The following is a 94,404-nucleotide window of genomic DNA, read 5'->3' as shown; positions in this document are numbered from 1 at the left end:
TACAATAAAAGGAGGATTGTTAGAAGTAAAACTCCAATCGCACCTTTATGGAATTGAAACAGATTTTTAGAAACTTCGTTTACACGGTTCTCAAAAGACTCCAATCGCACCTTTATGGAATTGAAACAAGTCTACTGATTACCTCAAAAAACTTGGTGATGCTACTCCAATCGCACCTTTATGGAATTGAAACATTTGGACACGCAGAAAGTAAAGCTACTTGTTTTTGACTCCAATCGCACCTTTATGGAATTGAAACACGAAAAAGAAATATCTTTCTTTCCAGGCTTAGCTTACTCCAATCGCACCTTTATGGAATTGAAACAAAATGGTGCGATTGTGAGGTTTAACCTCGATTAACTCCAATCGCACCTTTATGGAATTGAAACACGGGTACAATAAAAGGAGGATTGTTAGAAGTAAAACTCCAATCGCACCTTTATGGAATTGAAACAGATTTTTAGAAACTTCGTTTACACGGTTCTCAAAAGACTCCAATCGCACCTTTATGGAATTGAAACTTCAGTTGAGCAGCAACAATAATCCCACCCACGAGTTACTCCAATCGCACCTTTATGGAATTGAAACATTGCTATTTGTTTCGCATCTTCAGTATTCATTTGCACTCCAATCGCACCTTTATGGAATTGAAATACAGCCGCAATGTTTTACGTCACTAAGAATTTTTATAACTCCAATCGCACCTTTATGGAATTGAAATATCATGTTCCTGTACGTGTTCACCATCAACGCCTGACTCCAATCGCACCTTTATGGAATTGAAATATAGTGACAACTCCCACTGAAGAAGAAATTGACAAAACTCCAATCGCACCTTTATGGAATTGAAATCCTTCTAAGTTATCGAAACCGACATTTTTAATATGATACTAATGTAGCTTGATTGAAGTCCAATTACAAAGAATTTATTCATAGATTTAAAAATGTTTATATAATGCCTCTTCCTCATTTGGGAGAGGCATTATTGTTTCTGCAGTAATTGAGCTAAAATATTAGTATATCAATTAACAAATTGATTGATTTTGCCAGTTAATTGAATGATTTTGATAATAAATTTAACAATTCTAATAATACTTTTGTACAAGAAATTATTCCTAAAATTCAATAAAAAAGCCGCTCCTACTGCGAATAGAAACGGCCAAAATAATTGATTGGAATTGAAAGTCTCTTAAAACTTAAAAACCCGACCAAATGTATGAAAAGTCAATCTATTTTTAATCATTTAAGCCGAAAAATTACATTGCTTTGCAGCGTAATTTTATTGACAAGTACTTATCTATTAGCCCAAACACTCAGCGGAATAGTTAGCTCTGATAAAGGAGATAAACTTCCAGGAGTAAGTGTTGTTATTAAAGGAACCACCAAAGGTACAACCACCGATAAAGATGGAAATTATTCGATAGAGGCTCGTAAAGGGCAGTCAATCATTTTTTCATTCGTAGGTTATGAATTACAAGAAGTGGCTATAACAGATCAAAAAAGTGTCGATGTTACACTTAAAGAGGCCAACGAAACGCTCGAAGAAGTAGTAGTAACGGCAGAAAATCGTTCAGTTTCAGCACAAAGAGTGCCAATCACCATGGATTTGGTTTCAGGAAAGACAATTCAAAAACAAGGAATTTCAGATTTATTACAATTACAAGCCATTGCTCCAAGTTTAAATATTGTACAGAACACAATTTTTAATCAAATAAATGTTCGTGGTGTGGGAAGTAATAACGGAGCCGCGGAACTTTCTGACCAAGCTGTTACGGTAGGCCTAGATGGTGAATACCTCAATCGACCACTTGCATTGAATACTGCCATGTTTGACCTCGACCGTGTGGAAGTTTTGAAGGGGCCTCAAGGAACACTTTACGGCCGTAATGCTACGGCAGGAGCAGTCAATATCATTGCTAAAAAACCTACTCAAAGCCGTGAAGTTGACCTTTCGGCCAGTTATGGAAATTATAATTCATTGAAACTAAATGGTGCAGTAAATTTACCTTTAGGTAAAATTGCCGCATTCAGAGTAGCAGGACTACTTTCAAAACATGATGGCTATCGTGATGGTGGTGATAAAGTTGGGCAAATTGATAATGGCAATTTTTGGGCAACGCGTGCGGGACTAAGTATTAATCCAACAAAAGCATTATCAATTTATGTGGCGGGAGAATTGGGCAAAACCGACCAACAAGCACCTTCGCAGTATGGTGTGCCAATGGGTAATATTGCTGAGTTGAAGGGACAAGCCCCTGTAAGTTGGACAACGTCGCTTCCAAATGATTATCCAGTTGCAACGGCTGGCTTCATGAAAATTAATCAATCGGCTATCAGAGGGAAAATTGCTTATGATTTTGGTGGAGCAACGCTAACTTATTCGGGTGGCTTCAGAAAAATAGGTATGGATGGTTATCAACCACTCAATGGTTTTGTGCCAGAAACATTCAGTTTTCATAACGATTTAAACTACAAAACACAAAGCCATGAATTACGCTTAAATGGCGAATCAGCAAAATTAAGTTGGCAGTTAGGTAGTTTCTACGGCACCGAAAACCAAGATGTTAGAAGAGGTTTAGTCTTACCTGCTGCTGCGGGAGCATTCGGTGGACAAGTTCCATTCCTAAACTTTTTTATCAGAAATGTTAATTCGAATACCTTAGGCTTTTTCGGACAAGCCACTTACAATATAAACGAAAAATTAGGCATTACACTTGGCCTTAGAAATACAACTGATAAGAAAACCCTTGAAGGGTCGGATTTAGCATCTGCTCCATTTGGCCCGCCGACTATTATCAGATTTTTCTACCCAAATGTGCCCACAAGTATGACGCAGGCGGGTATGAAGCCAATTTCCGGTGTGCTAACGGAAGGTAGTTGGAATCAAACTACGTGGCTTTTGGGTATGGATTATAAAATAGATGCCAACAAAATGATTTTTGCCAAAATAAGCACAGGATACAAGGCAGGTGGCTTTGATAATCAAGGAGCTTATAACCCAGAATATTTGACTGCTTACGAAATTGGTACAAAGAATAAATTTGCCAATAATAAACTACGTTTAAATGCTTCAGCTTTTCATTACGATTACAAAGACCAACAAGTCTCTATCTTTATTTCAACAGCTGTGGGCGGTGCCATTCAAAATGCAGGTGTAAGTACGGTGAATGGATTAGAAATAGATGGCGAGTATGCTATTAGTAAGGCTGATAGATTTAGATTCTCGGTGAACTTGTTAGATGCAAAATATAATGAGCTAAAAACAGTGGAGAATGTAGTAAATGGTGATGTTCATTCAATTGATTTAAAAGGAAAAGTTGCCCCAATGTCGCCAAAAACTACACTAACTGCTGGCTATAACCATGATTTTAAAATTGGAAGTGGAACGCTTACGGCGGGTATTCAGACACTTTTCAAATCGTCTTATTATACTACTGCTTTCAACTATGCAATGGATAAGCAAAAGTCCTATACCAAAACAGATGTAAACCTAACTTACACAGCTAAAGGTGGTAAGTTTGATGTAGGTCTTTTTGCCCAAAACTTAGAAGACAATCGCATTATTGCTTATTCTTCGTTCAACGGTGGTACAATCAATATCTATAACTGGATTTTTGGTTCACCAAGATTAATTGGAGCACAGTTGAATTTCCATTTGTAATGAAAATGGGGAGAAGTTTACGCTTCTCCCCATTAATAAATAACTTTAATTGATAAAAACAATGTCAAACACCCAAACCCGAACCGCAGGAATACCACAAGGAATCATCATTGCTTTGGTTAGTATTTTACCCATGATGGCCGTAATTACACTTATGCCCGTTGTGCCAACACTTCGTAATCATTTCAAAGATATTCCATATATCGAAACATTGGCTCCGTTCGTGATTTCTGCCCCAGGTTTGTGTGTGGCTTTGTTTTCGCCTTATGCGGGTTTTTTAGCTGACAAAATTGGTCGAAGAAAATTGCTTATTATTTTCTCTATTCTCTACGGAATCGGTGGCGTTTTGCCATTTTTTGTGGAAAGTTTCAGTGCATTGATTGCGGGAAGGCTGATTTTGGGTATTGGTGAAGCATTTATCCTTACGATTGCCAATATTCTTTTAGGTGATTATTTTGAGCAAAGCCGCCGAAATACTTGGTTGATGATTCAAAGTATTATTGGGCCTATTTTTGGTTTTTTTGTCATCAACGGTAGCGGACAGCTCGCCACTGTGGGTTGGCAATATCCTTTTTTGTTATACGCTTTCACACTTGTCATTCCAATTGGTGCGTTTTTCTTTATCTATGAGCCTACTGAGAAAGCTCCATCGCTTGCCAATGCTCAAAATGGTTCGTTTCAATTTTCGAAGAAATCTTTAGTCAAAGTTTTCTTTACAACTTTCATCGCATCAGTGCTGTATTATGTTTATACACTTCATTTTTCTTTAGCCTTAGATAAAATAGGCATCAATGACCCTAAAGAAGTAGGTAAAATCACGGCAGTAGCAAGCCTTATGCTACCACTTGGAGCAGTTATGTTTAAGCTATTGGGTACTAAAAGTAACCGTATTCAATTTGGAATTATGTTTACACTTATCGGTATCGGATTAATTGGCGTTGGCCTTTCTGCAGACTTAACTTCGGCAATGATAAGTGCTATTATTCAACAAACAGGTTGTGGTATGGCAATCCCAGTACTGATTGCCTACGGATTGCGTTCCGTACCAGTCGAATACCGTGGTCGTGGTATGGGCGTATGGAGTAGTGGATTTTTCTTAGGCCTTTCCACATCGCCGTTTATTGTGGGTTCGGTCAGAAGTCTATCGGGCGATATCCTCAAAGCCTTCGTCATATTTGGAGTGGTTTGTTTGGTGATGGTCGTAATCAATTTCATTTTTGACAAAGAATAATTCTTTTTTAGATAAAATCAATCGTATAATAATGAGTTCTAATATCAAACGTGCTGTAAGCCTTTACAGCTACCAGGAGGAGTATTTCCTAAGAAAAATGAGCCTTGAAGAATGTATTGCTGCGGCAGCTGCTACTGGTGCAACAGGGATAGAAATTGTAGGTGAACAAAGTGTGCTGGGTTGTCCAAAAACTCCATCAGAAGCATTTATCGAGCAATGGTTTGGTTGGATGGATAAATACAAAGTAACACCTGTAGCTCATGATATGTTTTTAGATTATAACAAGAAAAAAGGGCATTATTGGACAGATGAAGAAGCAGTGGAATCATTCAAAAAAGACATCCGTTTTGCTCGTAGTTTGGGTTTCAAAATTATCCGTGTCATTGTTAATACCACGCCACAGATTATAGAAAAAGTATTGCCTTTTGCAGAAGAAAATGACATCAAATTAGGTATCGAAGTACACGCTCCTTGGAATATCAACAGTGCATGGATGGAACGTCATTGGGAAGTAATGGAAAGAACTGGTACTAAACATTTTGGATTTATTCCAGATATGGGTGGTTTTACTCGACGCCTGCCACGTGTACAAATAGAGCGAATGATTCGTAATGGTGCAGACCCCGAAATAGCAAAATACGTTTGTGAACAACATGAAAAAGGGGTAATGGCAGAATATACTATTTATGAAGTTTCGAAAATGAGCAATCGACGTATAGATATGGTCGTGGCAGAAATGTCGAGACACAATACATTCGTCAATCCACTAAGTTTGGTGCCACACATGGATAAAATCATTCACATTCATGGCAAATGTTTGGAAATGCTGGAAGACTATACTGAATACAGTATTCCGTACAAAGAAGTAATCAATGTATTGAAAAAATACGGCTATAATGGCTACATCGCCACCGAATACGAAGGTAATCGCCATATCCAAGATGTTTATGAGGTCGATAGCGTAGAGCAAGTACGCAGACATCAGGAAATGCTGAAGAATTATATCAATTCATAAAATCTATTGAAAAATCCACTTGTAGAGACAAGGCATGCCTCGTTTTCACATTAAATCAAACAATTTATATAAAATTACCATGTACGAAAAATATATGATAGTGCCTGAAAGGGCAAAAAAAAACGAAAAAGGCTTTGAAATAGGGGCAAGATTACCATACTACAGAGGTGTTTCGCTTTCGATGGTCGAAGAAATAGAAGTTTCTTTAGATGGAGAAACCTTGCCACAAAGCGATGTTGTCATCACTGTTCATGGCAATAGCTACAACCTTGAGCAACGTGAAAACGAACTCGACGACCGCTGGGAAATGGGTGAAGTTGCAACTCTTTCAGTAGCTAAAGAAAGTGATTTAAAAGCAGGTGAACATACAATTGGGCTAAAAATCAATCTCCGAATCGGCTATATGCCTTTTCCAAGTATTAGGGTAGCGGAGAAGACCGTAGTGATTGGATAATTGGTAAAATAGTGTTTGGTATTGATGATCACACACTAATAAACGATTTTTCTTATCAACCAATAACCAATTTTCTAATAATTATTTACCAAATGAAAATAGGAATAAGTCTTGATATGGTGAATATTCATCACCAAGAACCCAACCGTAATCGCTTCGAAAGCAAGTATTATTGGGATGAATTGTATCCCATGATTGCCACAGCAGGCTTCACGGCTGTTGAGATTCCGTTTGACCCCTTTTGGATATTCCGAGGCGGCTCAGGTGTGCCTTTCACCAAGTATTGTGTTGAAGTAAAGTTTGAAACCGTTGCCAAATTTGTAGCTAATTTAAAAGAAAAAGGTATTGATAAAGTGGCAGGTATTCATTTCAATCCTACCATTTTTATGCGTAATGAAGACCTTGATTTTTACTTTGGGGCTTCTGGCTATTTTGGAGGGGAGGCTATTAGATACGCCGCTGAATTGGGTTGTGAGTACATCAACGTTACCCCTACTCCGCCTTATGGTTTGGTGCAACATTACCATGGTAAAAATATCAATTGGGAGGTAGAATTTACGAAAAGAAGTATAGACCTTATCAATGGTTTTGCAAAAATTGCCCAAGAAAAAGGCATTCGCTTGCTGCTCAGAAATGAGTATTGGAGCGTGTTTCGTAGCCAAAATTTTCAAGATATTTTCGCTCAGATAGACAAATCTATTTTGCTGAATTTGGATGTTGCAAATCTTATTATCGCTGGTCAAAATCCAACAGAATTCATTCAAAAAAATGCAAAAAAAATAGGTAGCATATACCTGACCGATACAGCCTTTACAGACGAAAATCAAACTTGGAAAACGCCATTGCCAGAATATCCACAACACCGTGCTACTCAAGTTTTCATGGATTTAGGTTTTGGAAATGTTGATTTGAGAAGATTTTGCAATACACTCATCGAAATAAATTACGAAAGCTGGACAATAGTAAGCAATCGTCAAACCCGTGAGCCGATGAGGGCTTTATTGAGAAGTAGAAATTTTTTAAACTCGACAAAAATAGAACACAGATAACTTTACCAACACAGATGAGCACCAGTTAATCTGTGTTGGCTTGCAAATCGTTTCATCTGTATTCAATTAAAATATCCTACAATATGAGTAATCTAAAATATTCGCACATGAACCACTGGAAAAACATTCCTTACCAAAGGATTGACAATTTTCGGGAGTTCTATTATGAAGACAAAACAAACTCGGCGTATTACACCGACTGGGATAGAATACTTCGTTACCAAAAAGCATTAGGATTTTCAGGAATAGAGCTTGCTCCTTGGGATTTCCCTGAAATGCTGCCTCTTTTTGGCTCACCCAAAGCCTTCAAAAATTTTGCAGCTGAGCGTGGCGTTGAAGTGAGTGGAATGTTTCACTTAATTGACAAAGCTCACGACAGAACGCACCACAAACAAACCTTTGAAGAAGGTAAAAAAGCAGTGGATTTGTTGGTTGAATTTGGAGGAAAGCACCTAAACTCAGCACCCATCAATAATTATTATGGAGTTGGGCCTTTGAGCCATAGCCAAATCAAAGCCGCCGCCGAAATCATTACCGAATTGGGTAAATACGCAACCGACAATGGCGTACAGATTGGTATTCATAACGAGTTTTTTTTGGCAATCAACAAAGATAATCACCGAGAATATCTCGAACTCACCGATCCCCGTTATGTTAACTATTGTCTTGATACGGCTCAAGTAGCCTTATTGGGCGAAGATATATTGGAGTTTTATGATACCTACCACGACCGTATCTGTACTTTCCATTTGAAAGATACAGCTACGCCATCTTTACCCGACGACATACGCTACAGTCGAGACATTGAAATTGTGGACGATGGCACACGTTGGTTTTGGGAGCCTGGCGAAGGCGTACTTGATTTCAAAGGTTTGTATCAACTACTCAAAAAGCACCAATTTAAAGGTTGGATTACGGTCGAAACAGACGGCACGCCAGACTTGCTGGCTTCGATGGCACTGTCGAGGTATTATATTGATAATGAACTGACTGCTATCTACAACTAACGGAAAAGCTGAAAAAACTATCAAAAATCTAAAAATGTAAATCAATATGGGTCCTTTAGATAAATATATTTTAAAAGAAGATGCTCTAGAAGCAACTGAAAACGGTTTCCAACTAAAATTTCAGTCGCACTGGTATAGATCTTTGCCCCTTTCTTGTATGGATTTTAACCTTAAAATAAATGGGCAAGAAATCGAAAAAAGCAAATTCAAAATAAAAGCAAATGGGAACGAATACACTTACAAACAATTGCCAGAATTAGATAAAGAATGGCTTTATATTCTTGACAGAGGCATGTTAGAAGTTACGCAACCAATGGAAAAAGGAAAGGAGTATGAAGTGGAATTTAAGTATGACTTGCACATTCCTTACATCTTGGTAGGGCCTCAGGCCACACCTTTACTAGCAAGTAGTGTGGTTACAAAAAATCTTGTTTGTCAATAAAAAAACGAAATTCAAAATGAAACTTGCCACCTCCCTTTTTTCATACGCATACGAATGGAATTCAGGACAATATACCTTAGAAGATGTAATCGCCGAGACTCGTAAACGAAACCTTGGAACTGGCTTGGAAATTATTGGTTTTCAGAGCCTTAGAGGGTTTCCATTTATTTCAAACGAAACTATCAAAGAAGTAAAGCACCTGCTTGAAAAGTATGAGTTTGAGCCTGTGGCACTCGATGCCAATATTGATGTAGGTATCAAACGTCACGCAAAAATGGGTATTGATGAAACTGTAGAATACATCAAACCTCAGATTTTGGCAGCTCAAAAACTCGGTTTTCCTATTCTTCGCTGTCAGACTACTGCACCAGCTGAAGTTTATCAAAAACTCGTTCCTTTTGCTGAAAAAGCCAACGTAGTGATGGGAATAGAGCTACACACGCCATACAGTGTTGACCACCCTTCGGTCATTAAAATGACTGAGATGTTTGAGCAAATGCAAACCCACGTTTTAGGCTTTGTACCAGATATGGGTACCTGTATGCGTGCCATTCCCGATGCATTGCTCAACAGTTTTAAAACGGCAGGTGTTACCGACGAAATGATTGCCATTACGAAAGAAATTTGGCATAAAGATATTCCAACTCCAACGAAATTTGGCGAATTGGCCCAAACATTAGTTCCTATGGGGGCTACGCCGCCACAAATTGGCCGCTTGAATATGGCGTTTAGCATGAATGGCCGTCAGCCTGTAGAGAGCTGGAAAAAAATTATTCCATATGTGGTACACTTGCATGGAAAGTTTTATGGTTTCGACGAAAATGGAGATGAGCCTTCGATAGATTATCCTGCCATTTTCAAAGTTTTTCACGAAGGAGGTTATAACGGCTACATTTCATCAGAATACGAAGGCTCGGCATTTACCGACGAGTTTGATGCCTTCGACCAAGTAGAAAAACAACATCAATTATGGAAACGAATCTTACAAAATCTTTAAGAAAATGACTAAAAAATATAATCTCAATTACGCACCTCATATTAATCTATTTACAAATTCGGCAGGACAGGATCCATTCGACCAGATAAAATATATTGCCGATTTAGGATTTAAATCAATCGAAAACAGTGGTTTTAATGCACCTCATATTCCATTCGATACATCACCAATGGGGTTAGGATTGTTTGGAAAGGAACCTGCATTTTTAGACAAAATGGGTAGTACAATTGCCAATGCAGGCTTAACTATGGGCACTTTCGTAATGACCCCACCCGTATGGCCGCCTGTGGCATCTATTACTTCTGGGAATAAAGAATTACTCGAAATCTTCTTGAAAAAATGCAAACTTGGAGCTGAAATCGGGCAACGCATTGGGGCAAAATTTGTAACAGTATCTACCGATTGTTATGATAGAAATTTACCTATCGAAATGCAAACTGCCAATGCTATTGATGCCCTTCGTTTTGCTGCTGATATTTTTGAGCCAGTCGGTATAACAATGGTTATAGAAACTCTTAGCGACCACCACGAATTATTTCTGAGAACCGCCCCGCTTGCCTATTTGCTTTGCCGTAGTGTAAACCGTGATTCTTGTAAAATCTTGTTTGATATGTATCATCTGCAAAGAAATCAGGGAGGAATCATTGCTGCTATTGATATGGTTTGGAACGAAATCGGCTATTTTCAGATTGGAGATACCCCAGGTAGATGTGAGCCGGGCACTGGCGAAATGAATTATAAAAATATTTTCAAACATATTTACCATAAGCAAAAAGCCGAAGGAAAAGAGTTGATTTTGGGCATGGAACATTTCAAATCTCAACAAGGAATTGAAGGTGAGCAAGCCCTTTTGGACGCCTATCAGGAAGTTGATAATTTTTTAAATTAACCAAAGAAATGCAAAATAAAAAATACGATGCCATAGTAGTTGGCTCTGGAGCAACGGGTGGCTTTGCAGCGAAAGAATTAGCCGAAAGAGGCTTAAAAACCTTGGTTTTGGAAGCTGGGCCTTTTCTAGAAGAAGAGAAGTTTCAAAAAGCTACAGGAAATTTCAGTAGTGTAGGTTCAGTTTCACGCATAAAGGCGGGGCTGACAGGTCATCATAAGCAAGCCCGTGCTTCATTTTATTCAGAAGATAAAGCCTTTTTGTTTGTGAACGATTGGGACCACCCATATACTTCCTCAAAAGATTTTTTCTTATTTTTAAGAGGTAAAAATGTCGGTGGGCGTTTCCTTTCTTGGGGGCGTGTGGCATTGAGGATGTCTGATTATGCTTTCAGGATGAAAACTAACGAAGGTATTGGTTTCGACTGGCCTATCAGTTACAATGAACTTTTGCCTTATTACGAAAAAGTAGAAGATTTTTTGGGAATCATCGGAGCCAATGATAACATACCATTTGTGCCGAATGGGAAATACATCAAAACGGCAGGACTAAGTACGGCCGAACAAGAATTTAAGCATACCATCGAAACCAAATGGCCTGAACGTAAAGTAATGCCATGGCGATACGTGAAAAAAGAAGCAACTCCTGAAGACAATAACCATCATCGAATTAGTAGTCCATTGGCGGCAGGTTTGGCAACGGGCAACCTTGAAATCAGAGCCAATGCAATGGTGTCAAAAGTTAACACAGACTCTCATACTGGAAGGGCATCGGGTGTTACGTTTATAGATGCCGAAACCAAACAAGAGCATGTGGTGGAGGCAGATGTAGTAATGCTTTGTGCTTCGACAATCGAAACCATTCGCTTGATGCTTAACTCGAAAGGAGCAAAACATGAAAATGGTTTAGGAAATTCATCTGGATTGGTAGGAAAGTACTTCATGGACCAAGTACCATCTTGGATATTTGGTTCAGTACCTAATCATTATGGAGGCGAATTGGTTGATGCCGATAATCCCAAAGATAATCACGGCGGTATTTACATTCCACGTTTTCAAAACCTTGAAACTAACAATTACCCCACTTTCAAAGGTGGATTTAATATTCAGGGAATTGTCGGTCGTCCGATGGTGCCGCAGCACATGAATTCAGTATTTGGGTTAATGGGCCATGGTGAAATGTTGCCTTACAAAGAAAATTATGTGTCGTTAAACAGCACGAAAGATAAGTGGGGTATCCCGACACCGAACATCAATATTAGACTGTACGAAAACGAAATCAATTTACTGAAAGCACAAGTGCAAACCCAAAAGGAAATTATTGCTGAAAATGGGTATAATGTTGATTTTGCTATTAGTCCACTTGGAATTTCATCCGAATACGATTTATTACCCAATGTTCCGTGGTATGAACGACTTTTGTTTAAACTAAATTATAAGAAAAGTGTAGCCTTAGGAGCAGCTATACATGAATGTGGCGGAGCAAAAATGGGCTTTGATAAGTCTGATTCGGTACTCAATGGCAACAACCAAGTCTGGGATGCACCAAATGTATTTGTAACCGATAGTGCTTGCTTCCCAACTAATGGTTCATGCGGCCCTACCCTTACGACCATGGCATTGACTGTAAGAGCATGTGAGTATATTGCAAAGAATTTGTAGAAATAATCAATCAGTACATTAGTGAACTAATTTGATAAAGTGTGGCACATTATAAATAAAATTTTACTTAAATGATGTGCCACATATTTATAAATTGCAACTATTAAAAATCAGCGATAGTCAGCGGTTGAAATCGCAATAAAAGTAAATGCCCGAAAGCAAAAAACATAGCGAAATACCCATACTAGATACTAAACAACTCGAAATGGAATTGCTTGGGAAAGGGGGTGTGCCAGATTCATTAATTCGCTCTAATATTCACCAATATTTTCATATTAATCGAGTAGAAGATTATTTTAGGATGGTGCAATTTCCGTTACCTTCCGATTTACAACCACGTCGAATTACCGTATATTCGTTTTTCTTTCTGACCAAGGGCAAAAGCAGCCGAAGTAGTGGTTTAAATTCATACGATTTTGGCGAAAATACCTTTTATTTCACACCGGCACATCAAATAACCACGCATCGATTTGTCAGAAATGATGTGGAAGGGTTTTATTGTCATTTTCATTTAGAATTATTGGCTCATCAGTTTTCTACAAAAGAACTATTTGCCGAATTTCCATTTTTGCAGTTCAACGCGTACCCTTTGGTTATTATCAATGATGAAGCAAAAAACAATGTGGCTTTTCTGCTCGAACGCCTTTTGAATGAATATAAAGCAGAAAAAGAATGCAGAGTTGATATTCTTCGTGCGTATTTACTCACACTTTTTACCGAATTAAAGCCCTACGTAGAAGCCTCGAAACCCAAAACCATCAATGCGGCATCACATATTACAGAAGAGTTCAAAAAAGCATTGACGAAGCATATTTCTGATAAATTTAAAATTGCCGAATATGCAAATTTACTGAATGTTTCGCCGAATCATCTAAATAAGTGTGTGAAACAAACTACAGGAAAATCAGCTCACGATTTACTTAACGAAATGATCTTACTCGAAGCGAAAGTACTTCTCAAGCAAACTAATCTAAATATAACTGAAATTGCTTATAAAATCGGTAAAAACGAGATAAGCGATTTTGCTCGATTCTTTAAAGCTCAAACTGGCATGCGGCCGAGTGAATATAGAATAGAATGATAAAAAATCTCTCTTTTTTTCATAATTAATAAAACGCGTCTGCATTGCATTTAAGTTTTGTTTGTGAAGTCTCGTTGTGCTGAATCGTGTTTCCGACCAACATTTGCAAGCACATAGGCGGTAAAAAGCTATTTTCAATGTCAGTAATCTGAATATCGAAGATAATATTTTCCCCAAAGCGAATTTTTAATAAATATTATGTTCTAAAAAGTCTAATTCTTCTTGTAAGCTTACCAATTCTGCATTTTTATTTTCTAAAACATAGCGGTAAACTTTTGATAATTCATTGATAAAATCAACGGCTTTGTCTTGATTTTGATAAACCAACGAACTCAAAACACTCAAATTATTAAATAAGAAGTGCGGATTGAGCTGATTTTTAGGTTTTGTAATTGAGCATTGGTACTTTTTGTTTTGTATTTTTCAACTTCAACTAAACTCTGTTTCCAGGCTTTAAAAAACTGATAACCAATATCAATTGCCAAGACTGCAATCGTAACAAAAGTAGCAGGAATAAGCACTTGGCTCATTTTATGATTTAGCACTTCATATTTTCCTGATTTCAAAATATGAATAGTAAACATCAAGAGATACAACAAAAACATTGTGTAAATCAGCGATGATAAAAATTGGGAAATGATTCGTTACATTTAACTGCAATTGTAAAAGGCTTTTTTGCCTTAAAACGTACAATGCAAGAATTAAAATCGGTGTAAGGAACTGGGTCTTTCCCAACGGGTACGCCATTGATATACATTTCAAAATAATTATCTCCGAAAATATAAGCCGTAAAAACCTCTCCATCAGCATCAACGGTTGCGATATTACTGTTCGAAAGTGCAGCCGTCGCAGTCGAGCTATTGGCGTAGCTATGCCCCGAAACGTAGGAATTGTACAAATCAGAAGCAAAAGGAAAGGAGACATTTGTAAAATTAATCTCGGCAGGCAATAACCAATTTTTACTATCTGTTGAAGTAATTGTGCCTAATGCCGCTACTCTAACCCCCGAAGGAAATAAATTAGTTGTTGTGGCCGTTCCTGCTCCTTGTGTTACCGAACCAGTGCCTGTATATGAGCTATTCGTAATAGTTACGGTTTCTGTGCAAGCAGCAAAAACCAATATAGATGATAGCGAAATCAATTTTAGAAATTGGTACTTGGTCATGGTTTTAAATTATTAGATATTTTATGTTTTCTTTGAATGAACAATTAAAACTGCAATTTATAAACTACATTGGGAAACAAACCAAGCTGATACGTCGTCTGTATTGATTGACTACCGTTTTAATAGCTTCAATGAAAAAAACGAGGTTCAGATCAAAAATTCGTTCTCGTTGATTTTCTGAACAGCGAGAACGAGCGTTAAAACACGCAGTAAAGAAACAAAAAAAACATAGATAAATCACTTGGTTTTTTGTTTTAAAAACGAGAAATTTGGTGTATAAATATTTTATTCGATGACAGATTTTTCTACCAAATTAGGGCAGCAACAGCAACTTTTTGCAGTTGAAACCACCGTGAATTCTTCAAATCCGATTTCTTCGGAGACAATCGAGCATCTGAATGATATTATCATGGCTCAGTATGATATGTCTTTATATGAGCGTAGAATTTTCATAAAGGTTATCGAGCAGATACCAACTGATTTGGTTGAAATAAACGGCATCAAGATTTTGAATGAAATAATTGTTGATGCCCGTGAAATCATTGCTTCTAATGGCTTAAAAGGCGAGTCTGCTTATATGGAGTTACAGAAAGCCACCAGCAATTTGATTAAACATGTGTGTAAAATTTCTGAAAAAGATGGTCTCTTGCAAGTAGCTCTTTTAAGTAGTGCCAAATATTTGAAAGGAAAAGGCTTAATTAAACTAAAATTTGACTCGAATTTGCATCCATATTTGGTCAAACTAAAAAATCAATTCAATACTTTTCATCTCGAAAAACTCATCCATTTCAAGAGTTATTATTCTCAATGCTTGTATGAATTATTTAAAAAAGTGCCAAAGTCTAATGGTACTTATACTGCCTCAGTTGAGTTGCTAAGAAATATATTGCGAATCGGTGAAACTGAATATGCTCGGTATTATGATTTTAAACGGTATGTAATTCAGCAGGCTCAAAAAGAACTCGTTGGACATGAAGTGGCATTTCATTTCAAAGAAAAAAAACAAGGGAAAAAAGTGATTGCCATTCAATTTATTTTCACTACAATTTAGCTTTTTTGATGTCATTCAATTTAAAACAACTCAACTTCTTTCATCCCTAATGCAAGTATTTGGGGTAAAAACAAAGATTTTAGACGCTGAAAATCAGGAAAAATAATAGTCATTTGTTCGAAAATATAACTCTGAAAAATGCCTTCTTGATTAAAATTAAACAAAAATTCATCAAGACTATTTGTTATAAATGGCGTATTTTGCCTGTAATTTTTGTACGCCAATTCTGCCAATAAATTAGGCTTATCACCTTTGCTTTCAAGCGTTAGTTGATTCATAAGGTTGAGATAAATTTCTGAATTGGCTTTTAGAAGGTCAATGGCTAATTGTTTTTTCTGATCAAAATACGCAGTTTTGAGTTTACCTTTTTCCTGTTCTTGGTCGGCTAGCTGGGTTTTGGTATCAATCTCAATCTCAATCTTTTTTTGCTGACGTTTCTTTATTTGTTCTTGCTTCTGTTTTTCAACCTGTGGCACTAAATCTGATGTTGCAACCATTTTTTGCAAATAACTAGCAACATCATTTACCCTACCCTTTTTATTTTCATTTAATGTATAATCGACTCCTTGTTTAATTTGAACAAATGGATACTTCTCAAACCAAATCTGAACTGTTCGTAGGTTTATACCGTGATTCTTGACAAGTTCAAAAACTTCATTAATCAAAATTTCAGTGGCATTAGTTGTACCAAAAAGAGAAGTATCATCAATATGTTGGAGATTTTTTTTGTTTTTGATTACTGTAAAACGCAGTGATACAACCTTTTTTCCTTGTTTTATTTCGTCAAAGTCAAAATAAAGCTCCGAATTTTCTTTGAGCTCGTTACGAGCCTGAACAATTACCTTTACTTTAAAATCAAAATAGTTTTTGTATTTGTTTTCTATCGAAAACATTTCTTTTAGATGCTCAACAGTATATTCAAAAGTTTTGAAACGTTCTTTTTCTTTGCAAATTTCATAAAATCGCATGGCATACGAACTATCGAGGCCAAGGATATTACGGATGTCAATTACCGTAAAGTTTTCTTTGAGCTGAAGCAAGAATGGTTTTAATAAACTTGGAAACTCGACTAAGAAAGCACCTTCATTCTCTAAATACATGTAGCCACTAATAAGACTAGAATTTAACTCAACGCCATCATCTTTATAATAGACTCGTTTCCCAATCATTTTCTCAACTTCTTTTTTGAGATGGTGATAAAGGCTATCGCCTTTTGAGCCAATAAATTTTTGAAAATCTTTGACTACTACAATCATCGGCTCAAAACTGTTTTTAGTTGTATCAAGCTTGGCAAGTAGAAATAAAAATAGTTTTGTTTGTATTGGCGTTAGCTCAAACTTGGCTTCAATCAATGGATTCCCTTTTATCACTCTAAAAGGGTCTTTCGATATAGCCACTAAAGCTTGCTCTCGTTTAGAAGTTTCTGGTTGGTTCATGTATTAAAAAACTACTCATGTATAATAGAAGTAGTTTTACAAAAATAGAAGAATAGTATGAATTTAAAAACAAAAACTACTTTTATTTTTTAAAAGTAGTTTTAAGCACCATAGAAGTAGTTTTTAAACACCATAGAAGTAGTTTTAAGCACCATAGAAGTAGTTTTTGACACCATAGAAGTAGTTTTAAGCACCATAGAAGTAGTTTTACTGCTTATAACACATTGATTATCAGTTAGTTGCGAACCCTGAAAGTATTAAAGTATTTAAAAGTTAAAAAAGTAAAACAAAACAGTTGTAAAATACTAAAATGATTAGTTTTATATGAGAAGTCAAAATTATCCTCATAAATGTTTTCCAAAAAATTAAAAATCAAGATAAAATATATCGGCGAGTTATATTATTTTACCACACCATAAAAGTAGTTTTTATAAAAGTGTCTGAAATAAAAGATTTTTTTAAATAACCAAAAAAGACAAAACCACACCATAAAAGTAGTTTTTGTGAAAGATTTATTGATTTTTAAAAGTTTTTTTTGAGACGGGAGACACCATAAAAGTAGTTTTTACAAAATCATACGTAATTACTTTTTCTAATGCTTAACAACAAAGAAAAGAAAGATAGCCGACACACCATAAAAGTAGTTTTATAATATGTAAAATGTTTATAGTGAATTAATTACGTATTTTTTAATAATTTATATGTTTATTAAATACGCTAAAAAAATAGCTCTTGAAGAATAAACGAAGGGTAGTATATTAAGAAAGAAGGGTATTTTGGGACATTTTGTTGTGAGAGAATAAATCGAAAGTAGTTTTAACGAATATAAAACGCTCAAAAGCCGACAGACAGACTTTTGAGCGTTTTTATAATCTGGTTTCAGTTTAAAGCTTCTAAAAATTTACTGAATGCCGTTTTTAAAGCGTTGATTTCTTTAGCAGATTTCGATTCGTAAGCTTTATTTAGCGTATCTGTGAGTTTTAAATATCTTTCATGAATCAATTTATCGTTTTTGTGACTTGATTTTGAAATATTTTGATTGCTTCCTTCAACCGTAAGTTTTTGATAGATTTCTTCTATTTCGTCTAAAGAGTTAATTGGCTCATTTAAGTCTTTGGCTTTGCCTATTTTCTGAATTTTCGATTTTTCAACTTTTACTTGACCAGCTAAAATTTCTTTACGAACCGCTGGAGATAATTTCTCGAGTCCACGAGCGAAATCTGCATCACGACGGATGGTTTTCTCATCTACATTGAAATATTCGCCAAGCTCCTGAGCAGTGGTTTTTTTTGCTGAATTATCCAAATGGACATTTTGCCCATTTGGGAGAATTGCACTAGATTGCTCGATTATTTCATTTGAATTTTCGTTACTAGAAATGGCTGAATTATCCAAATGGACATTTTGCCCATCTGGGGAAATCACATCAGATTCTTTATTTTGAAAAAGGTTATTCGTGACGAGTTTTTTCTCTGTATTGTATCTTAAGCCTCGTAGATATGAGGCTTGTTGTGGCGTAATATTACGACGACTTAATTGAAAGTCAATCATAAAATTCCGTACCTCAGTAATTGACTCAAAATTATCAATTTGAATATTGAATGGAATGTGTAACTCATTACATAATTGAAAACGGTTGTGACCATCAATCAATACGTACACAATATCATCGGGGTTTTCTGATATGTTAATTGCTTGATTGGTCGTTTGCCAAACCTTGAGAGGGTCTTTGCAACCATGTTTTTGAAGATTGTCTTTTAATGCCAAAAACTCAGTTTCGAGCAAAGGGGGAATAAGGTCTTTTAGTTCATCAAAAACTACAATATTTTTCTTGATATTTTCAGTAGAACTAAAACTACCAATGGTATTGGTTTTAAGAGCTTCGACTACTGACCTGCTATTTTCGGCCATTTTTTCGGCCAATGTTTTCTTTGCCATTTGTGTTGATTTTAGAGCTTAGCTACGTTTGTCTAATGATAATAAATATTCTTCTCCCAAATTTTCGTATGAAGTGGCTGCTTCCGAATTTTTATTAAAAGCACTGATTGTAAGGTGGTCAATCATGGCTTTCTGGAAATCAATAAGGTGTTTAATTTCAGTATCAAAAACTTTAAGGTTAGAGAATTGCTGACGAATAAGTTCTTTATATTCTCGATGAATACTATTACCTTTTACCATTGTGAACACAATTCCATCTAATTCGAGGGAAGGATTGAGTAAAGCTCTGACTTCGGCAATACGCTCAAGAAGCACAACTAGGCCTTTATAGGCTAATTGTTCAGGTAGAGTTGTGATAAGGCAGCTATTAGAGGCTTGCATGGCTGTGACTGTCAGAATATTGAGAGAGGGCGGGCAGTCAATCAGAATAAAATCGTAGTTTTTAGAAATTTTACTGATGGCTACCTTCAATCGTAGTTCACCACCGATTTTGTTGCTCAATTCTTTTTCGGCAGAACTAAGTTCAATATCACTAGGAGCAATGTCTAAGTTTTCTTGTACTGGCTGAATAGCCAAAGGCACTTCGAGGTTTAATAAAGAGTGGAAAACTTGGGTTTGGCCAACTCTAATATTGAGCACTTCGCTGAGACTGCCTTGTGGGTCAATATCAATCAGCAATACTTTGAAGCCTTTATTGGCTAATGCTTCGCCCAAATAAGCTGTTGTAGTGGTTTTTCCGACACCGCCTTTGTGATTGATGATTGATATGACACGAGCTTTCTCGAATGCTTCATTACTGAATCCGTATTGAGTAACGATTGGAAATAATGCAGTAAGATGCTTTTCGCTTAGATTTCGGGTACCGCTCAAAACTCCAGATAAGGTGTTTTTTGGTAAACCAGCTTCTCGTTCGAGGGTTGCAACTGATATAGCTGAGCGGCGTTTTAAGAATTTTAGTAGAGTTTCTTGGGTGAGCATTCTTTTTTTTGTTTGAAATATTCAACAAATATATTATTAATGTTGAATATTTCAAACATACTTCAAGCTAATTCTTGGAAATTTTTCTTTATATCATTTGTGAGATTTTGTGCGGCATTTATTTTTTAAATCTATATAAATAAGGAGCTTTGTTTTGAGCTCCTGTAAACTTCTTTTCGAGGCGTTCGAGAACTTTCAATTCTAAGATTTTTTTCTGAAAATTATTCATCGCAAATTGTTTGTCATATATCGCTTCGTATAATTCTTGAACTTCTCGCATTGTGAAAGTTTCTGGCAAAAGATTGAAACCAATTAGTTTTTGGTCAAGATTTTGTCGAAGAGTTTCGAGAGCATAATTCAGAATTTCGTTGTGGTCATGAATCATCTCTGGAATATCTTTGATATTTCTCCATTCAAGATAATCGTCAAGTTCTCCGATTTGAGGCGTGACTTTACTTATTTCAACCAAGGCATAAAAGCCAATTGAAATAAATCTGCTGGTTATCCATTCTGCATCCGTAACATTGTACTTGCGACTAAGTTCAACCATGAGCAAATTTCTAAATTTGCTATCAACTATTCTGTTTTCATCTCCAAAAACCCTAAATTGCTCTAAATAGATATTTTCAAGACTTGTTCGTTCTTTTAAGATTCGGCTTGCTGCGTTATCAATTCCTTCATTTTTCTTGATATATCCGCCTGGTAAATTCCAAATACCCGTTCCAAACCTTGATTTGGAAATCAAAACCTTTAGTTCTTTTTCTTCATATCCAAATATCACACAGTCAATAGAAAGGTTTGAAATATAATTTTCTGTACCAAATTCTCTCATTATTTCAGAAATTTTCTCAAAGCACAGAGGTCAGGTCAATGCTATAATTTTAAGATTTAGTAAATATGATTATTTTGTGAAAAAATAAAAACAAATTTATTGTCTTTTTTTTAGATAATAAATATAATTTTCTATTTTTGTCTTATAATTAAGATTTTACTCATAAATAATTACCATTTTAAACTTTTATCAAATGAAAAATGCACGTTTTTTTAGACTTCTAAGTCTAACTATCTTGATGTCAATGAGCTTGACTGTTTTTTCTCAAAAAAAATGGGGAGGAATGACACTCTACACCGTCCGTAACGAAATGGGCAAAGATGCTAAGAATACACTTAAGCAAGTAGCAGACTTAGGTTATAAATATATAGAAGCAGTAGATTATAAGGATGGTAAATTTTATGGAATGACGCCAGACGAATTAAAATCCTATTTAAAGAGTTTAGGGCTAACACCTATTTCGGTTCACATGGGTTCAATGACTCTTGACAATGCTGATAAATTAATAGCTGACGTAAAAGCTGCGGGTTTTAAATATTTTATTGCTCCAGTTCCGCCAATGGGGATGTTTAAATTTGACCCAAAAACAAGAAAATTAGGTATGGAAGGTGGCGTTGAGAAACTTGCTGAGATACTTAATACGATTGCTAAGAAAGCAAAAGCTGCTGGTTTAGAATTTCTTTATCATAACCACGATTTTGAGTTTCAAGCAAATAAAGATGGTATTGTACCAATAGATTATTTGCTCGAAAATCTCGACCCTAAATATGTAAATTTTCAGATGGATTTATATTGGGTAACTAAAGCAGGTGCTGACCCAGTGGCATACTTCCAAAAATACCCAGGTCGTTTTAAAATTTGGCATGTAAAAGACATGGATTCACAAGAGCGATTTGCACCAGTTGGACAAGGAAAAATAGATTTCAAAAGAATTTTAGATAATAAAAAACTTTCTGGAATGAAATATTATATCGTTGAACAAGACCAAACTTTTGACGGCCTACAACCATTGGATGCCCTTAAAATAAGCAAAGCAGGTTTAGTTAAGTTTGGCTTCAATTAAGCCAAACTTAACTTTGATTTCATTCAATATCAAATAAAAATATCATGCAAAGATTCCTATTGATAATATGCCAAATGCTTGTACTTGGATATACTTATGGTCAAACAGCCAAAGATTCACTAGCAATAATTCAATTGTTAGAAAAAGAAGGGGCTACATGGCGTATGGGTGATGCCAAAGGACATGCAGCATGCTGGGAAGTGAAACCAAACGGACGTGTGTTAATTTCTACAACTGATGGAAGAGCGTTAGATTTTGCATCAGACCGAATTGCAAATGCCCCTGCTAGCATGATGAATGGCGGTGGCTTTTCGATACATTCAAATTATAAAATGAGTATTGGAAATACGTCTGCTTGGGTAGTTCACGATGAAGTTTCGATAGGAAAAGATGGAAAAGAAACGCTTTCTCATGAAGTTAGAATGTTAGAAAAAATTAAAGGCCAATGGAAATTAATTGGCCAATCTAACCATCAATACAAGCCCGAAAAGCCGAAGACTGATACTACAAGTTACATCCAAACGGTTGATATTGTGACTGGTCGAATAGAAACTGTATTAGCAACCAACAAACATTTTGAAGCCCCAAATTGGCATCCAGATAATTATTTGATTTTGAATAGCTACGGAAAACTCTATACGATTGATGTAGCTACCAAAAAAATGAATTTGTTGAATACTGGCTTTGCTATAAATAATAACAATGACCATGGTATTTCTCCAGATAAAAAATGGTTGGCAATTAGTAATGTAGATAAAAATGACCCATCGCTAAAACGCTATAAATCAGCTATTTATGTATTGCCGATTTCAGGTGGAGAGCCACGAAGAATTACTTCAGAAGTGATGTCGTTTTGGCATGGTTGGAGTGCTGATGGTAAAACTTTGGCTTATTGTGGAGAACGAAATGGGAACTATGATATTTATACAGTTGGGGTTGAAGGAGGTATAGAAAAGCGATTGACTGAAACGGAAGGCTTAGACGATGGACCCGATTATTCGCCTGATGGAAAGCATATTTACTTTAATTCATATCGAACAGGGCATATGCAAATTTGGCGGATGAATGCGGATGGTTCAAATCCCGAACAATTGACATTCGACGAAAACTCAAATTGGTTTGCTCATCCATCGCCTGATGGTAAATGGATTGTTTATATTTCTTACCAATCCGATGAAAAACAAGCACATTTATTTGGGAAACAAGTAAAACTTCGCTTAATGGATGTAAAAACCAAAGAAATTCGTGATCTAACCCCTGTTTTTTTTGGTGGACAAGGGACAATTAATGTTCCTTCATGGAGTGCTGATAGCAAGAAAGTGGCATTTGTGAGTTATTCAATAAAGTAGAAATTAGCACATTTTGACACAAATTGGAAATTAAAGTTTTGGCTTTCTGAACCAAGAAAAACTGTGTAATTTGTGTACCATTTTAAAACTCAATAAAAATGAAAAACGATAATTCAAACTCAAGAAGGAAATTCTTGCAACAAATAGGTGCTACAAGTTTGGTGGCAGCATCATCACCGTTTGCTTCTCTTGCAAATCAAGCAAAAGCAGAAGAGCGAATTTTGCAATATGACAGAAAAATTACAGCAAACGACAAAATAAGAATTGGTGTAATTGGTTACGGAGTTCAAGGGCATTTTGATTTGAATACTGCCCTCAAAGTGCCAGGTGTAGAATTAGCAGGAATTTGTGATTTATACACAGGCCGAATAGACAACGCCAAAGAAAAATATGGCAACGACCTATTTACGACCAATAATTACAAGGATATTTTAGATAGAAAAGATATTGATGCGGTTTTGATATGTACAACGGATGTTTGGCATGCCCGCATTACGCTTGATGCACTAGCGAAAGGCAAGCATGTTTACTGTGAAAAACCGATGGTTTATAAAATCAACGAAGGTTATCCTGTAATGGCTGCTGCCAAAAAATCGGGTAAAGTGTTGCAAGTAGGTAGCCAAAGGGTTAGTAGTATAGGTTATGCCAAAGCAAAAGAATTGTTGGCGGCTGGTGAAATCGGAAAACTCAATATGGTAAATGCGGTATATGACCGTCAAAGTTCGATAGGTTCATGGGAATACACAATTCCGAAAGATGCCGATGCCATGACAACCAACTGGGATAAGTTTATCGAAGTTACCGAAAAAATGGCTTTTGATGCCAAAAAATTCTTTTGGTGGAGAGCATTTAAAGAAGTTGGAACTGGCGTTGCAGGCGATTTATTTATTCATTTGCTTAGTGGTTCTCATTTTATTACAAACTCAAAAGGGCCTGAAAGTATTTATAGTACAGGTCAATTAAGTTATTGGAAAGACGGCCGTAATTTACCTGATGTAATGTCAGGTGTGATGCAATATCCCGACAGCCCCGAACACTCAGCTTACCAATTGACTTTACAGGTGAATTTCATCAGTGGAACAGGCGGACAAGAAGTAATTCGTTTAGTAGGTTCAGAAGGAATTATCGATGTTATCGGTAATAATATTACTGTTAAACATAGCCTTATGCCCGAAGCTCCAGGTTTTGGTGGATATGATTCATTGTTTACTTTCTCGAAAAGTATGCAAGATGAAATGCAGAAAGAATATGATGCAAAATGGACGCCAGAACAAAGAAAAAGAAAGACAAAAGAAGATATAATATTTAAAGTTCCTGCTGGTTATGATGACCATTTAGACCATTTTACTAATTTCTTTGATTCGATAAGAACGGGTAAAAAAGTAATAGAAGATGCTGAATTCGGTTTTAGAGCAGCAGCTCCAGCATTGGCTTGTAACGACAGTTATTTTAGTAAAAAAATTGTACATTGGGATCCTGTAAACTTGAAACTAAAGTAGTTCATTCACAAATATACGGCTACTAGAAAAAATTTCAGTATGACAATTGATTATCAATACAAAAAGTAATAAATAAGGCTGCTCGGTGAGGGCAGCCTTATTTATTTATAATCTTCTTTTAGGATTCTATATGCAATCCCAATAAATCCTTGGCCAGAAGGATGTTTTTTTGCAATCTACCTATTACCTCAATGATGCCATTCTTAAATGAAATTCCATTATTTTTTTGCAAAAGGGGCTTCAACAACAGCCTGTAAAGTATAATCTTTGATAACTTTAACTACATCCTTGCAGCCCAATTTTTCGAAAGACATATACACTTGATTAGCCACAAGGTTATTGATTATATTTTTAACAAATCGTAATTGAAATAAGAATTATAATTCGTTTTTCTGTTGTTTTTTTATTTTTATTTCTATATTTACATCAAAATAAGAATTATAGTTCTGTTATGAGTTTTGGAAAAATTATAGAAGAACGACGAAAATACCTGCAAATTCGACAAGAAGATTTGGCAGAGTTGTGTGATATTTCAGCAAAATCGATTCAGAAAATAGAAAACGATAAAGCAAATCCAACACTAAAAACGCTACAAAAAATATTGGACGTGCTTGGAATGGAAATGAAAATAGGTATTAAAAAACTAAACAATGAAAGCTGAGATTTATTTCAATCATATTTTGGCGGGAATTTTAGAAAAAAACGAAAACAATTATACATTTTCGTATGACGAAAATTATCTAAAATCTGCATTTCCAGCAATTAGTTTTTCGTTTCCCAAGCAATCAAATTTGTTTCAATCAAATGCTCTTTTTCCTTTTTTTAGCGGACTTTTGTCAGAAGGAATCAATAAAGAAATTCAATGTAAAGCTTACCAAATTGATGAAAATGATGAGTTTACTCGATTGCTGAAAACTGCCAAAAATGATACGATTGGAGCAATAACGGTTCAAGAAATATGAATAAATGTTTGTCATCATATAAGTTGATTAAGAATATAGGTTTTTCGGCGAAAGCCTTAAAATTATTATTTGATGGTAAAAAAGTTTCATCATATCTTGATTTTGAAACGCCTGATTTTATTTATAACAATGATTTTGAGTATAATATTAGGCAAATTTCGATTTCGGGCGTTCAGGTAAAGTATTCTTTAAAATTAGAAGAAAATACATTGAAATTGACCGAAGTAGGAGGGAGGTATATATTGAAACCGATTCCTGTTGGAAGATTTCAGTTTTTGGAAATCGCTCCTGAAAATGAGCATTTGACAATGCAAATTGCGTCACAGATTTTTAGAATTGAAACCGCCGAAAACACCTTGATATATTTCAAAAACGCACAACCAGCGTATTTGGTCAAGCGTTTTGATATAAAAGAAGATGGCACAAAATGGCTGCAAGAAGATTTTAGCCAAATTAAACAAATTAATAAGCAAAGTACTGGTGAAAACTATAAATACGAAGGAAGTTATGAAGAAATTGCTACCTTAATAAAGAAATATTGCGGTGCTTGGCAAATCGAAATCGAACGTTTTTATAAGGTTATTTTATTTAATTACTTGTTTTCAAATGGTGATGCTCACTTAAAAAACTTCTCGCTAATTCAAACCAAATTTGGCGATTTCAGGCTTTCGCCAGCGTACGATTTACTGTGTACGTTTCTTCATACACCCAACGAACCCGCCATGGCTTTAGATTTATTTGAAAATGATTACTATTCAGATTCTTATAATGTTTTGGGTTATTATAGTTATAATGATTTTTTTGAATTTGGAATTAAAATTGGCATTCCAAAAAATAGAGTTGAGAGAATAATGCATGATTTTTCAAACAAATCATCGGCAGTAAGAATGATGATTGATAATTCGTTTTTTGATAAAAAAACGAAAGAAATTTATTGGAACCAATATCAACATCGTTTGACAGGCTTTCTGTATAAGTTATAATTTTGTTTTAATACATTCATTATAAATTAAACTATAAACTACTGGTTTTGCCCTTAGCAATACTACAGAAGTGATAAATTAATGCCACTTGAATCAATCTTTTTCAATTTCAAAATGCACTTTTATATCACCAGTTCCAAGAGCATTTACAAGTCCTGTCACATCATCAATTTTTCCGATTTTGGTATAACTGTACGATGTAGAAAAGCCTTTGTAAAAAAGCACGAGCGTATTAGAACCGTACATCATCAAATCTCCAGCTTGAATATTTGCTGGCACAGAGGCATTAATCGGAACACTTTTGGGCAATTGAGCAAACTTTTCATTGTTGTTTAGCTCGTTCATGTTTAGCGACAAAGGCAAAAGAGCTTTGAATGCAGCGGCCGTTGGGTTGTCTGAAAGCGTGGCGGAAAAAGTTTTTTCACCAATTTTAATTTTTAATTTATTGCTGTTTTTTGTGTTTTTCTGTATAATTTGTTCAGAAAGTTGTTTTTCATTTGAAGAAACTTTGGTTTTGAAAGGCACCATACTGCATAAAGTAAAACAAAAGAAAACCATCATCTAAAGTAGAATTTCGAACTTTGCTACTTTGTTGTTGATATTCAGATTGTAAATTTTCATTTTCTCCTATGTTTAGTTTACTTTCTTGTAAATCTTTTTGAAATTATAATTCAGTGTTACATTCCACATAAAATCTTTATTTCCTGGCACATTAGAAGTAAAAGTTTGGTTGATAGTTGATTGTAAACTGAATGGTAGTTTTTTATGAAGTAAAGCACCTGTAACGGTTAAATAATCACCTTTATGGCCATCGGTATATAAAAAATAGATGGAAGGAAATAGATTAAAACTAAGATTTTTACCCAATCCAATGTTTGTAATACCTGCATTTAGAAATAACACTTGTGTATGTTGCGGACCATGCTTTTGTAAACCATTGCCTTGTAAATACATGGCACTTACTCCAAATTTTTTATTGAATTGATAACTCGGAACAACCTCAAAAGCCAAAAAACGTAACATTTCAGTAATTTCTTTGGTTGTTCCATTTTCTGTATCTGTTCGGCGAATGAGCGTAAATGCAGGATGCGTGCCAATTCTTAAACCAAACTTCTTATTATCAACCAATCGGTATCGTAACCACCAGATTAAACCGCCATTTTTGGCATCTGGCACCAAACGAATATCTGGCTCAAAACTAAAATTCTTTTTCCTGAAAGATAAATTGGTCACAAAAGCCGAATGATTCAGCGAAAAAGTAGGAATAATAGAAAATCCATTATTGGTAAATCCAACTGAACCCGAAAAAGTAGATATATTTTTGGTGCTATCTGCTGTTTGGGCATTAGCTGTTTGAAATAAGATTGAAAGCGTTAGGAAAAATAAAATAGTGTATAAATGTTTCATTTAAAGACGGTTAAAAAATTGGTAATTAAGATTTTTGCAAAAGTACGAAGAGTATTTGCAATTACTTTTATACATTTTACGGTTTTACTTACCAATTTTACAGATGAACATACAATTAATGTTTTTATACATAGTTTTGGTAAAAAAAACACGATGATAATCTACGATACAATAAAAAAGTATAGTGAGATATTTAACAATAAAACGTCTCATCCACTTATCAATTTAGTGGATTTGAACAAATCAAATCCTTTAGAAAGAACTAAGTTTATGCTTAGTTTTTATGCCATTATTATCAAAGAAACTCACTGTGGAGACATTCGTTATGGAAATAAATACTACGATTATAGTGATGGCAGTATGGTCTTTTTTAGCCCGAATCAGATAATTTCCAACGAACCTGAAGGCGAATTGCATCAACCTTATGGAAAGGCCCTGATTTTTCATCCTGACATCATTAAAGGCACAAGTTTAGGCAAGCAAATTCACGAATATTCTTTCTTTGGTTATCAATCAAAAGAGGCTTTGCATTTGTCAGATAGAGAAAGAGAAATCGTGAACCATTGTTTTGAGAATATTACAATTGAAATTAATCAAAATATTGACCGACATAGCAAAAAATTGATTGTTGCAAATCTTGAATTGCTTTTGAAGTATTGTTCTCGTTTTTACGACCGTCAGTTTATTACTCGTGAAAACACCAATCACGGAATCATTGAGCAGTTTGACTCTTTATTAAAGGAATATTTTTTTAGCGAAAAACTCAAAGCGGAAGGATTACCATCAGTTGCTTATTTTGCCGATGAATTGCATCTTTCTGCCAATTATTTTGGTGATTTAATCAAAAAAGAAACAGGGAAATCGGCTTTAGAACATATTCAAACTCATCTCATTGACCTTGCCAAAGAACGAATTTTTGATACCAGCAAGTCACTTAGTGAAATCTCTTACGAATTAGGGTTCAAGTACCCACAGCATTTTACTCGTTATTTTAAACAAAAAACAGGCGTTTCTCCAATCGAATACCGTGGATTAAACTAAAATTGATTTCATTTCAAGTAGGTTATGAGAGCGTCTTGACTTTTGGCAGTAGAGCCTAATTAATAATCTAATGTTCTCATTTTTCCAAAGTCTCCATTAACATCGAATAAAACTTTTCGGGTTGCTCATACATAGGAAAATGCCCACAGTGGTCTATCCATTTTATTTTAGCTCGTGGTGAGAAATGCTTGTACTCATCTGTAAGAAAAGCTAAAGGGTCTTCTTTACATGTGATGATGGTGATAGGCATTTTTAGGCTTTTGAGTTTAGTGGAAAGGTCAAAATTTTGCTTTTTTTGGTCGTTCCTTAGCAAGGTGAAAGTAGTATAATTATTTGCTCCTCGCATTATTTTCTGTTGTTTCCATGCCAAGTTTGTGCTGTCGAATGTATTATATTTTACGCCCAAAACTGCTATTTCAAATCGGTCATTATTCGTCCATTCTGACCAATTTTTATCACTAATTTCGTAAAATCTTTTTAGTTCAGTAGAATCAAGCTTTGCTAATCTATTTTCAACTTTTTTTTTGTCATTTTCGGCTGAAATTCTGATATCTCCTACCCCTGTTAGAGCCAACATTTTAACTTTTTTAGGATATATAATAGCGAATGCCGAGGCATATACGGCTCCCCAAGAATGGCCGTAGAATTTAGCTTTTTTGATTTTTAAGCTGTCCATTACATATAAAATATCTTTTAAATAGGCATCCATGTTGATAGAGTTGGAGTCTAACGCTTTAGGCATAGAGCGTCCTGTCCCACGTTGTTCTAACAATATTGCCTGATATTTTTCTCCGATTTTGATTGCAACATCTTCTTCTTGCATACAATTATTGCCTGGTCCACCACTAAGTACAAAAACAGGCTCACCATTCCCATAAATATTAAAATGTATGATACTACCATCATAAAATTTGTTTTGAGCAAAAATATCAGTCGAACAATAAAACAAAAAAAGATAGAATAAAGTGTTTTTCATAAAATTTTCATGATGTTCTTGTAGTGATTAAATATAATAAATTGATGATTTTTTTATTCTTCCAACGACCTGCATTTTGGAGTAGATTTAAAGTTAATTTACGGTTCGCCGATGCGATTAATTATCAGACCTTTACATAATGCTTCGGGTTGATGAAAACGAACTTTGAACACCAAAGCTGATAAAAGACACCCGAAAATGGTGTTTGCTAAGGACTCGTAGAACTTGTTCTAATCAAATATCCTCTCACCAAATCTGCATACCAGGTTCTGAATGACCCCGTTGAATTTTTTTTTTATAAGAGCAAAATCAGATTGGTTCAAAATTATTTATAGTGATGTATCTTATAAAAATGTTTTAAAGAAACACCGTTTTGGTGGGTCACAATTCAGCAACATTTAGCAAATCAATGTAATAGGTTCTATATATTTCTTTGTATTTTTTAGATATTTTTAAAAACTTTATTTTTCACAAAGTTCTTTCAATCTGTCGAGTGCTTTTGGGTAGGTTTGATTCATATATGTTAAAAAATCTTCATCTGTGTCTAATTCAACAGTAACAATTGTAATTCCATTATTTTCTTCAAAGGTATAATTTTCAAATCCGTTTGCCCATTTTTCTACTTCTGGTCCTTCTGTAATTTCCTCATCAGCTTTTAGAATACCATAGTGTTGAATTGAAACAAAATGATTGGGAATATTTTCAGCTATCTTGGAAATCATACCTCCCTTTTCTCCATTCTCATCTACTCCCAAAAAAAGAATTTTATTCCCCTTTTCCCAACGTCCTTCATAAGTTGATGTTGGGTTAAACACGGAGGTCCACTGCTCATAAGTTGTTTTACTATTAGTGCCAAGCATAAAATTATATACCTTGGTCAAAGGTGCTTTGATGCTTACTTTAAATTGTAACTTTTTCATAATATTAATATGGGTTTAAATTAATATATCGAGTATTTATTTTTCAATTTTTTAGACGCTGCTCAACATAGTCTATAACTTATAAATATCCAAAAGTTTTGTTCTATTTTTTGTTTCGCAGAACAAATTTTTCTAATGCTTGCATTATAATGTTAGGTTAATTTACGGTTCGCCGCTGCGATTAAATATCAACCCTTTACAAATGTTATATGTTTGATATAAACGATTTTACACACCAATGCTTTCAAAATGTTGCCCAACAAATAAAGGTGCTAAAGACTAAAAAGCTAATAACCTGCTCTAATCAAATGTTAAAAACCAAATCTGCAAACTAATATCTGAAAAAATAATTCAAATGGCGACCTCGTGAAAAACAAAAGAATTTATTATTCAGAGTGAATACCTAGCTAATAGAATGTTGACTGGCACGCCAACACTCCAGATAATTGCAGCGATGCTTGAGTGAATACCTAGCTAATAGAATGTTGACCCAGCCGAAATACTGAAGCATTTTGCTGAGAATAAACGCTTGATAACATCGCTTTTATGCAGTCGCATAAGCTTTTGAGCTAAAAACTGTCAAACTATTTTTGCCGCATACGCGTTTAATAAATCTAAAATTCTATCTCTTCTTTGGTTTGGTAACATTTTGCAATTTTGAAACTGTTTGCTGTTGAGAGTATGATTTCGGTGTTTAGTTGTAACCCAAAACCTCGAAAATATTTTATCGAAACAAAAATAAAAGAAAATAAAGGAAAATAAAAGAAAATATTTGAAAGTATAATGTTTGTTTTTAAGTTTGTATTCAAAATTAAGTTAAATTAATTCTTGAAAAAATACATTTAACCCTGAAAAATGAAAAAAAGTACATTCTTTTCAAAAAAAATCAAAAATGCATTATTACGAACGGTGCTTTTAGTATCACCTTTTTGGGCTGATGCTCAACGTCGTCTGAGTAATGTCACTTCGCCAGAAGTTTTACCTGATAATTCGGTTATTTTTAGAATCAAAGCTCCCAATGTTACCAAAGCACAAGTGGTAGGAACTTGGAATCGAAGATTCAAACCTGATGAAATGATAAAAAAAGATTCGGTTTTTGAAGTAAAAGTTGGTCCAATTCCTTCTGATATGTATGAATATGACATTGTTTTAGATGGAATTCCAGTGCTCGACCCTCTCAACAAAGCTGTTACTCGTGACGGAGCATATATTCAAAGCCGTTTGTTGGTTCCAGGTGGTTTAGGTGATATTATTGATGTAAAACCTGTGCCACATGGTGATTTGAAAGCGGTTTGGTATGATTCGCCAACAGTTGGAACGTCTCAAAGAAGAATGTTTATCTATACACCACCCAATTATAATAAAAGCAATAAAAAATACCCTGTTATGTACTTGCTACATGGTGGCGGTGGCGATGAAGAGGTTTGGGTAAATCGTGGACGAGCTAATTATATATTAGATAATCTGATTGCCGCAGGAAAAGCTGAGCCAATGATTGTTGTGATTACGAATGGCGATGTAAATAATGTAGGCTCAGTGCTTGACCGTCCAGCGAATTTGTCTAAAAAAGATAATACTGGCATCGGTGCAATGGCTGCGGGTGTATTCGAGAAAAGTTTAGTAAAAGATGTAATTCCTTATATTGAAAGTAATTATCGGGTAATAGCCGATGCTGACCATAGAGCTGTTAGAGGTTTTTCGATGGGTGGATTTCATACACAAAATATTACAAATGCTAATCCGTCGATGTTTAAATACATTGGAGTTATGAGCATGGGACTTTGGTCTGCCGCAAGAAATGACCCTAATTTTGATAAAGCAGGATATATTGCTCAATTGAAAGAATTACAAAGAAATAATCCAAAAGTTTATTGGATTGGCATGGGGACTGACGATTTTCTCTATAATAGTGGTGTAGCATTGAGAAAGGTATATGATGAAATTGGTTTCAAATATACTTACAGAGAAAATATCGGAAACCACGATTGGAACTCATGGCGTATGTATTTATCTGAATTTGGACCTTTGTGTTTTAAATGATTTAAGTTGCAAAATAGAACGCTAATGGCTATTGTTATAACTGATTTACGCCGATAAATATTAAAAAATCAGTGTAAATCTGCATTGCTAACATCTGTGTTATCTGCGTTCGATTAATTACATTTAATTTTATAAAAATGGATAAAATTTTAAAAAAAACTATTTATTATTGATGTGCAATAAGTCTAAGTTTCTGGACAGTTCTAAAAACTTGTGTATATATATATCATGTATGAAGAATAGTCAAAAAAGTTGGATTTGCATCAAAGTTTGAATTTACTTTTGGGGTAGTTTACTCAAAAATAGTTGGTGGAAAAATTGGAGAAAGGTGTTATATTTCCCGTCGAAGTTGCTCTGGTGGAGGCTAACAAATCAGCAATAGAATTGGCGTGTAAAGGCCACAATGTAGTTCCTTATCAAGGCTACATTTTTTATTCTGTCGGCACACGTTATGGCTAAAAAACTCATTTTTCGTTAGAAAAGAAGATATCCCATCCCATCTTTTGTTAATTAAATATTATTCACTTTCTCTCCTGCTTTCTTCACTTTCAAGGCTTTTTTAGTAACTTTTAAATCCTTGAAATAACCTATTGTACCACAATCAACGTATAATCCAATATATCCTTTTTTACCTTCACCAAGCATCTTATCTACTACAAATGTGGAGTATTTTGCATCATTAATAAACATCTCTGCTGTTTCTCCATTCACTTCAATTCGCATCTTAATCCATTCATTCAAAGCTACAGGTGCAGAACCTTCATATTTAAAAGGAGCAATTTTGCGTAATGTATCAAACTTAAAGTTTGGATAGGAAAAATACTGAACAGTGTGATTTCTAAATAACTGGTTATCAACTCTTCCAACTTTAGGTCTTACATAAATTGATTCCCAGGCAGAATCATCTTCTTGAATTCTGAAATAAAGACCAATAAATCCAGCTACACCAGAGTAAGGTGGTGGATTTTGAATTTGACTGTACATTTTTACCTCAATTGTTCCATTTTCAAAGTCATTTAAATTTGTAAGTCGAGCATAATGACGGTCATCGACAGTTTTCTCTACATTAGTTGAATCAAAAGGAAACTTCTCAAAATCACGTTCAATCCTAAAAACTTTTTTACCTTGGAAATTGACAATAGAGCCTGTTACGTTGTGAAGTTCAAAGGATTGCTTTCCGAACTTAATGGTTTGTCCGAAGCTTTCAAAAGCAAAAAGACAAATGAGGGATAATAGAATACTTTTGTTCATTGTAAAAGGATTGGATTATGCCATGAATCGAATGTTTACGGCAATGATGAGTTTAAGAATTATTAAGTATTATTTTTGAATATCTATTTGGTAAATTAATGTGATTCTGTTTGTTGTATTCTCTTATCGAGTGTATTTTCATATCCCTTTATAATTTGATTATTAGCCAAACGATAAACGTTTACTGATGATATTTGGACAGTTTCAACACCCTTTTTTAAATTACTTATTAAAAATTTTACATAATATTTATCCTTTTCGCCAAAAATGTCATCTATTTTCCTGTGTACTTCAGAAAAATGATTCTGAATTTTTTCCATAATTGTTAAGTATCCTTTAAGACCTTCAAAAGTTTCTGCTTGATGAGATAAATAGAATAATGCTTGCGGATTAATTAGCTACGGGCTAAGTTTTCATCCGAAGTATTCAAAAATTGCACAAATTGCTTGAAAAATAATTTATGTCCAGCCATGCTCTATTTTTATGCAAAATTATAGTAGAATAGCCCTAAAGACCCTTAACCTATATTAAGAAATAACCTTAATGTAGATTAAGATTTAGTAGATAAATTTTTGCGTATTTTGCTCAAAAATTCAGGAGTAATGCCTAAGTAAGAAGCGATGTGAGTATTGGGTAAGCGAGAAGCCAAATTTGCGTAGTGTTCAAGAAAGCTTAAATAACGTTGTTCGGCCGTAGAACTGAAAGTTTGTAGAACACGGTCTTGTAATTCGATAAATTTATTTTCGATTGTTACCTTGAAAACTCTGTCAAGTTTTAACACATTTAAATACAAAAAATAAAGGTCTTTTTGTTCGATTTGAATAATTTCAGATGGTTCTAAGGCTTCAATGAATAATTTACTTTGTTTTTTTGAGTGGAAACTTCCAAGGTCGGCAATCCAATCGCCTTCGGCAGCAAACTGAATATTATGTTCAAAACCTTTATCATCAACCCCATACATTCTAAAAAGTCCTTGGGTCACAAACGAGTAATGTTTACAAACAAAGCCTTCTTGGAGAATCATTTGACGACGTTTAATTTTTCGTTTAACAATTCTTGACTCAATTAACTTTAATTGTTCATCATCAAGTGGAATGTACTTTTTAAAATGTTTTATCAATGCCTCCATTAGATACTGAAATAGTAAAAATCAAAATTAGAAAACAATTCAAAAGTTTTTATGGTAAACGGAGAGAATATTGTCAAACTCAAAACATAAATCAATCTTTCTAAAAAATCTATTTTAACTGATTTATTTATCAACTTTACGCAAAATAAAGTAACGGCTTTTTAGAAAAAAGTGAAAAATCTACACTTTTGCAGATAATCAATGGAATGTTATTGATGTTTTACAGCAAGATGGGCTTCGCCATTATTGCTCGTGTACGAACCCTTTGCACCCTTAGAGTATACCACTCGAACAAGTATTTACCGATGATTATTGTTTCCAACCCATTAAAACACTGATTATTTCTTAAATTTATATAGGTAAGGAGCTTTATTCTGAGCTCCAGTAAATTTCTTTTCAAGCCTTTCTAAAACATTCAAATCTAAGATTTTCTTTTGGAAATTATTCATAGCAAATTCACGGTCATATACTGCTTCGTATAATGCATGGAGTTCTTTCATCGTAAATGTTTCTGGAAGCAGATTAAAACCGATTAATTTTTGGTCAAGGTCTTGGCGAAGTGCTTCGAGTGCATAAATTAAAATCTCGTTATGGTCGTGTATCATTTCGGGTATGTCTTTTATACTTCTCCATTCAACACATTCATCAAGTTCGCCTACTTGCGGGTTTACTTTACTGATTTCTACTAAGGCATAAAAGCCAATACATACAAAGCGATTGGTTATCCATTCGGCATCTTCTTCGTTGTATTTTTGAGTAATATAGGGTAATAATAATTCCCGAAATTTGCTTTTAATGATTCGATTTTCATTTCCAAAAACCCGAAATTGTTCTAAATATATATTTTCGAGGTTGATACGTTCTTTTAAGATTCGGTTGGCAGCATTTTCAATACTTTCTGTTTTTAAGATATAACCACCAGGTAAATTCCAAATTCCTTCGCCAATTTTTTTCTTGGCAATCAAAACCTTCAATTCTTTATTTTCATAACCAAATATTACACAGTCAATTGAGAGGTTTGCAATATATTTTTCTGTTCCGAATTTCTTCATTTTTATTAATCCTTCATTTTAAATCATCTACACAAAAGTACGTTTATAAGATTGTATTTTAAAACACTTATTATAATACAAATCAAAGATAAGATTATATTATTTTTTTATTATCTTTTTTTTAGAAAATAAAAAATAGTTTTCTATTTTTGCTTTAAGAATAAGAAATAGAACTATTTCGGATGAATCGAATATAGTTTTTCAGATAGAGTTTGATGATAGAACAAGCACTGATAAGTTTTATTAGTCAATATCTAAAATTCACTTATTCGTTATCAATTATCATCTAAAACCTTTATCAAATGAAAAACTTGTATTTTTTTAGGCTACTAAGCCTTTCTATCTTGATGTTAATGAATCTCGCTGTTTTTTCTCAGAAAAAATGGGGCGGCATGACACTCTACACTGTTCGTAACGAAATGGGTAAAGACCCTAAAAATACGCTCAAACAAGTAGCCGACTTGGGGTATAAATACATTGAAGCAGTAGATTATAAAGATGGAAAATTTTATGGAATGACTCCCGATGAGTTTAAGTCGTATCTTAAAAGTTTAGGATTGCAACCCATTTCAGTTCACATGGGTTCAATGACGCTCGATAATGCAGATAAATTAATTGCTGATGTGAAAGCTGCTGGTTTTAAATACTTCATTGCTCCAGTACCACCAATGGGAATGTTTAAATTCGACCCGAAAACAAGAACTTTGGGTATGGAAGGAACAGTAGAGAAATTAGCCGATATTCTAAATACAATTGCTCAGAAGGCTCACGCAGCAGGTTTAGAGTTTCTTTATCATAATCATGATTTTGAACTTAAACCCAACAAAGATGGCGTTGTGGTATTAGATTATTTATTAGAGCATCTGGACCCTAAATTCGTAAACTTTCAGATGGATTTATATTGGGTAACAAAAGCTGGAGCCGACCCAGTGGCATATTTTCAAAGATACCCAGGACGCTTTAAGATTTGGCATGTAAAAGACATGGATTCGCAAGAGCGATTTGCTCCAGTTGGACAAGGAAAAATTGATTTCAAGCGAATCTTGGCTAACAAAAAGCTATCTGGAATGAAATACTACATTGTAGAACAAGACCAAACATTTGATGGATTACAGCCATTAGATGCCATCAAAATCAGTAAAGAAGGCTTAAAAAAGTTTGGCTTTAATTAATCCGTATTAGTTTTTGAGTTTCAACAAAAATCCCATTAATAATTGAGTTTTTTGTTGGTGCTTCCCTGACTATCGTCTGGGCTAATATTCTATTGCCTAATAAGAATGATAGAAAAAATGATATTATCATTGAAATGCTTCAAAACATATATAATCAGTTAACAATAAACAGTACTATCATGCAAAAATATCTATTGATAATCATACAGATTCTCATTATTGGGAATGTGTGTGGACAAACAAGCCAAGATTCTTTGGCAATAATTAACTTATTAGAAAAGGAAGGGGCTACTTGGCGAATGGGTGATGCCAAAGGACACGCTGAATGTTGGGAAGTAAAACCAAACGGTCGTGTATTGATTTCGACAACTGATGGTAGAGTTTTAGATTTTTCTTCAGACCGAATTGCCAATGCCCCTGCAAGTATGATGAATGGAGGCGGTTTTTCGATTCATTCAAATTATCGGATGAGCATCGGAAACTCATCAGCTTGGGTTATTCATGACGAAGTTTCTATAAGTAAGGAGGGAAAAGAAATGCTTTCGCATGAAGTCAGAATGTTAGAAAAAATCAAAGGTCAATGGAAATTGATTGGACAATCGAACCATCAATACAACCCAGAAAAACCAAAGACAGATACTACAAGCTATATCCAAACAGTGGATATTTCAACTGGTAAAATCGAAACGGTTTTAGCAACCAACAAACATTTTGAAGCACCCAATTGGCATCCCGACAATTACCTGATTTTAAATAGCTACGGAAAACTTTATACAATTGATGTGGCTACCAAGAAAATGAATATGCTAAATACAGGTTTCGCTATAAATAATAATAATGACCACGGAATTTCGCCCGATAAAAAATGGCTGGCTATTAGTAATGTTGCACAAAACGATACTTCCAAAAAACGCTATAAATCAGCTATTTATGTATTGCCGATTGGTGGTGGAGAACCTCGAAGAATAACCACAGAAGTAATGTCGTTTTGGCATGGTTGGAGTGCTGATGGCAAAACATTGGCTTATTGTGGAGAACGAAATGGCAATTATGATATTTATACAATAGGCATTGAAGGTGGGAAAGAAAAAAGACTAACTACCACAGAAGGTTTAGATGATGGTCCAGATTATTCGCCCGATGGTAAATATATTTATTTCAATTCATATCGAACAGGACGTATGCAAATTTGGAGAATGAACGCCGATGGTTCAAATCCAGAGCAATTGACATTCGATGAAAATTCAAATTGGTTTGCACATCCATCGCCTGATGGAAAATGGATTGCATATATCTCTTATCAATCTGACGAGAAACAAGCCCATTTATTTGGGAAACAGGTAAAACTTCGTTTAATGGATATTAAAACCAAAGAAATTAAAGACTTAACACCTGTCTTCTTTGGTGGTCAAGGAACAATCAACGTCCCGTCATGGAGTGCCGATAGTAAGAAAATTGCGTTTGTGAGCTATGCAATAAAATGATAATTCAATCCTAAAATTTCAATTAATATGAAAAACGACAATTCAGCTTCAAGAAGAAAATTCTTGCAACAAATAGGTGCTACCAGTTTGGTGGCAGCTTCATCGCCATTTGCTTCATTAGCTAATCAAGCCAAAGCAGAGGAGCGAATCTTGCAATATGAACGAAATGTTTCGGCAAATGATAAAATCCGAATAGGTGTAATTGGTTATGGCGTTCAGGGTCATTTTGATTTACGAACAGCTCTAAAAGTGCCTGGGGTTGAGTTGGCAGGTATCTGCGATTTATACACAGGTAGAATAGAAAATGCCAAAGAACAATATGGAAAAGACCTTTTTACGACTACAAATTATAAGGATATTTTAGACCGAAAAGATATTGATGCCGTGTTGATTTGTACACACGATGTTTGGCATGCTCGCATAGCTATTGATGCCCTTGCTAAAGGCAAACATGTATATTGTGAAAAACCAATGATTTATAAAATTTCGGAGGGGAATCCCGTATTGGCAGCAGCAAAAAAGGCTGGTAAGATATTTCAAGTAGGAAGCCAACGTGTCAGTAGCATTGGTTATGCCAAAGCCAAAGAATTATTAGTGGCTGGCGAAATTGGTAAACTTAATATGGTAAATGCCGTATATGACCGCCAAAGTTCTATCGGAGCGTGGGAATATACGATTCCAAAAGATGCCGATGCTATGACAACCAACTGGGATAGATTTATTGAAGTTACTAATAAAATGGCTTTTGATGCTAAGAAGTTTTTCTGGTGGAGAGCATTTAAAGAAGTAGGTACGGGAGTTGCAGGCGATTTATTCATTCATTTATTGAGTGGTTCACATTTTATTACCAATTCAAAAGGTCCAGAAAGTATTTATAGCACAGGTCAGTTTAGTTATTGGAAAGATGGAAGAAACCTACCTGATGTTATGTCGGGAGTGATGCAATATCCTGATAGTGCTGAACATCCTGCATTTCAGATGACACTTCAAGTTAATTTTATAAGTGGAACTGGTGGACAAGAAATTATTCAATTGGTTGGTTCTGAAGGGGTAATTCAAGTACAAGGAAATAATATTACTCTAAAACACAGTCTAATGCCCGAAGCCCCAGGTTTTGGTGGGTATGATTCATTGTTTACTTTCTCGAAAAATATGCAAGATGAAATGACCAAAGAATACAACGCCAAATGGACTCCCGAACAACGAAAAAGACCAACTAAAGAAGATATTATTTTTAAAGCACCTTCAGGGTACGATGACCATCTCGACCACTTTACAAATTTCTTTGATTCGATACGAACTGGTAAACCAGTGATTGAAGATGCCGAATTTGGTTTCAGAGCTGCTGCTCCAGCTTTAGCTTGTAATGAAAGCTATCTAAATAAAAAAATAATCAAATGGGACCCAGTTTCGATGAAACTAAAAGCATGATGAAGCATTAAATCGTTTCCACGGATAAATAAATTTTCCGTGGAAACCAACTACCTAATTCAAGCCCCTATATTCCAAAGGACTTACACCTACCTTTTGCTTAAATAATCTTGTAAAATGCTGGGGATATTTGTAACCCAGTTCGTAGGCAATCTCGCTGATTGATTTACTTTGGTCAAAAACCTTTTCTTTAGAAATATCAATGATTTTTGTTTGAATATATTCTAAGGCAGTTTTGCCCGTCTCTTTTTTTACTAAATCTCCGAAATAATTGGCCGATAAATTCATTTTTTTGGCACAATAAGCTACCGAAGGTAAACCATTTATTTTGGGCAGATTCGAGTCAAAATAATCATTGAGTAAGTCTTCAAATCTATTCAAAATATCTTTATTGAGATTTTCACGGGTAATAAATTGTCGGTCGAAAAAACGCACACAGTAGTTTAGAAATAACTCTATGTTATTAACTATCAGCGTTTTACTGTGTTTGTCAATGCCACGTTCTAACTCTTCCTTAATCTTTGTGAAGCATTCTAACACAATTTGCCGTTCACGAGTTGAAATGTGCAAGGCTTCATTGACATGATAAGAAAAGAAACTGTATTCTTTGATGGTTCTGCCCAAAGCAGTACCACGAATAAAATCAGGGTGAAATACTAAAGCCCAACCGCTGGGTTGTACCCAAACTTCGTCAGGTAAATTAAAACCAAAAACTTGCCCAGGAGCGATAAAAATGAGCGTTTCTTCTTGATAATCATATTGGTTTCTGCCGTAAGATAATTCTTCACATTTTATGTCTTTCAAGAAAATAACATAAAGTTCAGAAAGATATTTATTGGCTTGAATTTTTACTGATTTTGACTGGTCAAGTACACTAACCAAAGGATGCAAAGTTTCTTGCCCTCTTCGAGAGTTAAATTGAGTTACGCTACTTAGTTTTTCGATTTTTTCCATGATTGCTACTATTGAATCAAAAATACGACAAATTGATGATTCATTTTGATTGAGCGTTGATTATCAGTAAAAATGGTAAATATTGCCGTAAAACAGGTAAGCGAAAATTAAGAAAAGGTCAAGAACTTTGCAAAAGACAAACAAAACTCTTTCAATGAAATCAATAACGCTTCTTTTTTGCTTTATACTCTCAATTCATTACTCTTTTGCTCAAACAACCGACAGCACTCAAACTCCAAGTTTTTTTCGTGGACAAATAAACGCCACAAACAATGGCATTTCTTTGATACCCACGTTTTCGCTGGGAAAACCTGCCGTTTTGTTTGATTTGAATATTGGAAAAGGTCGCCTAAGTTTCGACCCAATGATACGCTTTGGTATGAATGGTAAACCTTGGACTTTTGTTTTTTGGTGGCGATACAAACTTATTCAGCAAAAGAAATTTACGCTTGGATTTGGGGCTCATCCTTCGGTAGTTTTCAGAGATATTTCGGTGGTAAATAATGGAGTAACAAAAGATTATTTAGTTGCTCAACGATATTTTGCTTGGGAGGCATCGCCAAATTACATTATTAACAAAAATGCAAGTTTGGGGCTGTATTACTTAGGCTCAAAGGGTTTGACAAAAGATATTGTGCAGAATACCATTTTTGTAGCATTGCGAAGTGTTCTAAATCTGAACCTGTCGAATAAGTTTAATTTGGGTCTAATTCCACAGGCATATTATCTTAAAATGGATGATAAAGACGGCACTTACGTAAACGTAACCATCAATTTATACAAAAAGAATTTTCCGGTTTCGCTAAGTGCCATTGCTAGCAAAGCCATCAAAACAGAGATTGCAGGAAAGGATTTTTTGTGGAGCGTTGGAGTGGTTTACAACATCAATAGTAATTATAAGAAGTTGAAGTAATCATTCAATTCAAACCCCTATATTCCATCGGACTTACACCTACTTTTTGTTTAAATAATCGTGTAAAATGCTGTGGGTATTTGAATCCAATACCGTAGGCGATTTCGTTTACGGTATTGTCATTTTCATAAATTCGATTTTTAGCTTCATCAATCGTACGATTCAGAATATAATCATTGGCCGATTGGCCTGTTTCTTTCTTGATTAAATCGCCAAAGTAATTGGCTGATAAATGTAATTCGTCTGCAAAATAAGCTACTGATGGAAGTCCTATTGTTTGTGGTTTTTCTGATGCAAAATAGCTATTCAATAAGTCTTCAAAACGTTCTAAAATACCTTTGTTTACATTCTCTCGTGTGATAAATTGGTGGTCATAAAATCGTTGGCAATAATCTAAGAAAAGTTTAATGTTCGACGAAATGAGTTTTTTACTATGTTTATCAATGGGCTGTTTTAGTTCAAATTCTATTTTGGCAAAGCAGTCTAAAATAAGTTGTCGTTCATTCTCCGAAAGATGCAGGGCTTCGTTGGTTTGGTAGTCAAAAAATTTATAATTGTGTATTGTTTTTCCCAGATGCGTTCCAATTAATAAGTCAGGGTGAAAAATTAATCCATAGCCCAAAGGTTGGTAAATTACTTTAGGGTTATCTATGATTGTAAACTGATTAGGAGCATCAAGTACCAATGTTCCTGCCTGATAATCATAGTAATGGCGACCATATCTCAAATCACCAAATTTCACATCTTTCAAGATAATACTATATATTCCATCATTTTTCTGCAATAGTGCAGTTCGTTTAAAACCGCATAAATTATGAGTTAAATACAGATCCAAAAAGTCGTAGCTTTCTGAACCTTGGGTTTCTGAAAACTTTCTTATACATATCCTATATGTATAATGTGGAAAGTATAGTCCAAAAAGTAGGTTCAGTTGAATAATGAGTTCAATTGGTTTCATAGTAATTGTAGTATGAAACCTAAACATCGGAAACTCGATTGATTAGATTTCTATATTTTGCCTGCCCCATTTAGTAACAAAACTTTGTTTAGAGAGTACAAACAAACAAGCGTTTGTTTGTACCATAGAAAAGCACGATTTTTTCTATAGTATGAGATTAAATGTATAGATTCGAAATGTTTTAATTTAAGTAGCGGCTCAAATATTTAATTTATCAAATTGATCAATCCAAGAAAAGATTGGTAACTAAACCAACTCTTCATTAGATTTAAAAACTTGGTTCAATAAACTTCAATTTGAAAATATGGCTGAACATACTTTTTGAACCGTTTTATCTTTAAAATTTATATCCAAGCATTTTCTGAAATGATTGGTTCAGAAAGCTACGACTTTCTGGGCTATCTATCCTTTACCTTATCTCTTTACGAAATTTTAAAATTTTGTAATTCAGTTCACACCAAAGACATATATTTTCTATTCATAGACAATGTTTCATGCCCTTAAATAATAGAACTTTGTTTAAATCCTATTTACTAAACTACCATCAGTTACAAAATTCTACTTTTATTAAAAAAAAACTTGTAATTATTATATTTTTATTATTTTTGCATTGTAATAGAATAGAATAGTATAGATCAGAATAGAATAGTATATCAACATTCATTTTTTTCTTATTTAAACTATGAAAATCTATTTTAATTTTTTTCCAATCAAAAATAAATGACCTATGAACAAAAAAATTATTTTCAAATGCCTGCTGGTGTTTGCAATTGGTTTTGTGAGTTTGCCCGCAGCACTTGCTATACCAATTGTTAAATCAATGGAGCAGAAAGTTACAGGTAAAGTAACGGATGAAAATGGCAATGGTATGCCAGGTGTAAACATTACTGTAAAGGGTTCTCCAAAAGGAACTACAACTGACGTTTCAGGTAATTATTCAATATCTGTACCTGAAAAAAATTCAGTGTTAGTGTTTTCATTTACTGGCTATTTACTTCAAGAAATAACTGTGGGTAGCCAAAGTGTAATTGATGTAAAATTAGAAGTAGATTCTAAAACTTTGGAAGAAGTTGTTGTTGTGGGATACGGTACACAACGTAAAGTTGATTTGACAGGTGCTGTTGGCTCGATTACAAACAAAGATATTGTTAGCAGACCATATACAAATCCTGACCAAATTCTCGGTGGACGTGTTTCGGGGGTTCATATTGCTAATAGAAGTGGTGATCCAGGAGCTCCTATTGATGTGCGTATTCGTGGAGTTGGTACTACTGGTAATAACCAACCTCTTTGGGTAATTGATGGCGTGCCGATTGTACAAACCAGCAATATTACTGTAAATACTGCTTCATACACAGAGTCAAATCCATTGGCTGGTATAAACCCTGCTGATATCGAATCAATGGATATTCTGAAAGATGCTTCTGCAGCTGCTATTTATGGAGCGAGAGCTGCCAATGGTGTGGTGATTATTACTACAAAAAGAGGTAAAGAAGGACGTACCACAGCAACTTATGATGGCTATTATGGCATACAATATGTGCCTCAAAATCGTCGTCTAAATATGCTAAATTCTGACCAATATATAGCCTTACAAAAAGATTTAGGACGTGATTTGTCGAAGTTTGCTGGTAAACCAACTTTCGATTGGCAAGATGCTATTTTCCAAAGTGGTGCAGTTCGTAATCATAATATGACTATAAGTGGCGGTACTCAAACTCTCAACTTCAATATTGCAGGAGGTTATCTTGGACAAGATGGCGTAGAAAAAGGACAAGATTTTCAACGTTACTCATTTAAAGCAAATGTAGATGCAAAGGTTGGTAAATATTTAAAATTTGGAGAATCAGCCTTAATTACAGCAACCGACCGCTTAACGCAATCTGAAGGCGGAAACTTTGCAGCATTTAATGGAGCAAGAAATGCCCCTTATTTTCAAGCGTACGATGCCTCTGGAAATTATAATGAGTCTAATGGCACTACAAGAGGTGATGGAGCAAATGCTGCCAATTATCTTTGGGCAACTGATACCAAATATAATGAAACACGAGTAAAAAGCCGCAAAATTTTGGGAAATGTTTATGGTGAGTTCGAGCCAATCGAAGGATTAAAGTATCGTTTGACGGTTGGTATGGACTATAATGTGGCGGATGGATTTTTCTTTCAAGAAAAAGAGCCTCTTAACTTTGGTACAGCAGGAACGCCAAATCGTTCATCTTTATTGGTTCAAGAACGACCGATTGAGCAAACCACTAATATTACCAATACTTTAACTTATCACAAAAAATTTGGTAAAAGTGATCTTACTTTCATGGCAGGATATGAAGAAACAAATTTCCGCTTTGACAAAGTTCGTTTACAAGGTAGAGATTTATTCAATAGTAATATTCGTTTTGCATCGGTTGCTACAACTGTTGCAGGTGCAAATGAAGCTGATATTTGGGCATTAAGAGGTTTGCTGGGTAGAGTATTTTATTCTTACAATGACAAATATTTGTTAACAGCAAATGTCCGTAGAGATGAGTCTTCACGTTTTTCTAAGGAAAATAGAGCTGGTGTTTTTCCTTCTGTTTCAGTTGGTTGGAAAATTAATAAAGAAAACTTCCTGTCTAATATATCAGCTATTGACGATTGGAAAATTCGTGCAAGTTGGGGACAATCAGGGAATCAATTTACTGGACAAAACTTTGCGTACCTACCTTCACTTACCACAACCATTTTTTATGTAGCGGGTGATGGACAAACAGTTGTTCGTGGCCCATCTCCAACGGTATTTGCCAACAAAGATTTGAAGTGGGAAACCAGTACACAAGTGGATTTTGGAACAGATTTAAGTTTATACAAGGGTAAAATCAGCATCACAGCCGATTATTTCCAAAAAACTTCAAATGATGTTTTATTGAGTTTACCAATTCCTATGTCTTCGGGATATTTCTTACCTGCTGATGCCAATTTAGGTCAAATTAAAAACAAAGGATTTGAATTCGCTATTGATTATCGCAATAGAGCAGGTGCTTTGAAGTATAGCATTGGTGCTAATATCACCACTGTTCAAAATAAGGTTACGTCTTTAGGCGGTATTCCTGAGATAATTTCAGGAACGGGTGGCGGTCAAACGCACCGTACATCAGTTGGTGAACCAATAGGTTATTTTTATGGCTACAAAACGAATGGAATTTATCAATCTCAAGCTGAAATTGATGCTGACAAAACAGTTGATGCCAATTCCGCTAAACGTTCACCAGGCGATATACGTTTCGTTGACGTAAATGGCGATGGTAAAATTGATGCCAATGACCGTACTAATATTGGTAGCTCAATTCCAGGCTTTTATTATGGTATAAATGGTTCAGTTGGCTATAAAAACTTTGATTTTTCAATACTATTCCAAGGCGTTGGGGATGTGAAAATATATAATTCAGCGAGAGCAGGACTTGAAAATATGAGAGATGGTAGTAATCAGTTAGCTACAGTTTTGGAGCGATGGACAGCCTCAAACCCAAGTACAACAATACCAAGAGCTACCGGAGATGACCCTAATAATAATAGTCGTTACTCTGACCGATGGATAGAAAATGGCTCATATCTTCGTATTAAAAACTTACAAATTGGATACACAATTCCTGCTTCTGCACTCGACAAGTTGCCAGGAAAGTTTCTTAGTGGTTCAAGAGTATTTATTGGTGCTCAAAATTTAGCAACAATCACCAAATATAAAGGCTATGATCCAGAAGTTACCAGAGGAGCGAGTTTCCAAAAAGGAGAATTTTCATTAGCAAATGGGCAAGATTCGGGTGGGTCGCCACAACCAACAATTGTTCAATTTGGCTGGCAGCTTAATTTTTAAGAACCAAGAAATCATTAAAATACTGTGTTTTTTTAATGGTATGATAGTCAGTGTTTTATGATTTTTATTTGAGAATTCTTAATTCAATTTAAAACCTTATTTTAACAAAATGAACAAAAACATATATATCAGAGGAGCTATTTTAGCAGCAATAGCCACTTTTATGATTGTACAGGCCTGTAATAATCTTGACTTACAGCCGCTTGACAAAGTTACAACCGTAACTTATTATAAAACTGCTAACGACTTTGACGGGGCAATTTTTTCTGCCTATTCCTCAATGCAAGATATTTGGGGTACAAGTACTGAAACATTGAATGAGCGAGGTGAATATTGGTCATTGTCTTTGACAACCACCGATGATGTGGAAGTAAACACTAAAGCAGGAAATAGCGGTGGCGATTATAATAATGCACGTTCACTGGATAATCTATTTCTGCGTGCATCAGATACGCCTTTTGCTGCTCTTTATACACAAATATACGAAGGAATCCTTAGAGCAAACTTGGTAATCGAAGCGGCAGGTAATGGCACAAATTCACTCACTGCCGAGCAGAAAACAAAATATGTTGCAGAAGCTAAATTCTTACGTGCATTTTATCATTTTTTAGCTTTGCAAGCATGGGGAACGCCTCCATTAGTTTTAGAAGTAAAAAAAGACATCAACAATTTGGCAGTAGGAAATGCAACAAAAGACCAACTTTATACAGCAATTTTAGCTGATTTTAAAGATGCTTTTGCTGGACTTCCAGCAAAATGGGATGCATCAAATACTGGAAGAGCGACCAAATGGGCTGCTCGTGCTTATGAAGGAAAAGTAAATGTTTGGAAAAAAGATTATGCTGCTGCGATCACTGCATTTGAAGATGTGAGAAAGAGTGGGGTTTATAAATTGATGGCAAACTATGAAGATGTATTTTCTTTCACTAAAGAAAATAACTCAGAATCTATTTTTGAGATTCAATACGGCGGACCTTTTTCTGATGACAACCTTTGGGTTTTTGATGATACACACTCAGAAGCATTCAAGGCATCACAAGGAACTGGCAGAGTTTGGTATTGGGACCCAAGTGGTGATGCAGGAAATCCATCAGGCGGGTTGGGTTGGTTTATTCCGACTAAAAACTTAGTGGATGAGTTTGAAAAAGGTGATACACGCTTAAATGGTTCGATTTATCAAGCGGGCGATGATTTTTATGACAGAGGTAATTCAACTCCTATTCCTTACCTCACTTCATGGTCTTCTTCTGGATTTAGTATCAAAAAATATTTTGGTAAGGCGAATGCTATTCCTGCGGCCTATTCACCAAATGGCCAAGCTGGATTTAATAATGAGAGGTATTATCGTTATGCAGAAATGTTACTTTTATATGCAGAAGCATTGATTGAATCGGGAAAAACTGCCGAAGGTTTAGCAGTCATCAATAATGAAATCAGAACAAGAGCGGGCTTAAAAGCTACAACAATTACGGATGCTCGAAAAGCACTCCGCCACGAAAAAAGAGTGGAAATGGCATTTGAGCCTCATCGTTGGTATGACATTACTCGTTGGGGAATTGGTAAAGAAGTTTTTGGAGCAAAATGGGATGATAAATATAATGTATTCCCTTTCCCACAAGCTGAAATAAATCGCAGTAATGGCTTATTAAAGCAAAATACTGGTTATTAAATAGCTGTATTTATGATGAAATTTGTAAATCATAAATAGGTTGTAATTAATAAAGGTAAGTCGTTGGCTTACCTTTTATTCTAAAGATAATACTTGAATCCAAGTAGTTTTGTTTCAATAGATTTGTAATAGGAGCAGAACCAAAATCTGCTTCTTATTCTCAAAAATTAAGATATAATTCTCTTTTCTTATGTCAAAAATTACAAAATTTATCTTGTTTAGCTTCATTGTCTTATGTTTTAATAATTGCCGACCTGATAAATCGAAGCAATTATTCAAGCAATTACCTGCACAAGAAACAGGGATAAATTTTATCAACCAACTTAGTTATTCTGATTCGTTAACCGTACTTGAATTTGAATATATGTTCAATGGTGCAGGCGTAGCTTTGGCAGATATAAACAATGATGGCTTACTTGATATTTTTTTTGCTGGAAACATGGTTTCAAGTAAACTGTATTTGAATAAAGGTAGGAAGAATGGTGCCTCGATACATTTTGAGGATATTACCGAAAAAGCAGGTGTAAAAACTGAGGGTTGGGCGTATGGAGTTTCAGTGGTAGATATTAACCAAGATGGATTTCAAGATTTTTACATCTGTAAGGCAGGAAATCGGAAAACGCCAGCTTCGGAGATGAAGAACTTGTTTTTTATTAATAATGGTGATAATACATTCACTGAAAAAGCGGCTGAAATGAAATTGGATGATGATGGTTATGATATTCAAACAGCGTTTTTTGATTATGACAAAGATGGAGATTTGGATATGTATTTGCTGCGAAATGCTTTTGTGAATTATAATAGGAATGTATCGAAACCTCGCCAAAATGATGGACAATCGCCTACAACTGATAAATTATTTAGGAATGATAGTCCGAAAGGAACTAAAATAAATGCTGACCTAAAAGGCATTGTCTTTACCGATGTTTCCAAAGAAGCAGGAATCTTGTTTGAAGGTTTTGGTTTGGGTGTAGCAATCAATGATATTAATAATGATAACTACCCCGATATTTATGTATCAAATGATTTTTTGACAAATGATTTGGTCTATATTAATAATAAAAACGGGACTTTTAGCAACAAAGCCAGTACAATGCTGCACCATCAAACCTATAACGGTATGGGAAATGATTTGGCAGATATTAATAATGATGGCTTGACAGATATTATGGTTGTGGATATGCTTCCACCTGACAACAAACGGTGGAAATTGACCATGATGGGAAATACCTATGATGTTTTTGAGCAAAATGTTCGGTATGGCTATGAACCTCAATATGTAAGAAATACCTTGCAATTGAATAATGGAGATGGTTCTTTTAGCGAAATAGGACAATTATCAGGGGTTCATGCAACTGAATGGAGTTGGTCGCCGCTTTTTGCAGATTATGATAATGATGGTTATAAAGATTTATTCATAGCCAATGGTTATCGCCAAGATGTAACAAATTTAGACTTTATAATGTATGGGAAAAAAGCCTTGTTTATGGGTACGCCCGAAGGTAATCGCCAAGAACGGTTAAAAGAACTTGCGAAATTTTCAGGCATTAATGTGCATAATTATATATATAAGAACAATGCAGGAAATCTAACTTTTACAGACGTTTCCGAAAAATGGGGGCTTGATGCACCTTCATACTCAAACGGTGCTGTTTATGGTGATTTGGATAATGATGGTGATTTGGATTTAGTAACCAATAATCTTGACCAAGTAGCATCAATTTATGAAAACCAATTGAATAGAATTGAACCAAATCATCAATGGTTACGCCTCAATTTTAAAGATGAAGCAGGAAATCGTGACGGTTTAGGAACAAAAGTTTGGGTTTGGCAAAAGGGAAAAATGCAGTATAATTATTTTTCGCCTTATCGTGGTTATCTTTCTACGGTTGAACCCTTTTTGCATTTTGGTTTACAAAAAGGTGGAATTGACAGCCTAAAGGTGCTTTGGAATGATGGAAAAGAGCAAATTATCAAGAATCCAAAGAATAATCAAATCCTAACTTTGGATAATCGGAATGCTCAGTTTCCTAAAAAAATAAAAGAAAATGCAGCCTCAGAAACTCTTTTTTCAGAGTGTAGCCAAGAAACGCAAATACAATATCAACACCACGAAAATAATTTTGTGGATTTCAAAACACAAGCCTTATTGCCACGCCTAAACTCTCGAAATGGACCAGGTTTAGCAGTTGCTGATGTCAATGCTGATGGTTTAGAAGATTTTTATGTAGGTGGAGCAGCAGAACAAGCAGGGAAATTATTTATTCAGCAAAAAAATGGCAAGTTTTTACCTCAAAAAATTGCCCAAGATACCCTCTCCGATGATATGGGAGCATTGTTTTTTGATGCTGACAACGATGGCGACCAAGATTTATATATAGTAAGTGGCGGAGTAGCAAGCCCAAAAGAAGGAGACCCAATTTATCAACATCGCTTGTATATAAATAACGGAAAAGGTAAGGATGCATTACCAATATTTACAAGGGATTTGCAAGCATTGCCAAACATAAATTCCAGTGGTTCGAGCATTGTAGCTACTGACTTTGACCATGACGGTGATTTAGATTTATTTGTCGGTGGCAGAGTTCGTCCAAATGAGTATCCATTAACACCAAGGAGCTATTTGTTGAAAAACACAAAAGGCAAATTCACAGACATAACACCCTCCGAACTTAAAAATATTGGCATGGTAACTTCTGTCCTTTGGACAGATTACGACAATGACGGCTGGCAAGATTTAATGCTTGCAGGTGAATTTATGCCTATCACTTTTGTCAAAAACGAGAAAGGTAAAATCGTAAACCGTAAATCTGAAATCGTAAATTCAAAGGGTTGGTGGAATAGCCTCGTAGCTGGTGATTTCGATAAAGATGGTGACATTGATTATGTGGCAGGAAACCTTGGACTAAATTCGCCCTACAAGGCAAGTACGAAAGAACCTGTCTGTATTTATGCCAAAGATTATGATAAAAATGGACTTTTAGACCCAATTATGTGTCATTTTGTTGATGGGGAAGAACAAATAGTTCATGCACGAGATGATTTGAATAAGCAAATTACGGCTATGCGTACGAGGTTTAATGATTATACAACTTATGCCGAAACTCCTTTTCATAAATCCTTTACCAATAGTGAATTAGCCGATGCCTACATTGTAAAAAGCGAACGATTTGAAAGTTCTTATATCGAAAATTTAGGCAACGGAAAATTTACCATACATAGCTTGCCAGTTGAGGCTCAGTTCTCACCAATTTTCGGAATGTTGTGCCAAGATTTTGATAATGATGGAAATTTGGATGTCTTGGCAGTCGGCAATTCCTTTGCTACCGAAGTACAAACTGGTCGGTACGATGCACGAGGAAGTTTATTGCTTCGTGGCGATGGAAAAGGAAATTTTAAGCCCGACCACAAACGACTAAATATTGTTGGAGATAATAAATCAATAGCTTATTTATCAAAAAACGATGGTTCTGACTTGATTTTGATAGGTAGCAATAATAGTTCGTTGAAGACTTTTAAAGTAAATCCATCGAATAGTAGCAAGCAAATAGCCCTTTTACCAACCGATGCTTATGCCATCATTACCGAAAACGACAACAAAAAACACAAGCAAGAATTTTATTTTGGAAACACCTATTTATCACAAAGTAGTCGAAGAATAAACGTTTCAACCAAAGTAAAATCAGTAGAAATTGTAAGTTTTAATGGTAAAAAAAGACAAATACCCTTGTAATAAGTGGTCTGTATGACGAATATAATGCAAAAAATATCATTGCTTTTTTATAAAAATCACTCTTTCAGAGGCAGCATATTGTTTCTTTTGGGGAGTTGCTTATTCTTTTCATGTAAACCAAAAGATACCCTTTTTCAAGTGCTTTCATCATCTGAAACAGGTGTGAAATTTGTCAACAAAGTAGAGGAAAATGACGAATACAATGTGCTGGAATACATGAATATCTACACAGGTGCAGGGGTTGCAGCAGGCGATATTAACAATGACGGCTTACCCGATTTGTTTTTTAGCGGCAATCAAACTTCGTGTAAACTTTACTTGAATAAAGGAGCTTTGAACTTTGAAGACATTACTGAAAAAGCTGGGCTAAAAACTGACCGTTGGTGTACGGGTGTTTCGATGGTAGATATTAACCAAGACGGTTGGTTGGACATCTATGTGAATGTTTCAGGAAGTCCAAAATTTGGCAATCTGGCAAATCTACTTTATGTCAATAACGGTAGAAATGCCAAAGGCGAAATTACTTTCACCGAAAAAGCTGAAGAATACGGCATTGCAGAAAAACGCCAAACAATGAATGCCTCCTTTTTTGATTACGATAAAGATGGTGATTTAGATTTGTTTTTAATAACCAACCCAGCCGATGAAATGCTGACTGGCGTAAATAGCCTAAACGGAAGAAAACTGCAAGGAGAATCAGCAGGAACAGATATTTTATATAGAAATGATGGCAACCAAAATGGTTTGTCTCCACGATTTACCGACGTTTCAAAAGAAGCTGGTATTTTGAACGATGGATATAGTTTGGGATGTGCCATTAGCGATGTAAATGGCGATGGATTTCCCGATATTTATGTGTCTAATGATTTTTTGTCAAACGATATTTTGTATATAAATAATCAAGATGGGACTTTTACCGACAAAGCTTCTCAATACTTAAAACACACAAGTTTTGCTTCGATGGGCAATGACATTGCCGATTTTAATAATGATGGCTTACCCGATATTTGCGTGCTTGATATGTTGCCCGAAGATAATTTTCGCAAAAAAATGCTTATTCCGACGGCAAATTATGACAAATTTCAACTATCGCTAAAACTTGGTTATAATCCGTCTTATACTCGGAATACTTTACAACTCAATAACGGAAATCAAACTTTCAGTGAAATTGCTTTTCTTTCAGGCGTAAGTGCCACCGATTGGAGTTGGAGTTCTTTATTGGCTGATTATGACAATGATGGCGATAAAGATTTGATGGTTACCAATGGGTTTTACCGAGATTTGGGTAATTTGGATTACATAAATTACCAAGCCAGCCAGCAATCGCCTATGGGGACAATGGAAGCAAAACGCAAAGAAAAATTAAAGGCAATCCATAATTTAGACAATGTTCCGCTGCAAAATTACCTTTTTGAAAATAATGGAAATCTGACTTTTACGAAGCGTTCAGATGAATGGGGATTTACAGAAAAAGGATTTTCAAATGGAGCTTGTTATGCTGATTTAGATAATGATGGTGACTTAGATTTGGTTATTAATTGCTTTAATAGTGAAGCAAAAATTTATAAAAACCGCTCAAATGAACGCTCAAAAAACAATTTTTTGACTGTAAAGTTCAACGGTAAAAAGCCAAATTTACAAGGAATTGACTCAAAAGTTTGGCTTTTTTCAGATGGTAAAATGCAGTTTCAAGAACTCAATCCTTATCGTGGTTATGAATCAACGATGGACACAAAACTCGTCTTTGGATTGGGTAAAACACCAAAAATTGATAGCGTTGTTGTGGAATGGTCAGACGGGAAAAGGCAGACAATTTTTCAGCCAAAAGCCAATCAAGTATTGATAATCAATTATTTACCGCAAAGTTATTTTCCACAAAAAACTACAAATGAGTTACTATTTAATGAAATTGCTGATAAACTTGGTATAAATTATGACCACCAAGAAAACAATTTCGCTGATTTTAAAGAGCAAGTTTTACTACCCCATTTGCACTCAAAATTGGGGCCGTTCATTGCCGTTGGCGATATAAATGGAGATAAATTGGAAGATTTCTATGTGGGTGCAGCATCAGGGTATAATGGAAGTTTTTTTATTCAAAGTCGTAATGGAAGTTTTAACCAAAAAGTCTTGACAAAAAATAATATTCAAGCAGAAGAAACAGGTGTTTTGCTTTTTGATGCCGATAATGATAAAGATTTAGATTTATATACTGTCAGTGGAGGCTCAGAAAACCCCGAAGGCTCAGATGAACAACAAGATAGTTTTTATGAAAATGAGGGAAATGGAAATTTCCATTTTGTAACAAACTCTCTGCCCGATACAAAAGCAAGCGGTTCATGCGTTTCTGCCTGTGATTTTGATAAAGACGGTGATTTAGACTTATTCGTCGGCGGTAGAGTTCGCCCAAATGAATATCCATTAGCTCCAAGAAGTTACTTATTGAAAAATTCAAAAGGAAAATTCATAGACATAACTCCTCCCGAACTACAAAACATTGGCATGGTAACCTCCGCCATTTGGATAGATTACGACAATGACGGCTGGCACGATCTATTGCTTGCAGGTGAATTTATGCCTATCACTTTATTTAAAAATGGAAAAGGAAAAGTAGTTCACAAATCTGAAATTGTAAATTCATCTGGTTGGTGGAATAGCCTTGCCGCAGGTGATTTTGATAATGATGGTGATATAGATTTTATCGCTGGAAATTTAGGATTAAATACTCGTTATCGTGCAAGTGTCGAAGAACCACTATCAATTTATGCCAAAGATTTTGATAAAAATGGGAGAATAGACCCGATTATGGGCTATTTCGTACAACATGAAAAACATATTTTTCATACCCGTGATGAACTGATTACACAGATTCCTGCCATGAAATCAAGGTTTACCTCCTACGAAAAATATGCCCAAGCAACCTTTGTAGAATCATTCTTAAAAGAAGAAATAGCCAATGCGTATGTACTACAAAGTGTATGTTTTGAAAGTAGTTATTTTGAAAACAAAGGCAATGGTCAATTTAAAAGAATAGCCTTGCCAATAGAGTCTCAATTTGCTCCAGTGAATGGAATACTAATCGGAGATTATAACAATGATAGTCATTTAGATATACTGTTGGCGGGAAATTCTTATGATACAGAAACATCAACTGGTCGGTACGATGCAGGAACAGGCTTACTTTTAACAGGAAATGGCAAAGGAGATTTCAATGTAAACAGAAGTGCCAAGACGGGTTTCATAGCAGATAAAGATGTAAAAAGTTTAGCAGAAATTCGTGCTACTGATGGTTCAAAAGTAATTCTTGTTGGTAATAATTCAGCTAAAATAGAAGCCTATAAATACAAAAAGAAATAATATAATGGAACTGAGTTTAGAAGAAATAAAAGAAAAATTTACCGAGAAATTTCATCAATCACCACAACTAATCGTACGTTCTCCTGGACGTATCAATCTTATAGGTGAACATACAGATTACAACGGTGGCTTTGTTTTACCTGCCGCCATTGACCGAGAAATATATTTTGCAATTAGTACAAGAAATGATAATTATTGCCACGTTTACGCCCAAAATTTAAATGAATTTGAAATATTTTCTATCGAAAAAGTGGAAAGAAGTAGGCATAATTGGTCAGATTATTTAAAAGGGGTTATACAACAAATACAAAATTATGGTTTTAAAATCGCAGGCTTTAACCTTGTTTTTGGAGGAAATATCCCTTTCGGAGCTGGTGTGTCTTCATCAGCAGCATTAGAAACAGGTCTGGCTTTTGCTTTAAATCAACTTTTTGATTTTCAGATTCCAAAAATGGAATTAGTGAAACTTTGTCAACGTGCCGAAAATGAATTTGTTGGCTTGCAATGTGGTATTATGGATATGTTTGCATCTACAATGGGGAAAGAAAATTCGGTCATTCGATTAGACTGTCGCTCGCTAGAATATGCTTATTTCCCTTTTCTGCAAGATAAATATTCAATAATTCTTTGTGATACAGGCGTAAAACATTCGCTTGGAAATTCAGAATATAATACCCGCCGTCAAGAATGTGAGCTTGGTGTGAAAATTTTACAAAAACATTATCCAAAAATTCAACATTTGAGAGACGTTTCCTCAAAAATGTTAAACTCGCATGCACAAGAATTTGACCAAATAACGCTGAAACGTTGCCGCTACGTAGTACAGGAAATTGAGAGAGTAATTGCTGCCTGTGAAGATTTACAGAATAATGATTTGGTGGCATTTGGAAAAAAAATGTATCAAACACATCAAGAACTTCGTGATGATTATGAGGTCAGTTGTGAAGAGTTAGACTTTTTAGTAGCAGAAACACAAAAGTTTTCCCCCGAAAGCACCAATTTGGTACTTGGTTCAAGAATGATGGGTGGTGGTTTCGGTGGTTGTACAATAAATATTGTCAAAAAAGAACAAGTAGACAATTTTATGTCTGCAATAGCATCAGCATATCAAATACAATTTAATAGAAAATTGATTTGTCACAAAATTAGCATTCAAGAGGGTACAAGTATTGCCTTTGAAAAAGAACTCGTTTAGAAGTATTTCTTTTGTTCTTGAATCCCAAGCAAAAGCAGGATAAATTTTAAATTTAAACAATAGAGATTTTAATATGTTTCAACCATCAATCGTTCATAAAATTAAAATACTTGTTTTTAGTATTTTATGCAGCAATTCTTTTGCTCAAATCATAACCATTCCGATAGAAACCAAGCAAAATGCCTTGGTACTACAAACTGATGCAGAAAACCGATTAGGAATTGTTTATTTTGGCAAAAAACTAAGCAAAACCTCCGAATATACAGGTATCTGGAACGACCATAAATATAACGATGTCAATGCCGCTATCTCTCATTCAGTCTATACACCAAGTGGTTCGTGGAATATGATTGAGCCTGCCCTTACGCTTATTCATGCTGATGGAAATACATCAACCGACCTTAAATATGTGAGTCATAAAGCCGAAAAACAAGGCGAAAACGTATTACTTATAAGGATTTTATTAAAAGACCCTGTTTATGCCACTGAAATTATGCTTTTCTATAAAACCTATTTTGCAGAGAACGTTATTGAGCAATGGTCAACCATAAAAAACAATGAAAAGGGGAATCTTAAAATGAATAAATATGCCTCTGCCAACTTATATTTCATAGCAAATAACTTCTATTTAAAGCATTATCATGGTGGTTGGGGTCGTGAAATGAAGCCCGAAGAAACCAAGCTCACGGCTGGCATCAAAACGCTGGATTCAAAACTCGGCACTCGGGCAAATCTATTTCAACCACCAACTTTTTCGCTATCATTTGATAAACCTGCCACCGAAAATGAAGGCAAGGTTTTGTTCGGAACATTGGCTTGGTCGGGTAACTTCAAAATTGATTTCGAGAAAGATTCTTACTATAATTTGAGACTCATTGCTGGCATAAATTCTCACGCTTCGGAGTATGTTTTGAGCAATAATCAGACATTCAAAACTCCATCATTTATCTATACCTATTCAGAAAACGGAAAAGGCGAAGCCAGCCGAAATATGCACCAATGGGCAAGAAAATACAGGATTTTAGATGGTGAAGGCTCTCGCCTAACACTTTTGAATAATTGGGAGGCAACCTATTTTGATTTTGAGGAACAAAAACTTACGGGACTTTTTAAAGATGCCAAAAAGTTAGGTGTTGATATGTTTTTGTTAGATGATGGCTGGTTTGGCAATAAATATCCTCGTAATGACGACCACGCAGGACTCGGAGATTGGCAAGAAAATCGTAAAAAACTACCCAATGGTATAGGTTATTTGGTAAAAGAAGCAACAAAAGCAGGAGTAAAATTTGGCATTTGGGTTGAACCAGAAATGGTAAGTCCCAAATCAGAACTTTATGAAAATCATAAAGATTGGGTCATTCGTCAGCCCGAAAGACCCGAACATTATTTCCGAAATCAATTGGTTTTAGACTTGACAAATCCTGAAGTACAAGATTATGTTTTTGGTGTTTTAGATAATCTTTTTAACAAAAATCCTGAACTGGCTTTTATCAAATGGGATGCCAATGCTACAATTTTTAACGCACATTCTGCCTATTTGCAAAAACAGAATTTACCCCAAACCCACCTCTATGTTGATTATGTAAAAGGCCTGTACAAGGTTTTGGAGCGAATTAGAGCAAAATACCCAAAAATCCCGATGATGCTTTGTTCGGGTGGCGGTGGCCGAGTAGATTACGAAGCACTCAAATATTTTACTGAATTTTGGTTGAGCGATGATACAGACCCACTTGAAAGAATTTTTATTCAATGGGAAGATTCCTACTTTTTCCCAGCCATTTCACTTTGTAATCATATCACTGATTGGAGCAAAGTTGGCATAAAATACAGAACCGATGTAGCCATGATGGGAAAAATGGGTTATGATATTGTAGTAAATAATTTATCAGAAAAAGAATTACTTTTTAGCCAAAACGCTCTTAAAAAGTATGTTGAATTGAAAGGTACAATTTGGCATGGTGAAATGTATCATTTGGTGAATCCTTGGGAAAATCCTATTGCAGCAATGCAGTTTGTAAGTCAGCAAAAAGACCATGCCGTGATGTTTAGCTACCTCACCACTAATCGTTTTGAGCTATCGTTTACCTCAAAACCTATCAAATTGGAAGGTTTAGATGCTAACAAACAATACAAGGTCAAGGAGATAAACATTTATCCTGATACAGAAAGCATACTGGCAAAAGAGTGTATTTACTCGGGTGAATATCTAATGACAATTGGAGTAAACCCAGATATTACGCTAAAACGTACGAGTGTTGTGTTGGAAATTAATGAAGCAAAATAAATTCGTAGATTTGTAGTTGATATTTGCTAAAATTGAACGTTTTCCATAAAAACTACAAAACCAATAGAAATGAAAGATTTGTTTGAAAAGATACAGGAATTACAATACATACCCAACTATTCCAAGCACGAGCAAATCGTGAATGGAATAATCAATGCTATTGATGAAAAACGGATTTCGCAGGGCGAAATGCTTCCATCGGTCAATGTGATGATTAAAGAAGTTGGGTTTGCAAGAGAAACCATTGTAAAAGCTTATTCGGAACTAAAAAATAGAGGTATTATTGAATCAAAAAATCGTTTAGGGTATTTTGTATCTAACGGAGATACAAGTCAAACCCTCAAAGTAGCTTTATTGATGTTTGCTTTTGATACATTTCAAGAAATTTTTTATCGAAATTTCAGAGAAGGTTTAGGAGAAAATATTCATTTAGACGTTTATTTCCATCATAACAATATTGATGTTTTTGAAACAATACTTACCCATATCAACGGAAAATATGGAATGTATGTAATATCTCCAATTCCACACCCAAAAACAAAAGCTTTACTCCAAACAATTCCATTGAATAAATTCTTAATGTTTGACCGTTATGAGCCAATCGAAGGAGATTTTTGTCATATTACTCAAGAATTTGAGGCATCAAGTTATAAAGCTTTTGTAGAAGTTGCCGATGCAATTAAACAATTTGATGAGATGATGTTTTTCTACAAACCCGCCTCTATCATTCCGATTGAAATTCTCCGAGCCTACAAAAAATTCCTAAAAGATTATAACATAAAAGGGTTCACTTCCAACGAATATAAATCAGGTAGCCTTGAAAAAGGGAAAGTTTACTTTACATTGTCTAATTTAGATTTATGGGCAATGCTGAAAGATTGCAAAGCAAAGAATTTTACTTTAGGAAAAGACATTGGAATTTTGTCTCATAATGATGAACTTGTAAAAGAAATTGTCTTTGATGGTATCACAACCTACTCCGTAGATTTTGGTGAAATGGGCAGAAAAGCTGCCCATTATGTATTGACAAGAGAGAAAATACAAGAAACGATGCCCACTGTTTTGATTAGAAGAAATTCCCTATGAATATATCTGCTCTCCTATATTTTTTGCTTTTCAATGGCATTGTTGCTATCATATCTTGGCGAAAAATCAGGAAAGAAAAGACAATTACTTCCGAAGGCTTTTTCCTGGGAAAAAGAAATCTGAGCTTTGTTTTGGTAGGTAGTTTATTGCTTTTGAGTAATGTGAATGGCGTACAATTTATTGGTGAAAACGAATCCGTTTATATCAATAACATGACCGTCATGGCATGGGGAATGACTTCCATTGTGGCTATGATAATTGTTTCCGAATTTTTTATGCCTATTTATCTTAGAAGCGGTATTATCACAACCCCAGATTTTCTTGAAGAACGCTACGATGCTGCTACAAAAAAGTTTGTTTCCATCATTTTTTTAGTGAGTTATATGGTCAATATGTTGCCAACGGTGTTATATGGTGGGGCTGTTATTTTTAATGGAATCTTCGATTTTTCTGATATTTTAGGCATTAGTAATTTTGCCATGATGTGGATTTTAGTGTGGAGTTTTGGCTTGATTGGTATTATTTATACCCTTGTTGGCGGTATTAAAGTTATTGCTATTTCTGATGCCCTTTTGGGTGTAGGCTTGTTAATTGGTGGTTTGTTTTTACCCTATTTTGGTCTAAAATATTTGGGTAAAGGTAATTTTATGGAAGGAGTTAATATTATTTTATCTTCAAAAACCGAGCATTTCAATGCCATTGGTACTGCGAAAGATGCTATACCTTTCAGTACCCTTTTTACAGGAATGCTACTTGTAAATCTAAATTATTGGGGAATGGAGCAGTATATTGTTCAACGAATTTTGGCTTCAAAAAACTTAGCTGAAAGTCAAAAAGGCATTACTTTAGCAGCCGTAGGCAAACTTCTCGCCCCTTTAATAATTAATATTCCAGGCATTATTGCCGTTCATCTATATCCTACAATAAATAATACTGCCGAAATTTTTCCTCGAATGGCAGGAGATGTATTACCCTCAATTTTGATAGGTTTAATTGCTGCAGTAATTTTTGGTGCGGCTATTACGAGTTTTAATGCAGGACTAAATAGTATCAGCACACTCTTCGTGTTAAATATTTACAAACCTGCTTACGATAAAATGCAAAAACCGTTAAAGGATGAAGCATTAATCAAGATTGGCAGGCGTTTTCAAATTTTTGCAGCATTATTAGCAATGTGTATTGCTCCCTTTATTATGTTTGCTAAAGGAGGCTTTTATAATTATTTGCAAAAAGTGGGAGGAGCATTCAGTGTTCCAATTTTCACGGTTTTGATAATTGGTTTTTTGACTAAAAATGTTCCGCCATTAGCTGCAAAAGTTGGGCTAACTTTTTTTGTTATATGTTATGTGCTAAGTCAATTTGTTTTTGATACTGGCTTGCATTTTCTTCATGTGTTAGCAATTTTGTTTGTTATTACTGTAATAATCATGCTGATAATTGGGAAAGTTCAACCGATGCGAATACCTTATCTACAAAAAGATAGTCATAAAGTTAACTTAGAACCATGGAAAAATCGCCATATTTATTCAGCAATTTTAATAGTTCTGATGATTTTGGTGTTTATTTTATTATCAAAATGGGGAATTGTATGCTGCTAACATAGCTTGACAGTTTCAGGTTACACCGAATTTACAGGTTTTCTAATCACATTAGAAAACCTGTAAATTCGGGATGAATGAAAGTTATCAAGCTATCTTTCATAGCAGACGAACACAATCCAGATGACAGATAATCATAAAGTAATTGTGTCTCGAAGAAAACGAACCTAGTTAAAAGTTCATCTGGCTAACATTTGAGACCCATTAAATCGAAAACTATACCGTTAAATGGAATCTTCAAGGGTTTTTCAGAGACTTCATTCATATTTCAGATGAAATTTTAAATTTTATCAAGAAGAATGAAAAAATACATTCACCTATTACTCTTTTTTACTTATCTGAACACGTATGGACAAGGTATAAGCATTACACCAAACACCCCCTACGCAACTTTTAGTGGTCAAGATATTTCTGTTAGTTTTATTCCTTCTGCTGGAGCATTGGGACCCTACACTATTGAGTTGATTGAAATAGAAGCAAGATATTGTGATTCAAAGATTAATGAGATAACTAAGGCCTCAATAATCTCAAATACTACTTCTGCTACATTAACTATTCCTTGCTGTTTCAAAACAGGGGTTGTCAATAACGGAAATTGTGAGATAGATTATACATATTATTTAAGAGTTAGCAATAATGATGTACTATCCGAAAACTACCCTATTCTCTTATATCCTAATGCAAAACCTATTTTTGGTTTAAATATTTCCCCTACTATGATTTGCGAAAATGAGACCACAAATGTAAGATGGTATTCAAGCGGTGTCAGCGAAAACAATGTATTTAATATAGAATTGTCAGATGTCAATGGTAGTTTTTCTAATCCAAGTTTGCTGGCAACAGTATCAGGTAATAATAGTGATGGACTTAAAATGCAATTGATTAACATCCCACAAGGCACAAATGCAAGTTTAAACTATAAAATACGAGTAACTTCATCAGAACCCTATTCGACAATTACTGGTAAACTTATCGTAAAGCCATCCATCAATTGTGGACCTATAAATTCTTTGTCAATATCAAACTCATCTTCTGTTTGTCAAGGGAATACACATACCATTACTTGGAAAAACAATGGAACAATAGGATTAAATAATGTTTTTACCGCCGAGCTATCAGATAATTTAAATACAGTATCTTACCCACTTGGTAATATTTCATCTCAAACGGCAGAGTCTATGCAAGTCGTTGTTCCAAATAATGTTCCCACTGGTTATTATTATCTAAAGCTACGTGTCAGTAACATTAACGGAAGTTCATATACAAGTTTTAGTTCGAATGGGTTTGGTGTTGGACTATCAAAGCCTATTATAGCTATTGAAAGCAATTGTGAAGGTGGTAAGTTTGAATTATTTGTCTTTTCATACCAACCAGAAAAGAACTACTCCTTTAATTGGAAAAAAGATAGTTTAAACATCAATGCTCAAAACCAAACTACTCAATTTTTAAACGAAGGGAAAGTATATTACACCAGAAATATTGCTCAAAGCAGCGATGCAGGTAATTATTCTTTTACATTAACAAGAAAACAAGATGGTTGTACTGCCGCTTCAGACCCCATATTTATACCGATAAGTTCGGTTATTCCGGCTCCCTCAACAACTCCAGTTACCGTAATAAGTGGCAACACAGCAACATTGGCAGCTTCTAACTGTTCGGGAAGAATCGTGTGGTATAGTTCTGCAACTGCTCAAGATGCCATTGAATCAGGTAGTTTCCTTACACCCGAAATTACTCAACCAACCACTTATTATGCTGCATGTGAGTACGTCCAAGGCGAGAATTATGCCACATGTATAAGTCCTCGTACACCCCTAACTATTAGTTTGACGAGTCATACTCCGCCCAACGCACCTACCTTAAGTATCTCAGCCAATAATTATTGCAGGAATATATCAAACTACCCCACTATTACTGCTTCTGGATGCTCGGGGACTGTTAGATGGTACAAAACATATGAGAGAAATGCAAATTTTTACCTTTATGAAACCACTACTCAAGCTCCACACCAAATAACAATACCTGACGGTGTATATACCATTTTTCCAAAAGATACCACTTACTATTACACAGATTGTAGGATAAATGGTGTCTTGAGTTCTACAAAGAGTGAAATAATTTATATCAATAAATCAATCCCAAATACACCAAATATTTCGCCTAATTCTAACGATTTTCTCAACATCAATAATGGTAGTAATGTGAGATTTGATGCTAAAGGATGTAATGGAACCGTAAAATGGTATGATAGCGATATTGCAATTACCCCTCTTTCAACAGGAACCTCATACATTACACCCAACTTGTTTAATAACACCACAAACAATATCGCAGATTATAAAATCTACTATTCATGCCAAGTAAATGGATGCGAAAGTGAAAGGCAGTCTTCCATCTTTTCTATCTATAAAGACGAAGTTAGGGCTCCTGCCATTGTCTTCGACCAAACCAATCGCCTTTGCAGTGGCAATTCTAAAACGATTTTCGCTCATGGCTGTTCAAATGGAATTGTTCGTTGGTATGATGACCAATTTGATGGTAACTTGATAGGTACTGGACAAAATGTTAATACTCCTGTTTTAAGTTTCAATGAAAATGGTGGAAATGGCTATCGTTACTATGCAGAATGCGAGCTTAGTGGTATCAAAAGCGGTAGGCAAGGAGCGTATTTTTATGTTGTTCGTAACCCTGAGACAATAATGGGTAATCCCTCAGTAATCAATTGTAATACATCTACCACCCTATTTGCAACTGGTTGTAATACTTTTACTACGGATATTTTCATAGTAAAATGGTATAAAGATAATACTTCTTTAGAGCCTATTGGTACCGGTCTTAACTTCGTAACCCCAATCCTGAAGAGTAACACAACCTACTATGTATCCTGTGCAAATGGTAACTGTGAAACTTCTCGTGTACCTGTTCCAATAACCGTTCTTTGCCCACCCGATACACCCGTCGTTTCATCGCATCTGACAACGGTTTGTACAGGAAGTGGCATAAATTTATCGGCTACTGGATGCTCAGGAACTATTAATTGGAGCGATGGCGGTAGCGGAACAAGTCGAGCAAACGTTATTTTTAATGCTTCAATAAGCCTATCGGCTACTTGCACGGTGGGAAATCTGACCAGCGGAGCATCGAATACTTTATTAATTACCGTAAATCCAAAACCTATTTTAGTAATTACAAATCCAGCAGCTGTTTCGCCACCTAATACAATAAACATAACGCTCTTGGCAATAACCGTAGGTAGTACACTACCGCCTAATACTTCTTTGAGATATTACACTGATGCAGATGCCACTATTACACTAAATAATCCTTCGGCGGTAACGACTTCGGGTACATATTTTATCAAAGCAACAACCACCAACGGCTGTTTTGACATTAAACCTGTGGTAGTTGTAATAAATGATTGTAGCACACCGATAGTATTAGTAAGCACCGCCGATGATTATAGTTCAGGAATTCAACTAAAGAAAACTAACGAAACCATCACAGCTACCAATATAGTAACTGCATCTGCTCAAGCTACATATAGGTCAAACAAAAGTATTTTACTTAATGCTGGTTTTAAAGCCCAACCAACAACTGGTGGGTTTTTTAAAGCAGAGATTAGGGGGTGTGATTAAAAATAAAACTTTACGATAATAAAAATGATTTATCATTTTACTAAAAAACAATACCTTTGAGAAATGAGATGTTTGTTGTAGAAAAAGTTTATTCCACCACCCTATTATGATAAAAATTTTACTCATTGATGACCACCAAGTTTTGCTTGATAGTTTGCGTTTACTATTTAATTCTATCGAGAATGTTGAAGTTGTCGGCACACTAAACGATAGTAGAAAAGTGTCTCATTTTCTTAATGATGTAGGTGTCGATATTTTGGTTTCTGATTTACACATGCCTTTTTTTAGCGGAATTGACCTTGCCTTACAATTTAAAAAGACTCATCCAAATCTTAAGATTTTATTACTGACAATGGCAGAAGATGCACAGCACATCCGAGAAGCATTGCGAGCGGGTGTACATGGCTATATTTTGAAAAAAACAGGTAAAGAAGAGCTACACACAGCTATTCTAAAACTGATGGATGGTAAAAAATATTATAGCGAAGCTGTTATTGAAGAATTGGCAGCCACTGCCGATGAGGATTATAACGATGCTCGACCCGAAACGATTGAACATTTGACAGCAAGGGAAGTTGAGATTTTAAAATTGATTACCCAAGAACAATCAACTGCCGAAATCGCCGAAAAACTTTTTATTAGTATTTCGACAGTTGAAACACATCGTGCTAATTTAATGAAAAAACTCAATGTTAAAAGTGCCATTGGTATGGTAAAATTTGCTATCAAACATGGTTTAGTAGATTAAACAGGAATCAACACTTCGCTCCTAATACCCTTATTTTCAATATTTTGCAAATTCCAAATTCCATTTAATGACTCAACTCTTGCCTTAACATTTTTCATTCCTTTTCCATCGCTTTCATTCTTGAATGTACCAATTCCGTTATCAGATATTCTCAATTCTATCTGCTTTTGGCTACGAGAAAGAGATATTTTTGCATCGGTAGCTTTTGAGTGTTTGATGATATTATTAACCAATTCAAGACAGATACTGTATAACTCAAATTCTATTTTATTATCAACCCTCCCAAAACCTTCAGCAATTTGTAAATCGAAATGAATCTTTGAGTTTTTGCTTATTTTTCTAACAAAACTTTGTAGTGTTGGTACGAGTCCTTGTTTTTCAAATTCTTCGGGAAGTAGATTATGCGACAGCAAACGCACATCATTATAGGCTTTTTCGAGGTTCTCTCTGAGGTTTTGATGAATTGCGGTTTCTTCTTGGCTCATCTTCGATTTATCAATCAAATCAACACTCAGCCAAAGTGCTGACAACGTACTACCCAGATTATCGTGCAAATCAGCGGCTACACGTTTACGTTCGATGGTTTGTCCTTGAAGGAGAGCGGCTTGGAGTTCGGCATTTTGTTTGTGTAGAGTTTCTTGTTTTTCTTTGGCAATACGTTGAAACTCAGTCAGATTATCTGATAGTTGCAAATAATTCCTCTTATATTCGGTAGCTAATATGTATGATATTGCCATCGGGACAGCCAATAATGCTATATCGAAAGCCATTTCCTGAAGTATCCAAGGTTTATTTACAGAATCTCTAATCAGAATATAAATGGTCATTCCAACGAAAAACAATATTGCCGCAATTGTTATACTGACTGCTTCTTTCTTCCCATTCCGATAGGCTTTAAATGAAATAAAGGGTATGTAAAAACATAGAAAGAGTTTGGTTAAAACAAAGCCAAATAACTGACCTGTTTTATAAGGATAAATCATTGTCGGAACAGTAATCAAAAAACAAACTACAATGATATAGAAAAACTTATCTCTCTTCAATTCCAATAAAAAATATAAGGCAATCAACACACATAAATCAGCGATTGGGCTGACCAAAAGATGGGTAATTGTTAGAAGATTACGATAATATAAATCATTGATAAAATAGGTAATATTCGAAGAAAATAGCGTATATGCTGTAAAAAATGTATAGATTCCAAAAAACAAATTAGCTTTTTTATGCCTATATTGGAAAAATAATAAAAGGTGGAATGCTGCAATGAAAAGGAAAATCCCCGTTTTTATATGACCTGAATTATGAGCTCTTAGTGATAGGCTATTAATTATATCACTGGAAATAACAGCATTTTCTACGTAATTAATAACTGCCTTAAATGCGGGATTTGGAAAATTCAAATCGGATACTAAGAAAGTATTAGGATACGAAAATCTTACTGCTAAACTATTATTTTGTTGAGCGATTAATGGAAATGAAATTTGCTCGCCCATAGGGTCATAGCCTTTTATTTCTTCTGTATTTTTTGATACACGTCCAAATTTATGAATCAATTTACCATTTAGGTATATTTCACTTGCCCCTGTTTGTTTTACAATGAGTGCCAAAAATTTATTGTCGAATTCAATTTTTGGCAATAATTTAAGTCTCAACCAAATAATATTACCTACTTTTAATGACTTCAAATCCATCACATCTTTCGTTGGGTCAATACTCTCCCATTTACTATCATCAAAGTCGGGTTTTGCAAAATCGGGGTTATCACCTGCATGAAATTTCCAGCCTTTATTTAGTAAAACACCTTCTTTTGGCAAACTATCTATACGAAAAACTTCTTTTTGAGCATAAACGCCCAAATCAAATATTAAAAACCAGCTAAGTATTAAAAGTTTTCTCATAACCTAAATTGGTATGGCTATCTGTGACTTTGTACCTTTATTTTCTTTCGATTCTATATCCCAAATCCCATTCAATGATTTTACTCTTGCCTTAACATTTTTCATTCCTTTTCCATCACTTTCATTCTTGAATGTACCAATTCCGTTATCAGATATTCTCAATTCTATCTGCTTTTGGCTACGAGAAAGAGATATTTTTGCCTCAGTAGCTTTTGAGTGTTTGATGATATTATTGACTAATTCGAGGCAAATACTGTAAAGTTCAAACTCTATTTTATTATGAACCCTCCCAAAACCTTCAGCAATTTGTAAATCGAAATGAATCTTTGAGTTTTTGCTTATTTTTCTAACAAAACTTTGTAGTGTTGGTACGAGTCCTTGTTTTTCAAATTCTTCGGGCAGTAGGTTATGTGACAATAAACGCACATCATTATAGGCTTTTTCGAGATTTTCTCTGAGGTTTTGATGAATTGCGGTTTCTTCTTCGTTCATCTTCGATTTATCAATCAAATCAACACTCAGCCAAAGTGCTGACAACGTACTACCCAGATTATCATGCAAATCAGCAGCTACACGTTTGCGTTCGATGGTTTGTCCTTGAAGGAGAGCGGCTTGGAGTTGGGCGTTTTGTTTTTCGAGGGTTTTGTTTTGAATTTTAAGAATTTGCTGTTTTTCGGTAGAGAGTTTTTCTACTTCATTTAGCTTTTGAACTAAACTCTTACTGGTTCGAGTATATTCACTTGCCAACATGAGTGAAAAACAAATAGGAACGCTTGTCAAACATAAATTCGCAAAAAACGTAATTCCGAACTCTGAATACGGTAATATATGAAATGCTATTAGATACCACACAACCAAAAATACGATATAAAGTATATAGCCCGCAAAAATGTACCATCCCGCAGTTTTTCCACTTCCGATTGTTTTTATGGATAATCTTATTGACTCAATAGCAAGAAACCCAGCAAGAACTAAATTATAGTAAAATATACCAAAATTAGGACTATAACAGCAAATCGGATATGCAGATAAAAAGACAAAAATGCCTACCCAGAACATTATCTTTTTGGGAAGTCTTAAAAAATCATAAATAATAAGGAAAGTCAATATAGCAATAAATGTCGATAGAATAATTATCCAACTTGTTTCAATGTACAATGATGTAGCCGAAAGTGGCAAGTTACTGACAAGGTTTTCAAAATGATAAATAATAACATTACAAAGTGCATAAAGACTAATATAGAGGTTTGATTTTTGTTTGGGATAAGAAATGAAAAAGAAAAAATGGATTAAGAACAAAAAAAGAAATAATCCTACCTTCAAATAATCAAGCAGGGCATAATCATTTTTATTTTTTGCAAAACTTTCAATAGAATTATCTAAAACAACCAGTCGTGCTTTAAAAGCATTATATTTTTTTGGTTTATGTTTTAACAAAATAGGCGGATTAACAAATGAAAATCGAACACAAATCGTTTGCATACCAGCATTTTTAAAAACAATACTATAAAGCTGACCATTGGGCAATCGAATTTGCTCCTTATCTTTTTCTTGACTCACTACTCCTATCTTATGAATCAGAGCATTATTGAGATAAATTTCCGATGCCAAGGTTTGGTCAATTTCAAGTGCAAGGGCTTTATTTACGAATGAAGAGTCAATGATAAAATTTAACCTTAAATATCCAATTCTTGCTTTTTTTATCTGAGGCAAATCCATCACATCTTGTGTAGGGTCTATACTCTCCCATTTGCTATCATCAAAGTTAAATTTTGCAAAATTGGGGTAATAACCAGCATGAAATTTCCAACCTTTATCAAGTAAAACACCTTCTTTCGAAAGATTATCTATGTGAAAAATTTCTTTTTGGGCATAAACACCAAACGATATTAGTAGTACAATCAGAAAGATACTTTTTTTCATAGTTAATAGAGTATTTAGGCATAAACTCCTTGAAATTTCTACAATAGCCCTCACATTTCCAAACATCACCCTCAAATATCATGGTAAACCATGAGTAAAAAATCATGGTTTACCACTACAAAATTTCATGGTAAACCATGAAAGATTATTTTTTGCCAAAATATCAACTTTGTAACATAAACTAAACCTCAACAAAATGGCTGTGGAACTAACAAAACGTGAACAAGAAATATTGGAATTGATAGCCAGCGAACTCACAACCGAACAGATTGCCCAAAATCTACATATCAGTATTCCGACCGTAGAAAGCCATCGACGAAATATGTTTCGTAAGCTCGGTGTGCAGTCGGTGGTAGGTTTGGTGAAAGAAGCCCTAAAAAATAATTGGATAAAAGTTTAGAACTCAAAACAACAATGCTATGGAAAATGTAATTTCAATAGGTGGTTTTCGCTCGGTAAGACCCAACGAAATAGTTTTATTAGAAGCCGATATTAATTATACCGTTGTTCATTTCAGAGACGGTGAGAAATTTATCGTTGCAACACCTCTCAAAATCTTACAATCTCGTTTTGAGCCTTTCAATTTTTATCGCACACACAAATCTTATATGGTTAATCTTGAATTTGTAATGAGCTATTTAGAGCCACATAAACAATTACAACTTGCTGATAATAAAAAGGTTATCGTTTCGAGAAGACGAGTAAATGGATTAAAAAAACATCTTATGATTACTCAAAATTACCTTTAAATCAAAATTTCCACCGTTAAATCGAATTTTAAATATTTGTGTACTGATTATTATAAAATTTGAAGTACTGATGTTTCGTATAAACTTATTTTTTTCTAAAAAATCTAATTAAAAATCAATTTACAACCTTCAAACCTATATTACAATGAAAACAAATACTTTTATTCTCATCGTAGCAGCTTACAGTTTATTACTTGGTTTACCTGCTGTCTTTGTACCTGTAATGGCTTCTGAGTACTTTGGCAAGCCCTTACCGACTTCTAATGAATTATCCCTATTCAACTTCTTAGGTGGGTATCAGCTTGTTATGGGCTTTTTGGGTTACGCCGCTTATCGTTCAAACGAAAAAACTACTCGCCGAGCTTGGCTACTTGCCGTAGCATTCCTTACAATTCTTGCCGAAATAGTATATTTCTACAATCTAAATGTTCGACAAATCCCTCCACATAAAACCATTGTAATGGATATGGCAATTTGGGGATTAATGGCTATCGGAGCATTATTTTTTTGGAATAAAGAAAAATAATCTAAAGTTAATTCACTCATAATCAAACACTTAAATCGCTAAAAATATGACAACCAAACGTTACCTTTCGCTTATCGTACAGGCTATTTATGTTCTTATCACAGCCTTACAACTCATTTTTGTACCCAATATGCTTTTAAGTATGTTCGGTTTTCCTCCTACTTCCGAAATCTGGATAAAGGTTCTTGGTGTAGTGCTTATTGCATTTTCAACAGTCTATTATGGAATCATCAAGTTTGGCAATGATGAAGTTGTAAAATACACAATATGGGGTAGAATAATCGTCGGTATTGGCTTTGTTATATTGGTCATTTCGGGGCAAACTTTACCAGCTTTAATTCTTTTTGCAGGAATCGACATTGCGACTGCTGTCTGGACATGGTTTGAACTAAAATAGCTTGATTCAGAAATTTTAAACTCACCAATTAAAAACATATACAAATTAATTACACATGAAATTCTCTATTCTCACTTTCGCAATTATGGCAATTAGCCTAACGAGCATCGCTCAGAAAAAATCACCGATAGATGGCAACTGGATATTGGTTGAAAAAAATGGACAAAAACTAAATTTTCAAAATCATCAATTCAAGACCTATAATCAAGGGTATTTCTCAGTGATTATTCTAAAAAACGACGGTACGTTTAATAGTGCTTATGCAGGTCCATTTAGCATAAAAGGAAACGTCTATACCGAAACTTATAAATATGGTTCAAAACCCGAATGGTTTGGCTGGACGGGCGAACAAGAATGGAAAATAAAAGGAGATACGCTACACATGGTTGGCCATAACCGAATTATTGACCCCGAAGGTAAAGAACACCCAAAAACCGAATGGAGTCAGTTTGTAGAAAAATGGGTACGAGTAAAATAATTTGTAAGTGTTTTCGATATGACTGTTTGTTTTTTTCTAAAAGAGAAAAACTTTATTGACAATAAAAAAGCAAAATTCAATCATGAAAAAAATCATTTTTATCATCTCAATATTAACAGCTTCCTTATCAGGTTTTTCTCAAACTACCGAAAGCAATGACCTAAAGGTTGTCCTTGAAAACTTAACCCGTACGAAAGTTGATTTGATAAAAGCAACAGAAAACCTAAGCACTGCTCAGTGGAACTTCAAAGAATCGGCTGAGCGGTGGAGCATTGCCGAAATTGTAGAGCATTTAAGTATCTGGGAAATTTTATGGAATAAAGAGTTACAAGTAATGACTCAAAATAAACCACAACCAGAACTTAGAGCAACTTGCCAGCCTGATAGCTATTACAAGGAGTTTATCATGGAAGAAAAACAGCACGTTTCGGCTGACATAACGCACCCAAAAGGCTTTATAAAAGATCAAAATACCATTGTGTGGTTTACAAAATTTCGTGATATTAATATCAAGTTTGCCGAAAATCTAAAAATTGATATGAGAGATTATTTTGAGCGAACAGCTACGCAAAATCCTCGAAATATGTACAATGTTTATATCTACGTTTCGGGGCATATAGACCGACATATTCGCCAAATCAACAAAGTAAAAGCTCATCCAAATTATCCAAAATAAATTTTCGAGACATAATAAACCTATTAAAACAATGAAAAAACTCATCATTTCAGCTCTTTGCTTCATTGCGGCCATTCAGTTCTCATTTGCACAGTCAAATGTCGAGCAATTACTCTCAAAGTTAGAGGAAGAATACCGCCAAGATCCAGCCACATTCTTTAAAAAACACGCTGCTGATGATTTCGTATTCATCAATGCCGAAGGTGGTTCGTGGGACAAAAATAAAACCATTCAATCGGTTTCAAGAGGTAAATTAGAAGAAGTCAGTTTAAGCGATAAAACCTATAAAACCTTTGGCAACATAACAATAGTAAATGGCATCAATAAATCTCGTTGGAATTTTGGTCAAGTAACCGTCAACTATACAGATGCTTTTACTTATATCTACCAAATCAACGGAAATGATGTCAAATGGATTTCGGCTCAACATTCATTGGTTACGCCCAAAGACCGCAACAAAGCTATTTATCGAGAAATGAATCAAGCATTTAACAAAAGACAAATTTCAGATTTTGGGAAATACTACGCTGATTCTTTCGAAATAAAGGGTATTGGGAAGGGTCCAAAAGCTCTTGAAGAGTTTTATAAGAAAAACTTAACTGGTTTTCCTGATTTACAAATAAATATAATAGAAATTATTGCTGAAGGAGATTTGGTATTTGCTCGCTGCGAAAATACTGGCACTCAAACTGGTGAATTCAATGGTATAAAACCTACTGGAAAATCGGGTAAAGTTTCGCATTGGACAGTCAATCGTTTTAATGCCGAAGGTAAAATGATAGAAGGTTGGAATCTAAATGATAATTTATCTATGATGCAACAATTAGGAGTCATCAAATAGATGATAAACGCCTTTCAGCAGAATAAAAGCTTACAAAGAAATTTGTAGGCTTTTTGTTCTTTCTCCGTAATTTTACTAAATGCACTTGTTTAAAATTAGCTTTTGATTTTCATATTAAACGAACAGCAAAAGTTAATGGCAATATAATTGAATATAAACCAATTTTGAACCTCTTTTTCAATTATATTCTTGAACTACCTATGCATCCAAGGATTAGCAGGTTTAACTTTTTGATGTAAAACCTTTATCAACAAATAACTGTAACATTTTGAATCAGAACTCGGCCCGTATGCTAAGAATTTAGATTTAAATTTGATTTTTCCTCTTTGATCATTTTCATTCTATACTTTATTTTCAAAATTTATCAAATCAAAGAGGGTCTTTCTTGTTTGCTTTTTCCTCTAAATTTTAATATTCTCATTTTTTTTAATAGTAATTTCTCAAAATGGAGTTGTTTTTTTCTGGAGATAAACGGACATTCATCCTCAAAGACTTTTTCCTTAAACAAATATCAATAATGTAACTAGCAGTGTTTTAATAAAGGCTTTTATGTGTTACATAATGCAAAGCAGACCTACAAAAACGGAGTTTTTCTTGTCTTGAAATCGCCACTTTACACGTGTAAACTGTCACTATTTACGTAAAAACAAACTCAAATTACGTAATTAGAAGAATTGCATGACTTTTTTATTTAAACAAAAATTATTATTCTCAAAATTCTTATGATTCCACCCAGAATCATGTCATTTCTAAAATGAATCTACTTGATTCCATTTTGAATCAGCTGGATTTATAGTATTCAACTACACAGTTACTTTATTTTAATAATGATTGATATTAATCAACCTGCTAAATATTTGTAAAGTGTAGGTTTTGAAATATTTAGAGCATCACAGATTTCTTTAATAGGATTCTTTGCATCGTACATCTGACGAGCCATTTTTTGCTTGGCCTCATTGAGCTTCTTTGGACGACCGCCGACTCGACCACGACTACGAGCGGCTGTCAACCCTGCCATTGTCCGCTCCTGGATAAGGTTTCGTTCAAATTCGGCTAAAGCTCCAAAGAGATGAAAAACCAAGCGACCACCACTGGTGCCTGTATCGAAGCCTTCTTGAATACTCTTAAAAGCTACACCCTGACTATCAAGATAATTTACCCACTCGATTAAATCTTTCAAGCTGCGACCCAATCGGTCGAGCCGCCAAACGACCAAAGTATCGCCTTTGCGTAAATGCTCTTTGAGTTTATTCAACTCTGGGCGTTCGGCGACTGTGCCACTAATTTTTTCAATAAATATTTTCTCGCAGCCCGCAGCCGTAAGAGCATCAGATTGTAAGTTTGGATTTTGGTCGAGAGTCGAAACCCGAGCGTAGCCGATTAGCATGATAAAAGTAAATTTAACCGTTAATCAGCAAAGATATTTAACGTAGAATAGTTTACCAAGTTTATTTACTTAAAATCAAATAAAAAAGGCCCGATTTAGTCGAGCCTTTTTTGAGTAAAGGAAACGGTGGTTTTGTTAACAATATAAAAAGGACGACCTCTAAAATACTATTTTGTATTGGATAAATGATAAACAATACAAAAATTACAACAAAACTTTTGTATATTTGAGAGTTATCGGTCATGCAATTCCCTCGCTTCGTTCATGGAACAATTAAAACGTAAATATTATGCAACGTAGGACATTTATAAAAAATTCAACACTTACAGTTATAAGCGTTAGTGCTTTTGGGGCTTTAAACTGGAATGGGAAAAACTTTGAGGGAGATACCCCTACGACTACTGATATTCTTGGTCCGTTTTATAGACCCAACTCACCATTGCGTTCAAATCTAAGGCTTGCCAATACCAAAGGAATACCAATAGTTTTGAAAGGTCACATCTTTAAGGAGGATAGAAAAACCCCTATTCATAATGCATTAGTTGAAATCTGGCATTGTGATGAAAACCAGGTGTATGATAACACCTCTGACGAATACAAATATCGTGGTGGGCAAAGAACCAAAACGGATGGAAAGTATGAGTTTAAATCTATATTGCCAGTTCCTTATAAAGCCGACCCAATGGACGAATCGTCCTGGCGACCTTCACACATACACATGAGAGTTTCTGTACCAAATCAACAAGACTTAATTACTCAGCTTTATTTCAAAGGCGAGAAGTATGTGAATACTGACAAATGGGCTTCAGACCCTAAAGCTGTAAACAGAATTCTTTCAATCACTAAAAATAATTCAGGTGAAAGTGAAATTATTTTCAATGTGATTATGAGCAGAGAAATTCCCCTTGACAAAAAAGCGTATGAAAAAGTAACTGGACTTTATGATGTTGGTAAGGGAAACTTTTGTGAGTTTATCAAAAATGATGACTTGCTATTTATGAAGTATAACGGACAGCTCGTAGCAAGCTTAAAATATATTGGCAACAATACTTTCGAAGGTGGAATAGAATTTCCCAAAGTCACTTTTGACCTTCAAAAAGATGGTGGGGTTAAAGCCGTTATTAACTGGACAAATACAGAAACTGATAATGGAATAAAATATTTGAAATACAATGAAAAATAGCCTGCACACAACAAAAGTATTGCTGCAACTGGGGCTTGACGGAAGAACAATCTGCAGCAGTGCATATCCGGGCTTTATATCCGGCGGACGGAATTCTGTTGGTCATTATTTCTAAATATCAATTTTAGTCAATAAATTTAGCTTCAGTACCGAGCAGACAGTTGGTCAATACCCCAACTGCAGCAATACTCGGTCGTTAGCGGTCATGCAATTCCCTCGCTTCATTTATAGAACAATTAAAACATAAATCAATGATAAAACACATTACTTTTCTACTTCTTGTCTTAACGACATTTTCTGGATTTGCACAAAAAAATGCTTCCTGGTATAATCATACTCTATTGGATGTGCAGAACTTGGAAAGTAGTGTAGCTTTTTACACCAAAGTCTTTCAGGTAGACACCATACCGTATCCCTTTCCTCCAAGCCCTCAATACATTGTAAAATGGTTGAGAGTTGGTGAGGGTATTGAACTCCATTTATCACAGTGGGTCAACGACACCACTAAAGTTATCAGTGACGTATCTTCAGAACCAAGACATGTAGGTTTTGTACACTTAGGTTTTATGGTAATTTCTATGGATGCTTTTCTGAAGAGGCTTATGGAAGTAAGCAGCGATTACAAATCAGGCAAATACAAGCAGCCGATTATTGACAGAATGCCCTACGGTGCGAAAACTATCGAGATAAAAGACCCTGATGGAAACGAAATACACGTTATAGAAGCAATGCCTGCAAACAAAAGCACGAACCGCTAACAGTGTGTTTATAAAATTGTGTCCGGACATTAAGCACTCAACTATAAATCGCTATTTTGCTTTTGTGATTAATTGAAACTGAAGTTTTTGAAATGCCACAACTTCATAAACACTTTAACGTTATCTCTCCCAAACCATAAAATTTCCACTGACCTTTATTTCGTCAGTTTTCAAAGCCTTTTTTAAACCTTCCAGTCGCTTCAAATCGTCTTCCAAGTTTAAAGAGGGCTTTCTGTCTAATTCACGTTCTAAGGTTCTTAATCTGACTTGCTAAATTTTTATTTTCATGCTGCCAAGTACCTTTCTGGTAATCGCTCATGCGAGCATAATTTGCATTACCAGTACGAAGCTCCGATTCGATACTATGCAGCTTTCTCGATATACGCACGACTTCGTTGTTGTATTCTTAGCGTTGGGTAGCTATTTGTATTTATAAAATCTCAATTTCTTGCTTTTGGGCTGAGTTGTTTTTTTTCTCTACAAAGAAATCAAAGCCCTGGATAAATTCTTTTTCAATGGTTTTTCCAGTTTTCATCACTGCACCTTCAAAATAATTCAAGTTCGTAGTCGGTTGTATTTGCATTTTGAGCGATGGCAAGTAATAAGCCATTAATTGGTTGAGAATCTGTAATTGGCCAGAGCAATACCAATGATAGTAAAATTTTACTCAAAATCAAAAATTCATTCAGACACATACGTCCGTTTATAGCTGAACAAAAATAGTTTAACAACTCTTACTTGATAAATTGCTGTTAAAAAACGGGAGATGTTAATATTCGTAGGAAGAATCAAACAAGAATGACCCTCTTTGATTTGATAAATTTTGAAAATAAAGTATAGCAATGAAAATGATAAAAGAGGAAAAAACAAACATTGAATATAATTTTCTATTCTCAGCATAAAAGTCAGAAAATTCCAAATATATTTTTTATGAATTCATAGGTCGGAAATCCAAATTCCTCTACCACTTTGCCCTCAAGGCAATAAACACCTCGCCCACGAAATGTATGTTTTTCGAGCGAAGGCGGAAAATGTGTGGTATCAAAAAACTTCGAGAAAATCTTCTATAAGTAGTGTATACTTGTTAATGAATAATTAGATGTAAGGCATGATTTAATAAGGCAAATAACTACGCCCCGTTTATGAATATCATCTATCATTGAAAGATTTAACCCTATTCCCATTACATAAGAAGTGACTGTTTACACATAATATCGATGTTTTCGTGAACAGACGCTAACTTATGCCATTTGTTAATAAAAATGATTACGTGTTTATTGCAATCTACCGTAAGATAAATAAATTACATAAATCTTGTTTGATTCTATCCTTTACTATTACTTGCATCGAAACACTATTCCACCCCCATAAACTGCTATGAGATTCATACTAACATTAAGACCATTTACCGATAAACAACTGCTCATCTTCAATTATCAATACCCTTTTATGGCTTGGGTTTATGGCCGTTTGAATGAAGCTGACCAACAATACGCTGAGTTTCTGCACCAAAAAGGCTATCAAGTTCATCATTCTCTTAAAAACTTTAAACATTTCACTTTCTCCAATTTTCAAATTACCCGATTGGCTCAACCCATCAAGTCTGGCGATAGTTATATGAAACTAAGCGATGAGCCAATAAAGGTTTTGGTTTCGTTTTATATTGATAAAGCTGCCGAAGATTTCATTGTCGGACTCTTCCGAAATCAGACTGTCAATATTTATGATAATACCTATCGAGCAAGTTTCAATATTGAGCGAATCGAATCATTGCCCAACGAAAACTTTGACAACCAAACTGTTACACTACAAACCATCTCGCCTATTGTGGTTGCCCGCAAAAAAACAGATGGCAAAGATGAATACCTAAGCCCCGAAGACCCAGAGTTTGCTACTTATTTTGCATATAATCTGATGGAAAAATACAATAGCGTCAACCCCAATGCTATGAAAGTTGATGTTGAAACGGCAGCTCGATTGGTAAAATTTCACTTACTCAAAAAAGATAAACTTAAAAGCCGTTTGGTGGCCATCAAACAAGACAAAGCCAGCGAAACCAAAGTAAGAGCATTCACCAATTTTAGTTTTGAAGTATCGGCTCCTGCCGAAGTGTTGGAAGTTGGATTTTTTGGCGGTTTCGGCAAACACTCCGCCAATGGCTTTGGCTGTTGCGAAGTTGTCGGCAAATAAACTTTTACTTACAATCGTCACTAACCAATAATATACTTTCCAATGAATGTATTTCATGATAATAGTCCAAAATACAGGTTATTGGCTATTTTGAAAGATTTGCTCGAACGCCCCTACCATCATACGCGTAAGATGTTAGCCACTAAATATGGCGTAAATCCTGATACTATAAAAAAAGATTTCAACGAACTCCGTGATGCCGATTTTATGGTAAAACCCGATGAAAAACATCGTTATGCAATTGTGCCGAACAAATCAATGGAGTTTTTGGAAGATGTTTTGTTTTTTACGGAAGCCGAAAAAGATTTTTTGCTTGATGCACTCGTAAAAGCAAATGCCAGCGACCGACGTTTGGAAAAGATTCGGGAAAAACTCGAAACAACTTATGATGTGTCGAAGCTGGGTAGTAGTTTGTTTTCAAAAACATTTCTGACAAAGGCCAATTTGCTCGAACAAGCCAAGCAGCAAAAAAGAGTGGTGAAGCTTATCAATTATCGTTCGACCAATAGTAGCGATGTAACCGACCGCATGGTTGAGCCTTTTTCGGTAAGCACAAAAGAAGATATTCTGCACGCCTTTGATACTGATAAACAGGTAATTAGGCATTTCCGAATTTCGAGAATTGAGCGTGTAGAGCTGCAAAAACTCGACTGGGCTTATGAAACTCGGCATTATGTAACGGCAACCGACCCTTTCAGAATTGTGAACGACCGCCAAGTGCGAGTACATATCAAACTAAAAGTTGGTGGCTATAACGAACTCACTGAACGTTTTCCATTGACACAAGCATATTTACAACCGTCTGCCGATGAAGCGGGAGTTTTTGACTTTGAATGCAAAGTAAATGAACGTTTTTTCGGACTGACCAATTTTATTTTGGGCTATCACGAGCACATCATCGAGATTGTAGAACCCGAAAGCCTCATTGAGCATATAAAAGCCCACATTGGCAGAATAAATTTTTTAGAAAATTAAGGGGTGGGGCATATAATGCCCCCTCTGAGGAGTAATATTTGACACGTAAATATCAAACAACCAATGAAGTTATGAATATCACCTTTGATTTTTCTTCTGAAATAACGGATTTGTCTTTTTCAGTTCCTCAAATGCAGCCATGAGTTTTGGCATAAGTAAATTTTCAATTTCTTGACTTCGTTCGGTAGATAAAGTTTTACCTTTAATGTTGTCGAAGCAGCTATCGTCAAAAACGATTGAAGTGTTAGAGTTTTCTTTTTTTGAGTATAGTCTGAAAATATCCATATTATTCGTAAAAAAAGTAAAGAGTTTAATTATAAAAAAATGATAGAATAGGTGCGATTGGGGTTTGTTTAAGAAACAAACAAAATAACTAAATTTCAATTCCATTCTCTATCATCTTTTACAAAGATATGATATATTGAAAATATTCACAAATAAAATAACTAATGGTATATTTATTTTATTAAATTTGAAAAAAATATAAACGTATGAGTTTAGATACAGTATTAAAAATTGGAAATGCTTTTAGAAAATCTGATAATGGATTGAAGTATTTCAAGTACATTAAAAATTGTCCATTGGATAATGATAAAAATGTTGTTTTTCGACTGAATTTGCCTGTAAAAGAAGATTTTAGCTTTGATTTTGATAATATTTCAATTATTGATGATGAAAACATTATAGGAACAAAAATAACAGATACCAAATTGTATCAATTAGATTTTAAGATGTCGGATAATGACACTTCTCCTAAAAAATTTCTTTGGGGAGATGTCCATTATGAAGTAATTGAGGGAAAAGAATTAAGATATAAAACTGAATTGGGTGATAAAGATAACAATAGTTCTTTTGATAATTGGATTACATTTTATGATAAAAAAATCAAAGAAGAATTTGAAAAAATATCAAAAAAAATTGCTGACTTAGAAGCTAATAAAAAAGATTTCTCCGAAAAAGAGGCAGAATTAGATAAGCTTAAAAGTAATGCGATTTATAAATTTCATAATCATGAGGTGATTGCTACATTTAGAAAAAGCTATGAAACACAGAGGTTACAAATTGAAACACTTCTATATAATGCACTTGCAATTGAAAAGAAATTAAGGGCTAATAATTTGAAAGAAATCAACTTGGGTAACGTTGAAAGTTTAAAATCTGAGACTGTTAAAATTATTTTTGAACAATTTAATACAGATACTAATGGTAAAAAGAAATTACTTAAAGTTATATCAGATAATAATATAACTACTGAAGAATTGAGTTGGGAATTGATAAAAGATAATGATAAATATCAAGAGAACTTATTGAGTCTCAGAAGCTGTAATTGTTTTTTGCATTTTGATTTTTCAGCGACAGCATTAAATAAAAAATACTGGTATGAAGCCAATGAAATTCTTGATATTATTTATGAAATATTTATTGATGCTTTTGCTGAAAAAGTAAAAATTGATGAAAATACAGAGAAATATGTCTTTAATAAAACACTTTATAAAACACTTTGCTCAGGCGATGGAAAAAATGACATTCAATTTCCTGGTTTTTCTAATGCAAAAAAATATAAATCAGGTGCTTTTGATAAAGGAGAAGTGAGCGATTTATTTTATGCTATTGATTATGCAAGTAGAGGTTTTGGAGTGGAAGATATAAAGATTATCATTTTACCTCTTGGAGAAAACTTAGTAGCAAAAGATTATGATGAGTTTTCAAAAGATATGCGAAGTAAACGTGAGGATAGTATAAATAATAAAAATAATGCTTCCGACGATTTACTATTTATTATGAATGAAGGTGAAAATTATACGGATTGCGAAAATATAGTAAAGTTTGATGTGATTTTTACTAAAAAAGGGGGAGCAACTTCGCCAGATGTTGATTTAATTGAACTCTCAGGAATTCAAAAAAGTAGTCTAAAAATTATAAAAAATCGCATTAAAGAAATTGGAAGCGAAATTTTTAATAAAAGAAAACGAGAGCTATCTTATGTCAAAGAAGAATTAAAAATGATAAACACAACTTGGGCATTTTCTAATATTCTCGGCATTGGGCAAACAGATAACAAAGGCGATGTGAAATTTAAAACAAATGCCAAATACCAATCTCATTTATTAAAAACCTTGCCAAAAATATATTCGGCAACGTATCATCAGGATGATTTATTGCTACCTCGTTTTATTGAAAACACGGAGTATTCTGTAAGACAAGGAGATAACAAGTATAATTTTTTGAAATACGATTTTGAATTTTTATCATCAATACAAAATACAAATATTTATAAATTTAATTATATGAAAATACTAAATTCTTATAGCTACAAAATGGGCTTACTCTTAGGAGATATGGCTCGTAACTTTGCAGGGGAAAGCTCTCCTATAAAGTCATTTGAAAAAAATTATGTTGGAAATCTTACTCGTCGCATTGGAAGATTGGAAGATTTCATTGACTTCAAAAATGATATTGAGCAAAAGCTCATTATGCACGAAAAGGTCAATTATACAAGAAAAATCAGTACAGATTTGGCTGAGCTTATCAAAGAATACCAAGGCTCTTATGATAAAAATGAATGTGCTTTTGGCTTTTTTGAAAGTTATTTCAAAATTAATAGAAAGCGAACTCTTGACGAAGATTTAAAGCTTTTGATTGATAAACACAAAGACAACAAAGAGCAATCCGAAGCAATTTCAAATCTTCAAAATTTACTTATTTCATTAGAAAGTGAAACTCAAATATAAATTCATTAATACTTAAAAATCAACACATTATGTCAATAATAACAGAAAAGTCTGAAATTCTATTTTTGTACGAAAGTACCTATTCAATTCCTAATGGAGACCCGTTCACTGGTGAACAACGTTATGATGAAGAAACCAAAAAGATTTTGGTTAGTGATGTGCGTATTAAGCGTTTTATACGTGATTTTCTTCTAAGTAATGGGGAGAGAGTTTTTGTTTGGAATGATAAATCAAATATTGAAGGTAATGAAAGTGGTGCTGCTGGTCGTGTCAAATCTTTGAAAAAGGAATTTGCAAATAATGAAATTGTAATGAAAGAAGTAAAAAAAGGTGCAAAAACTGAAAAAGTAATTGACACATTAAAATTGTTAACTCAATGTATTGATGTGCGTTTATTTGGCGGTATTTCAACCGAAGAAGGCGATGCTGTAAATTTAACAGGCCCTGTTCAATTCAGTTTATTAAGCCCATCTTTGAATGAAGTTGATATGCGTATGCACCAAAACACATCTCAATTTGTATCAAAAGGAGGAAATCAACAAGGTGCAATAGGAACGACTACTATAGTTCCCTATGCACTCGTTCAAATTCATGGTTGGATTAACCCTAAGTCAGCAATTCACACCAGTTTGAGACAAGATGATGTAAAAATAATGTTTAATGCTTTGTGGAATAGCATCAATGATGCAAATACTCGTACCAAAAGCAATCAAAATGCCATGTTATTAATTCAAATAGTATATGCTGCAAATAATAGCAAAATATATGGTGCAGATAGATTAATAAAGTTAAATAAAGGCGATAAAAGAGGCGAACAATTAAGAAGCTCAGAAGATTTTACACTTAATCTTGATTCATTGATTGAAAAAGCAAGTTTGGAAAAAGTTCAAGAAATACGTTATTATACAGAAGATGAAAGTATCAAAAAAGCGTTGAATAATAAACCAAAATTTGTAGAAATGTCAATTTAATTTCAAAATATGCAAGCAATACAGATAATTGTGAAAGGAAATTGGGGGCATTTCAAGCGACCAGAAACCAATAATAATCCTTTAACACATGATTTCATTACCAAAACAGCTTTAATTGGTATGATTGGTGCAGTTTTGGGCTACGAAAGAGAGGAAATGAAAAGTTTATTTCCTCAACTTTCTGACGACCTTTTATATGGCGTAGAATTGTTACAACCTGTAAAAAAGATTTCTTGGGGTTTTACAAGTCGTACAGCTTTTAAGCCTTGGGAAAGTGGCACACCTAAATATTTTGAGTTTCTAAAAAATCCTTCATTTAAGATTTTAATAGCTTTGAAAGAAGATAATAAATCTGCGGCAATTTTCACTCAATTTATGAATGCAATAAAGCAAGAAGAAGCATTTTTTACACCTGTTTTGGGTTGGCATAATTGCCCTGCTGATTTGAGTTGGAATTCAGAAGGAAGCGTTCAATATTTTCAAGAAAAAGGCAAAAAGATTGAAATGAAGTGCTTTGTTTCTAATCAGCATGCTATAAAAATGGAAGGTACTGAAATTTTCAGATTAGGTTTTGAAAACATACCTACTTATCAAAATAATGATTTTTGGAATTTGCCTGAACGTTACGAAAAAGTCATTTATCCAGATGCTGGAAACGCTATAAAAGTAGAAGGTGCTTTTTATCAATATTCACAAAACAACGAAAAGGAAACATGGTGGTTGATTTAAGTGAATTTAAATCACATAGGCATAAGGAATTAACTGTACATACGCAAGGTGTAATGGATAATACGATGCAGCTAACTTCGTCTGCTTTAGCGAAGTTGGCTGCAATATTTCATGATTTAGGGAAATTAAATCCAAATTTTCAAGATAAACTTTTTGCACGTCTGCCAAAAGGCTATGGAAACCATGCTTATTTATCAGCATTTGGTATTTTTTCTTTTTATTGGACTAACCAACCTTGGCTTAAAAAGTATCTTGGAGAGCAAGATTTTAATTATAAATTTTTAGCCTTAATCGTGATTATCGCAAAACATCATGGCAATTTACCAAACTTTGATATTCCACTTGGTGGCGAAGGAAGTAATGAATGTAAACAACTATTTGAGTTTTTAGAAACTAATACGTTACCAATTAATGAATTTATAAAACACTTTGAAGCAAGTATTAGTGAGTTTAGTTTTCTAAAAAATGTGAATCAGCAGAAAAGTTTCACAACTTTTGGCTTTTCTAATTTTAAGTCAAAACATAGTGATACTCTACGTTATTTTTTATCAACGCAATTTGACTTTTCTTGCTTAATACAAGCTGATAAAACAGATGCAGGTGATTATCAATTAGATAGAGATTCTGTAAGTATATTTTGTCAATCCTATAAAGAAAAGTTATCTGTTTATTTAGAAACTTTGAAAGAACGAAAAGGTGGAAATATAGAACTCAATACTTTACGTACTCAAATTCGTTTGGAAGCAAACATAAATTTGAAAACGCATTTGAAAAAAGGAGAACGGGTTTTTGCTTTGACTTCGCCAACAGGTTCAGGCAAAACTTTGATGTTACTTTCTTTGGCAGGAACAATTATAGAAGAAACTAAACAATCATTGCGTTGTATTTATGCTATCCCATTTTTATCTATCACAGAACAAGTTGAAAATGAGTGTTTAACAATATTTGGAAATGAGTTTGTACAACGTATTGATAGTAAATCAGAAAACAGCGAATTTCAAAAACTGCAAGAAGAAGCTGACAAAGGTTTAGATGTTGATAAAGACATGATTACTTCCTTTTTTAAAGAAGATATTTTTGCTTATCCTTTTGTCATTACGACTTTTGTCCGTTTTTTTGAAACAATAATGAGCAATAGAAATGCAACGTTACTAAAATTGCCGAGTTTTTCAAATTGTATTTTTTTGATTGACGAAATTCAATCATTACCGCCACGTTTATATAGTTTTTTTGTTGCATACTTAGACGCCTTTTGCAAAGCACATAATAGTTATGCAATTGTTTCGACTGCAACGATGCCAAATTTTACTATTCCAAATGGTGAAGCAAAACAGCTTTTTGAGCCTTTTTCTTATAAAAATCCGTCAGAATTATTGAGTTGTGATTATTTTAAACATCACTTATTTAATCGTTATACTATTTTTCAAGAAAAAGAAATTATAGAATTAGCCGTTTTAAAAGAAAAAATTATCGATGAAAATTCGTCAGTTTTGATTATCTTAAATACGATTGATGACAGCAAAGATTTGTACAAATTACTTTCAGAGCATTTTTCAAATAAAGAACTTTACTTACTCAATACGCACTTCACACCAAATGATAGAAAAGAAAAAATAGCGATTGCAAAAGATAGATTAAATAAGAATGAAAAAATTATTTTAATTAGTACCCAATTGATTGAGGCGGGCGTTGATATTGATTTTCCTTTACTTTATCGAGATATGGCTATACTTCCAAGTATTATCCAATCGGCAGGGCGTTGTAATAGAAATGGGAAATTGGAAAAAAGTAGAGTTGTATTATTTAATCTTCTCAATAGAGAAAAGGTCAGAGCAGAATTGATTTACAGAGGAAAAGATAAGTTTTTGCTGAACAATACAACACAGGCATTACAAGAAAATGAATATTCAGAAACAGCACTTTTTGAGGTACAGAAATATTATTTTAATCAAATTAATCAAAAAATACTCTTTGGCGAACATGAGCAAAAGAAACCCGAAGTTCAACTTAATTTTGTTAAAGATATTCAAGCCGTTAATTTTGAAAAAATCGGCAAATTTAGACTAATTGATGAAGATTTTTATGGGGAAGAATTTAGATGTTATATTAGTAAAGATGAAAAAGATGATATGTTTGACCAATTGTTAGAGAAAAATAAGGAATTAAAGTACATTTTAGCAACTGATGGCAAAAATTACGCAAAAGTAAAACTCAAAAAAATAGAAATAGAGAATCACTTGAAACAAATGTCTGGACAAATTTTGCAAATTCGTTTGAAAAAAGGGCAAATAAAACCCTTATTTTTAAATGAGCATTTTGATTTATTTGAAATAAGTCATCAATCTTATTCATTTGAAGAAGGAATAGAACTCGGAAGTAATAACCAAATATTATAATTTCTTATCAAAATGTATTATATTTACCATGAAAATTGAAAATATAATTTACAGATTTCATGGAAATAATAAGAAATATAGAGCCGTTGTTGGCAGAATATCTGACAATTTTTCCTGTGGTGGGCATCATTGGGCCTCGCCAAGTTGGTAAAACTACGTTGGCTAAGGCTTTGGCAAAAAATCAGCCGATTCATTACCTTGATTTAGAGTCGGCGGCTGACCGGCAGAAATTGTCTGACCCAGTGTTGTATTTGCAAAATCATCAAGATAAGCTCATTATTTTAGATGAAATTCAACAAATGCCGCAACTAATGGCTGAACTTAGGGGCATTATAGATGCTGATAGACGAGTAGGTCGCTTTATTATTTTGGGTTCGGCTTCGCCAACACTGATTAAAAAAAGTGCAGATTCTCTCGCAGGTAGAATTGGTTATATCGAACTGCCATCTTTTACGCTCCATGAAGTTGGCAACGAAAATGAAACCAAACTTTGGCACAGAGGTGGTTTTCCGCTTGCTTATTTAGCTGGCTCGGATAGAGGAAGTATGATTTGGCGTAAAAACTTTATCAAAACCTATATCGAAAAAGATTTGGCTTTGTTGGGGCTAAGTGCCGAACCACAAACGATTGAGCGTTTTTGGCGAATGTTGGCGAGTGTTCACGGCAATTTGTGGAATTCGGAAAGTATTGGTCGCTCAATGGGTTTGACACACCCAACAATCAATCGGTATTTGGATTTAATGGAAGGGGCGTTTTTGGTTCGTCGGCTACAACCTTACTTTGTTAATATTCCGAAACGCTTGGTAAAATCACCCAAGGTTTATTTGCGTGATAGTGGTATTCTGCACGCTTTCAAAGATATTATTCAAGAAAAAAACCTGCTCGACGACCCACAAGTTGGTGCATCGTGGGAGGGTTTTGTGATTGAGCAAATCATCGAAGAAATGCAAAATATATTAATTGATGCTAAACCATATTTTTATAGAACCCAACAAGGTGCAGAATGCGATTTGATTTTGGAGCATAACAACCAAGTGAAGGCAGCAATCGAAATTAAATTTAGTTTAGCCCCACAAATCAGTAAAGGATTTAGAATAACAATGGCAGATACGAATGCCCAAGAAGGTTTTATAATTGCAAAAACTAATGAAACGTATAAAGTAGAAGCAAATATTACGGTAACATCACTCAGCAAGTTTTTGACGGATTTTTTACCAAAATTATAGATGAATATCAACGCTACTCTTATCAATTATCTGCATTTATGCCACCGCAAGCTATGGCTGCACGCCCACGCAATACGCATGGAACATACATCTGATATTGTGGCTGAAGGCAAATTGCTTGGTGAAACGAGCTACCCGCAAAGAGCAGATAAAAACCAAGAACTCGAGATTTCAGCCGAAGTTTTTACTGATAAAGGTTTTGTGACTTGCACCGCAAAGATTGATTTTTTTGATGCGATTCGGGGCGTGGTTTACGAAACCAAGAAATCTGCCGCTAAAGAGTTGGCTCATGTGGCACAAGTGCAGTTTTATTTGTATTTGTTGCGTAAAAACAATGTCATGGCTCATTACGGGCAAATTGAGTACCCGAAATTACGTCAAACTGAACGAGTGGAATTGAATGAAGAAGACGAGAAAAAAATAGAAAGTTCGATTTTGAGAGCGACCGAGATTATTTCGCTCGAAAGTTGTCCTCCTACCCTACCCAAATCAAAATGTAGTAAATGTTCCTATTTTGATTTTTGTTGGAGCGGAGAAGAATAATGATACAGCGTACAAGATTTGAAAACAGTATTTAATACTATTTTAACGGATGCATTGTAGGAATATTTAAGACTGTTGGCACTTTTAAAAGAATGAAAAAAACGTACTATTTGTTTAACCCTGGTCGACTGAGTCGGCAAGATAATACGCTGCGGTTTTTGCCTGTTGATGAAAATGGCAATGAAGGGCAAGCCCGCTATTTACCCGTTGAGACAATTGATAATATTTATTGTTTTGGTTCGCTGGATGCCAATTCGGCGATGTATAATTTTCTGGGAAAACACTATATTTCAGTACATTTCTTTGATTATTATGAGCATTATACGGGTTCGTTTATGCCAAAAGAGTATTTGCTGGCGGGCAAAATGCAGGTTGAACAAACAAAGTATTATTTGTCAAATAAAAAGCGGATAGTAGTTGCTCAGAAATTTGTGCAAGGAGGAGCAAATAATATGTTGAAGAATCTGCAATATTATCAAAATAGACAAAAAGAAGTAGGAAAGCAAATTTCGGCGATTCAGAATTATATACTAAAAATTGGAGATTCTACCCAAATTGATGAGCTAATGGGTTTAGAGGGAAATATTCGTCAGACTTACTACGAAGCTTACGATGTAATAATCAATGATTTTTCGATGGGAAACCGCACCAAACAACCACCCAATAATGAAGTAAATGCCTTGATTTCGTTTGGAAATATGATGTGTTATACGCTGTGTCTCGATCAGATTTATCATACACAACTCAATCCAACAATAAGTTTTCTGCACGAACCAGGTTACAGACGTTATTCGTTGGCTCTTGATTTGGCCGAAATTTTTAAACCCATTTTAGTTGACCGCACGATATTTAGTTTGCTAAACAAAAAGCAGATTCAAGCCTCTGATTTCAGACAAGAACTCAATCGTTGTGTGATGAAAGATTCGGCACGGAAGACCTTTGCACAGGCTTTTGAAGATAAATTAAAGGAAACGTTTAAGCATAGGAGTTTAGGGCGAAATGTTAGCTATAAGCATTTGGTGAAGTTGGAATGTTATAAACTGAGCAAACATTTGCTTGGGATTGAAGAATATAAGCCTTTTAAGATGAATTGGTAGTTTCGACTGCTTCGGCTGACCAATCCGCTCAACTACCGAATGCTGAATTATCTCGATTATTGAATCTCAAATAAAATAGTTACTCAATGTATATAATTCTTGTTTACGATATTGCGTCGGCAAATGGTGGAGAAAAAAGGGTTGGTAAGATGCTAAAACATTGCCGAAAATACTTAAATTGGATTCAGAATTCGGTTTTTGAGGGAGAAATAACCGAAGTAAAATTAAAAGAAATGCTTTATATTGCTCGAAAAATTATGAATGAAGAAACAGACAGCATCATTATTTTTAAAAGCCGAGATGAACGATGGCTTGATAAAGAAGTGATAGGTGTAGAACGTATGATGACTAATAATTTTTTGTAATATGTTGTCGAACTTAAAAATTTCATAAAATATTGTTCTTTAACATCATGGAAAACAATAAAAATAGATATAAATCATTGATAATCAGCAGTCGTCGAACTCCCAGTAAAAACCTATTATTGAAGTTCGACGATTTTTTTGCTTGTTTTTGGGTACAAAAACCGCTTTCTTTGCATCTGCAAGGCCGTTTTTCAAACGGACTCCAATCGCACCTTTATGGAATTGAAACGTAACGGAGTTTAGTACAACGGTCGTATTATTATAGGACTCCAATCGCACCTTTATGGAATTGAAACGTTGCAAGCCCTATCTTTTCACCTACAACAGCCACACTCCAATCGCACCTTTATGGAATTGAAACGTTGCTTATAAATTTAATGAAGATAGTGGGCTTAGAACTCCAATCGCACCTTTATGGAATTGAAACATCAGTAACAATAGCAGAGATGAGTCTATCAATGTTACTCCAATCGCACCTTTATGGAATTGAAACAAGAGATAGGGGAAAATACATTGGTTTTTTACGATACTCCAATCGCACCTTTATGGAATTGAAACAACAGTATGCAACTCAATATTTTGGAATCAACCGTAACTCCAATCGCACCTTTATGGAATTGAAACGCTACTGAAGGTCACAAAAACTTCACTCGACCTTCACACTCCAATCGCACCTTTATGGAATTGAAACGTTTGTTCGTGTGGTGTGGTTGTAGCCTTCAACTCCACTCCAATCGCACCTTTATGGAATTGAAACGTCAGGACTTGTTACTGTCTCACCTAATCGAATTGTACTCCAATCGCACCTTTATGGAATTGAAACTTAATTATGAATCTGCTGAAAAAGCAAGATTGTATCACTCCAATCGCACCTTTATGGAATTGAAACGTAATAAATTTATTTCCGATATAGAATCTGAAAAAACTCCAATCGCACCTTTATGGAATTGAAACACAATGGCAAAGACGATGAGCAAGTTAAAAAGGCACACTCCAATCGCACCTTTATGGAATTGAAACTCTTATACTCGACGAAATGACATTTGAGCAAAAGGACTCCAATCGCACCTTTATGGAATTGAAACAACTTTTTCTACCTCCAAAACCATCATTAAAGGCTGACTCCAATCGCACCTTTATGGAATTGAAACTCGAAAAAGACTTGGATACGCTCGAAAAGCGAATTTACTCCAATCGCACCTTTATGGAATTGAAACGCTTCAAAAGCTAATTTTAATAAAAGTTTTGCTTTACTCCAATCGCACCTTTATGGAATTGAAACAACACGATGATAGTTTTCCTAACGCATGGAAGTTGTACTCCAATCGCACCTTTATGGAATTGAAACTATTTTCCACTTTATTTTATTGAAAATCGTAAATGACTCCAATCGCACCTTTATGGAATTGAAACCAAGCAGCACAAAGGCTGAATGGGTATAAACTAAAAACTCCAATCGCACCTTTATGGAATTGAAACTGGATTAGGGTCAAAATCTAATGAGCCTAAACCCGAACTCCAATCGCACCTTTATGGAATTGAAACACCACATACACGGAAAATTTTGAGTATTACGGCAATACTCCAATCGCACCTTTATGGAATTGAAACTTTACTCGTTTCCACGCTATACAAATGGCGAAGGTACTCCAATCGCACCTTTATGGAATTGAAACATTCAAAGAAATAAGTTAAGCAATAGAACAACAACTCCAATCGCACCTTTATGGAATTGAAACTTGTTCGCACTTTGAAATCATTACATTACCAAACTCACTCCAATCGCACCTTTATGGAATTGAAACAAGGTAGCGGTAGAAATTACGAAGGTGGTAAGACAGACTCCAATCGCACCTTTATGGAATTGAAACGAAGTATTTTGCCATATTCGTGTAGCCCCTACAATTACTCCAATCGCACCTTTATGGAATTGAAACAATGGAGAATAAACACTTTTTAATTATGAATGATATTACTCCAATCGCACCTTTATGGAATTGAAACATTGATTCATTAGGTACGTTTTTTATTAATTGCACGACTCCAATCGCACCTTTATGGAATTGAAACAATTTGTCAATTATTTGTCAAGAAATGGTAGAGTAACTCCAATCGCACCTTTATGGAATTGAAACTATGCTCTCATGGATAATATGCAGCTCAACGAATTAACTCCAATCGCACCTTTATGGAATTGAAACTTTAAAAACCTAAACAATTTATCTATGAAAAAACTTACTCCAATCGCACCTTTATGGAATTGAAACACGGTCATCAACCGTTTTCCCATACAACTCTTTGTTACTCCAATCGCACCTTTATGGAATTGAAACTGTGTAAAGCGTTCTTAAAACCTGCACGTCTCGCATACTCCAATCGCACCTTTATGGAATTGAAACAGTGCTTTAGAAAAAGAATTGAGATTAGAGATTGAAACTCCAATCGCACCTTTATGGAATTGAAACAATACATCGAAGCTAAATTCAAGCACACTATTACGCACTCCAATCGCACCTTTATGGAATTGAAACTTTGCACCACCAAGACCGCTTGTAATTGAAAAATTAACTCCAATCGCACCTTTATGGAATTGAAACTAAATCGAATCATAATGAGTATGCACAATAACCCTACTCCAATCGCACCTTTATGGAATTGAAACGACTTTTCACTTCCTGAAGGCAAGTATGTTATTATGACTCCAATCGCACCTTTATGGAATTGAAACATAACATTATCATTGAAATAATAACTGCCAAAACGAACTCCAATCGCACCTTTATGGAATTGAAACCCGCTAGTTTCGGGTGAAACAGCAGGTAGAATATTTACTCCAATCGCACCTTTATGGAATTGAAACAAGGCTATTCCCATCCATCCCTCACAACCTCGTTTAACTCCAATCGCACCTTTATGGAATTGAAACAGTTGACGGCAATTCTAGCGTTCCGATATCACGTTGACTCCAATCGCACCTTTATGGAATTGAAATATCATGCTTTTGCAGTAAGTGTTGTTGTTTGCTCACTCCAATCGCACCTTTATGGAATTGAAATATAAACGACAGTCTTTATGAAAGTATAAATTCAAGAACTCCAATCGCACCTTTATGGAATTGAAATAAGTTCTTGCATCTTTTTAGCGTTCAATCCTTCATTACTCCAATCGCACCTTTATGGAATTGAAATAACAATTTTAAGTTTACAATGCACAAAGATGGAAATACTCCAATCGCACCTTTATGGAATTGAAATCACAAAACCCACAAAGTGTTGATAATCAGCTAAATTACTCCAATCGCACCTTTATGGAATTGAAATAGCCCTGAAACGGAGGAGTTAATTGTTGATATTTTACTCCAATCGCACCTTTATGGAATTGAAATAGTGATAAGGAGATGGCGGATTTGAAGTTGAGTGTGACTCCAATCGCACCTTTATGGAATTGAAATAAACTTGGAAAATTGAACAGCTAATTTTAGCAGGATACTCCAATCGCACCTTTATGGAATTGAAATCTTCTTTGATAGCCAAAGTATCGGCTTCTGTGCAAGACTCCAATCGCACCTTTATGGAATTGAAATTTGATGCCTGTCAAGAAGCTCTCAAAAATTGCGTAACTCCAATCGCACCTTTATGGAATTGAAATGATGCTATTTTAGCCTGTAAAAAACCTGTAGTCGGACTCCAATCGCACCTTTATGGAATTGAAATACAATTTTTCTGCAATTTGTTCTTGGAATTT

76 protein-coding genes and 2 CRISPR repeat arrays are annotated in these 94,404 nt (G+C 34.7%); of the genes, 53 read left to right on the top strand and 23 right to left on the bottom strand.

Translation table 11 applies throughout. The features are described 5' to 3' along the window. Positions 1 to 30 precede the first annotated feature (30 nt). A CRISPR array of direct repeats spans positions 31 to 852; the repeat unit is 30 nt; unit sequence ACTCCAATCGCACCTTTATGGAATTGAAAC. A gap of 364 nt (positions 853 to 1,216) precedes the next feature. The 11 genes from MJQ71_RS19615 (at position 1,217) to MJQ71_RS19565 (ending at position 13,484) form a co-directional block, all read left to right on the top strand. Continuing rightward, positions 1,217 to 3,661, top strand: coding sequence for a TonB-dependent receptor (locus tag MJQ71_RS19615; protein WP_238808640.1), 2,445 nt, complete (start codon positions 1,217 to 1,219; stop codon positions 3,659 to 3,661). Between the two features lie 61 nt (positions 3,662 to 3,722). Beyond that, complete coding sequence (locus MJQ71_RS19610) at positions 3,723 to 4,892, top strand: MFS transporter (protein WP_238808639.1); 1,170 nt, start codon at positions 3,723 to 3,725, stop codon at positions 4,890 to 4,892. Between the two features lie 31 nt (positions 4,893 to 4,923). Beyond that, a complete protein-coding gene (locus tag MJQ71_RS19605; RefSeq protein ID WP_238808638.1) occupies positions 4,924 to 5,907 on the top strand; it encodes a sugar phosphate isomerase/epimerase family protein in 984 nt (327 codons plus the stop codon). A gap of 79 nt (positions 5,908 to 5,986) precedes the next feature. Next, positions 5,987 to 6,361: a C-glycoside deglycosidase beta subunit domain-containing protein gene (locus MJQ71_RS19600; protein WP_238808637.1), complete on the top strand. Its 375-nt coding sequence runs from the start codon at positions 5,987 to 5,989 to the stop codon at positions 6,359 to 6,361. A 92-nt stretch (positions 6,362 to 6,453) separates the two neighbouring features. Then, on the top strand, positions 6,454 to 7,410 hold the full coding sequence (locus MJQ71_RS19595) for a sugar phosphate isomerase/epimerase family protein (protein WP_238808636.1): 957 nt from the start codon (positions 6,454 to 6,456) through the stop codon (positions 7,408 to 7,410). 83 nt (positions 7,411 to 7,493) lie between these two features. Further along, positions 7,494 to 8,417 (top strand): sugar phosphate isomerase/epimerase family protein, encoded by a 924-nt coding sequence (locus tag MJQ71_RS19590; protein WP_238808635.1) that lies wholly within the window; start codon positions 7,494 to 7,496, stop codon positions 8,415 to 8,417. A gap of 46 nt (positions 8,418 to 8,463) precedes the next feature. Continuing rightward, positions 8,464 to 8,859 (top strand): C-glycoside deglycosidase beta subunit domain-containing protein, encoded by a 396-nt coding sequence (locus MJQ71_RS19585; protein ID WP_238808634.1) that lies wholly within the window; start codon positions 8,464 to 8,466, stop codon positions 8,857 to 8,859. 16 nt (positions 8,860 to 8,875) lie between these two features. Beyond that, positions 8,876 to 9,856 (top strand): sugar phosphate isomerase/epimerase family protein, encoded by a 981-nt coding sequence (locus MJQ71_RS19580; protein WP_238808633.1) that lies wholly within the window; start codon positions 8,876 to 8,878, stop codon positions 9,854 to 9,856. 4 nt (positions 9,857 to 9,860) lie between these two features. Further along, positions 9,861 to 10,745 (top strand): TIM barrel protein, encoded by an 885-nt coding sequence (locus MJQ71_RS19575; RefSeq protein WP_238808632.1) that lies wholly within the window; start codon positions 9,861 to 9,863, stop codon positions 10,743 to 10,745. Positions 10,746 to 10,753: 8 nt separating this feature from the next. Next, positions 10,754 to 12,403 (top strand): GMC oxidoreductase, encoded by a 1,650-nt coding sequence (locus MJQ71_RS19570; RefSeq protein WP_238808631.1) that lies wholly within the window; start codon positions 10,754 to 10,756, stop codon positions 12,401 to 12,403. A gap of 148 nt (positions 12,404 to 12,551) precedes the next feature. Next, complete coding sequence (locus MJQ71_RS19565) at positions 12,552 to 13,484, top strand: helix-turn-helix domain-containing protein (RefSeq protein WP_238808630.1); 933 nt, start codon at positions 12,552 to 12,554, stop codon at positions 13,482 to 13,484. A gap of 186 nt (positions 13,485 to 13,670) precedes the next feature. Here MJQ71_RS19565 and MJQ71_RS19560 read toward each other — a convergent pair whose 3' ends face one another. Genes MJQ71_RS19560 through MJQ71_RS19550 form a run of 3 tightly spaced genes read right to left on the bottom strand, consistent with a single transcriptional unit; the run spans position 13,671 to position 14,649 of the window. Further along, entirely contained in the window at positions 13,671 to 13,829 is a 159-nt protein-coding gene (locus MJQ71_RS19560) for a histidine kinase (protein WP_238808629.1), read from the bottom strand. Then, the gene (locus MJQ71_RS19555; protein ID WP_238808628.1) at positions 13,826 to 14,089 is read right to left on the bottom strand and encodes a hypothetical protein; all 264 of its coding nucleotides are present in this window, start codon (positions 14,087 to 14,089) and stop codon (positions 13,826 to 13,828) included. The genes MJQ71_RS19560 and MJQ71_RS19555 overlap by 4 nt, the downstream gene beginning before the upstream one ends. Positions 14,090 to 14,097: 8 nt before the next feature. Next, positions 14,098 to 14,649 (bottom strand): hypothetical protein, encoded by a 552-nt coding sequence (locus tag MJQ71_RS19550; RefSeq protein WP_238808627.1) that lies wholly within the window; start codon positions 14,647 to 14,649, stop codon positions 14,098 to 14,100. Between the two features lie 292 nt (positions 14,650 to 14,941). On the opposite strand from MJQ71_RS19550, the gene MJQ71_RS19545 reads away from it, so the two are divergent. After that, a complete protein-coding gene (locus MJQ71_RS19545) occupies positions 14,942 to 15,700 on the top strand; it encodes a replication initiation protein (RefSeq protein WP_238808626.1) in 759 nt (252 codons plus the stop codon). 20 nt (positions 15,701 to 15,720) lie between these two features. On the opposite strand, the gene MJQ71_RS19540 is transcribed toward MJQ71_RS19545, so the two are convergent. From MJQ71_RS19540 to MJQ71_RS19525, 4 genes are all read right to left on the bottom strand, one after another. Continuing rightward, positions 15,721 to 17,136, bottom strand: a complete 1,416-nt coding sequence (locus tag MJQ71_RS19540) for a replication initiation protein (RefSeq protein ID WP_238808625.1) — start codon at positions 17,134 to 17,136, stop codon at positions 15,721 to 15,723. 879 nt (positions 17,137 to 18,015) lie between these two features. Then, positions 18,016 to 19,074 carry a ParB N-terminal domain-containing protein gene (locus MJQ71_RS19535; protein WP_238808624.1) on the bottom strand — a complete coding sequence of 353 codons (1,059 nt, stop codon included), beginning with the start codon at positions 19,072 to 19,074 and terminating at the stop codon, positions 18,016 to 18,018. An 18-nt stretch (positions 19,075 to 19,092) separates the two neighbouring features. Then, positions 19,093 to 20,052, bottom strand: a complete 960-nt coding sequence (locus MJQ71_RS19530; protein ID WP_238808623.1) for a ParA family protein — start codon at positions 20,050 to 20,052, stop codon at positions 19,093 to 19,095. A 118-nt stretch (positions 20,053 to 20,170) separates the two neighbouring features. Then, on the bottom strand, positions 20,171 to 20,884 hold the full coding sequence (locus MJQ71_RS19525; RefSeq protein WP_238808622.1) for an NUDIX hydrolase: 714 nt from the start codon (positions 20,882 to 20,884) through the stop codon (positions 20,171 to 20,173). Positions 20,885 to 21,077: 193 nt separating this feature from the next. Here MJQ71_RS19525 and MJQ71_RS19520 point away from each other — a divergent pair, with 193 nt between their 5' ends. The 6 genes from MJQ71_RS19520 to MJQ71_RS19495 all read left to right on the top strand — a co-directional run bounded on the left by MJQ71_RS19520 (position 21,078) and on the right by MJQ71_RS19495 (position 26,740). After that, positions 21,078 to 21,947 (top strand): sugar phosphate isomerase/epimerase family protein, encoded by an 870-nt coding sequence (locus MJQ71_RS19520; RefSeq protein ID WP_238808621.1) that lies wholly within the window; start codon positions 21,078 to 21,080, stop codon positions 21,945 to 21,947. Positions 21,948 to 21,991: 44 nt separating this feature from the next. Beyond that, on the top strand, positions 21,992 to 23,296 hold the full coding sequence (locus MJQ71_RS19515; protein WP_238808620.1) for a TolB family protein: 1,305 nt from the start codon (positions 21,992 to 21,994) through the stop codon (positions 23,294 to 23,296). Between the two features lie 98 nt (positions 23,297 to 23,394). Next, entirely contained in the window at positions 23,395 to 24,795 is a 1,401-nt protein-coding gene (locus MJQ71_RS19510) for a Gfo/Idh/MocA family protein (protein ID WP_238808619.1), read from the top strand. Positions 24,796 to 25,246: 451 nt separating this feature from the next. Next, a complete protein-coding gene (locus MJQ71_RS19505) occupies positions 25,247 to 25,456 on the top strand; it encodes a helix-turn-helix domain-containing protein (protein WP_238808618.1) in 210 nt (69 codons plus the stop codon). Continuing rightward, complete coding sequence (locus MJQ71_RS19500; protein ID WP_238808617.1) at positions 25,446 to 25,757, top strand: HipA N-terminal domain-containing protein; 312 nt, start codon at positions 25,446 to 25,448, stop codon at positions 25,755 to 25,757. Before MJQ71_RS19505 ends, MJQ71_RS19500 begins: the two co-directional genes overlap by 11 nt. Positions 25,758 to 25,780: 23 nt before the next feature. Further along, a complete protein-coding gene (locus MJQ71_RS19495; protein WP_238808616.1) occupies positions 25,781 to 26,740 on the top strand; it encodes a HipA domain-containing protein in 960 nt (319 codons plus the stop codon). A 93-nt stretch (positions 26,741 to 26,833) separates the two neighbouring features. On the opposite strand, the gene MJQ71_RS19490 is transcribed toward MJQ71_RS19495, so the two are convergent. Then, the gene (locus MJQ71_RS19490) at positions 26,834 to 27,268 is read right to left on the bottom strand and encodes a cyclophilin-like fold protein (RefSeq protein ID WP_238808615.1); all 435 of its coding nucleotides are present in this window, start codon (positions 27,266 to 27,268) and stop codon (positions 26,834 to 26,836) included. 105 nt (positions 27,269 to 27,373) lie between these two features. After that, entirely contained in the window at positions 27,374 to 28,147 is a 774-nt protein-coding gene (locus MJQ71_RS19485; RefSeq protein WP_238808614.1) for a hypothetical protein, read from the bottom strand. A 153-nt stretch (positions 28,148 to 28,300) separates the two neighbouring features. Between MJQ71_RS19485 and MJQ71_RS19480 the strand changes: the two genes are divergently transcribed. Continuing rightward, positions 28,301 to 29,188 carry a helix-turn-helix domain-containing protein gene (locus MJQ71_RS19480; RefSeq protein ID WP_238808641.1) on the top strand — a complete coding sequence of 296 codons (888 nt, stop codon included), beginning with the start codon at positions 28,301 to 28,303 and terminating at the stop codon, positions 29,186 to 29,188. Between the two features lie 76 nt (positions 29,189 to 29,264). On the opposite strand, the gene MJQ71_RS19475 is transcribed toward MJQ71_RS19480, so the two are convergent. After that, entirely contained in the window at positions 29,265 to 30,164 is a 900-nt protein-coding gene (locus MJQ71_RS19475; protein ID WP_238808613.1) for an alpha/beta fold hydrolase, read from the bottom strand. A 461-nt stretch (positions 30,165 to 30,625) separates the two neighbouring features. Then, positions 30,626 to 31,084, bottom strand: a complete 459-nt coding sequence (locus tag MJQ71_RS19470; RefSeq protein WP_238808612.1) for an SRPBCC family protein — start codon at positions 31,082 to 31,084, stop codon at positions 30,626 to 30,628. An 855-nt stretch (positions 31,085 to 31,939) separates the two neighbouring features. Between MJQ71_RS19470 and MJQ71_RS19465 the strand changes: the two genes are divergently transcribed. Further along, the gene (locus MJQ71_RS19465; protein ID WP_238808611.1) at positions 31,940 to 33,124 is read left to right on the top strand and encodes an alpha/beta hydrolase-fold protein; all 1,185 of its coding nucleotides are present in this window, start codon (positions 31,940 to 31,942) and stop codon (positions 33,122 to 33,124) included. Between the two features lie 510 nt (positions 33,125 to 33,634). Here MJQ71_RS19465 and MJQ71_RS19460 read toward each other — a convergent pair. The 4 genes from MJQ71_RS19460 to MJQ71_RS19445 all read right to left on the bottom strand — a co-directional run bounded on the left by MJQ71_RS19460 (position 33,635) and on the right by MJQ71_RS19445 (position 36,556). Then, positions 33,635 to 34,375 (bottom strand): 3-keto-alpha-glucoside-1,2-lyase-like domain-containing protein, encoded by a 741-nt coding sequence (locus MJQ71_RS19460; RefSeq protein ID WP_238808610.1) that lies wholly within the window; start codon positions 34,373 to 34,375, stop codon positions 33,635 to 33,637. A gap of 95 nt (positions 34,376 to 34,470) precedes the next feature. Then, positions 34,471 to 34,695 carry a hypothetical protein gene (locus MJQ71_RS19455; RefSeq protein WP_238808609.1) on the bottom strand — a complete coding sequence of 75 codons (225 nt, stop codon included), beginning with the start codon at positions 34,693 to 34,695 and terminating at the stop codon, positions 34,471 to 34,473. A gap of 230 nt (positions 34,696 to 34,925) precedes the next feature. Next, positions 34,926 to 35,504 carry a Crp/Fnr family transcriptional regulator gene (locus MJQ71_RS19450; protein ID WP_238808608.1) on the bottom strand — a complete coding sequence of 193 codons (579 nt, stop codon included), beginning with the start codon at positions 35,502 to 35,504 and terminating at the stop codon, positions 34,926 to 34,928. Between the two features lie 338 nt (positions 35,505 to 35,842). Further along, the gene (locus MJQ71_RS19445) at positions 35,843 to 36,556 is read right to left on the bottom strand and encodes an NUDIX hydrolase (RefSeq protein ID WP_238808607.1); all 714 of its coding nucleotides are present in this window, start codon (positions 36,554 to 36,556) and stop codon (positions 35,843 to 35,845) included. 302 nt (positions 36,557 to 36,858) lie between these two features. Between MJQ71_RS19445 and MJQ71_RS19440 the strand changes: the two genes are divergently transcribed. The 3 genes from MJQ71_RS19440 to MJQ71_RS19430 all read left to right on the top strand — a co-directional run bounded on the left by MJQ71_RS19440 (position 36,859) and on the right by MJQ71_RS19430 (position 40,643). Further along, positions 36,859 to 37,728 (top strand): sugar phosphate isomerase/epimerase family protein, encoded by an 870-nt coding sequence (locus MJQ71_RS19440; RefSeq protein ID WP_238808606.1) that lies wholly within the window; start codon positions 36,859 to 36,861, stop codon positions 37,726 to 37,728. A 179-nt stretch (positions 37,729 to 37,907) separates the two neighbouring features. Next, complete coding sequence (locus MJQ71_RS19435) at positions 37,908 to 39,212, top strand: TolB family protein (protein ID WP_238808605.1); 1,305 nt, start codon at positions 37,908 to 37,910, stop codon at positions 39,210 to 39,212. Between the two features lie 27 nt (positions 39,213 to 39,239). After that, positions 39,240 to 40,643: a Gfo/Idh/MocA family protein gene (locus MJQ71_RS19430; protein ID WP_238808604.1), complete on the top strand. Its 1,404-nt coding sequence runs from the start codon at positions 39,240 to 39,242 to the stop codon at positions 40,641 to 40,643. A gap of 54 nt (positions 40,644 to 40,697) precedes the next feature. On the opposite strand, the gene MJQ71_RS19425 is transcribed toward MJQ71_RS19430, so the two are convergent. Next, positions 40,698 to 41,597 carry a helix-turn-helix domain-containing protein gene (locus tag MJQ71_RS19425; RefSeq protein ID WP_238808603.1) on the bottom strand — a complete coding sequence of 300 codons (900 nt, stop codon included), beginning with the start codon at positions 41,595 to 41,597 and terminating at the stop codon, positions 40,698 to 40,700. A gap of 154 nt (positions 41,598 to 41,751) precedes the next feature. Between MJQ71_RS19425 and MJQ71_RS19420 the strand changes: the two genes are divergently transcribed. Beyond that, a complete protein-coding gene (locus tag MJQ71_RS19420; RefSeq protein WP_238808602.1) occupies positions 41,752 to 42,510 on the top strand; it encodes a hypothetical protein in 759 nt (252 codons plus the stop codon). A 4-nt stretch (positions 42,511 to 42,514) separates the two neighbouring features. Here the strand turns inward: MJQ71_RS19420 and MJQ71_RS19415 are convergent, their stop codons facing one another. Further along, entirely contained in the window at positions 42,515 to 43,468 is a 954-nt protein-coding gene (locus MJQ71_RS19415) for a helix-turn-helix domain-containing protein (RefSeq protein WP_238808601.1), read from the bottom strand. Between the two features lie 727 nt (positions 43,469 to 44,195). Between MJQ71_RS19415 and MJQ71_RS19410 the strand changes: the two genes are divergently transcribed. The 10 genes from MJQ71_RS19410 (at position 44,196) to MJQ71_RS19365 (ending at position 66,620) form a co-directional block, all read left to right on the top strand. Beyond that, positions 44,196 to 47,315: a SusC/RagA family TonB-linked outer membrane protein gene (locus MJQ71_RS19410; RefSeq protein ID WP_238808600.1), complete on the top strand. Its 3,120-nt coding sequence runs from the start codon at positions 44,196 to 44,198 to the stop codon at positions 47,313 to 47,315. Between the two features lie 109 nt (positions 47,316 to 47,424). Then, positions 47,425 to 48,984: a RagB/SusD family nutrient uptake outer membrane protein gene (locus tag MJQ71_RS19405; protein ID WP_238808599.1), complete on the top strand. Its 1,560-nt coding sequence runs from the start codon at positions 47,425 to 47,427 to the stop codon at positions 48,982 to 48,984. 190 nt (positions 48,985 to 49,174) lie between these two features. After that, positions 49,175 to 52,717 (top strand): VCBS repeat-containing protein, encoded by a 3,543-nt coding sequence (locus MJQ71_RS19400; protein ID WP_238808598.1) that lies wholly within the window; start codon positions 49,175 to 49,177, stop codon positions 52,715 to 52,717. Positions 52,718 to 52,855: 138 nt separating this feature from the next. Next, positions 52,856 to 56,074 carry a VCBS repeat-containing protein gene (locus MJQ71_RS19395; RefSeq protein ID WP_238808597.1) on the top strand — a complete coding sequence of 1,073 codons (3,219 nt, stop codon included), beginning with the start codon at positions 52,856 to 52,858 and terminating at the stop codon, positions 56,072 to 56,074. Between the two features lie 4 nt (positions 56,075 to 56,078). Then, positions 56,079 to 57,269, top strand: coding sequence for a galactokinase (locus tag MJQ71_RS19390; RefSeq protein WP_238808596.1), 1,191 nt, complete (start codon positions 56,079 to 56,081; stop codon positions 57,267 to 57,269). A 73-nt stretch (positions 57,270 to 57,342) separates the two neighbouring features. After that, positions 57,343 to 59,553, top strand: a complete 2,211-nt coding sequence (locus tag MJQ71_RS19385) for an alpha-galactosidase (protein ID WP_238808595.1) — start codon at positions 57,343 to 57,345, stop codon at positions 59,551 to 59,553. Between the two features lie 69 nt (positions 59,554 to 59,622). Continuing rightward, on the top strand, positions 59,623 to 60,639 hold the full coding sequence (locus MJQ71_RS19380; RefSeq protein WP_238808594.1) for a GntR family transcriptional regulator: 1,017 nt from the start codon (positions 59,623 to 59,625) through the stop codon (positions 60,637 to 60,639). Continuing rightward, positions 60,636 to 62,237 carry a solute:sodium symporter family transporter gene (locus MJQ71_RS19375; RefSeq protein WP_238808593.1) on the top strand — a complete coding sequence of 534 codons (1,602 nt, stop codon included), beginning with the start codon at positions 60,636 to 60,638 and terminating at the stop codon, positions 62,235 to 62,237. Before MJQ71_RS19380 ends, MJQ71_RS19375 begins: the two co-directional genes overlap by 4 nt. 299 nt (positions 62,238 to 62,536) lie before the next feature. After that, on the top strand, positions 62,537 to 65,872 hold the full coding sequence (locus MJQ71_RS19370; protein ID WP_238808592.1) for an Ig-like domain-containing protein: 3,336 nt from the start codon (positions 62,537 to 62,539) through the stop codon (positions 65,870 to 65,872). A gap of 106 nt (positions 65,873 to 65,978) precedes the next feature. Beyond that, positions 65,979 to 66,620: a response regulator gene (locus tag MJQ71_RS19365; RefSeq protein ID WP_238808591.1), complete on the top strand. Its 642-nt coding sequence runs from the start codon at positions 65,979 to 65,981 to the stop codon at positions 66,618 to 66,620. On the opposite strand, the gene MJQ71_RS19360 is transcribed toward MJQ71_RS19365, so the two are convergent. Next, positions 66,617 to 68,518, bottom strand: a complete 1,902-nt coding sequence (locus MJQ71_RS19360) for a sensor histidine kinase (RefSeq protein WP_238808590.1) — start codon at positions 68,516 to 68,518, stop codon at positions 66,617 to 66,619. The genes MJQ71_RS19365 and MJQ71_RS19360 overlap by 4 nt on opposite strands. Positions 68,519 to 68,521: 3 nt before the next feature. Further along, positions 68,522 to 70,441: a sensor histidine kinase gene (locus MJQ71_RS19355; RefSeq protein WP_238808589.1), complete on the bottom strand. Its 1,920-nt coding sequence runs from the start codon at positions 70,439 to 70,441 to the stop codon at positions 68,522 to 68,524. Between the two features lie 196 nt (positions 70,442 to 70,637). Here MJQ71_RS19355 and MJQ71_RS19350 point away from each other — a divergent pair, with 196 nt between their 5' ends. From MJQ71_RS19350 to MJQ71_RS19320, 7 genes are all read left to right on the top strand, one after another. Beyond that, on the top strand, positions 70,638 to 70,841 hold the full coding sequence (locus tag MJQ71_RS19350) for a response regulator transcription factor (protein ID WP_238808588.1): 204 nt from the start codon (positions 70,638 to 70,640) through the stop codon (positions 70,839 to 70,841). A 19-nt stretch (positions 70,842 to 70,860) separates the two neighbouring features. Beyond that, complete coding sequence (locus tag MJQ71_RS19345; RefSeq protein WP_238808587.1) at positions 70,861 to 71,190, top strand: LytR/AlgR family response regulator transcription factor; 330 nt, start codon at positions 70,861 to 70,863, stop codon at positions 71,188 to 71,190. A gap of 145 nt (positions 71,191 to 71,335) precedes the next feature. Next, positions 71,336 to 71,716, top strand: a complete 381-nt coding sequence (locus tag MJQ71_RS19340) for a hypothetical protein (protein ID WP_238808586.1) — start codon at positions 71,336 to 71,338, stop codon at positions 71,714 to 71,716. Positions 71,717 to 71,762: 46 nt separating this feature from the next. Next, complete coding sequence (locus tag MJQ71_RS19335; protein ID WP_238808585.1) at positions 71,763 to 72,113, top strand: hypothetical protein; 351 nt, start codon at positions 71,763 to 71,765, stop codon at positions 72,111 to 72,113. 55 nt (positions 72,114 to 72,168) lie between these two features. Beyond that, positions 72,169 to 72,591 (top strand): hypothetical protein, encoded by a 423-nt coding sequence (locus MJQ71_RS19330; RefSeq protein WP_238808584.1) that lies wholly within the window; start codon positions 72,169 to 72,171, stop codon positions 72,589 to 72,591. A gap of 82 nt (positions 72,592 to 72,673) precedes the next feature. Continuing rightward, positions 72,674 to 73,267 carry a DinB family protein gene (locus MJQ71_RS19325; RefSeq protein WP_238808583.1) on the top strand — a complete coding sequence of 198 codons (594 nt, stop codon included), beginning with the start codon at positions 72,674 to 72,676 and terminating at the stop codon, positions 73,265 to 73,267. Between the two features lie 31 nt (positions 73,268 to 73,298). Then, complete coding sequence (locus tag MJQ71_RS19320; protein WP_238808582.1) at positions 73,299 to 74,108, top strand: ester cyclase; 810 nt, start codon at positions 73,299 to 73,301, stop codon at positions 74,106 to 74,108. Positions 74,109 to 74,949: 841 nt separating this feature from the next. On the opposite strand, the gene MJQ71_RS19315 is transcribed toward MJQ71_RS19320, so the two are convergent. Beyond that, a complete protein-coding gene (locus MJQ71_RS19315; protein ID WP_238808581.1) occupies positions 74,950 to 75,495 on the bottom strand; it encodes a recombinase family protein in 546 nt (181 codons plus the stop codon). Between the two features lie 289 nt (positions 75,496 to 75,784). Here MJQ71_RS19315 and MJQ71_RS19310 point away from each other — a divergent pair, with 289 nt between their 5' ends. Both MJQ71_RS19310 and MJQ71_RS19305 read left to right on the top strand, forming a co-directional pair. Continuing rightward, the gene (locus tag MJQ71_RS19310; protein ID WP_238808580.1) at positions 75,785 to 76,678 is read left to right on the top strand and encodes a dioxygenase family protein; all 894 of its coding nucleotides are present in this window, start codon (positions 75,785 to 75,787) and stop codon (positions 76,676 to 76,678) included. Between the two features lie 251 nt (positions 76,679 to 76,929). Next, entirely contained in the window at positions 76,930 to 77,436 is a 507-nt protein-coding gene (locus MJQ71_RS19305; protein WP_238808579.1) for a VOC family protein, read from the top strand. 430 nt (positions 77,437 to 77,866) lie between these two features. Here MJQ71_RS19305 and MJQ71_RS20920 read toward each other — a convergent pair whose 3' ends face one another. Together MJQ71_RS20920 and MJQ71_RS19300 are read right to left on the bottom strand one after the other, a co-directional pair. After that, positions 77,867 to 77,995: a hypothetical protein gene (locus MJQ71_RS20920; RefSeq protein ID WP_290370196.1), complete on the bottom strand. Its 129-nt coding sequence runs from the start codon at positions 77,993 to 77,995 to the stop codon at positions 77,867 to 77,869. Beyond that, positions 77,982 to 78,131, bottom strand: coding sequence for a hypothetical protein (locus tag MJQ71_RS19300; RefSeq protein ID WP_238808578.1), 150 nt, complete (start codon positions 78,129 to 78,131; stop codon positions 77,982 to 77,984). Before MJQ71_RS19300 ends, MJQ71_RS20920 begins: the two co-directional genes overlap by 14 nt. Positions 78,132 to 78,813: 682 nt before the next feature. On the opposite strand from MJQ71_RS19300, the gene cas6 reads away from it, so the two are divergent. Next, positions 78,814 to 79,626 (top strand): CRISPR-associated endoribonuclease Cas6, encoded by an 813-nt coding sequence (cas6, locus tag MJQ71_RS19295; RefSeq protein ID WP_238808577.1) that lies wholly within the window; start codon positions 78,814 to 78,816, stop codon positions 79,624 to 79,626. A gap of 42 nt (positions 79,627 to 79,668) precedes the next feature. Continuing rightward, positions 79,669 to 80,601 carry a helix-turn-helix transcriptional regulator gene (locus MJQ71_RS19290; RefSeq protein WP_238808576.1) on the top strand — a complete coding sequence of 311 codons (933 nt, stop codon included), beginning with the start codon at positions 79,669 to 79,671 and terminating at the stop codon, positions 80,599 to 80,601. Positions 80,602 to 80,679: 78 nt separating this feature from the next. Here the strand turns inward: MJQ71_RS19290 and MJQ71_RS19285 are convergent, their stop codons facing one another. After that, complete coding sequence (locus tag MJQ71_RS19285; protein ID WP_238808575.1) at positions 80,680 to 80,886, bottom strand: hypothetical protein; 207 nt, start codon at positions 80,884 to 80,886, stop codon at positions 80,680 to 80,682. A gap of 332 nt (positions 80,887 to 81,218) precedes the next feature. On the opposite strand from MJQ71_RS19285, the gene MJQ71_RS19280 reads away from it, so the two are divergent. The 8 genes from MJQ71_RS19280 (at position 81,219) to cas2 (ending at position 90,660) form a co-directional block, all read left to right on the top strand. Further along, positions 81,219 to 83,333 carry a hypothetical protein gene (locus MJQ71_RS19280; protein ID WP_238808574.1) on the top strand — a complete coding sequence of 705 codons (2,115 nt, stop codon included), beginning with the start codon at positions 81,219 to 81,221 and terminating at the stop codon, positions 83,331 to 83,333. A 29-nt stretch (positions 83,334 to 83,362) separates the two neighbouring features. Next, a complete protein-coding gene (cas7b, locus tag MJQ71_RS19275; protein ID WP_238808573.1) occupies positions 83,363 to 84,304 on the top strand; it encodes a type I-B CRISPR-associated protein Cas7/Csh2 in 942 nt (313 codons plus the stop codon). Between the two features lie 9 nt (positions 84,305 to 84,313). Then, positions 84,314 to 85,033: a CRISPR-associated protein Cas5 gene (gene cas5, locus MJQ71_RS19270; protein WP_238808572.1), complete on the top strand. Its 720-nt coding sequence runs from the start codon at positions 84,314 to 84,316 to the stop codon at positions 85,031 to 85,033. Continuing rightward, entirely contained in the window at positions 85,018 to 87,429 is a 2,412-nt protein-coding gene (gene cas3 / locus MJQ71_RS19265; RefSeq protein ID WP_238808571.1) for a CRISPR-associated helicase Cas3', read from the top strand. The genes cas5 and cas3 overlap by 16 nt, the downstream gene beginning before the upstream one ends. Before the next feature lie 59 nt (positions 87,430 to 87,488). Next, a complete protein-coding gene (locus MJQ71_RS19260) occupies positions 87,489 to 88,655 on the top strand; it encodes an ATP-binding protein (protein ID WP_238808570.1) in 1,167 nt (388 codons plus the stop codon). Then, complete coding sequence (gene cas4, locus MJQ71_RS19255) at positions 88,656 to 89,198, top strand: CRISPR-associated protein Cas4 (protein WP_238808569.1); 543 nt, start codon at positions 88,656 to 88,658, stop codon at positions 89,196 to 89,198. A gap of 92 nt (positions 89,199 to 89,290) precedes the next feature. Continuing rightward, positions 89,291 to 90,295 (top strand): type I-B CRISPR-associated endonuclease Cas1b, encoded by a 1,005-nt coding sequence (cas1b, locus tag MJQ71_RS19250; RefSeq protein WP_238808568.1) that lies wholly within the window; start codon positions 89,291 to 89,293, stop codon positions 90,293 to 90,295. Positions 90,296 to 90,381: 86 nt separating this feature from the next. Beyond that, positions 90,382 to 90,660 carry a CRISPR-associated endonuclease Cas2 gene (cas2, locus tag MJQ71_RS19245; RefSeq protein ID WP_238808567.1) on the top strand — a complete coding sequence of 93 codons (279 nt, stop codon included), beginning with the start codon at positions 90,382 to 90,384 and terminating at the stop codon, positions 90,658 to 90,660. Between the two features lie 199 nt (positions 90,661 to 90,859). Then, positions 90,860 to 94,373: a CRISPR direct-repeat array (repeat unit 30 nt; unit sequence ACTCCAATCGCACCTTTATGGAATTGAAAC). Positions 94,374 to 94,404: the final 31 nt, after the last annotated feature.

This window comes from Emticicia aquatica (assembly GCF_923079645.1).
GTDB lineage: Bacteria > Bacteroidota > Bacteroidia > Cytophagales > Spirosomataceae > Emticicia > Emticicia aquatica.
Note: the sequence above shows the minus strand (reverse complement) of the source record. Positions and strands in the feature narration are given on the sequence as shown.

Bases quoted from the DNA above. Each gene is read 5' to 3' on its own strand.
- MJQ71_RS19615 (WP_238808640.1), top strand. From the start codon at position 1,217: ATGAAAAGTCAATCTATTTTTAATCATTTAAGCCGAAAAATTACATTG.
- MJQ71_RS19610 (WP_238808639.1), top strand. From the start codon at position 3,723: ATGTCAAACACCCAAACCCGAACCGCAGGAATACCACAAGGAATCATC.
- MJQ71_RS19605 (WP_238808638.1), top strand. From the start codon at position 4,924: ATGAGTTCTAATATCAAACGTGCTGTAAGCCTTTACAGCTACCAGGAG.
- MJQ71_RS19600 (WP_238808637.1), top strand. From the start codon at position 5,987: ATGTACGAAAAATATATGATAGTGCCTGAAAGGGCAAAAAAAAACGAA.
- MJQ71_RS19595 (WP_238808636.1), top strand. From the start codon at position 6,454: ATGAAAATAGGAATAAGTCTTGATATGGTGAATATTCATCACCAAGAA.
- MJQ71_RS19590 (WP_238808635.1), top strand. From the start codon at position 7,494: ATGAGTAATCTAAAATATTCGCACATGAACCACTGGAAAAACATTCCT.
- MJQ71_RS19585 (WP_238808634.1), top strand. From the start codon at position 8,464: ATGGGTCCTTTAGATAAATATATTTTAAAAGAAGATGCTCTAGAAGCA.
- MJQ71_RS19580 (WP_238808633.1), top strand. From the start codon at position 8,876: ATGAAACTTGCCACCTCCCTTTTTTCATACGCATACGAATGGAATTCA.
- MJQ71_RS19575 (WP_238808632.1), top strand. From the start codon at position 9,861: ATGACTAAAAAATATAATCTCAATTACGCACCTCATATTAATCTATTT.
- MJQ71_RS19570 (WP_238808631.1), top strand. From the start codon at position 10,754: ATGCAAAATAAAAAATACGATGCCATAGTAGTTGGCTCTGGAGCAACG.
- MJQ71_RS19565 (WP_238808630.1), top strand. From the start codon at position 12,552: ATGCCCGAAAGCAAAAAACATAGCGAAATACCCATACTAGATACTAAA.
- MJQ71_RS19555 (WP_238808628.1), bottom strand. From the start codon at position 14,089: ATGTTTTTGTTGTATCTCTTGATGTTTACTATTCATATTTTGAAATCA.
- MJQ71_RS19550 (WP_238808627.1), bottom strand. From the start codon at position 14,649: ATGACCAAGTACCAATTTCTAAAATTGATTTCGCTATCATCTATATTG.
- MJQ71_RS19545 (WP_238808626.1), top strand. From the start codon at position 14,942: ATGACAGATTTTTCTACCAAATTAGGGCAGCAACAGCAACTTTTTGCA.
- MJQ71_RS19540 (WP_238808625.1), bottom strand. From the start codon at position 17,136: ATGAACCAACCAGAAACTTCTAAACGAGAGCAAGCTTTAGTGGCTATA.
- MJQ71_RS19535 (WP_238808624.1), bottom strand. From the start codon at position 19,074: ATGGCAAAGAAAACATTGGCCGAAAAAATGGCCGAAAATAGCAGGTCA.
- MJQ71_RS19530 (WP_238808623.1), bottom strand. From the start codon at position 20,052: ATGCTCACCCAAGAAACTCTACTAAAATTCTTAAAACGCCGCTCAGCT.
- MJQ71_RS19525 (WP_238808622.1), bottom strand. From the start codon at position 20,884: ATGAGAGAATTTGGTACAGAAAATTATATTTCAAACCTTTCTATTGAC.
- MJQ71_RS19520 (WP_238808621.1), top strand. From the start codon at position 21,078: ATGAAAAATGCACGTTTTTTTAGACTTCTAAGTCTAACTATCTTGATG.
- MJQ71_RS19515 (WP_238808620.1), top strand. From the start codon at position 21,992: ATGCAAAGATTCCTATTGATAATATGCCAAATGCTTGTACTTGGATAT.
- MJQ71_RS19510 (WP_238808619.1), top strand. From the start codon at position 23,395: ATGAAAAACGATAATTCAAACTCAAGAAGGAAATTCTTGCAACAAATA.
- MJQ71_RS19505 (WP_238808618.1), top strand. From the start codon at position 25,247: ATGAGTTTTGGAAAAATTATAGAAGAACGACGAAAATACCTGCAAATT.
- MJQ71_RS19500 (WP_238808617.1), top strand. From the start codon at position 25,446: ATGAAAGCTGAGATTTATTTCAATCATATTTTGGCGGGAATTTTAGAA.
- MJQ71_RS19490 (WP_238808615.1), bottom strand. From the start codon at position 27,268: ATGGTGCCTTTCAAAACCAAAGTTTCTTCAAATGAAAAACAACTTTCT.
- MJQ71_RS19485 (WP_238808614.1), bottom strand. From the start codon at position 28,147: ATGAAACATTTATACACTATTTTATTTTTCCTAACGCTTTCAATCTTA.
- MJQ71_RS19480 (WP_238808641.1), top strand. From the start codon at position 28,301: ATGATAATCTACGATACAATAAAAAAGTATAGTGAGATATTTAACAAT.
- MJQ71_RS19475 (WP_238808613.1), bottom strand. From the start codon at position 30,164: ATGAAAAACACTTTATTCTATCTTTTTTTGTTTTATTGTTCGACTGAT.
- MJQ71_RS19470 (WP_238808612.1), bottom strand. From the start codon at position 31,084: ATGAAAAAGTTACAATTTAAAGTAAGCATCAAAGCACCTTTGACCAAG.
- MJQ71_RS19465 (WP_238808611.1), top strand. From the start codon at position 31,940: ATGAAAAAAAGTACATTCTTTTCAAAAAAAATCAAAAATGCATTATTA.
- MJQ71_RS19460 (WP_238808610.1), bottom strand. From the start codon at position 34,375: ATGAACAAAAGTATTCTATTATCCCTCATTTGTCTTTTTGCTTTTGAA.
- MJQ71_RS19455 (WP_238808609.1), bottom strand. From the start codon at position 34,695: ATGGAAAAAATTCAGAATCATTTTTCTGAAGTACACAGGAAAATAGAT.
- MJQ71_RS19450 (WP_238808608.1), bottom strand. From the start codon at position 35,504: ATGGAGGCATTGATAAAACATTTTAAAAAGTACATTCCACTTGATGAT.
- MJQ71_RS19445 (WP_238808607.1), bottom strand. From the start codon at position 36,556: ATGAAGAAATTCGGAACAGAAAAATATATTGCAAACCTCTCAATTGAC.
- MJQ71_RS19440 (WP_238808606.1), top strand. From the start codon at position 36,859: ATGAAAAACTTGTATTTTTTTAGGCTACTAAGCCTTTCTATCTTGATG.
- MJQ71_RS19435 (WP_238808605.1), top strand. From the start codon at position 37,908: ATGCAAAAATATCTATTGATAATCATACAGATTCTCATTATTGGGAAT.
- MJQ71_RS19430 (WP_238808604.1), top strand. From the start codon at position 39,240: ATGAAAAACGACAATTCAGCTTCAAGAAGAAAATTCTTGCAACAAATA.
- MJQ71_RS19425 (WP_238808603.1), bottom strand. From the start codon at position 41,597: ATGGAAAAAATCGAAAAACTAAGTAGCGTAACTCAATTTAACTCTCGA.
- MJQ71_RS19420 (WP_238808602.1), top strand. From the start codon at position 41,752: ATGAAATCAATAACGCTTCTTTTTTGCTTTATACTCTCAATTCATTAC.
- MJQ71_RS19415 (WP_238808601.1), bottom strand. From the start codon at position 43,468: ATGAAACCAATTGAACTCATTATTCAACTGAACCTACTTTTTGGACTA.
- MJQ71_RS19410 (WP_238808600.1), top strand. From the start codon at position 44,196: ATGAACAAAAAAATTATTTTCAAATGCCTGCTGGTGTTTGCAATTGGT.
- MJQ71_RS19405 (WP_238808599.1), top strand. From the start codon at position 47,425: ATGAACAAAAACATATATATCAGAGGAGCTATTTTAGCAGCAATAGCC.
- MJQ71_RS19400 (WP_238808598.1), top strand. From the start codon at position 49,175: ATGTCAAAAATTACAAAATTTATCTTGTTTAGCTTCATTGTCTTATGT.
- MJQ71_RS19390 (WP_238808596.1), top strand. From the start codon at position 56,079: ATGGAACTGAGTTTAGAAGAAATAAAAGAAAAATTTACCGAGAAATTT.
- MJQ71_RS19385 (WP_238808595.1), top strand. From the start codon at position 57,343: ATGTTTCAACCATCAATCGTTCATAAAATTAAAATACTTGTTTTTAGT.
- MJQ71_RS19380 (WP_238808594.1), top strand. From the start codon at position 59,623: ATGAAAGATTTGTTTGAAAAGATACAGGAATTACAATACATACCCAAC.
- MJQ71_RS19375 (WP_238808593.1), top strand. From the start codon at position 60,636: ATGAATATATCTGCTCTCCTATATTTTTTGCTTTTCAATGGCATTGTT.
- MJQ71_RS19370 (WP_238808592.1), top strand. From the start codon at position 62,537: ATGAAAAAATACATTCACCTATTACTCTTTTTTACTTATCTGAACACG.
- MJQ71_RS19365 (WP_238808591.1), top strand. From the start codon at position 65,979: ATGATAAAAATTTTACTCATTGATGACCACCAAGTTTTGCTTGATAGT.
- MJQ71_RS19360 (WP_238808590.1), bottom strand. From the start codon at position 68,518: ATGAGAAAACTTTTAATACTTAGCTGGTTTTTAATATTTGATTTGGGC.
- MJQ71_RS19355 (WP_238808589.1), bottom strand. From the start codon at position 70,441: ATGAAAAAAAGTATCTTTCTGATTGTACTACTAATATCGTTTGGTGTT.
- MJQ71_RS19350 (WP_238808588.1), top strand. From the start codon at position 70,638: ATGGCTGTGGAACTAACAAAACGTGAACAAGAAATATTGGAATTGATA.
- MJQ71_RS19345 (WP_238808587.1), top strand. From the start codon at position 70,861: ATGGAAAATGTAATTTCAATAGGTGGTTTTCGCTCGGTAAGACCCAAC.
- MJQ71_RS19340 (WP_238808586.1), top strand. From the start codon at position 71,336: ATGAAAACAAATACTTTTATTCTCATCGTAGCAGCTTACAGTTTATTA.
- MJQ71_RS19335 (WP_238808585.1), top strand. From the start codon at position 71,763: ATGACAACCAAACGTTACCTTTCGCTTATCGTACAGGCTATTTATGTT.
- MJQ71_RS19330 (WP_238808584.1), top strand. From the start codon at position 72,169: ATGAAATTCTCTATTCTCACTTTCGCAATTATGGCAATTAGCCTAACG.
- MJQ71_RS19325 (WP_238808583.1), top strand. From the start codon at position 72,674: ATGAAAAAAATCATTTTTATCATCTCAATATTAACAGCTTCCTTATCA.
- MJQ71_RS19320 (WP_238808582.1), top strand. From the start codon at position 73,299: ATGAAAAAACTCATCATTTCAGCTCTTTGCTTCATTGCGGCCATTCAG.
- MJQ71_RS19315 (WP_238808581.1), bottom strand. From the start codon at position 75,495: ATGCTAATCGGCTACGCTCGGGTTTCGACTCTCGACCAAAATCCAAAC.
- MJQ71_RS19310 (WP_238808580.1), top strand. From the start codon at position 75,785: ATGCAACGTAGGACATTTATAAAAAATTCAACACTTACAGTTATAAGC.
- MJQ71_RS19305 (WP_238808579.1), top strand. From the start codon at position 76,930: ATGATAAAACACATTACTTTTCTACTTCTTGTCTTAACGACATTTTCT.
- MJQ71_RS19300 (WP_238808578.1), bottom strand. From the start codon at position 78,131: ATGTGTCTGAATGAATTTTTGATTTTGAGTAAAATTTTACTATCATTG.
- cas6 (WP_238808577.1), top strand. From the start codon at position 78,814: ATGAGATTCATACTAACATTAAGACCATTTACCGATAAACAACTGCTC.
- MJQ71_RS19290 (WP_238808576.1), top strand. From the start codon at position 79,669: ATGAATGTATTTCATGATAATAGTCCAAAATACAGGTTATTGGCTATT.
- MJQ71_RS19285 (WP_238808575.1), bottom strand. From the start codon at position 80,886: ATGGATATTTTCAGACTATACTCAAAAAAAGAAAACTCTAACACTTCA.
- cas7b (WP_238808573.1), top strand. From the start codon at position 83,363: ATGTCAATAATAACAGAAAAGTCTGAAATTCTATTTTTGTACGAAAGT.
- cas5 (WP_238808572.1), top strand. From the start codon at position 84,314: ATGCAAGCAATACAGATAATTGTGAAAGGAAATTGGGGGCATTTCAAG.
- cas3 (WP_238808571.1), top strand. From the start codon at position 85,018: ATGGTGGTTGATTTAAGTGAATTTAAATCACATAGGCATAAGGAATTA.
- MJQ71_RS19260 (WP_238808570.1), top strand. From the start codon at position 87,489: ATGGAAATAATAAGAAATATAGAGCCGTTGTTGGCAGAATATCTGACA.
- cas4 (WP_238808569.1), top strand. From the start codon at position 88,656: ATGAATATCAACGCTACTCTTATCAATTATCTGCATTTATGCCACCGC.
- cas1b (WP_238808568.1), top strand. From the start codon at position 89,291: ATGAAAAAAACGTACTATTTGTTTAACCCTGGTCGACTGAGTCGGCAA.
- cas2 (WP_238808567.1), top strand. From the start codon at position 90,382: ATGTATATAATTCTTGTTTACGATATTGCGTCGGCAAATGGTGGAGAA.